This is a genomic window from Bacillus sp. SRB3LM, assembly GCF_015712745.1.
GTDB lineage: Bacteria > Bacillota > Bacilli > Bacillales > Bacillaceae_G > Bacillus_A > Bacillus_A thuringiensis_K.
Genome location: NZ_VWVQ01000008.1, coordinates 344,803 through 460,145, shown reverse-complemented (window position 1 = coordinate 460,145; position 115,343 = coordinate 344,803). Strand labels below are relative to the sequence as shown.

Genomic DNA, 115,343 nt, shown 5'->3' with positions numbered 1-115,343 from the left:
CCTCACAAATCATTCTTATTTATCACTTGCTCTTGTAGTTTTTGAAGATGGGTACGCATTTGTGATACGTACCAGCTTTTTCTCAATCGGATGATTGCAATTCCTACAATTAAAATCCAAAAGGCTTGTAGAAAAATATCTTGTGTTTCCCATAACGTGCACAAATAAAGAAGACTTCCCGAACAAAAATAATACATGGCCAATAATAGGTTTATATTTGCGATTATCATTTGTTTCTTTACAATTGCGGCTATTCCTGCCAAAACAAGCTTACAAACTCCTATACTTAGAAAAATATATGCAATAACCTTAAAAAAAATCATTCCAACACCCCTTCCCCTCTAAAAACTCATTTAAGCCACTTAAAACACCAAATAAAAGACATAATCTTATTCGATACCAAACATATTAAGAGTTTCTTTGAAGGCGATTACAAACGAAGCTGAAACGTCATTTTTTCTGGAATGGAAACTTTTTGTGTTGAAAATCATATATAAGCTGTTTTCCAACGCAGCCAATTGAAAATCCTGTAAAAAATGTTGCACCAACAATTTTTAATCCCCATTTCCACATGTTTTCTTGTAAAAAATGATGCGAAACATAAAGACATACCCCTGTGCAAATAATGATCAAAATTCCATATTCATCATATTTTCTTTGTTCTAACTTCTGTTCATGGAACGGATATACCTGGATAAATAAAAAGGCTATCAGCAAAACTGAAAGCCCAATTCCCAATACGATCATTTTTTATCGCCCCATTTCCACTCGATTACACTTCTTTATAGCGCTCCTGTAACAATTGCTGTACACGTGCCGCATACATTCTAAAATGGGGAATGTTTTGTGCGGCAACCTTTCCAAAATCCATTTGCATTAATGTTTCTTCTAGCAATTTAAACTCAAATTCCAGGAATTTATCATGTTGTTTCTGAATCGAATGCGGGATATTATGCAAGGCATCCGCGATTTCTCGTACATATGTCACACTGGATTCATCTTGATTTGAATAGGAAAATACATTTCGAATCAATACAAACGTTTCTTGCAATATTTCATATCCAATATGATGCAATACATTTTTATTTACCAACTCCCCTCATTCCTTTCTCTATGGCCCTTCAATTCCTGTATTGATTTGGAACTCATAATTTTCTACAAACCATTTTTCACCTTCTAATAGTAAATTTAATTTCATGGTGTGTTTTTCTTGTTGTTCTGTTCCATCAACCGTTACAAGATAATCATATTTAACCGTTACATCGGCTTTATTATCAGCGGTTTTAATGTAATACATATCCGTTATCTTTGCTTTCGTTTGAATGTGCATAGACCCATCATCTTCTATATGGTTATGTGCATCCTCTGGTGCATTTAATAATTTGTTTCGTGCTTCTCCTGTTATCATTTCTTTGATCTTTTCAAACCCTGGCTTTTCTTTTTGCTTGTTATCATTCTGTATTAACAGCTCTACAAACTGTTTCGCTACTTCTTGCCCTTTATCTTGCGTATTTTCTGTTAAAACTGTTACGCGCTTTTCCAATGCTCGATTCTCTGTTTTTAGCTCTTTTACTTGTTCCGTCCATTTCTTTTCTGTCTGCTCAACTTTATACTGTAAGGTACGATTTTGATTCCATAACCATACACTGATACCCACTAGTACAACTATGATTAAACCAACGATTCCCTGTTTCATCCCTAATTCTCCCTTTCTTTCCGCTTATTTCGGCAAATAAGGTGCTGGGTCGATTTGACCAAACCTCAAAGATGTTTTGATCTCAAAGTGAAGATGTGGCCCTGTTACTTGCCCTGTTCTTCCGCAAACACCTACTTGTTGCCCGACTCCAATGTTTTGTCCTTCTTGTACAGTAATGGACGACATATGACCGTATAAACTCCAATATCCATTCCCATGATTGATAACAACTACGTTTCCGTTTGGATAGGGAGCGGTCGCCTTGGCTAATTGCTTAGCTAGGTTTACCGTCACCCCTCCTCCAGAACCGTACTTACAAGTCTCCTTGTATACGGCTCACTATCATTCTTTTAATGAAGAGTTCCCTTGTGTAATCTTTTGTGACAGTCATTTCCTTGACCTGGTCCACAAAGTGCTATTGTCCCTCTGTTTCTTGATATCATTCTTTCTTCCCATTTCTCGAGCTGTTTCTTGCGTTTGATATCTTTTAGTTTTCGGACGTGGTGAATCTCGAGTTTCACACCGGTAGCACCACAATATTCACATTTCTCCGCTTGTAATCTTTCAATCAAACTGGTTCTTCCTGAATATTTCAGCGTATTAGGGATTGTATCTATCTCTTTTGAATCGGATAATTTCGTAACTTTTTTGAACGATTTAATTAAACGTTTTTCTTTCATACCTGATTTCGTTTGGTATTCAACGGTGAATTCGCCGTTTTTGCTGTACTTTGCGATGATTTTCTTCATGGATTTTCTATATTTACTTGCAAATGTTTTGTACATACTGTATTCCACAAAATAAGCCATTTTGTTTAATACACTCACGTTATTTGCTATTTTGTAGTATTCATAGAACCCTCTCAGCTCACTGTCATACACGCTAATAATCTCCAAATCATCTATTGATATAAGCTCTGTTCTACATTGCGATATCCATTGTTTACCATCCATCTTGACCATTTTCTTTTCTACAAGTTTTTGTACCCATTTTTCGTACGGAACGTACAACAGGATATTCCCTTGGAATCTTTGGTAAAACCCCCGACTAGTTTTTCTTTTGTAGGTGCTTTGCGTTGTGATGTCATACCCAAGGAACCTGGCTTTTTTCTTATTGGCGTTAGTAATGTATGTCTTTGATTCTGATAACTCTATCCGAAGATTTATGTCCAGAAACTCTTTGATTTTCCTTTTAATTTCTTCAGCATCGTTTTTACTTCCTATAATTCCGATGATAAAGTCATCTGCGTAGCGAACATATTTCATTCTCTTAAAGGTGTTGTCCATAGGATTTAGAGCTGGAACACTTTCTCGCTCTTTATATATTTCAGCTTTTTCTCGTAGGTGGGCTTCTCTTTCTTCACCAGTCATTTCTATCCATTCATTCTCTGATTTTTTCAACTGACTTAGTCTCTTTTCGAAACTTCTGTATTCTTTTAATCGCTGTCTAGTTTTTCCTTGATTAAACGTGTCTATAAATTGCTCCATGAATACATCAAGTTCGTGTAAATAGATATTAGAAAGAATAGGACTGATAATCCCGCCTTGTGGTGTTCCACTATATGTGCGATGATACTGCCAGTTTTCTAGGTAACCCGCTTTAAGAAATTTCCATATAAGCTGAATAAATTTTTCGTCTTTGATTCGTTTGCGAAGTAATTTTATTAGAATGTGATGGTCAATGTTATCAAAGAATCCTTTGATGTCACCTTCTATGAACCATTTAGCACCAGTGAAATTCTTTTTTAATTGAATTAGCGCCGTGTGACAACTTTTGTTTGGTCTAAAACCATGAGATGTCTCTTTAAAAATAGGCTCATAAATCGCTTCTAATATCCTCCTTACGACCTCTTGTACTAACTTGTCATCGACAGATGGTAAACCTAATGGTCTTTTTTTATGACTATTTTTCTTCTCAATGTAGATTCTTTTAGATGGATTTGGTTTATAGCTTTGATTTTTCAATTGTTCAATTAATCGTTCTATCCGTTGTAAACTCATTCCGTCTATTGTTTTCTGATCTGATCCTTTTGTCATGTTTCCCGGATTTTTACTTAACTTCCCATACGCTTCTAGGAAAAATTGTTGATTATATAGATTCCTATATAGCCTTTGAAATGTGTATTGTTGATTACTTTGAGATTTCTTCATTAAATTGTCTATTACGACCTCTGGAATTTGCATGAAGCATTCCGCTCCTTTCCGATTTATAATAAGACTGAATGACTTGGTCCCTTCGCCATGTACAAGGCTTTCCCTTGCTCAGACTACTATGGACTCTCCGTTGCCTTATCAGATATTCAAACATCTACATGTCATAGCTCTTTTAAGCATTCTGACTTAGGCAATCCCCATTTAGACATATAAGAACATAGGCTTGAATTGATGTCGGATGCGACTTTCACCATTTCATGTTAATTACAAGTGGATAGTCACTAAGGTTAAAGTTGTCTATTAGCTATGGTGATAGACAACATATGACTACTAGACGTTTTATAGTTACCTTCCGTCTACCGCTTCGCTAGGCGTCCTCTGGTTATCGTTCACGCAATCCAGCATTCATCCTCATTCAATTCTTTTCATCTAGCGTTTCAGTTGTGCTTGGGTAACTTAGCAACTTAACGCGTTGCAAACATGCTGTACTCCCCCTTGAGTTTCCTCTTAGGATAAGTTTGCTGATGATAAGGAGTTACACTAACCTCTAGTTCCTTACGGGTTGCCCAGTTCCCGTATTCTTATATGCCCTTATGGGCGCACATAGCCACCGAATCCAGAACCGCCTTCGCCAAACTTCGCTAATTCTACAACCCCACTTTTCGACGAAGCTATTGCGGTGACACCGTCTTGGCAAGAATAATCAATTCCTTTATGAATCGTACCCCAACGTGGCCCAAATGGACTTGTAATCGTTGTTTGTGCAATTGGCCGGATAAACCCTTGCGAGCTTGCTGCACCAGTATCCACGACACCCCCAGGCTTTCCCGCTTCACAATTAAACGACAGTCCTCCCATTTGACCGACAAATTTCGTTACCAATATGGGCCACAACCCATTCGTACCATGTGGATCATTTGCGGCACCTGGTGGTGCATATTTGGCGCCAATTGCTTCAATCGTTGTAATCCCCATGCCAATATAGTTTTTATATAAGTTGCGCGCCATGGCGCTAATCCCTTCTTCAAGTGTGGCAAACTTCTGAAATCCCTTCATTTGAGAACTACTTGGGTCCATCAAACCACCTGGATTGTTATAATTTTTAACAGCGTTTGAAGTACCGTTTCCCGTCTCTAGTTTCGCTATAGCTGCTAGTAAAACAGGATCGATTTGATTTTGTGTTCCTGCGTTTAAAAAAGACTGTGCCTGCCCTGTGAACACACCACCTAAATGCGGTTGTATTTCTTCCGGCGTCACCGTCTTCCCTCCTGGACGACACACTGTCATCCCATTACTTTGGACCGTAGATGGTGGTGTCTCCTCTTTCTTTCCCATGCCTTGCCCAAATAATACAAATACAAGGAAGCTAAAAAATAATACAATACCGAAAATCTTAGCAAGTAAGATAAAGAAAAATATTCGAAGTTTCCCAGGTTTCTTTTTCTTTTTTTGCGTATTCTTTACAAGCTCTTCTTGCACCATCTCATCGATGTGCTCTTTAATTTGTGCCTTCATCACCTACTTCCCCCTTCCCATATTGGAACTAGAGGTGAGGGATACCCTCACCTCTAGAATGTTATTTGTCTTCCATTGAGTCTAGATGATTTAATTGTTTCGGCTCCTGTGTTGGCAAGTTCCAATCTTCACTTCCAGCAGCTATAGCATCCGGAATAGTTACTGTTTCATTTGGTGTCGATACACTAGGTGTTTCCATAACATCTTGTGGTAGCACAGCATCCACGTGTGTATTTGCTGTAATAGTTGAAGTTGCAATTTCTGATGGCAGTACTGGAACTCCGATTTCTTGTTGTGGGCGGATTTCTCCATCTGGGGTTATGGTTGCTGGGATTAAACCTGGAATAGTTACGGTTTCAGCTGGTGTAGATACAATTGGCGTTTCAATAACACCTTGTGACACCATAGAACCTACATTTGTAGTTGCAATTTCTGATGGCGTTACCGGAATCCCGATTTCTTGTTTTGAACTAATTTCTCCATCTGGATTTACTGCAGCTGGAATTAAATCTGGAATAGTTGCTGTTTCCCTTGGTGCTGAAATGATAGATGTTTCAGTTATATTCCCTTGTATAGTTGACTCGACATCTATATCTGTATCTTGCGGATAAATAACTCCTTCAGTGCCTATTTGTTCTGGCATGATTTCTGGAATAACATTTTTATCTAATGCTACTGGATCATTGGGTACTATGTCATCGGATATATGTTCTTGTGGAATATCTAAGTGTGGTAACTCCTCTAAATTCTCTTCTAGTGGTGTTGTATCTGTAAATTCTCCTAAACTCGCATATTCTCTATCTTGGTCCTGATTTTCAGTATCTATTACTCCCGCTTCTTCAGCTGTTTCCAATACTTTTTCTAATTCTTCTGGATCCAATCGTACAAGTTGTTGCTCTGGCATATCCTGTTCATTTTGTTCTGGATCTTCTTGCTCTTCTTGTCTATGATCTTGTAAAGAAATGAGTTGTTTACTTTTACTATTTTCTTCGTCTTCTTCGCTCTCTTCATTCTTCTCATAAGCTGACAAATCGGCTGGAACATCTACTTTCGCGAGTTTTGGTTTCTTATCTTCCTCTTCTTTTGTTTCTCCCTTTTCTATCGGTTCTGGCTCACCAGCTGCGACTAGTTCAGCTGCCGAGTTAAAATGATCTCCAACTCGTTCACTTACTGCTCCACCGACATCCATTGCCATTTCTTTTCCGCGATTTGCAAAATTCTCTGTCATCAGCGAGATATCTGTCACTGTTCTATAAATGTTTTTTGTTTTCTTGAAGGATGCTGTAATGCTGTCACGGAAGATATAACATAAGATAAACACGATAATTTGGAACACCATTGTTGATACATATCCCGCAAGCCCTGCTTCTGGTAACACATACAATAACTCTGATACTGTGAAAATAATAACCAACATAATAGACATTAAGACTTTTAATGCGAGTGGTCTAATCCATTGTGTTACCCAGCTCTCAATGACTTTACGATGCCCTGGTAATAAAGCTACAGCTAAAACAATTGGTGCAATTAAACTCATGACAAGAAACCATAATTGGAAAGCTACAATTAGTAAACAGAATGCAAGAATAGGAATTCCTATAAATGTGTTCACGATGTAATAGATAAGTGTGAAGATGATTCGATCCCCTACAGAATCTAATTTCATCATTTGATTACCTTTTTTCTCTACTTCCTCTTTTACAATATTATTTCTATTTTTACCTGGTGCTGTTTTTAATAATTCATCAACACGTCCTGCACCAATTTTCTCCTTTGAATCTTCCCCATACTGCATAAATAAGTACGGTCTTTCTACTAAAATACTCCAAATTTGTTTCTTAACTGAAGATATTGCCTGTTTTTGTGAGCGACCTGGCTCTCCAGCGACTGTACCTGTTGCCTTCGCTAAAATCGTTGTACTAACTTCCGAACTAATTGTATTTGCAGTTTTCAGTACAGTACCTGCATTTCCAATAAAGACGAGAATAAATGCAATCACTAACACTGTTTTCACCAGTTCATTTAATCCCGCTGTCGGCTGACGCTTTATAAAAAAGACATATGCTGCATAGCATCCTGATAATACGCACATCAAGCTAATGATAGATGGAAATAACCCTCCGCTTAAAAAGTTTACATTCCCCTCTTCATCTTCACCAATACCAGAGATATTTTGCATGGATGCTGCTAATTTATCCGCTACACCTGAAACAATATCTAAATTCAACGCTTGATCTACTAAAAACATGGTGAGTTGCGTTAGCATAATGTTCAGCTTAAAAGCCAAATTCACAAACCATTGACAAGTCGTATAAATCATACGCTGAATGTCTTGCCCTATACTATCTTCTCCAAAGAAATAACTACCTACTTTTTCTATGACCCCTTTCTCATCTTTTTTAGGTGCTTCTGTATCCACCTCGTAATATTTTCCTTTATACACGTCATCTGTGTACCCTTTGAATAAGTTTTCTGATATCCGTTGCCCTGTTTGCTCTTGTTTTTTCTCTTCTTCCGCTAGGGTAACGGATGACCCTAGCGGCATGAATAGAAATACCAACATCATGCAAAGTGAAAGTAATTTCTTCATTCCTTTTGCCCCCATTTATGAACATGGGTTGGTTTCATACTACCAACAATGGACTCTAAACTGTAATTGTCCTCCCATGCCCATTCATAATTTTTCCATTTACCATCCTTCTTATCTTTTACCATTTTCAAGTCCATCACTCGTTTTCTCTCTTGAACAGGGTGATAATATTTTACGTGATAGTAATACTCATCTTTCCCTTCTTTTAAATCGTAACGATATAAATCATATCTTTCTTCTATACCTTTATTTGCCCCTGGATGTGAGTTTCCACCTTCCATGAATTTATATGGTTTATAAAATAACGATTCTAATTTCGTTGAGTCAAGATCAATAAACGCTCTTACATACTCCATTGCGGCTTTATCCGCTTCTTTCATTTCTCTTTCCTTTTTGCTTTCTTGTTGATTTACTGTACTCTTTGTTTCGTTCGTTCCACAACCAGACATTCCACCAAGTACTAACATGCATGCCACGCACATTCCAGATACGAATTTTGTCTTTTTCATTTTTTCCATCCTCCATATACAGATAATTTAGAATTCTTTTATCTGTATTGTACTACGCTTTACGCCATTTGCATGGAACGTTCTTCATCGGTTTTGGTAGAGGAATCAAATGCATGTGCCAATTCTTCGAATACGGGATCAATATCTACAATCGCTGTTCTACCGTAAATGTCCTGGAACAATGCTTCGCCCCTTCTAAGCTCTCTAAGCATTCGCACATTTTCTTCAGTGATAGGTAGGTTATAATATTTCAGCATTTCCTTTGCCTCATCATCATGCTTCAGAGAAAAACAGAACTTCATTCCAACGTTCGCAATCTCTCTATTTTCCGAATTATAATCCGATGCGTTTTGTGTTCCCGAATACAACCCCATGTTATGATAACGCCCTTCTCGAATAATTTTATCGGAGATACGGCCACCCTCACGATTTTTTAACATACTGGATGCTTCATCTAACATGTAAATCTTAAATACCTCACGGTCTGAATGCATCATCGATTTTGCGAATGCACCAAGCGTGACTAAAATGCTACGTGACAACTTATCTGTTACACTTTCATTTGTATGCGGGTCTCCTTTTGGAATCTGTAAGTGCTGAATCTGCACCACCTGCAACGGTCTTTCTAAGCTGATGACACGGTAATTCTGACCAGGTTTCCCAAATAATAAATCCCCAAGCTGGATACTTTCTAATGTTGCCAATCGATTTGTTAATGCATTTAATTGTTCTCGCTCAGTTGGTAATAAATTTTCATGTAATTTCATTTTTTCCAGCTCTACACGAACTAATGTTAAACAAGCATCTTTTTCCTTTGCGACAATTTCAATTGCTTTATATAAGTAATCGTACCTTGTATCATTTAACCCGACTTCTGATAAAGATGTTAAAACTTCGAGCGCCAAGCTCTTCGCATCTTCTGTTGTGGCACTAATTCGGAATGGATCCAAACACCCTGCATCTTCTTTTTCCTTTCCAAGTGTCCAAATTTCTAAAAATCCCATCTCAGGTTTATTAAATCCTGGTAATAACTTGCTCCATTTTCCCCTGTCCCCCTTAGGATCTACGATGAATGCTCTACCTCCGCTAAGGACAATCCAAAAGGCTAACAAGTTCATGAGGAACGACTTTCCTTTCCCGGTTTGCCCCGCAAACATGACGGATAGACTCTCAAACTCTGTAATGATGTATTCAAGTGCTTTGGCTGCCAAGTCTGGCCGAATAAAGACAGGGCGATTTAATTTTTTGGTTTTTGCAAAGTAGAAACCTTGATTGTCCCCGATTTGTGTTGTAGCACCAAACATCCCTTGTGCGAGTATGCCTGGTTCTACAAACAATTTAAAATCTTTGTTGTATCGTTTGGAACCTGGTAGAAATTCATAAAAGTAAGCGAGTTGATCTCCAAATGAATTTACCAGTTCTATTTTCATTTTTCTATATTCCGTTTTAAGTGCTTCGATTCTCGTTTGCAATGTCTTCGCATCATGAGCGTACACACAAAACAAGACGCTTAATTCATATCCTGGAGCACCTGAAGTCTCAAAACGATCTTTGACAATACGAACGCCTTGCCTTTTTCTCTCAATCGTCATATCCTTTGAACCGCGTCCCATCATCGCTTGTTTTTGCTGATCTTCTAATTCCATTTCACTATTTGTTAATTTTTTCGTGACCATTTGATTTTCTAAGTGATGTGCACGAATACTCATTTCAACAGGGAATTTCAAAGTTTGAGATTGCAGTCTATAAATCCACTCTCCCCCTGGGAAAACAGATGCTTCTGGCATACTTTTCATAGCTAGAAAGGCTACATGCGCTGTTTCTATTTCTCCCTGTTCATTCTGTTGTTCCAGCACCAGAGAACGTCCTGGACTTTCATCAATAACACAATCTGTTAACTGAATCATCTTCTGTAAGTCTGGTCGCCTCACCCGTACTGTTTCTCCTTGTTCGTTTTCCATTTCAAGTGTGGAGCCCACTTTCCATTGTTTATCGTGGACCGGTTCTGTCATACCGCGTGTAAAGTTATGTTGGAAGAGAAAACGAATAGAGGTTGGATTGGCACGTTTTGTATTTTGAAAAGCGCTACGTACTTGATGATAAACAAGTTCTTCTGTTTCTAAATACGATTCGATTTCCTCTTCTAAAATATCTGTCGCCCCTAATCCTGAAACGTTGTGCGCTGTTTGTGTGAAGCCCTCCCATGTTTTTTTGAAGAATTTCATAGATTCTACGACAGGATTGATCATTTTCCGTTCCTTTTTTGCTTGGTTCATCTGAACCAGTACGTAAAAGCGGTACTCCATGCTTTCTTTTGCGAGCGATGAGTTCCGAAGGTACTTTTTCACTTGTTCAAAAAAGAAATGTCCTGTTGGTGCTGTCGGTCCTTTTAACGTTGCAATGTGCTGATCGATAATTTCATCACAATCTGTTGTCCGGGGAATGACAAGAAATTGTACATCGTATTCTTGGTGGGTAAATAAAGCGAGTTGATTGCGGTAATACGCTTTTTTTGTACTTTCATCTTTGTGATCATATCCAAATCCGTTTACTTCATATACCGAGGAACAGCGACCATCTATACTAAATGCCAAATTCTTTTCAATGTGTTTCAGCGGATTGCGTTTCATACTTTTCAACATTCTTACATTCCTCCTCTTGATTTAAAAATGTTACTGAATAGGCATGTATATCTGTGTTCTTTTGATCTATTTGTTGCGTACTTTGAACATCTTCCGGTTGATACTGTATGAACGTTGTTCCTCGCACAACATGTTTGGTTAATTTGGGGATAGAAGCTAAACGACTTCTTCGATGATTTCGAAATGTAAATGTCGTACAAGATCGTACATAAGAAAAAAGGGATTTGTCATCTGTTTTGTATTGGTCCACACCCCAGATAAGAAAAATAGGGAGAACAATGTAGTATACGAGATAAAATTGATCAATGATATCACTGAGCCACCATGTAAAAGGGGGGAGGAAGCGGAGCGCTACTAGCACCGCTTCTACCACTACAAAGTATCCCATTGCGCGCCACGTCACAGCGCGAGGAAGTCTTTTCCCCATGAGCTCATATTGTCTTCTCATGAAACTCATATAGCTTCCGAAACAATATGATACAATTCCATTTTGTTTTGGTTCTTGCATGCGGTTCCCTCCTTTTTCTTACAGACCGACAAGTCCACCGAGGAATGTTCCGATGGCTTTCAATGCATCCGGTTTATTAATAAAGAACACCAATGCCCCGCCTCCTACAACTAAAGATGCGAATAATGTCCAAGCACGCTTAAATCCTAAGTAAACACCAATTCCGATAAACACAATGTATAGTGCGTAAGTTCCTTGCGTTTTCGCTTCTTCAAATACTCCCTCTAAACCCATTCCTAGCATGAAATAATTCATAATATCTAACATATACATTCCCCTCTCGTTTCCTTAATTTTGTAAGTCTGTCACAACAAATTGCTTTCCAGTTTGTTTCACAACCAAGGTATAAGCAGCCTTCATTTTTGTTTCCGAATGTGCATCAATTAGCAATACCTCTGCTTGCACCTCATATGTTCCTTTTGTTTTTCCTGGATATACTTTGGAAGAAATGATCTTATCTAACTTCATGCTGCCTTCTAAACCTTTAATTTCTGGATTCTCAAGTACATATGCCAGTTCTTTTTGCGTTGCGGTTGTATACGATTTGAAAAATGTTGGTAAAAACTCACGAATCTCTGTTTTTGCCTTCACATCTTTCACTTCTTCTCGTTCATCTTCTGTTTCTTTTACCGTTGCTTTCTCATTGATTTTCACAACCTGTGGTAACCGATTTACGACAAATGCTTTCCCATCTGTTTGAACTGGGATGGAAACTTGTTGCATCACTTCTTTGACCTCTTCCCCACTGTTATCCGGTTTCATGCGGTGTAATTTATATTTCACTTTAAAGATCACGTTGGCTTCTTTTTGCTTCTTGTCATCCACTTTTAAAAGTGTTGCGGCAAGAAATTCTGAATCCCATTGTAAAGCATTCGTTTCTACACCAGCTTGTGAGTCTACATCTTTGGATAGATATATTTTCAAACGCTCTGCACGCTTTCTAAGATCTTCCTCTCCCCTCTTCCAGGTAAAGTACTCTTTTGTAAATAAACGTGCAAATTCAATCGCTTCTGGGCGTGTCGCAAGGTTTTGCTCAGGCACCACTTGTTTTGTTTCTGTTTGCGGCGTTACTTTTGCGTCTGCCTTCATCGTTTTGAAGACTGTGGTACAGGAAACGAAAAACATCCAGGCTAATAACCCCCAAAAAAGCCATTTCCCTATCAATCTACCTCTATAAGAGGGAACACGTAATGCCTTACGTGGTTCACCTTCTTTTCCATTTTTGGTTTTTTGAAACCAGTTCCTTATCTTCTTCCACATAAACAGTTCCTCCCTTCCTCACAATTCACTTCCAGGACGCTTTCCATCATGCACTCTCCCTTTCTTTTAACAGTTCAAGAAAGCTCTCCACCTCTTTTTTAAACCCCGAACCTTTCTCCATTCGTGCTTGTTGAAAATTGTTGTAACAACTTAATTCATATTCCACTTCTGAAATTGCTTTTTCTTTTGTGAGTTCTTTACAATCACATTTCCATTCCAATTCGTCTAGATGTAGGCCAATCTCTATTTCAAGTATCTTTCCATTTCCCATCACCAAAATTTTCTGTAGATACGTATCTGTCATAGATAAACAAATATCATAACTTTCCCCGCAATCGAGCTGACTGCAAACCTGATCGATAAACCGGCAATCTGCCTCTTCCAAATTCCCTCGTTCGTATATTTCCTTATAGATAAACATGTCGTTCCATCCTTTCTTTTTACGATTTTTTGGAACATGACCAAATCCTATAAACTTTTTCTTAGCTGTTAAAACCCTGGATTGATTGGACCACCTATAATTGGTCCTATATTCGCTAGTTCTTTCCCAAAAAACATTACAATGAGTAGGAATAGCCATACACCAAAACTTAACGTACACATCCCCCATTTTTTCAGCTGAACCAAACGGACAATTGCAACGAGTAGTAAAATACTTATTACAATGCTCTCCACTAGATAATTTCCTTGCATGTAATCAGGATTCAAACCAATAATCGGCACAATCCCTCACCCCTTTATTCGTTAAGATCCACCACCAAATGCGATGGGACCACCAATATACTTTGCAACCTCTACAATTCCTTCACTCAAGACAAAAGCCACACCCTAAGAATTTCATGCAGCCTTCCCACTGTTTTCGCTTGGCACAAATAAGTACCCCTAAAAGCGAATATAAACATATCCCTAGTCCTAAACACTTTACAAGCGTAATTGGATGCATATCCATCTTAATTTTCACCTCTATCGATCCACCATTTTATATACACCAACTGCAACGACTCCCAAAATCAGTACCCCTTCCCATCCTTGGGTATAGTAAGTTTCCATTACTTTACTTTGGATTGCTTCCCAGGCCGCACGTGATCCTGGTACTCTTGCAAAAATCCAATCTGAGAAAACAACTAATGTGATGATGCTTGCAACAAACGAAATAATAAATTTAAACACGATCTTATAACCCCACTTTTTCATCCATTTCTTCAATATCGCGGAAGATCTCGCCAAATGGATTTTGTAGTATGTCTTCGTATAATGTAATAAACACTGGAATTTCTGGACTTTCAACACCTTTTAAATAGCGCATTATCTCATTTTCTCTGTTTTTACTTCCAGCGATAAAAGTAAGGGAACACTGCCCGACAGGGTAAGAAATCCCTGCGTGTTTTTCGTATTCATCCATCTTTTGTTGTCTCATAAATTCGTTATAACGAGTTATTTTCTCTATGAGCACCTCTTTTGTACTAAAAGAGCGCTCCATTTCTAAGAAGAGAATGCCATTTGCCGAAACGTTTCTTTTATTCCCAATGATCGCTACTCCATCAGGTCGAATAATGCCAGCCCCCTCCTTTTTTGATTTTTTTCTACTGTTCGTATATTTAAATGTGCCAAGCACCTCACTAATCCACTCTCTTAATATCCTCGAATCTTGCTTCTTAGACGCATGGGTCATCGCACACTCTACATGAGCCAACATGATACTGTGATAGACAAAATGCGGTGCACGTACAGACCATTTGGCTTTCCACCTCACATCTCCTCGCAAGTCACGTACGGTATCTACTCCTTTTTTGGTTAATGTATACACCTTCTTAGGTCTAACATTTGATCGCTTTTGTCCTCTTATAGTTGGTACTGGCAAGTATTCACTTTTAATGTAACTCGCCAACTCTAACTTACGGAGACGATTATATACAGAGCGTTTGTTATATCCATCGTAATGACGCATCGTGACGTACTCCACATCGACAAAAAGGTGCGTATATATATTTACTAAAACTTGTTCGTCTTCTTCTAATAAAGCCACTACCTTCATAACAATTACCCCTTTTACCAGTCGTCGAACATACTTTTTCTTTTCTTACGTGCTGGACGTTCTTCATTTGAACCCACCACTACAAGTTTCACTTTTGATTCCTTTTCTAGGTTGACAGGTGCCTGTTTCTCTTGTCGATCTGGTGCTTTTGTAGTTTCATTTTTTGGCGTAAGATATTTAGCTTTTGTATATAAAAACTCATCAATTTCTTTATCAATTTCCTCTGCCGATTTGCCACTATGCTGTTCCAATTCTGTAATTTTTGATTTGGTCCAATCATTTGCGGCTTGTGTTTCTTCTTTTTTTAGATAATCAGCTACATTACCGTTAGGTAAATACCGATTTAGTGGAGGGATTCGAACGGTACACCAAACGTTTCGTTCTTCTGTATCTCCTTCCAGCTTCTCTTGTGTTTGAATCGCCGCTACTAAGTTGGGTAGACCTTGCAAATAATCCGCTCTGAACTTATTTTGCATAACACCTTCCAAAATTCTTGCTGATCTCATCCCTTGACCACATACAAAGAAATTACCACCCGCTTCTCGTAATGCTTCGTTTAAATCCGGGTCTAATTGCCCCTCTACTCGTTGCGTTAAGATCCAAAGTCCTAATCCATGCTTACGGTCTTTTGCTACAACTTTGCTAAGAATCGGTATTTTAAAATCGTGTGCTTCGTCGATAAGCATAAGATGTAGTTTAGATCCAATTGGCCGTTTCTGTGCAATACGATGATATTGATTGGCAATATATGCACCTGTCACAGCTAAATCTTTCTTGCCCATTCCTAGAACATCAAAAATAACGATATGACCTTGATCCATCCATTTTCGAATATTTAAAAAACAGTCTGTTTGACCAAACATTCTCTTGAGGTAAGATGTATTCCGAAACATATCTAAACGGTTCAATATCGCCTGTTTACTGTCTTCTAATGCGTTCTCCACCTCAAATTCCCAGTAGTTCATGTAGTACTGTTTCTGTGGCCCTTTTACATGATTCAAAACATGTCTGCGAAATGCTTCATCTGTAATAAACAGTGGGACACTCAAAATCGTGTGTATGCGTGAGGTATCGGATAACAATGTTCCTATTATGTTTTCTAGCAACCTTTCGGTTTGCGGCGCTTGCCCTGGAATCACAGTTTTAATAATTTCCATAATAGATTCAACGACTGCCTGCACCTCATCTCCTGCTTCATCTGGAAATCTATGGAGTAAATTAAGTGCTGGAGGATATTTGGTATCCCGAAAGCGTATAAAATGAACCTTGCTCCAATCTACTATTTTTCCGTCAAGCTCTGCTTTTAACAAACGATTCATCGTAACAAGTGCTAAATCTTGTGCCGGATCAAATAATGAGAACCCACCTTCTTTATCTGGATTTTCAATCCACCGATCAATACGACTCTGCATTAAAGCCATAACTAAGGAACTTTTCCCTTTCCCTACTTTTCCTGTGATATAGCCGTGGTTGCTTAAATACTTCTCTTTAATTCTTACTAATCGATCTTTAATATAGGGATGCATGACGTGACCAATTGCGATTCCTTCCGCCAACATATCGTTTGGCAGCATTGCCTCCCCTTTATCTAAATAAAGAATGCGTTGTTCTGCCTTCTTTTCTTTATCTCCTGTCACATCTGGAAGGTGAAACACGTTCAAAAGTTCTGAACTGGTCCATACCATCTTTCCATATATCGGATTTGGTACGGTGGGCATGCAACGCTTGAGGCGTCTGTACCGTAACTCATTTACATCAGCCATGATACTTGCTACCATATGACCAATATTTTTAATGACTGGTACACCAGGATAATGTTCACTTGCAAAGGAAACAGATACCTGAAATGCCACTTCGTTATTTGAGAAACGTTTATTCAATGCTCTGATTTCCTCTTTTTCGAATGTGTCTAATTCATGTTTCTTTTTGAGTGCTTTTTCCGCTTTACGAATCCCTTTTGTAAGGTGATATCCATTGTCTGGTGAAAAGGCGATGTCTACCCATGTTTTTTCTTCCATTGCGTTTCCCAGCATCGGTAACAGGTCTTTCTTGTAACGAGCGAGTGATAACGTGGCTGCTCGTTTTCGTTTGAGTACCATTCGTCCACCTACTGCTTTTTTAGATGGGAAAGGCACTTCATTACGAGAAACTCCGTAGACTTCAGCATGTTCATACACACTTCTCATCGCTTGCACAACACGCTTTAATTCATCTTTGGGACCACCAATATAGAAGCGCACACGTTCTTTTGTCCCTTCCGGACGAAACATGATCATTCGGTACCATTCTCGCCCTTTCCATAGACGTTCCAATGGTTTTCGCCCTGTATTATGCACATGGCGAATCATTTGACCCAACTTTTCTGCTGTCACGTCATCATCGATATGCGGGATAAACATCACGTATTGATATCGCTTTTTCTCAAAATATACATACAAGTAATGTAGGACGATGCGGATTATTGTATAGATTAAGATTCCTAACAAGATCAGGCGGCATATACTAACTGTTACATCAATTGCTGTTGGTACATATTTCATGATTTCCGCCAATATTTTTTCTTTGGAGTACCAGACAAAGCCCGCACCCCCTAAAACAAGAAGCGGTTTCCAGTTCTTTTCAAGCATGTTTTCAAGTTCTTTATCAAACTTACTACGTGCCACTTTTCCACCTCATTTCTTATATGGACTAAGCAAGCGCTACTACTTTTTGTTGGTGTTTTTGTATACGTTGTTCTATCGCTAATTGGACTAAAATGTGAGGTTGTGCGGATGCGTGTTGGAGTTGATTCATCTGATCTAGCAATGTTTTATATTCAAAGAGTTCTTGTTTCATTTGTTCTACATCCAACTCATCTTCTACCGTGAGTTGTTCTTTCCAAAATAATTCCCAGCATTCATGCCGATTGGTATACATGGTTTCTGTTCCTCTTTTTTTTGATGGAGGATGCTCTTATGAAAGAGCATCCTTCCTAAACTAAACTTGTTATCACTTGTGAAAATGTTTATGGAAATTGGATTTTGGATCAATCAGTTTCATCCCTTTTTGATGACCAGCTAATGTCATTAAAAAACTTGAAAATGCCATCCCTCTTCCTGTAATTCCAGCCAATTCAGATGAATTTTTTGAATGATTCGCTTGATTTGCCATTTGTTGACTCAATCTACCGATATAAAAACCACGTTTGCTTCGCATGTGCTTAATTGATTTCATGAGAAATCCTCCTTTTATTTATTTATCTTTTTATATCGTTAAATAGAAATATTCTATATTTTTATGCCTTTTTACGTTTCCATTCTTTCTCTCTTTACTCTTCTTCTAAAAATAGATCTTCTAAATCTGTAGAAAGGATTGTAACTGCTTGTTGGTGATCTTGAAATAGAACATGTTGTATATTGTTTCGCAACTGAAACCCATCTTCAGGTAATGCTAGCAAATACGATTTTTTGTATTTGATCCCATCAATCTGATAATGTACATCAAACACGCACATTATATCCCGCCCTCCCTTATCAGTTGAGAGTGTTTTTATATTTTTGCTTTTGGTTCTTTACGTTTTCTAATTGCATGAACAGCTGCGATACCGCCTAGAACTACAAGTGTAGCCCCGATCCATTTCCAATATGGATTTTCCGCTTTACCGCCTGTTGTTGGCAAATGACTTTCTACTTTCTTCGGTTGTTCTTTGATTTGTTTTAGTTGTTCTGGTTGTTTTTCAATGATGTGTGGTTTCTCTGGTGTTGTTACAGGCTTTTCAATCACCTGTGGTGTGTTCTCCGGTTGTGGTTGAGGATATTCTGGCTTTTCTGGTTGTGGTTTTTCTGGTGTTGGTGGAATTTCTTTTTTCTTATCTTGTACTGTATGTTTGATAATTTGACCATCTTCTTTGATATTAAAAGAGAATGTCTCTTCGTTAATTAGGTAGCTGTCTAGGGCGAGAGTTTCTTTATACGTATATGCCCCTGCTGGAAGCTTCTCAAATTTCGCAATTCCTTGCTCGTTTGTTTTGCCTTTGACTACTAAAGTGCCTTGTTCATCGTAAATTGTAAACTCTGCACTTGGCAATTTGTTATTCCCATCTGCTACATCTACTTTTGTAATTTCAATCGTTCCTTTTGCTTTTGTATTTTTTGCGATTAATTCGATTTTCTTTCCATTTTCCTTAATGCTGAAAGGAATTGGTTCTTTAACTAAGATGTAGCCCACTGGAGAAGATTTTTCGATAAATTGATACTCCCCATACTTCAAATTATCAACTTTGATTAGGCCATCTTTATCTGTTGTGTACTCATGTATTGCATTCCCTTTTGCATCCGCAAGGATAAATACTGCGCCTTCCAATTTCTTCTTACCATCTTGATCTACTTTCAAAAGCTGTACATTTCCTTTGATTTGTTCATTCTTCATTTCAACAACAGCAACTTCACCTGTTTTTACTTCAAATGTTTTAGGATTTGCATCTAAAACATACCCTGTAGGTGCTTTTACTTCTTTAACCGTGTACGTACCTAGCTCTAAGTTACCAAGTTCGGCTACACCGTTCTCATTAGCTGTAATCGTTCCCATAACTTCTTGACCGCTATTTAAGACTGTAAACACTGCACCTGGAAGTGGCTTTTTGTTCTCATCCACTTTCATTACTTTGAGTGAACCATTTGCTTTCCAGTACACTTGTAAGTCTGTACTTACTTGCTCTGTACTACGTTCTAACAAAACCGTTGCATCCTGGATGGTTTCAGTTCCCTTATATGCAATCGCATTGTAATTCGTTAGATTTGAAACAACTTTTAAGGATAGTTCGTTACTCTTAGAGGATTTCGGTACTTGAATACGGAATTTTTCTCCTATCAGGAACATTTCTTTGGCTTCACCTTGTTCTGTAACAACACGTGTACCTTGTGGCGCATTGTTCATTTGTACCTTGAAAGTACCTTTTTTCGCGTTTGTTTGTACTGTATATGTTGTAGTTTCAAAATATTCGCCGTTTAGCTGTGCTTCTTTCTTATCTGTTGGAACTACATTCATGTATACATCTTGTGTGTCTTGACTCTGATCCGCTGCATGAATGATTGCTTTCGTTGCTTTTTCAACAGCTGCATCTTTAAATTGTAATTCTGCCGTATTGATTTGCCCTAATGAATTCCATAAGGCCAGCTGTGTCGAATAATGCGCCTGTTCCCAAGTGGAAACCCCTAATTCTTCTGGACTCTTTTGTGGGTATCCATTTAACAAGACACGGTACACAATATCGTTTGTTCGTCCGCTCTCAGGAAGGTCTTGACCATTAGGCGATTTCAGGCCGTATACCAGGCAATAAGCTATTTGACCACTTGCATTCTTGAGTAGTTCTGTCCGCACCTCTTTCCCATACTGTGGAGAATATGCCCAATCCATGTTGTACTTTTCATGATTGATTATCTCGGCACTTGCTTTGTTGAGAGGAATGAAGAAACTCATCACCAATAAGAGTACACTCGTGATGAGTAGTAGTGCTTGATACGATCGTTTCAATATCATTTCTTACAGCTCCTTTAGAGTCATTAAGTTTTCAAAGAACAGTTAAACAATTTCTTATGGTTTTTGATTTATACAATTCGCGCTCGATAATAAGTAGGTATAAACAATTCTTCAACTGGTCGATTATAAAAAGCGGCAATACTATGTGCACGTTCAGCAATTGTACTTTTTCTTCCAGATTCAATAGCCTGTAGTACACTTTTATTTAAATTTAAATCTGCTGCAACTTTTTTAAGAAGCATACCTTGTTCATTTCTAATATTTTTAATAATCGAAATTTTTTGTTCGCAATTATTCATTCTCTCACCTCCTTAAATACATAATAAACACCTTAAAGGTGTCTGTCAACACTTAAAATGTAATTTTTACATCAAAACTTCCTACATTAAGTTTTTTTGCATTTATTATAGTAAGTATAGGAGTGATTATTGATATGAAAAAAAATATACTGGGAAAAAATATAAAAAAACTCAGAACCATAAGAGGTTTAGATAGGTATGAGTTAGCGGCAGATCTCAATACGACTTACAGAACTATTTCCAGCTGGGAAACAGGAGAAAAAATACCACGAATCAATAAAATCCATGAAATTGCTAATTATTTTAATGTTAGTGAAGCATATTTATTAAATCATATGATAAGCGATGATGAACTTCTTCAAAGAGTAGAAGGAGAAGAAGACCCTGTCCATCGCTTATCACAATTGCTTTATGATAAATACATGAGTGTCCCAGAAGAATATAAACCATATATAGAAAAAGAATTACTTAGATACGCCAATTTTCTGTTAATAGAGGTTGATGAAAAAGAAAAAGGAAAACAACTGAAAAAGTGACATACAAACTTATTTTTTAGAGATATCTCCACATAAATCTATCCAGTCTCCTAATGTTTCTAAATCAATATTTTCAAGAATTTTTAGTAGTAACTCTTTGTCTAAGATCATTAAACAGCGCCACCTTTTATAATTTTGAATTTCATAAATTCCTGCTTACGTACTAATAAAATCCTTTATAAAATCACAAAAGACATCGTATTTACGACGTCTTTTGTGATTTTACATATTTTCATTTTGTTATTACTCTACATTCCACCCCCGGGATCAGTCCTCATCATAAGGATATTGTTTTTTTGCAATCCTTGCGACTCAAAATGTACATTTTTTATTTTATTATATTCATTTGTTAATCCTAAGTTTACGCTACTAATTAGAACTAAAAACGACATTATCAGAATAAAGATAACTTTTTTCATTTTTAAAATCCCTTTCCAATACTTTGAATACTTTTCTCTTTATATTCATTAAAGATTTGTTGCGCAAATCCTGCATAAAAAAAGTCATTTTTTGCCTTCATTGCATCAATAGCCTTTGAAATTTCATTTAAATCATTATTAGCCATCCCCCTATAGACACGCTGAATAGGACTTAAACACTTGTTTTTTTGTTCAAGATAATCTAGTAATTTATTAGCTTGGGCCTCCTCATTATCCTTGATGAAATACAAGCTTTTTTCTGCTATATCTAAGGTGTTCATATCGATTTTATCAATGTCTTTCCACTTTATTATTCTCAAGAAATTTAAAGTATTTAATGCAATTTTATATTTATGTTTTTCTCCTAGAGATGATAAAACATTACAGGCCTTTTCTAAATAATAAAATGCATCCTTTTCATTCGAGAATAAGTTACTCTCTCCCATTCTACTATCTATCACAGCTTGCATTACTGGAAAAAAACTCAAATCATCAAACTCCATTAAACCTTTATAAATCTTTTGAAAACCAACAATATCATTACCTCTTAATACTCCATAACCCCATATACTTTCTATCCAAAAATTATATAACTTCTTTAATTCTTTATTTTTCAATAATTTTAAATTTTTTTCTATCCTCTGCTTATACGTTTCCATTAAATCAACTTTTCCTGAATCACATAAAATTAACATACTTAAGATGTCACAAAACATACCAACTTGGAAATGTTTTTTATTGTTTAACGGTCTTGAACTTTCAATTTCTAAAAAGATTTCTTCCAATCCCTTAGATTCATTTAAGCGATATTTAAACAAACGAAAAATCTTAAAACATCTCTGCATTTCTAATTCACAATGCTTTTCACATAAATCAATTATGTAATTTAATAATTTGTCAAAACCATTTAAATGTGCAATTAGAAATGCTGTTTTCACATTTATGTTTTGTCTACTGTGTTTCTTTAAATGTTGAATAAGATCATCTTCTTGAATATTCCGATCTAAAGGAGACAATTTTACTGAAATTTTCATTAGTGAGTATATTGAAATATTTTGCCCTTTTGTATACCAATTTGAGAATGTAGTTTCTGGTATGCCTAATTCTTTTGCAACCAATTTATGTTCTAACTTAGAAGACTCTAGATACAAGTTCATTCTTTTATGTATATCAAACATAGAAATTCACCCTTTTAATCCTCTATTTTAATTTAACTATGTTTATTAATTTTATCATAAGGAGATTCAGGAATTTATGAAATAATTTTAACTGAATTTTCTGATTATTTAAAATAAAACTAATTACTTCACACTCATTATACAGAGTTCACATTTTTAGTGTTGATATTAATGCTTGTGACTTGTAAAATAGAAGAAGAATAGATTTTACTTAAAAAACAAATAAAAAAACCCCACTCAGTCTATATTCAATTGGTAACAGGCCGGCAAGCTAGCGCCAATTGAAATATCCCAGAAAGTAGAGGTTCTTTATATTACATATAAAATATTCGCTTTTATATAGAAATTATAACACAAAGCGATAATTATGTGAATAAGAACTGCTATTTTCCCAATATTTTTCTGAGAGTGTGTACTGGGGAAAAATAGGAGGTCTTTTTATGTTATTAACTAATTTTTTACTAAGTACAGCAAAACGAGAACTATCCCCTCGATTATATCGTATTCCTAAATGTAAGACGGGAGCTATCAATCAAGCAGTCAAAAGTGTAATCAAAGATATTGATAGTATTCTATTCGAATGTGAAGGTAAAACTACAAAAGAATACTTCGAGAAAACGCCACGCCGATATGAAGCACTTGAAACCGTGCTTTCCTACCTTGTTCAAGAGGGATTTTCTCAAGTTAGACAAGAGAAAATTAGCCAAAAATCGGGTATTTCTGTACCACTAATCAACTTTATTCTGAATTGGCTAGAAGATCTGGAAGTATGTCATCAAATTAAAACCAGACGTCACAATAAAATTGCGCCATCTATCTACATTTTAAGCCTACATAATAATTACTTGAAAATTATTGAATATTTTAAGCAAAAATGGGCATTAACAATCAATATTTTTTCTACATTTACAGAGTTTCTGTCCAAGAAAATTGGTAAGAAAAAACATAAGGATACAGATAAAAAAGAGGGTACTCCCGTTTCTACATGCCATGGATTCGATTTATTCACTCCTGTCGAACCTGTTGAAGTAGAAGCTGAAGAACAAAAAACGAATTCTGACAAAGATAAAAAATTAGAAGCTAGCTTACGAGATAAACTGGTGGCAAGATTAGAAGAAATGAATGACCACATGAGTGAAGCACAACAGAAACTTTATGTGTACATTCTAACCCAAGACACAAATATAACTGAAAAAGATGCTTATACAATCGCTTTACGTATGCCAGCAGATATAGATCGAGATACAAAAAAGATTTTCAAAGATTGTGTACAATGGTTTGAATATAACCAAGCAGATGTAAGTACCCCTGCACATTTCATAAAAATGTATACGAATAGTGTAAAAGAACTTAGAAAACGCCGTACTCGTGAAGCAAACGAATATTTCGCTACTACGACATTTGGAAAGCCTTATAAGAGTAAGATTTCATTTGATGTATTCCGGAAATGTCTAGATCCAAACTCTTAAAGCCTGTGCCTAACAACAAAATAAGAATACTGTAGCCTTGTTCAAAAAAATGACAGTGACAAGGCTTTTTGTCATGCAATCATGATTGTTATTTTTAGAATCTATTAATCTCATTATTTAGCTTTGAGGTGTTAGCACCGCTTTCAGCAAAAAAACATGTGAGATTTATCATAGAATGCCAGCTAACTTTCATCAGCAATTAAATAAGGAATTGAATAAGAAAAAATCTCTAAGACCTTGGGAGAGTAAGGATAAAAGCTCCAAAATAAATCCTAATGTATTTAATGTTTTTAATTCTTTTAAAACAAGATTTAATAAATAAGAGTATCCTATATTTCTAATTTACCTTTTAGTTTTTAAAATATTTACAACCATCTTAAAAAATCTTATATCTCAAAAAACGAACAATACTCACGCAATATGTGCAAATCATTCATCTAAACTAGAAACATACTAAAATCCGTATTTCAAACGTATTCAAACAAATATGAGATTTATATGCACAAATTAACCTTATGAATTACTGATGAATTAGGTATGAAACTGTGATGCTTGCGTTCATCGTCTGGTTCATCACTTACGATTGTCAAAAATCGTTGATATATAGGGAGGTTTCGGGATTCCCTATATCTTCGCTAAACCAGATGAAATCCTGAAGCTTTCCTTGTTCTGGTATCTTGATTCGAATGAATCAGATAGCAGGGCAAGGGAAAAGTTTTAAAAACTACATAATCGGTGCGGCGGGCATCGTTCACTTCACACAACAAGCTCGGCGTTCTCTCCTCCTTCGTTCGCCTTTAGCTCACTCCTCTCGCTTGCTGCGCGGCGCTCGGTGGCTCGGCTCCGCCGCCCCACACATCCCTAACCCCCAAAAAACCAGCCTTAACCCTCGGTCATCTCCTCTCCCCTGGTGTCAAAATAATCACAGGAACTCCTGTCATTTCTAGCCAGGCTCGATCTTCTTCGTATTGGCCCTGAACGAATCGTTAAGACTTTGCTACAAAATTAAGGAACAGCTGCTGTAACAAAAAAACAGGACCTAGAATCCCCTATTGCTTGTTTTTGTGGTTTTTTGATACAATTGCGGTACACAATTTTTAGGATAAAGGAGTATATAGCCATGACATGGAATTCCGCTGTTGATTTTTTTCTTGCTGATTTATTAAAACGTGGTCGTAAACCGTCCACCTTGAAGCAATACCGCTATGATCTGATCTTATTTGTTTCATGGATTCAAAAACGACTTCAATTGCCCCCAGAAGATGTTTTTCGCTCTTTTGATATAAATACATTGGAGCGCTACTTAAAATGGCTTAGAAAGGAACGTGAGGCTTCAATTTCTAATATGAAGCGTGTACGAGGCATTTTAATTAATTTTTTACAGTTTCATGGTGCCGCAGATCGTTTAAAAAGCGACGTTGCGCCTCCTGAGCTTACTTCTAAACACTTTGCATCCGATGAAGAGATAGAAAAGTTATTAGGCGTCATGCGCAGCTATAACGGATTGACGGAATACCAGGCGTCAGGAAGAAAGTTCATTATGAAACGTAATCTTTTATTGATTCATTTCATGTTACATTATGGGCTATCCATACAAGACATTATCACGCTCTCTATGCATGATGTTCACTTCGGAACAAATACCATCACGCCAGGAGGATTACATGCTTATAAACGCTCTATTACGCTATCCAAAGATGATGTAAAGCTTGCCCTATCCTATTACAAACTGATTCCAAGACTCATACGACCACGCCAGCAAACGGGAGATCCTTTCTTTGTTGCGTTCGATTTCGCTCCGCAAACGTTCCGCTGGGACTATGACAAAGATCAACCCGCTGCATTGACTAGAATCGCTGTCCAACGAATGCTACAAAAAGAAGTGAAACGCGCTGAAATTCGTGTAACCCCTACTATGTTGCGGAATCGATTCATTTTGAATTCTTTACAAAACGGTATGAAATCCATTGAAATTAAAGCGTATTTAGGCTTAAAAAGCGTTGAGGCGCTGCATAGATACATTCAGTTTTGGAATGAATTGCAAAGGAAAGATAACAGATTGAATATATAAAAGCCCTGGTATCTAAAACTGAAGTGACCCCCGAAAAGGGGACACCAATCAAAACACCTAAACCACTTGTTCCCTAAATTCTTTAGGGGATAGGTGGTTTAATTTTTCTTGAATTCGCACACAATTGTAGTAATGAATGTATTCTAGCACAATCTTTTGCACAGTTGTGTTGGATACTTTTGTTATCTCTTGTGAATAGAAGGCTTCACTTTTTAAATGACCAAAGAAGCTTTCCATGACGGCATTATCATGGCAATTTCCTCTCCGGGACATGCTGGTGATCATGCCGTTTTCTTTGGCATACGCTTGAAATTCTTTTGCTGTATAAATACTTCCTTGATCTGAGTGAAGAAGGACATCTTTTACTTTTCGCCCTCTCATTGCTTGTTTTAATGTCTTCATCGCTAATGTCAGTGTTTGTGATTCGCTGATGACACAACTAATAATTTCACGATTAAAGGCATCCATAATCGTTGATAAATACAAGGTACGCTCTCCAAATAAGAGATACGTCACATCCGTAAACCACTTTTCATTTGGTCTGGATGCATCGAATTGGCGCTCCAATCGATGAGGGGATACCATTGGCTCCGTACCATTGATATATTTCTTTTTCTTTCGACGTACTTTTGAAAGAATGTGATTTTGTCTCATGATTCGTAATACTTTTTTATGATTGACACACAGTCCCATTTTTCGAAGAGTAGCGGTCACTCTTCGATATCCATACCGGAATTTATGCCTAAGACAAACGTCCTTTACTTTCTCTTCTATACCATCTTTCAAATCTTCCGTTCGTTGTAACCAACGATAAAATGTGGAACGGGGTAATTCTAATACGTTACACAATTCTTTTACCGTTATTTTTGTTTTTACATTTTCCCATAAAGCAACTACAGTTTCTGGTTTCAGCCCCTTTCGATTTCCAGATACTTTCCCCATACAAGTAATTTTGTTTTTAGATGTTTATTTTCTAAACGTATCTGTTCTAATTCACTGAGCTCTTTTGGTCCTTTTCCATAAGAATATTGTTTTCCTACAGGTTGTTGAAAACGATACGTTTGATCTGTACGATACCATTTCATCCATGTCTTAATTTGGGAAACATTTTTAATTCCGAGTTTCTCCATAATTGTACGATTTGAGTAGCCGTCTTTCTTCATTTCAATCACTTTCCACTTTGTTTCTTCTGGGTAATGAACTCTTGTCTTCAAACGAAAAACACCTCCAATGAATTTGCATACTTAGTATGCGAATTCAGGAGGTGTTTTTTTCATGTACCACTATTCGGGTTCACTTCAAAATTTATTACAGAGTTTTTCACCAATTATTTATTGTTTTATATATCGAATACGAACATTATCGTCCATTTGATAAATTTGTAATGTGTTTCCATAACTAATTCCTAACTCTTCACTTGCACCAACTGCACCCACAAGTACCCCTTAAAATAATTTATTCTTAGTTGGTTTTACTACCGATACTCTTCGCTGCCTCTTCAAACAGTTTCGAACCTTCTTGTGCTTTACTTAGTGATTGATGCATTTTACTTTCGTCTTCTTGATCTAATGCATCAAATAGAAGTTGAAAACAATCCGCATATAGTTCCATCGACTGCTTTATCTTCGCCTGTTCTCCCTGTAACTCAGGAGGCGCTTGTAGATTCTTCAGTTTCGTTGCAGTTGCCTTTGCTCCACCTAAACTCAGTTGTACTTCACTTTTCTTTTGTTTGTATGATTTTACGTCTGAATCTGCTATTCCTTCAATTAATTTCATTGTATCTTCAATTTGAGTAGCACTATTTATGATATCTGCCTTGTACCTTTCAACATCTGAACCAGTTACCTTACCAGTTGAAGAACTAGAAGAAGTTGAATTATTTGAAGAAGAACTTGGTTGACTACTTGATGAGCTACTATTTGTACCTTCACCTTTCGCTACAGATAAGCTATCCTCTTTCTTGCTATCAGTTGACTTACTCTCTTTTTCAGAAGTCTTATTCTCTTTCTCTACCTTTTGCGTTTCTTCTTTCTTTGGTTCAGCTTTCTTACCATCAGTTTCAATTGTAATACAACCACTCAATAACATAACTGGTAGCGCTAAACTTACTAATTTCTTTGCTTTCATGATTACTAATACCCCTTTATTTGTAAAATGTAGTGCAAACAAGTTAATATACTTAACTAATAAATTTCCCTTGAATAATTTATTAAAATCTATTATCCATAGATTTCCTGCATATTCATAATATTTCCATATATAACATTTTACAAAGAATTACATATTTGGTCAAAGGGATTTATGTAGTCCTTAAAAGAAAATTTTAATCACAAAGAAAAGAAGCTAACAATAAATTGTTAACTTCTCAGCTTAAGGAAAAATAGTATCTTTCCTTATCTTCTAATATCTAGGTTGTGATTGAATATTTGTAAGGTGAACATCATACATATCAATGATTTCAAGAAATCTATCAGCTTCACGGAAAACATGGTCTGCTAATAATGGATGAATGATACTCTTTATTTTACATTGCTCAATTAAATCACGTGCTGTTTTCTTAAAATCCCGAAGAGATGCAACCGACACGCGATTTTGATCTAAAAATTGATCTAAAAGAGGAGCTGTTTGGGATTGTGGTTTCATAGATTCTAAGTCAATTGCTTGATACATCAATTCATCAAAATCATTGCTAAAATTTCGTGCTGTATCTACAAGCTTTCTTTCCGATGGATCAAGAAGATGACCAATAAATTTAGCATGGTCTGCCATAATCCGTAAAAAGAAAACATTTTCTTTAATAATAGCATCAGGAAGCGCATCTAATTTACCTTCATTTAATTGTATTAAACGTTTTCTAAAATAATCAGCTTCCCTACTTGTATGGTCAACTAAAAGTGGAAAGTTATTTTGTCCTGGCAATTTACATGTGAGAATTAATCCTAAAATTTTTCGTTTAAATCCCCAAATATTAGTTGCGGCTTGTTGTACTTCTGCATTAAATCTTTTTATTTGCTCAGGATCTGTTTCATTTGTATAGGAATGCGCTATTTGTTCAATATGTTCAAACAATCGATAAAATTGATTCGCCTCTTCGATTAATTGCGTATCCTCGCATCTAAACCCTAAGCGAAGAAAAAGAGAATGCTCTTTCATGATTCTAGACCAAAAACGAATTTCATTTAATGAACGCTCAACAAACATTACAGATGTAACACCTGTATCAGGATGTAATGAAGTTTCATCCCTATGCATTGTTAATCCCCCCCCAGTAAAATCCCCACTAGTTCCATTCTTATGAGTAAAAATATATATAAATACCATTAATAAAAGTTTATGATGACTCTCTTATACATGTAAAATTAAACTAATATAACCTTAGCTTGATGAACATATACTGCTCCCGCAGAAGAAAAAAAGCTACCACCTAGATGTAAAATCCTACTAGGTGGTAGCCTTTCAAAATTTTTATTAAAGCAATACCGAATCTTTATCACTATCCTGATTACGTTTCTCGCGTTCTTCTTCTAAGCGCTTCATATATACTTCGCCTTCTTTTTCAATAAACTCATTATCCATATCTTGCTCTTTTTTCGAAGTATATAAAACCATGTAGCCACTTAGTACAATCCCGACAATTACAAGATACACCCACCATGGTAAAGTTTCCAAATCACTTCATTCCTTTCCTTAGACAAGCCTTATTAGTTTCACTTTATGAGGAAAGAAGTGGATTTATGCTTAAAATTTTTATTGTGGATGCTTCGCGAAAAACGCTTGTACATATTCCATAAACTCGATTGGTTCCTGACGAAACGGTGCGTGGTATCCTTTTTCAATAATATGAAACGTACTATTTGCAAATAGCCCATGATACAGTTCACCATTTTTCCAAGAAACACTCTTATCATGTCGTCCCCATATAATTAGAGTTGGCACCTTAATTTTATCAGCTTCCATCGCAATGCGGCGCTCTCTCATTTTCGTAAGCTGATCATAATGCTCTTTATCATCACGACTATTTTTCACTTCATTTTTATTATACTTCGTAATCTCAGTTACAGTTTGTAAGTCCGTCGATAGCGGCGGCACTTCATAACTGTCTTTTTGCTGGAAAGACTCTATCCCTGTAGCATCCGCCAAGATGAGATGCGTCACTGCATCCGGATATAAATACGCTAAATTAAGGGACATCTCTCCGCCCATTGAATGGCCGAGCACTGCAAACTGATCGTATCCGAGCTTCTTCATTAACTTATAATATAAATTCACTTGCGCAGGAAACGAATACTGAAAATCAACTGGCTTAGAAGAACGCCCAAACCCTAAAATATCAACCGCAATAATCGTATGGTCTCGCGCTAGTTCCGGATAAATATCACTAAACCCATCAGAAGAACCACCAAACCCATGCAGCATAAGTAAAGGAGGTTTCCCCTCACCAATTTGTTTAAAATAAATCGTCTGCCCATCAATTTGCGCCATACTCTCTTTCGTATTCAGCTTCATCATAACAGTATCTTTCACTTCTCCAACCTTCGCAATCGGCTTATCGACGAAATTACAAACAATTAACAAAACGAGCACAATACCGCTAATCATATAAAACTTAAACCTTTTCAAAGTTCCCGTCTCCTTTCTCTTGTTGCTATTTAAAAGTTTTTACATTTTTTGGTTATTTTATGTTCTCTTTTTAATTGTAACTAAAACAGTTACAATTATACTAAAAAAATATAACTCACTTCTATTACTAATGGTTATTCTGTAACTATTATAGTTACATATTTAAAGTAAGTCAATTCTTTTCTCTACATGGCCTGAAAATAGAAAAAGGGACTTCATGTTGAAGTCCCTTTCTTTGTTACTATAGTTGGCTTACTCCGCCGCCGTCGCCTCTATTATCTGCTGGTGCTCCGCCTGTGTCACCTCTAGTATAGTCCGGTTTTACTGGCGCTCCACCCGTGTCTCCTCTATTGAAACTAGCATAGTCTGGTTTTACTGGTGCTCCACCAGTATCTCCTTTATTGAAGCTAACATAGTCTGGCCTTGCTGGTGCTCCGCCTGTCTCTCCTATATTTAATGCTTGATTTGTAAACGCACTGTTAACTCCAATTGATAACGCGCCTACTAGCGCAATCCCTAACATTCCAAAGTGAATCTTTTTCATTATTTTAGCGCCCCTTTTTTTAATAATTTTTTCTGAGCTTTATGACTCATGTAAAAATAATAACTTGCTTTATTGTGATTCTCTTCTTTATAAAACCTTAGAGCTAACATTTCAGCGTATTCCTGTATACACTCCCATAGCTCTTCTTTTTCAAAATAAGTAATACCTTCTAAAACTACTTGCTCTAAGCTTAATGTAGGTGATTTTTCGTTTACGCTTTTCAAAATCATAAAACGATATTGAAACTCTTCCTTATTTAATTCTTTACAAATATCCAAACCTTTTTCAACCAGATCTGCTACCAATTGATATTGCCCTAATTTATAACATTCACGCGCTTCAACAAATAGCGCTTTAAAAAATTTCGGCTGTTTTTTTGTAACTTCGGATGCATGGCGAACTGCAAGTTCCGATAAATCTTGACTAGCATACAAAAAGGCTAAATTATGACGCACCATTAAAATATATTTTTCATAATTTACCTTTTGGAAAATATCCATAGCAGCATTAAAGCTTTCTTCCGCGAGTTCATAATTTTTCAAATCTACACAACACAGACCAAAAGCATTTTCACATAGCGCTATATTTATTTCGCAACCTATATGTTTTTTAAACTCTTCTTTCGCTTTTCTCAAATAATCAATTGCATTAACTTGTTGATATGTCTGATAGTAAAAATTACCCATACGATAATCAAACTCTGCATTTTCTAAAGAGTTCGAAACGTATTTCAGTAGTTCATTTGCTTTTTCATAACTTTCCTTTGCATCGCTATATTTAGACATTGAAGTACAATATATTCCTTTAAAAAAGTGATAATAATATGCTAAAAACCCTTTAGTTGGAATTTCAAAAGATTCTATTCTCTCAAAACTATTTTCTTTTATATTCAACCAATCCGTCAGCATTTTATATCTAAAATCTAATAAGGTAAAATACAAAGATAACTCCTGATCCACATCCAACCCACTAATCTTACTTTCAATCTCCTCTTTCATTTCCATAGCCTTCTCTATATTTTGCTGCAACATTACACGATACCAATCATCTAAAGAATGTTTCATTTGCTCCCGCGTTACTACATCTGCTCCCATACACTCGCATCCCCTTTTCTCCAAAATTACAAAATTAGGATTTTTATACAATTATCAAAATTGTATATTACCACTCCTTTTCTATGTATTGAAAAATAATTATCAGAAAATTTAATATTTTAATTAATTATACCAAAGTTTTCCTTTTTAATAACTTGAGAAATAATTGTCAGAAAACTTACTAAGATAAATAAAAAAGCAAGCAGTTCCAGCACTCCGCTAAAACTACTTGCTCTCCTACTTACTATCTCTATTTTTACTCTTTAATAAATTCCTTCGTACTTCTCACTGTATCAATTGGACGAACTAATTTTTCAATTTCTTCACGTTTTGGCTCTAGGAATGGAGGTAAAGATAATTTTTCGCCAAGTGTTTCGTATGGCTCATCTCCCATAAATCCTGGGCCGTCTGTTGCAAATTCAAATAAAATTTGTGGTGCAACTCTTGCATATAATGATTCAAAGAAATGACGATCTACATAACCAGATGAAGGAAGTCCAACCCTACTGATTCTCTCAATCCATTCTTCTAATACAGCGCGATCTTCTACGCGGAATGCAGCATGGTGAACCGTACCAAAACCTTGTTGTGCTTCAGGAAGAACCGTATTATGTTCTACGATGACAGATGCACCGTTTCCACCTTTATTCACTTCAAATAAATAGAATTCTCCTTCTTGCGCAACCTCTTTAAATAATAAAACTTTTTCTAACACTTCTTTGAAGAAACTAAAGTTTGCGATACGAATGAATACAGGTCCTAAACCAGTAATTGCGTATTCTAATGGTACTGGTCCGTTTTGCCATGGTGTACCTGATTCGATTCCTTTATCAAGTTCATCTGAGATTAATTGATAGTGTTGATCATCAAAGTCAACGAAAGAAAGAGTTTTCTTACCAAATTGCTCTTTAATTCCTGTATGTTCTACTTCAAGACGATCAAAACGTTTCACCCAATACTCTAATGCTGCATCAGTCGGAACACGGAATGAAGTTTTTGAAATTTCATTTGTACCGTGTACACCTTTCGGAACACCTGGGAAATCAAAGAATGTCATATCTGTTCCTGCACTACCTTTATCATCTGCAAAGAATAAATGATACGTTTGAATATCATCTTGGTTTACTGTTTTCTTAACTAAACGCATTCCTAAAACGTGAGTGAAAAACTCATAGTTTTTTTCTGCACTACTTGTAATCGCTGTAACGTGGTGAATTCCTTTTAATTGGTTCATTTTATATTCCTCCAATGTTTTTTAATTTATATTTTCTCTCCTATTACTTCTCTTCAATAGGTGCTAAATTCGCTTCAATTTCTGCTCGCTGATCTTCTAAGAACGGTGGTAAATCAAGTTTTTCTCCTAAATGTTCCACATCTCCATCAACTGTAAATCCTGGTCCATCTGTCGCAATTTCAAAAAGGATTCCGTTTGATTCACGGAAATATAAGCTTTTAAAGTAGAAACGGTCGATGATTCCTGAAGAATGGAAGCCTTTTTTTATTACCTGTTCTTCCCAATAAGCTAGCTCTGCATCGTTCTTTACACGAATTGCTAAATGGTGAATGCTACCGCGGCCCGGCTTTTCAGTAGGACCATCTAAATATTTCACAACGATTTCTCCAAAAGCCTCTCCTTTAATGGACTGAAAAATTGCTTCCTCTTCGCTGCGGCTAACCTCTGTATAACCAAACATCTCTGTAAGTGTACTCGCCATTTTATCAAGTCTACGCACTGTCATTTCTACAGAACCCATTCCTTGAATTTGATGCTTTGCAGGAACTTCTGATTTCTCCCAAGTTTCCCAGTGCTCTACTTTTTCCCCGTTTGAAACGAGTAGTACTAAGCGAAGACCTTCAACATCCTCAAATTGTAAAGCAGGACGATTTGCATATGTTGTCATTTCACTATGTTTCACATCAAATTTCTCAAATCGTTCTTTCCAGTAATGTAAGCTTTCCTCTGAAGGAACGAGTAATCCAATTCGAGTAATCGCATTTGTACCGCGATATGTTCTTCCTACTAATGGAATTTCAAAAAATGATAACTCTGTACCCGGACTTCCTGTTTTATCTCCGTAAAATAAATGGTACATTGACGGATCATCTTGGTTTACTGTCATTTTCACACGACGTAATCCAAGCACATTTTTATAAAAGTGATTATTTTCATTTGCATTTTTCGTAACCATTGAAATATGATGATGCCCTTTAATTTTATACATTTGTAATTCCTCCGCTTCGTTTTACTAGTCAAGTGATGATAAAAAAATAATATGCTTTTTAGCTTTTCAATTTATTCTCATTATGTTTTTGTAAATTCATCTTAGTTTTTACTGTATAAGTTACTTTGTTTTTTAATCGAAAACAACTGAGTGTATGTTTTTCATATGGCTCAATTGCTTTCGTTACTATCACTTTACAACTCAAGTGATTAAAAAGCAAGTATTTTATCTCAAATTCGAGATATTTTTTATAAAGTCTTATGTACTTCCTATAAAAACAGCTGTGCAGAAATAATATAGTTGTTTAAAAATCCTTATTCCACGAACAGAGCAGGTTCGTGGAATCTATGGTAATTAGGTTTGGCTGGGAATTTTGTCGATGATATTAAAAAAGACACCGAAGTGTCTTTTTTTTCAAATTAAGCATACCGATAAATTAAAATTTAATTACTTAACATTATGCTTATCTTGGGAGCGAGGTATTTTATCGGTGAGTGTATACAAACCATGTAATGCTTGCTGTTAATAATGCTGACGAAATCAAAGCTGTAAGAACACTATATGTTTGCCACATAAGTATTGTTGACCAATCGAAAGCGCAGCACAGTATACCCAGAGCAATCGTAGCGATCAGGAAAATAACTGTTACGGTTATTCTCTTTTTTGTCATTGGCTGTCGCTCATTCGTTCTCCTTCTGCGTAATCCTAAGAGAAATAGCAAAACGGCCAATAGGCAAAAAATAATTGTGATAGACGACAAAATGATATCCAAAAGCTGTGTGCCGCTTATTTCATATGACTGAGTTAGATTGCCTTCTAATATATCTTTAACTTTTAGTACCATGTTTATATTGGTATTTGTGCCGTTGCTCAGCAAGGAGACGGCTGTTCGTTCATTTGGCAGTATGACTACTTCGGTTCTGAAATTTGGATTGCCCCCAGTGTGTTCTATAATCGTTTGTTCGGCATTTACGGACCAACCTGCCGCATAATACATACCGTTGACAGCCGAAACAGACATATCACCCCTATGTGATTTTTCGATAACCCTGTGAAATATTTCGGGTATGTCCTGCACGATACCCATCTGTATGCCCAGCCAACGAGCCATATCTTTTGTATTAGAAATGATGTAGCCTGCGGGTTTATTCCCAGCATAATCCGGAGCTTTAAATGGAGTTGTCATAAAAAAGGAAGAACGGTAGCCCTGTGCCAACTGTCCAGTAGCTTGAGCATCTTCTTTATAAACATACGTCTGGTGAAGACCTAGCGGCTGAAATACCTGTTCCTTCATAAAGTCTTCATAGCTTTGTCGCGACACAATCTCAATAACCAAACCCAATACGTCATAATTAACGGTTCCATAGTTATACTGTTCACCGGGAGGGAACGCCAATTCAGCATCAACGAGCATTTCCACAGTCTTTTGCAACATATCCGGTGTATTGCCTTGTGGAATATTTTGAAGATGCCTAATATTTGTTAGACCACTGGTATGGTGAAGAAAGTTATTTAGTGTAAGACTTTGCATATCAACAGGTTTCCCTTGATACTTTAATGTAAACCAAGGTAAATATTTTTGGACAGGGTCAGTCATTGAGAGCAGCCCTTGCTCTTCCAATAGCATAATACCCATACCGGTAAAAGCTTTACTGACCGAGGCTAACTCATAGAGTGTATTTTCACTTGCAGACAACCCCTTTTCACGGTCTGCATACCCTGAAGAAAAGTAGAACACTTCATCATCAGCAAGTATTGAGATTGACATTCCCGGCACACCTGATATACGACAGGCATCATCTAGCAACGCTTGTATTGCCGCAGATTGCGAATCTGACAACGCATAACTTTGTGTTGCGAATCCTGAGAATAATATAAATATCGTTAATACAAAAACAATAATCTTTTTCATAAACTCTCCCTTTTGGAAAATTATAAGAAAATAATATAAATAACCTCCTTTTACAACTACGAAACTAATTTTAATGTATCTTTCTATTCACCTGTATAATATCAAATGATTGCGAATAGTTACACTTGAACGAACAGATGGATGTAATTTGAAACAACTTTAAAGAGCCTTGCTACGTAGAATGTAGTAAGGCTCTTAGCTTTTTAATAATCAAAATTCAATAACTTTATTATCATTATACAACAGCCTCACTAAGCATATTAACACTTAATGAGGCCACTTTATTCACACTATTAATTATGGAACGACGGCTTATAGAACGAACGATTTTAATCTAGTTCCAGATAATAAACGATAAAAAGATTAAAACGTTTAAACAGCAAGCTTTACGTTTCGTTCACATTTTTTCTTTATTGATAAAAACCGTTAGAAAAAGAAAAATTTGTGGGCGAAATGTGGGCAAAAATAATAAATACGACAAAAGAGCACAGCGTGTATATACGGTGCTACCAACACTGTATATACCGTCCACCTGATTAGGCCAGGTAAACACTTGCTATACTCTCATGACATATTGTACATCATGTAGGGTTTCTTAAGCAACGTTTGCCAAATTGGTGACGTTGCTTTTTTGTTCATCAAAGGAGCCGATATAATGAAAAACCGTATTGATGTTATAGCAAGTGAAGAGTCATTTCGTAACTTATCACCATTTATAGAATTAGAAGAACTAAACAAAACTGTACGTGCATACAGAGACACTATCCGTATGTCTATTAAGCGTACAGATGTAAAATCTAAACTCATTACATTACTTGAAATTTTAAAGCGCCACAGCTGCAAATATGTAGGTGTTAGTTTCCTGTGCAAAAACAGAATAGCTGAAAAAATGGAAGTTTCATATAAAACTGTACAACGTTTAATGAAGAAACTTGTGGATCTAGAGATGATTAAACAGGTGGCAATGAAACGTAAAAAAGATATGCTTCAAACTTCTAACGCTATTATTATTCAACCTATTGTGGAAGAAGTGGCCAACAAGACACAAGGTGAACGTCCTACAAAGTGTCCTGCCATTAAAACAAAACCTGTTTCCTTAAAACAAAATATAAACAAACGTAATAGTAATGAGAATAGCAATATTTCAGAAGAAAACATTAAAGACGCTAATTTCGTAGCACATTGGGTGCCAGAACGTTTTATTTCTTTAGTCAACTCTTTTTACAGTGAATCTAAAACAATTCAAGAACTGTGGAAGGTCGTAAGACAGTGTAATAAAGTTACAAACTTCTCTACAGGTGATAAAGCATTTACTAAAGACCAGGAACTTACTATTGGCTTAAAAGCTATTAAAGAGTTTGTTATGAAAATTAAATCTGGAGTAAAAATGAAGAAGGGTAAATTCGCTTATTTCAATGGAATTGTAAATAACTTAATGGATAAGTTTTATTTTGATCATACTTTCATGACAATTTAACATTAAATCTAACTCCGTATAACCAGATATTGTAACCTTCTAATGCGAACAAGCATACATTGCACTATCTACAAAAAAGGAAGTGATTACAATTAAAAAACTTATTGCCATAACACTATCACTGGGGTTATCAATTTTTTCATTTGGCTCTTCTCTACATGTTCAAGCTGCTACTAAGTCATCTGTCAAAGATTCCATCATGCATTCACTTGAGCGAAATACTAATTTTAAACAAAACGAAGTCCTTGTAAAGTTCAAAGATTTTAATAACCTCGAAAACTTAAAACAACTACAAAATCATTTTTCATTTGAGGTGCAAAATACTTTTCCGCTAACTCAAATACAATTAATCAAATTTCATACAGACATTAACATGAAAGAACTTATACAAACACTAAATAAATCACCTAATATTGAATATGCTGAACCTAATTATATCGTATCTCCTGCAGCCAGTTCTAATGATGGTTATTATAACTCTTTGTGGGGATTAAAAAATATTGGTCAAAGTATCCAAGGTAGTGTGGGGTCACCTAATATCGACATTAATGTAGAAGAGGCTTGGACTAAAACAGAAGGATCCTCAAATATAACTATCGGTATTATCGACACAGGGATTGATATTAATCACCCTGATTTAAAAAATAACATTTGGAAAAATCCAGATGAGATACCTGGTGATGGCATTGATAATGACAATAATGGTTATATTGATGATATCTACGGCTGGGATTTTGTAAATAACAATAATAGTGTATATGACGGAACAGGAGATTCCCATGGTACACATGTCGCTGGGACAATCGCAGCTGTAAAAAATAATACCATTGGTGTTGCGGGTGTCGCACCACAAGTCAAAGTAATGTCACTGAAATTTTTAGGTACCAATGGTGGGACTATTTCAAATGCTATTAAAGCCATTGAATATGCTAAAAATAAGGGTGTTAAAATCACCAATAACTCCTGGGGAGGTGGCGGATTTAGTCAAGCCCTCTACGATGCCATTCAACAATCCAACTCACTCTTCATTGCAGCTTCAGGAAATAATGGAACCAACGCAGATCAAACACCTATGTACCCTGCCGCATACAGCCTTTCCAACATTCTCTCTGTCGCTTCCATTACCAACAAAGGCTCTTTATCTTCTTTTTCAAATTACGGAAAAACTTCCGTAGATGTGGCAGCACCAGGCACTGATATCTTAAGCACACTTCCAAATAACTCCTATGGATTTTATTCTGGAACTTCCATGGCAACTCCTCATGTGTCTGGTGTAGCAGCATTGATTCAATCTGCCTACCCTTCCTATAGCCCTACCGAAATTAAAAACAAAATAATGAATAATACCTCGCCTCTTTCAACATTAACGAATAAAGTCTTAACAGGCGGTTTAATTAATGCTGGAAAAGCTCTTCAAACATACCAACCTATCTCTTATGAATCCGAGCCTAATAATGATATTGCCAGTGCAAACTCTCTACCTTTCAATAGGTCTCTTAATGGTTCTTTAAATCAAAATGATGCACAGGACATATTTAAAATAGATGTTCCTTCAAAAATGGATCTTTCAATTTCTGTACAAAACAAAAACAACATTGGATTAAGTTGGATTCTTGTTCATGCTTCTTCTCCCTCCGTATATGTATCCTATCCATCTACTAGTAATAACAATATCCTTGCAAGTACCTACACCGCTGAAAAAGGAACGTATTATCTCATTATTTATAATTATGATTCTCGACCTGGACAATATGAAACTCTAATCAAATAAACTTTTCTAAATTATGACAAAAACATCAAAAAATATAGATGAAACTGACTTCTGGATGTAATCAGAGAAACGCTTACAATTTCCTCCTTAAATTGGTATATTTACTTAATTTACAGGGCGATTGTATAAAGGTTGTTGAATCTATATGTTAGAGACTTCCATTTATTGAACAAAATGATTAATCCTATATTGAAGACATTATCTAAATAAAATACCATGTTGGAAATGTATACCCTACCAGAAGAGGTTTTTATAAAAAATTATTTTTACCTTTAAAAAAATACAAAATGCCCATTTTGCATTTTAATACGCATGGTATAATTGCTTAGAAGATGTTGTTTATCCTATATGTGTACGCAATATGTATTAGATGACAACAAAACTTCCTACCAGCTCTAGCTAAGGAACACACACTCGAAAGGGTGTTGTTCCAAATTGGACCTTTAGCTCAGTTGGTTAGAGTAGGCGGCTCATAACCGTCCGGTCGTAGGTTCAAGTCCTACAAGGTCCATCTAATAAAAAGCACCTATCACATTCAAATCTGTACTAGGTGCTTTTTCTATCCCTACTTGCCAAAAAGCCTCCAGAATTGAGGTACAAAAAAACATCCCAGTTCACCCACCTTAGATTGCTTTCTGGCATATTACACCGTTTCACTACATAGACTCATACTACATGAGGAAACATCAACATTTCTTCATCCCGAAGAGCATCCTCCACTCAATCCGAGATGCTTTTTTCCGTATATTCCTCTATACCTCCATGCTATTCAGACATTCATCTTTTTTAATGCTTATTTTCCTCGCTAATTTTTGTTATTTTTCCTACCGCTTCGCTATTTGAACGGAAATACTATATACTTCTTTTCTGAAAATCGATATACTCCAATGTATAAGCATCTATATCGGAGGGACTAGGTTTTTATATAAATTATGCTTGATCACATTACTATTCATACTAGGAATCACTTTGATTGTCGTTAGCTACTTTATACGCTCTTCCTTACTATTCGGGCTAGGTCTAGGAATTATCTTTAGTGTGCTCATCATGTGGTTGCCTGATATCCTTCTGTGGATGATTAAAGGAGGGTTCCCTCAAGAAGACATTCTTTTAGAAAAAAGCAAGGTGTTTACTATCCTTGCTTTTTCTTTTCCTACTGTCCCACGTACACAAACGCTTCATTTGAATGTTTTTCCTTTATGGTTATTTAAACCGAAATATAAGCATAAATTTACGCTAATTTTTATTTTTAATAAATTATCACACCAAAGATTTGGTCACATATACTAAAAGTGATTCAGCATCGCTTCACATAGATGGTTCTATCACACAACAGTGTACTCCTGTCAAGAATCCGCTGTTTTTTTATTTTTCATGTTCATATTACTTCCACGTGTTACATATAATACCATGGCAAATCAATTTAGATATATATTTCTTTGTAATGTAAAAAAGAGCATTCCTCACACTCGCCAGGGGAATGTTCTTTTTAATTTACTTCACATACACATAAACTTCACTTGTTACTTCTTATTTTGCATATAATCCAACATGATAACAAATAAGAATTATAAGGAATATTGAACTTGTAATGAGTGTTTTTTTTAAGAATTTTTCTCTGTTAAATATTGCGAATATCGCAGTACAACATAATGTTACACCCATAATTCCTAATAAAATATGTGAATTAAATTTGAGGTCAACTCCTGATACATATAATTGAAAAGAACATATTGCTATAAGCAAACAAATTAATGCCATTATACCAAATATTTTATTCATATACTCACCCCTGAAAAATTAATTACTATAAAAATAGCTGAGCTTTAAGAATCACTGATATAGGTTGATTGATATCCCAACATGCATTCAAATATACAGTTTATCACATTCTCGCAAATAAAATATACCATAAAAAGTCTTTTACTAAAGGGCTTTTTATGAGGTTTTCTTCTGAGATTTCTATGATAAAATCTCAATTGTCAGTTACCTATATATAGCAATATAAAAAATAACAATTAAATTAAGAGGGGCATTCTAAATGAATACAACAAACAGAAAAATAGTTAGTTCAGCTATGGCTTTGGGCTTATTAACAACTTCACTTCCAACATTATCATTGGCAGAAGAAAAGAATTCTATATCTTCTAACAAGCCTACCCAACTCATTCAAACTCAGCAACCTAACTTAAAATTAAAAGTTTTAAAGGATGACACGAATGAAAAAATAGTAGAAGCAAGTGATAATCGTATAGTTTCTACTTCTACATATGATAAAAAAAATAAAACATTAAATATCGTAACTAAAAATTTAGCTGATAATACTATATCCACTAAAACTGTTAATTTACAACATGCTAATTCCCTTTTAAATATTAGAAAAAAACGTGAAAGTTGGGACATTGAAGTTTTAGATCACGCTTCTTCTTTAGATGGTAAGTTTGAATATACTTATTACAATAAAAACGTATGGTTACTTCGAGTTCCTGGAGAAAATGCTAAAAATCCTGTTGAAAATAGTGATAATAAAGCTGATTTAAATGGTTTTAGAAATTCAGTAAATAATTTGATGACTCATGAAATTGCTTTTCTTTCTAAAGTTTCAGGAGATGTAGCTATAGCTTGTATAGCTTTATTATCGACTCCAACTCCTTGGACAGTAGTTTCTGGAGCAGCAGCTACTATAGGACTTGCAGCATGGGCAGTTCCAGATTTATATAAAGTATTTCAAGAAGCTGATAATTGTAGATACCACTTTAATAGAATATAAAGCAGCTTATTTGTTTAATTACAAGGAAAAAAAGTAAACATAGTTCGAAAAGAAGGTCCTCCCTATCCATGAGTAGACCTTCTTTCCATTTATTTAGCATATACTTGGGCTTCACATTTGCTGTTACATAATATGTTTTACCTTTCCAATTTCACATATCCACCTGAAACCCACTGATCGGTACCAACGTTATACCATCCATCTTGATATCCCCACGACTGATACTGTTCTCCTTGGTACACATTTTTTACGACACCATAGTTCGTTCCTGGACCAGTACGAACACGCAATACATCCGCTGTAATCGTTACGACACCATTGCCATCATTTGAAGATGTGGACGGTGTTGGTGTACTTCCTCCTGTATAACGAATGTATGATGAATCATGATATACCCACTGCTCGCCACCAAGGTGTAACCAGCCATTTGATTGTCCCCATACTTGGTAGGACTCCCCTTTCCCTAATTGACGGATAACTCCGTATCCAGTACCTGGGCCTTTACGGAGATTAACTCCATTTCCTTCAATATTTGCGACACCTGTTTCATTATTAAAAGGTGAAGTTGGCTTTGAGGTGATTAAACTACTACCTCCATTGTATGCATTTTGGACTCTTTCAATAAAGTTATTCCAACGTCCTTCCGCCAACATACGATGAGGACAGTACTTCCCACTCCACGATTGATGTGTACGGACTTTATTAATTGGAACATTGTACTGTTTCATTAGTTGAGCTACAACGATAGCTGCATTGTCTTCCGCTTTATAATATCTATCTCCACCGCTTAAAGAGTAGCAAATTTCAACTCCGATAGATTTACGATTACCATTCCCGTTACCGTCGCCAGTATGCCAGGCGTTACGCTCTAAAGGAATTCCTTGTACAGCTTCCTTATCATCTACCGCGATATGAAACGACACTTGGTTGTCATTACGAATCATATAAGATACTTCGTTTTCTGCTGTAGCATCGTTGTAAGTATTGTGGACTGTAATGAATTCCGGATTCATTGTGTAAGGACACTTTGTACCATATTTAATTGAGTCAACTAATTTTTTTCTGATTTCCATTATTGAACATCTCCCTTTTTCTCTTCTTGTTTTTGTTTACCGCCTAAAATTTCGACTGCATTTGTTAAAGCTGAAGGCAAAGGTATTCCCATACGCCCTGCATTTTCTAAAAGTGAAAGCAACTCATTCCCAATAAAGAAAAAGATCGTCGCTTCACGAATAGCGCTATTGCTTCCTAGTGCTGAATCTAGTTGAGCTGCCGCTCCTACCAAAAGAAAAAGCACCACCTTTTTGGCGATGCCTTTGAAGCCCACTTTACTTTTTAATTCTCCGTTATATCCTGCTGCAATCATGCCAGTTAAATAATCAATAACTGCCATCGTCACTAAGATTTTCAATGTTGTATCCCATCCTCCCAAGAAATACCCGCAAAAGCCACCGAAAGTGGCAATAAAGGTTTTTAATAATACATCCATACGATCCATCTTTTCCTCTCCTTTTTTAGATAATAAAAAAGACCAGCTATTGCTGCTCCTGCTCTGTTTGTGTGTTATTTTCATTAGTTGGTGTTGGCGGTTCTTGAGATGGGTAATTCCCTGTAAGTGATGTATAACACTCTAAACAAATGTTCTTTTTCGCAAATCCCATATCTAGTGGGTACAAACGCGCTCCGCGTTTACATATTTCACACAGCGTAGCAATTCGAAACTTTACTGTCCCATCCATCTCTCTCCATACTTCAACCCTGCTAACACCGTTTAGAAGACCTGCATTATTTAACATATCAGCAGGTATTTGAACAAAAACCCCTGTATCTGTACGCTCTGCATCCACCAGTCTCCCCATAAAAGGGAAGCTTTCACCTGCTTGTAGTGGCATCATTTGATTTTCATTCATTCTTATTTCTCCTTTCTATCCAAGTGCGTTAAATTTCCAACCGCTTGGCGTACTCGCATAAAAACCCGATCCCATATTACCGTCTGTAAAACGAATATGACCCCATTGTTGGAATCCACCGCCACCTAAGTTAATTCCCTGCATTGCTCGTATATTCCTAAAGATTTTCACTTCTTTTTCAGTACTTATATCAAACGTTTGTCCGTCTGGTGCTGGAGCTATATTGTTATTCACACCACCTACAGCGATTGCGTTAAACGGCTGAATACCATCTGCTCTTTCTGCTGCAGCACGATCCCAATTATACATAGATGCATATTTACCACTGTATAGCGTTACACCACTTACACAAATCGCCGTCCCTTGTCTCATGTCAGCATTTCCAGAACAAACTTTAATAATCAATGCATGTTGTTGCGGAATATAGTTTGTTGGCACTTTGAAAGTAAAAGAATACCTTCTGATTTCTCCGTAGAATGTAGACGGCTCAGGGAAGTCCATCTTTTGTTCACTCAATATGTCGTAACTTACGTTATCTCGGAATTTAACGCAGCATACGTGTATTCTCGGTTTTCCTGTTTTACGCACTCCATTTATCATGGCAGTTCTAAAATGAGCGGATGCTGTATATTCGTTACCAGGATGTATACCGTTATTCACGATTGCTTCTGGGTAGTTATACATATCTACCCTTGCAGCATTTACCATTTGCTCGTAATCAAATATATGTGTATTCTTTTCAATCACGACATCTCCCCAGGACTTCCAAGTAAGACCGTATCCACCTTCAAATCCATAATAATCGTTATGTCCAATGTTTTTCTTTGTAACACTAGAAAAGTCTGGATCTGCTATTAGGTTTCGTCTTGATACCGCAGTTGTTTTTGTTCCCCATTCGTCTTTGAATAGAAAATCTAACATGTTAACTATTACGCCTTCTTCACCATCAATCGTAATTTTATCTCCACTAATTCTAATGAGATTTGTATCAATACCTTTTGTAGTTAACCATTTGACTATGGTATCAGCATTAATATCCAGCTTTGCAGCATTAATTGTAATTTTTCCAGGAGCCATATTGATGGCAGTAACAATACCATCCTTTAAAATCTGCGCTATAATCCCTTCATCTAACACTTCTAACCTAGATTCCGTTTTCGTTACATAACCTTTATAAGTTTCATTTATAAAGGTTTCTTGTTTTCCAGAAACGAGTGAAATACCTCTTTCAGTAGCACTAATACTTCTTTCTAACTCTGTAACTTTCTGATTGTATTTTTCGGTAGCTACTTTATTAGCAATATCATCTATCATTTTATCAATATCCGTTTGATCTTTCGGATGTAGCCAATATTCTGTAGCTACTTTACCACGCTGTAACATAGGTAACGCAATCCATAAGGCCCCATTTCTTCTCACCCATGGTTTATAACGCGCTTTAACAGCTCCAACTGGAACTGTTCCGGCAATAACAGCTCTAATCCAATTAGAATTTGCAGTTACATCGATACCAATTGATGATTGTGAAACTCGGATACCTTGGGCATTTAGATACTCAATTTCTAACACGAAACCTTGTCCTATGTTATTGGACATAAAGTAACCCGAAGCTACAATATCTTCACCAGCAGTTACGTCTATCGTTTGATGAAGGCTATACCATTTATCTTCAGTCAATCCAGTCGCATGTAATTTAGCAGTTGTATATCCTCTGTATGTTACAGAAGAGTCAATAACAGCACTATTACCATTTTGTGTCCAGTATTTGAAGCCCTGAGCGAATGCAGCGTTCCGTAGATCATTTATAGAACCCAATCCATCAACATAATCCTCAACATCTTTCTTTTTCATTGTTAACTTTAACGCTTCAGAATGTTGCCCTATTGTTGTAGTAGCCTCACTAATCGTCTTTCCTTGCGCAGTTTGTGTTTCCTGTAATTTCTTAACACTTGCAGTTGTTCCTTCTGCATTCTTTTCTACAGTGTTAACACGTTCATCAAAAAAGGTTTGTGTTTTTTCTACCGTTTTAATACTTTCTTTAATACCATCCACACTTTTTTCAATCTCTGTTGTTTTCTTAGTGAATTCATCATTCGTTACTTGATTTTCTGGAGCTGGTGTCCAATCCTGTGGCTTATTCCCTTTATATAAAGCCACCCATTCTACAGTTGCCTTTGTAGCATTATTTGGATAATTATATAAGTTTAATCTCCGTTCATTCCCACTTGTAGTTGCAACAGCTTTAAAAGTTACATAAGTTATTCCGTTAGCATAGACACTTGTTGCATATCCAACATTATTTGAACCACCATTCTGCCAAATTCCAAATTGTTGGCCTTGCGGGACACTTCCTTTAATTACAAAAGTATATTCCTCACCTGCAACAAAATTTTCAGTTAGAGAATATGGATTAATTAGATAATCTGTTTTTTCGTATTTAGCATTTGAATCTAATAACAGATTACGCCCTCCAGATCTATCGTTATTAACCTTTGTTTCTACTCTTGTTAACTTTTCGCTAATCTTCCCTGCCGCTTCTTTTATTTCAGTTGTTACCTTGGTTAAAACATTACCATCTGCAATATCTTCAGGAGCAGGTCGCCACGAATAATCTTTGCTACCTATAGTCAATTGTGGTGAACTCTGCTGATACCAACAACCAGCAGGAGGATTTGCATCGGGCTCTACACGAAAATGACTCTCGTTATCCGTTCCCGGTGATGACATCATACTTGCTGTCACTGTAAACGAAACGCTTACTCTTTGCCATTGATTAGTAGATTTATTTGGACGGATTCCGGTAGCACCTGGTGCAAAATAGAAAGTGTGTTGTAAATCTTGACCATCCGGTAAACCTTTTACACGAGTAAAAATTGAATAGGTTACTTTATCTCCTACTTTTACAACTTTTCGATCTACTAAATCTTTGAAGTTATAAGCTAAAGCGGTCCATGATGATTGAGTTTCTACAACTGTATTTCCTTGAAAAACATCCTTCGAAATTTTGACTTTATCTGCTGACTTAAGCCACCAACGATTGTCTGCTTGCGCAATGGTCAAAGCTCCATCAAAGGATTTAGAACCGACTAACAAATTTCTTACATCGTCATTAAAGTTTGCTACACTTTCTTTAACTTCAGAAATAACTCTCTTATTTCCGTCCACATCATTTACTAAGGTGTTGATTTTACTTGTAGTATCAGTACCATTTTTCGTTAATGTTTCAATAGAAGTTTTAAATCCCTCAGAATCCTGTTCAAACTTGGTTACTTTTTTATCAATTTCACCTTGATCTCTTTGTACATCAGAAATAGTTCTCGTAACTTTTTGAAGGCTTTCTGTTACTTGATTAAATTTACCAGTGGTTTCTTCTTGCGCTTCTTCCACTTTCTTATTTAATTCTTCTTTTGTGAGTTTAATATTCTTATTAACCTGCTCCAGTGTATCTTTTTTAATTGATTCCACATCCGGAATAAGAAGCTCCCACCCTTTACCATTCCACACTTTTAAAATACCAGGTTTACCGTTGCTAATGTCTCGCCATAATGTCTTACCTACTATAAGATTATCAGTCGGTGGATTTTTAGCTTCAATAATGTTCACCGTATTATTTTTCAGGTTTTCCTGAACCTTTTCAGCAATTTTCTTAGCGGATTCAGATTCTTTTTGAGCATCATTTGCTTTTTCAGCAGTTTCTTTAACCAACTTATCTAGCTGATCTAAAATTTCTTGTTTACTACCTAATGAAGCCAGGACTTTATTATAGAGCTTGCGTAATTCCTCGTTTGGATCAACAATTTCACGGTAATCACCAAATACATATTTATCTTGCATCGGATCTTTAAATGACTCATCGCCAGCGATTGCTCGTACTTCAAGGTATAACTTGGGTGTAAATCCAGTATCTTTGATGCGGATTGTATCGCCTTCATTAATTAACTCATGTGCCAATCCAAACACACGACCAATTGATTGTGCTTCAACTTCATAAGAAACAGATGTATTTACACGTTTTTTCATCTCTGTTTTCATAAGAGTCATTAAACGGTCTGGAGTTATATCTTCTTCTGTCTCTGGAGTATAGAATCCGAATTTATGCTTTCCTTTTTCATTCCAGCGCTGGAACGCAACATTATCTACAATGTACGGTAAACCATTATTAATACTCTCAACTGTAATTATCTTATCTCCTTCACCTTTAGCGAACCCTATAAGCGCTGTACAGATATTTTGAGAGTTTTCAATACGTTTGATTCCCATTAAATCTTTGCCAAGAGTTACTTCTTTACCTATTTCTCGCCCGCGCTTCTTAACCATATCCACATAACGACCAATAAATTGATTACCAACAACTTCAGCGCGATACACAATTTCCAAATCAAAAAGAGAAGCGATATCCTTTAATAATTTAAGCGGATTGGTAGGTTCTTTAATAGTCATTGTATGAAAACCAGAGTATTCTGTACGACCTCGTTTCCACTTTGTCCCTGTTAAAGCTATGTCAATAAACTCATTGACCGTTTTCCCTTCAATTCGTTGAGGATTGATAACACCTGCTTTTGCTAATAAAATCCATTCACCAGATGCATAAGTAATTACGGATCTATCATTAGAAACTTTTTCAGCTTCCGTAATTACATACGGTACAATAACACCGCTACGCACTTCTTTTAACACTAAGTTTTGTTGCAAGAGTGTAGCTGCCTGTTCTGTACCATCAGCCGTTGTAAAATCAAACTTATCAATATTGTTTTTGATTTCCCAATGCCGTTTATCATCCCAATAATCTTTAGATTGGATAGTGGAAACAATTTGTTCTGTTTGAAAATCAACAACATGAAGTATCCCACTTGGTGTTCTCATCTAAATCGCTCCCTATATTTAACCTTTGCTGTTCCTATATCAGAAGGAATAATTTCAAGTCTATTCGTACCTTTATTAATAACAGGAAAATTACTAAAAATATCTTTTATGTTAATAGCGTTTTTCCCTTCAATGCTGACACGACTGTTTTCAGTATCAATCACGACTTTGTCACCAACATCGACTATATAAGGCGGTGTATTTTGATTATTTAAATTCACTTTCCAAAATTTCAAATCAGAAACTGTCATCGCTTCTACTGGCGGAACATCTTGCCACTGCATGATACTAATCTGTATTTGAGCTGCTTTTTCCATATGTTTATTGTCTTTATCGGTCCATCTTGCAAAGCGTTCTGCATCATCTTTTTCTGTTCCAGGAAGAAATTTTGAAATATAAGCCTCCCAATCATTACCGGTTCTAGCAATCCACAACCTACCATAATACTGATTCCATGTATTCGGATAATCACCACTCTCATAAATTAAACCTGTTTTTCCAGGCTTATTATCATATCCAATTACCATCGTTCCAAAATTTTGTTCAGCTTGCCAATAGAGGTCATTCATGGCAATTTTTGAAAGAACTTTGCTGTTTTCATCGAGTATCGCTATCTCAACTCGTCCCATTTCATTGATCTTTTTACTTTTACATGTAACGTGGGCTTGCATAATAAAATCTTGTACTGGCCCACCAGGGATACTCTTTTTAACAGCTGCGCCATGCCATCCATTACCTGATCCATAGTCCGAACAATAGAATTGGTAACTATCTGTTTTCATTTCACCAACTGGATTACCATCTTCCATAGAACTAACCTTACTCCACCCTACAGTTGTGGACATTTCATCCCATATAAGACGTTGATTTCTTTCTACAGGCAATTGCTCCATTTTTAATGGCATTCCAATACGGAAATAATCCGGTTCCTTTGAATATTTATCTTCAAACCATACATCTAAAAAAGTGTTTGGTTTCGTAATGTCAATCTCAATAATAGGATTAGAATGAACAGTTCCTTTGTTTTGAACATTTGCTGTTAACCCAAGCGCACCTGTTTGAAAATCTACTGTTCGAGTAGGTCCTAATTTATAAGGCATCGGACAAATAAACTTCAAAGTGCCTTTACCTAACGTAACGAAATCATCAGGATCAAACTCTTCATCAATCACAGCTAAATATGTTCTATCAGGAGTTGCATCAAAAACTAGCTCAACTGCTTCTTCTGTAATTAACCACTCTGCTATTTCTTCTTTTAACGTTTCTAAATCTGTTCCATCTGGAACGATAATTCCCACAGGAACAGGAAGTGGACGAGGATCTGTTTCCATTCCTAATAATCTCGCGCCTGGATATCCAGGTGTTTTTAAGAAATTACGTTTTAAAGGCGCCCATGTTGGTGGACTCCATCCTTTTTCTATTTGGATATATTCTTTTCGTTGATTGTTGAATGTAAAAGAGCTCATTTTGACACCTCATTTCTTTATAAAATAAAAGAAACCCAAACTTAAAAGTCTGAGTTTCTTTTTTCTTCTCTTTCTTGATACTCGGTTGTATATCGATAAGTACCACGTGCAACTTCTCGTCCATCTAAATTGATAGGCACTTCAATTGCTAGTCCACCACTTGGGATCGCAAATTCACCATTTCCCCCTTGACCTTGATATAATCCGTTAGCTTGTAATCCTATATTACCAACATTAACTGTCGGTACTGCTGCTTCGCTCATTGCTTGAGATGCACGGTTTATGATTCCAATTGAATTTTCCATACCAATCGCAAGACCAGCTCCGATATGCTTACCAACTTGATCTCTCATTAATCTTGATGGACTGTGAATGTCAAAGAATCCAGTAAAACCATCTAGAATACTATTGCCGATAGATTTTACTTTATCTATAACTTTTCCAGCCATGCTGCCAAGACCATCAATTAAACCATTTATTATATTTTTACCGATTTTAAAGAGGTCAATTTTCCTTAATGTATCTACAATTTTAGGTACAATGTCTGTTACGATTGTAGAGCCTAGTTGTCCAACCATACTTACGATACCTTTTATTAATGCCCAAATTAATTGAACACCCGTTTCAAGGATTTTAGGTAAATTCTTAATTAATTCTCCTGCTAAAGTGACAATAAGCTTTAATGCTGCCCCAATTAACTGTGGTAAGACTTGAACAATCCCTGCAATTAACATAAGCAATATTTTAATACCGGCTTCAAGGATTTTTGGCAAGTTAGCGATTAATGTGGATGCTATTTTAACAATTAAATCTAAGGCTGCATTAATAAGTTGCGGTAAGACTTTTACAATCCCATCAATAATAGCCATTAGAATTTTTATACCGGATTCAATTATTTTAGGTAAGTTGGCTAGTAATGTATCTGCTATTTTCGTTATAAGATTTATTGCTAAATCTATTAATTGCGGTAGCATTTGTATGATTCCATCTATTAAACTAATTAATACTTTCACACCAGCTTCAATAATCTTCGGTAGATTTGATGTAATTGCTTCTATCAAAGTTGTAATGACAGTAATAGTTGCTAAAGCAATCATAGGTAAGGCTTGTGTAATACCTGTGATTAACGAAACTAATAAATTTATTCCTATTTCAATTAGCTGAGGTAAAAATGACATAATCCCATTAATAATGGTCTCAATAATCGTTACAGCTATTGGGATTAATTGTGGAATCATCTGCATAATTCCATTAATTAAAGTCATAATCAACTGAAGCCCTGTCTCTATAAGCGTTGGTAAGACCTGTACAATTCCAGAAATTAAGGTTTGAATAATTTGTATTCCCGTTTGAACAATCATAGGAAGATAAGTTGCAATCATTTGTGAAATTGTATTAATGATTCCAACAATAGCTTCAAGGATAATTGGAGCCGCTACAACCAAACCATTAACAAAACTTGAAATCATTTGAGATCCAACTTCAAGAAATTGCGGTAATGCTGTTGTTACAAAATTAGCTATATTGGTAAAAATATTTGTTATGGTTTCAAGAATAATTCCGGAGTTTGCATTCAAATACTCTGCTATCGCTGGCAAATAACGAGATACCGAGATGAGAACACCAGGAAGTCCACCAATAATCGCACCTGCTATAGAAGGACCAATTGTCTTAAAAATCTCTCCTAATTGGCTAAAATCTCCTGAAAAAACTGCTTTTATAGCATCAAAAAGTTGAAGACACGCTTCGCGTATTTTACTAACCGCTAATCCTATCATTTCAGCTGCATCTTGGAATCCTTTTGGCAAATGTGTAATCCAATCATTTAAGTGATCACCGTCTGCGGCTGTCCAGAATAAGTATTTACCTAATGAAACAAGTATATCTATAAAGCTCTGTATACCGCTTATCACGCCAGAAATACTGTTTTTAAAACCTTCATTTGTTTGCCATAACTTTTTAATTCCGATTACCAATCCAACTATCGCTGCGGTGGCGGCTATAAATCCACCTACTACTAATGCAACTGGACCAGCAACAGCCCCAATACTTACACCTGCAATTCCAGCTATACTGGATAAGGTGACAAATACCGGGGCTAGAGCCATGCAAGCTCCAATTAAAATCCCTAATGCTACAGCAACAGTTGTTAAAGCTGCGGCTAATGCTGGATGTGCTGAAACCCAACTTGCAAAAGCTCCAATAATATTAGCTACAATACCCAAAAGTGGCTCAAGTGCCATTTTTAAGTCACCCATTGCTTTTTGGAACTTTACAGCTGGACTTGCATCCATTTTCTTAATCATTGCATTTAACTCTTCTTGACTCACGTTTAAATCTATAACTTTACCTTGAGCATTTAACAATGTATCTATAATGTTTTGTCCTTGATCTTCAAACATTGTCATTTTGTTATCGTAAAGGTTTTTTATCCTCTACTTCTTGCACTTCCTATTCATGCAAGCTCGGCATACGTTTTCACTAATAAGTGTCGCGGTCTCGTGGAGGGATTATATCTTTTCACCCTCTATGCTCTGCCCCTGACTATACTTCGTATAGCCTTCGGTTCAAGTCAGGAATCTCACCCTTCTTGCTTCATACCGCGATTTTACTTCGGCACAATTTATCATCTACCGAAAAGTTTTACACCAATCTCATTTCGCTTTGTTTCATTTTCAACTTCATTTAAAGCTTTAGCGATACTTGTCATAGCGGTTGAGCCTTCTTTACCACCTTTTGCTACAGATTGCCCCCATTTTTCTAACTGATCAGCAGAAATTTTTGTGCCTTCCAGAGCTTCTTTCATCGACTTATCGACACCCTGCCCAAATTCAGCTGCTTTGATACGCCCTTCTTTCAGTCCATCTAATAAGTTATCGATATTCCAAGTTCCTGTATCAACACCCGCTGCCATAATTGCTTGTACTTCTTCAGCTGTATAACCAGCTCGCGTTAATTGACCGCCATATTCAGCGATAATATCTAATTGCTCAGGTGGGAATCCCATTTTTAAAAGAGAATTTGTTAATGCTAGTGCACTTTCATTAGTTATCCCTAATTCATTCCCAATTTCATTCGATTCTTGAATTAACTCAGTAAAATCAATACCAGCATAAGCTGTAGTAATTGCTGCTGCACCTTTTACGATTGACGTATTAGCTGTATCGCTTACGGTTTTATTTAAAGCCCATTGTCTACGTGTACCTTCCAGCGCTTCTTCCACATCTACACCATACGCTTCAATTCCTCGTACAGCTTGTTCAACTGATTTCTTAGATGATGCTGGTACTTCAAAAGTTACATCAATTTTCGTTTTTAATTTTGACGTATCAAGAGCCTTTTCAATTACACCTGAGATGCCCCCAGCGGCCATCGCTCCACCTAACATATTTTCTAAACCGATATCTAATTCTTTGAAGCTTTTTCCTGCTCTTTCAGCTTCACGCGAAAGGTCCCTTAAATCATTTCGAACTTGTTGTATTGAATTACCATCATCAACAGAACGAAGCGCACGTTGTAACTTTTCAATATCAGCTTCCGCTCCCAATGCTTCACGGCCAATAAGACCAATCGCTTGATCTAACTGCCTACTGGTAGCCGTACCACTTTTAATTGCATTCACAAGACGATTTCCTAACGCTCCTGCAAAATCATCAACACTTTTACCTGTAGCTCTAAATAATGTTTCCAATTGCCTTGTTGAACTTGCTACGCTGTCTTGTTCAGCCTTCATATTTCCAAGCTTATTTTTCAGACCATTAAGTGACCCTTCTGTAAATTCAATTTCACGCCTAAACGCACGATATTGTTCTTCAGAAATCTTTCCGTTTTGAAACTGAGCTTGTACCTGTTGTTCTGCTGCCTTCAATTTATCTAGCTTTTGTGTTGTATTTTCAATTGCTTGTGTAAGTAATTGTTGTTTTTGTGCTAATGCTTCAACATTACCTGGATTAAATTTCAAAAGACGTTCAACATCTTTTAATTCTTTGGTTAAATCATTACTTCGTTTATTTACATCCTTTAAAGCATTTTGTAACGGCTCTGTATTCCCACCAATTTCTATCGTAATTCCTTTAATTTTCCCCGCCATTTTCTCACCTCACTTCTTTAGAAACTATTAAAGTCTGCTTGCGTTGCTTTCCGTGTTTTTTCTTGTGGTGGCTTCTGCATTTCTAAATATTCATCGATATAATCAAGGCACATACCAATTGTCATATCTTCTAAATCCGCTTTTGTAAGTTTGCATTTATAACACAAAACAAGGAACGTCTCAGTGGTGAAAACATCACCCTGATTCGCTCCTTGTTGACTACTATTATTGCTATCTACAACTTTTTTTTTGATTGAATTGTGGAAGCTATCATATCTTGAATATCTTCTAAGATTTCGATGATTGGGAATTCGTCAAATGAATCTAACCATGCCATTGGCTCTGGTATCTTTGGATCAGCTGTTTTCGCCATAGTCCAAACAAGATTATAAAATACTTCGAAATCCACACTATCTAACTTACTTGGATCTAGATTTTCCATATCGATTTTCCCAAGTGGCGCTAACTTAAGAAGTTGTGCAAAATAATCCTTTCCAAATTGCGCTTTAAATCGGACTGGTGTCCCTCCTGTACTTTTCAAACGAATATCTTGACCATCTACTATAATTGTCTTTTCCATTTACTATTACGCTCCTTTTGGTGCTGCTGGTTTTTTAACGTATACTTCTTTGTACCAATTATCATAAATTGCTTGAGTTGTTTTAGATGTTGTTTTTGTTTTAACCATTGGTCTTCCACCGGGAGCTAAAACGATTGGACTAGAAACAAACTTCAGTTCATTTGTATTTGGTTCGGCTGAATTTGTTTTTGTTTTAGATGCAATTGTTGGACGACTCGCTGCACAGTTATACATAACATGTCGAGTCGCGTTTACATCGCCATCGAATTCAAATAGTAGTGCAAATGGTTTCCCTTTCGCATCAGCTATTTCATTTAATACACCATCTGTCTCATCTAATTGTTCGCCTAACGCATCAATAGCAAATTTTTCTGGGATAGTAGCAATACTTAATGTTCCATCGTAACCCTGATTATTACTTGCCGCGTAATAAAGCATGTCATCTGCATAGAATTCAATTAAATCACCGCGTGGCTCAAATGTTAGTTCAACTCCACCAGGTAATGGAATTGGTGTCCCAAATGTAACTAAGAAATCTTTAATATCAAATGGTACGTAATGTACATTTTTCAAACCGAATGTTACCTTGTTTTCATTCATTTACAACAACCTCGTTTCATATGTTTTTTGAAATAATTTCTCTGATTCAATAAAAATCCCATACGAGTCATAAGGTATTTCATGATCGTCTAGGACCTTTTCCAACTTGGCTTCTGCAACCAAGTCCTTTTTTATGGTATAAAGTTCAATATTTAAATCATTTATCTTGTGATAGACCTTGTTATCAGCCATTACATTTGCTGAACCATCCACAAGGAAACATATATACGGTGGCTCCGGAACTGGATTACCAGGTGTTGCTGTGAAATGCGAATAAGCCACAGGATAACCTGTAGCTTCAAGAATTTTTATAAATTCTCCTAATGTTACTGTCATGATTCAATTGCCTTTTCAATACGTTTTGGCAATTCATCAATTACATACTCTTCAACTGGACGAATATGTACTTTCTCTGGTACTCGTCCACCATCAGCTTTCGCATGACCATTTTCTAAAAGATGCGTCAATTGCCCTTTTGTATTATGAATAACAACAGCTTTATCAACTTTTTTCTTACGCCAGCCTTTTCGATAATCACCTGTTTTTTTAGGACTATTTTGTCTTAACTTATCTACAGCGATATCAGCTACATCTTCTTGCGCTGTCAGTAATTCTTCTTCCACAACATTTGCATATCTTTGTAATTCTCTAGCAAGCTCTCCCGCAAAATCGTTCATATTAAACATGCTCCTTTGCGATAATAGTCAATGTTTGATACATTTCATCATCATTCATTGGCGGTTCGATAATATCAAAGATACGGCCTTTCATATTGATTCGCATTTCTTCTGTAATATCAGAAGTATAAGGAATCACAAAACGATAAACCCGTGTAGCTTGTGAAACTGAAGCTTCAATGTACTCGGAACCTTTCATGGTTTTTATCATTGACCAGGCTTTCTTTAATTCTTGCCAAGATGTTTCGATTACTTGATTTAATTCATCTTTTATTACTACAGGTTGCTCAATGCTAATTCGATTTCTAAAATCACCTGTATTCAGCGGGTTTTTATACTGAAAAGGACGCATATTAATCACCGTCCAACTTAATTTCTTCTAAAGCTTTTCCAATGCTTAAACTATTAATCTGGCTTAAAAAATTCTTATCAAAGTACTCTAAGGCATCGTTATAAACATAACGAGAGCGTTCAAAGACTAATTCCTTGAACACCTCGTCAATATTAAGATCATAATTACCACAAACCCTAGTTAAATCTTTATTGGATGCAAATAGGATGCGTCTTAGGTTTGCATCTTCATCATCACCTAATCGCATCCTATCTTTAAATTGCTGTAATATTTCATTTGAAATTACCTTATCCATTCACATCATTCCTTATTTAGTTGCTGGTGGAGTTGGTGGTGTAAAAGAAATTTTCAAATCATAAACAAGAGCTGCTTTATTATCTTTTGGTTTACCATTAGCAAACTGTTTGATTGTATAAAGTGTAGCATCTTCAATCGCTAATGTTTGGTCAAACTTTTTAAGTTTGTATCCACCTGCTATTGCTGCGATATATTGTCCTTTCACAAAGAATAACGCTTTTCCAACTGGAACTTCTTCAGATTCAACAGTTTGAATGTTATAAGGTAATGCCATTACCCATTGGCCATTAGCAGTTTGAATTGTGTTACGTGCTTGTACACCAATTGCATCTACAGGATTGACAACCATCACAATTTTATTTAACACTTTACGAGATTTTCCTTTTCCATCAACAGATAAAGCTTTTACTACTTCATAAAGCTCACCAGCAATTACTTCACCGTTTTCAGAAGGAGCAAATGTTAATGTGCCGGATGATTTTTTATCAGTAACTGCGCCTGTAGTTGCATTTACATCTTTCATTAAACCTACTGGTTGATGCGCTACTGATCCACCACCATTTACAAAGCCAAACTCTAAACCAACAGAATAACTTTCTACTAATAATGTTCGAACGTAACGCTCAACCCATACTGGACCTAACTCAAGCATGTCATTTGGAACAGCACTAAATGCAGTTAATTTAAGTTGTCCAATTTGTTCTTCTCTAAAGGCTGCATTTATTTGCCCTCTAATATCACCGAATAATTCTCCCCATGCATACGCTTTTGTTGCGTCAGAATAAATAAACTTCGTTACTGCTCCTAAATCTTGCATTCCAATTGCTTCAAGTAATGGATGTTCAGTTACTAAATCTTCAAATACACGTTCTTGTGTAGTATATGGAAGAATTGAATCATCCTTAAATCCCCCATCTTGTACAACTGCATTAAAGAATTTACGTTCTTCAGAAGTTAAAACGTTTTGTCCACGCGACGTCAAAATTTGAGCGTCTTGCGCTTCGATACGTGCTTGCGCTGAAATCTTTTCTGATAAATCCGTTACAAGAGTATCAAACATATCATCAAATGCAGCAGATAAATCCTCCATTTTTGTATCTTCCGCTTTCACCAGATTCATATATGCTTGTTTTTTCGCTTCAAAGTTTTCCATTGTACCTTTAATTTTCATAACCATAATTGTTTCCTCCTAATTTTTGAGAATTAAAAAAACCTTTTCCGTTTTTGATTGCCCTCCACTTGTAAATGTGGTGGTTCTGGATTAGGTTTACTTGATAAATTCATATTTTGTTGTAAGTTATTCATTACCCTATTAATAATCTGTTCCAACTGTTCATCAGTAATACCACTATCACTTTCTCGATTATCAAATTCTACTTTGTCAGCAAAACCTTCTTGTACTGCTTGTTCAGCAGTAAACCACGTTTCAGCTTCTAATAAATCTGTAACCTCTTCACGACTTTTACCTGTTTTTTGCTGATAAATTGAAACTATCGACTCATCATACGCTTCGAGTGCATTCAATGTTTTTTGAATATCCTGCTTGTTTCCATAAGCTATTGTTGACGCTTCATGAATCATCATTCGTGAGCCCGTGCGCATAACAATCTCGTCAGCAGCCATTGCAATAATCGATGCAGCAGAAGCTGCTAGTGATGTAACTTCCACAATGACTTTTTTATCTAAGTCCTTTAAGTAATTATAAATCTCAACACCTTGATCAGCATCGCCACCACCACTGTTTAGTTTAATTTTAACTGTAGATGCTCTAACTTCTTTCAAAGCGCTTCTTACACTTTCAGCACTAATAGCATCGTACCACCAACTGCTACTACCGATATAACCTGATAACACCATTTCGTGCTCATCATTTTCTGGATTAACTGCATTAGAAAACTGATAAGGAATATGTTGTATTTTATTTTTCATTCTTATCACCTCCTTCAATTGAATTTGCAGATTGATAATTCTTCGTAATTACAAATTCATCTAGTTCTGGATTATTAGAGCGTTCAGCACCAAACAACTTCCTCACCTCATTTCTAGTGAATGCACCACTGGCTACTAATTTATCAACAGCCTCAGCATGATCTATAATATCTTTCTCTTTCACGCCTGTTACTTCAATTTTTTCTCCTGATAGGAAATTCTTTTTTTCAATTAATTTCGCATTTAATTCATCTTCAATCTTTTTAATCAGAGGACTAATACAAAACTTTATATACGCTTTAATTGATGTTTCGTAATCTCCCATATCGCCACGAACCAATGCCGTAGGAATACCTAAAATATTAGCCACATGATCTATTAAATCTTTTTTTAATTTAGATAGTTCCTCTACAGACCTTCCATTATTTGAACCATCGGCAATTTCCGTATAATTAAAACCCTTTATCTTTGGAACAATTGCAAAAGCATTTTTCCGAAACGCCCCAAACAATTTATCCATAAAGCTTTGTAATTTAGTAAGGTTTTCCCCTTCCAAATTCTGTGCAGATTCCATCTCAGCGGTTGCACGTATTTGATTAGAAAACATATTTGTCTCAATCATACGACTAAAAAGTTGCGTGTAATCTTTAAATATTCCACTCATGAATTTTGTCAATTCCTCATTGTTATAAGTAATGTAGATAACCTCGTCCATTTGAAATGACCTTTGAAACGTGTAATCCTTTACGGTTATATTTTTAAATACATCAGGGTATACTGCATATTCAACACGGTCAAAATGATCAGCAATGAGTAAATCATTTTGATCTGTAAGAATTGCCAACACTTCATTATCAAGAATCAATTTATACACAAAATCTTGCCAAAAATCAGCGGCACTTTGATCTGTATTCGGTCTAATGTTCAATAAGTAATGCCAATCATTATATTGACGTGTATCCTTTTTCATCATCCGAAATTCAGACAGCGAAACGGTTCGAGCAATAAAATTAATACAAGTTTCTAAAGCTACTTTTTTTAAATACGCTCTTTGATTCGTTTCAATACCAAAAAAATCAAAATCATTTAGCATCATATTAATCTCTTTATTTTTACCAAGTACATCCGACAACCAACTCATATTTCCCCTCACCCCTTTCTTAAAAGTTTAATGCATTCAGCAAGTCTAGCGCTGCGCCAACATCTGTTTCTCTTACCTCATCCGCTCGATACATAGCATGTACAAACGCCTGGAATCCATCTGTTTTTCTACGAACTGGTTCTTTCTTTTCATACATTTTATTTCCATCTTTTTTAATAACAACGAGTACATTATTGGTATACCAACGCATTAACGGATTATCACCAAATACAATTTGACGATGTGCGAATGCTACTTCAATTCTAGGAGCAAGCAAACCATGAATAGCTCTCGGATTTCTAATTACTTCAACTTCAAATCCAGCGTCCTCAAAAAGTGTTCTTAATAAATCTGCACGATAATTATCCATTATGATTTTTTTGATATCATAATAGTTTCGCATTTCAACAAACCAAGCAACGATAGTATTTGGATCAATTGTTTCGCCTTCCACAACTGTCAGAAGATCTTGCTCTTCCCATTCTCGAATTGGTGCAAACTTCTTCTTACCAGCTATTTCAGCATCCTGTTTTTTCGAATAACTATAATATTTATCAACGAATTCCTTTCTAGCATACGAATGAGATTTCCATAAATAATCACCCTTACTTCTAAAAAGTAATCCACATGATGCGAAATCACGAATACTTGCATAATCAAGCGCACCAATACATTCATGACCTCGTAAATCTGGCAATTCACGATTAGTTGCTGCAATCTCTTCCCATTTTGCAACTGACCTTTCTAAATCTGTAACAGGTAAATTCATTCGTTTTGTCATGAACTCTTCTCTATTACTTGGGTCATCTTCTAAATCTTCGTATTCTTCTTTTATAGTTTCAAGTAACCCCTCAGCATATTCGCTCAATGGTTTAGATAACATAGGATTAGCAAGTTCCCAATTATCAATATCATCCACTTCAGTTTCATCATTCAATTTACAGATAAAAGGAAAGACAGCATTCGGACGCGCTTCACCGTTCAATACCTTCATTGCCTTCTCTTTTTGCTTATCTATGAAACCGTCACGAACATATCCATCTGTACCAATGTAAAATTCACGTGGGTTTTTCTTTTTCCCTAAACCACTGATATGAACGCGGACATCTTTATTACTTTCGTATTGATGTATTTCATCAAATACAACCGCACCATCACGCAAACCATCTTTTGTATCACCGTTTGAAGTCCTAAACTTCAGTACACTTTCAGTAGCCTTTGAAACCGTTTGAGTTAACGTTGTTTTAAAGGCTCTTTTCAAGACCTCATTCTTCCTCACACATTTATGAACTTCATCAGGGCTTGTTTTCGCCTGTTCTTCACTATTCGCAACAACTGAAATGTTATACTCTGGAATGCCATGTAATTCACTAATTAAAAAATGAATGATAACAGAAATCAGACCATTTTTACCGCCGCCACGCCCTAACATCCATAGGAATTTACGATAAAATACACGTCCATTTTTCTTATAAAACAAAAAGACGAATGATATTAAGAATTTTTGAAATGGTTGCATCGGAAAATACCACTTCTCACCGAAGTTAATACAATCCTCAATCATTTCATCATCAAAATACAAATCGTCTCTATTTAAAACGTATTTTTCTAGATATCCAATTAACAGTTCTCTTTCTTTATTGAACTTCACTTTCCCACTTCGATAAAGTTCAATATATTCTTCTACATATTTTTGCTTAATCATGTAAGATCACTTTTGTTATATCCTGTATCAGGGATAGTATTCTTAACAACAAATTTTATATCTCTCCCTAACGCAATTAAAGAACTGTTAATTTTATTCCTCTCACTTATAAGAGGGTGGGCCTTAACGAAAACTTGGGTTCCATTTTTGATTGTTACGGATTCCCCTTCTTTAGTTATCGTTTTATTAATTTTTCGAAATGCTTTAACTAGATCAATATAGCGTTCCACCTTTTCAACTTCAACTAAATCCTTCGTATCAATACTATTCATTAACTGTCCCTTTAACCTTACAATACTAACAGCCATCTACCCACCCCCCCTTACGCGCGTATTTTCGAAAAAAACCTGACAGTTAACCCCCTCCTCCGGTGCCCCTTAGACGAAATATTGATGAAATATTTTAAGGGGGGGTGTTATTACCGAATCATTTTTACCACTTTTCATCGTTTTCCCATTTGTTGATTTTCTTTTTGAATGTTCTACCGTGTTCTTTATTGTGGCAATCCACACAGATTGTTTCTAAATTATCTATTTCTAATGCGAGTGCTGGATGATGTTCGAGTTCTTTTATATGATGGACAACAAGTTGAATCTTCTTACGCTTTGCGCTCTCACTGTACTCATTGGTATCTGTTTGCACTCGACCATTACGTTTACATTCCTGGCACTCATAGTTGTCACGCTTCTTTACTTGCTCTCGTATACACTTCCACTCACCACTGTCATAGAACTTACGCTTCTGTTGTTTGGTTTTATATTCCCTCATTCCCTCTTTATCACTCTACTTTCGAACTACTCCTCTGAACAACCACCTATCAATCCTCTTTTTAATCTCATAAAAAAGGAAGGATTGAATTGTTTGTTATTCTTTTCATCATTTTTTAGTAATTCTTCTATTGTCGAATCCATAAGATGGGACATTGAATAGAACATAGGCTGTTGGCCATACATTTTATAATATTTAAATTGCAGTTCACCAATTGCTACTACTGTTCGATTTTTAAAGTACCTATGATAAATTGCATCGTCCAAAGGACGCAGACCAAGCGCATCAATCTTCTTTTGTACCTCTTTTTCCATTTGCACCATCTTCTCCACTCCTTATTTTAACCATTAAACCACCATTTGGGCATTTACTAATTTATATTCCCTTTTTTGGTATACACAACCAAAATAAGTGAATAATAAGAGTGGATGAAGGACATGCACTATGACTTGTACATTGAATGACCCCAATTAGCTATTCCACACCTTTGAAATGTATGAATAATGTATATCCTTCATCCGTGTAGTCACTTCATGAAGGATAAGGAACGTACTGTGTAAATCACATTAAAACTAAACCATATTTTCTTTTGTTACAATTATACAGTCGTTCTTTATTCCTTTTCCATTCTTTACATATTCCGCTTTACATCCACAATGCATAAAACCTTTAACCATCTTGACATTTATATATTTTTTGACCTTTAGCAAAGGAATTTTTATACATTCTTTTTTATCTTCCTCATGTTATAATAAAAATCTCTTAACCATATTTGATATCATATACAAGTTATATCAAACCTTTCTGTTTCTCTATTTGAACAGTTACTTATCATCCACAGTTGATGAGGTAACTGTTCCTTTTTTTACTATTCTTTCAGAAATTCATCCATTGTTCTATCAAGTAACAAACCAACGCTTCTCTTCTTTGTTTTAGCGTTGCATTTTCCGTTTTGTTAAAGATCGGAATAACACTTTCTAATTTCTTTTTATCGATATTATTCATTTACAAAACCTGGTCCCAACATCAAAGTGAATGTGCTGATTATAATTGCTTGTTCTTATTTTGTTCACTTCATACATACCTTCTACAAAATAAACAAAAGCATCCGAATGGATACTTTCACTCTAAATCCTTATTTATTTTTTCAATTCTAAATACTGAAGGTATATGAGGTTGCATTCTTATATTAGACTCTTCAATCGCTACTATATACCGCGGATTTAAAGCAACTTGCATTTCGTTTCCTGTTTCCACATCTATATGAGGTAACGCAACAAAAGTATTAAGAAATTCTCCCTCACCATTTACAAGTGTCTTTCCAATGAGGGAACCAAGCTGAATCGATACAATATATTCTTTCCCATTTGATAAAATAATTTTAGACAAACTGTCCATCCGTATCCCACCTCTCACTTTGTCAAAATAACCAATTTATCATATGTTTTCTATATACTTTATATGCCCATTTTTCATATCTATGCCTCTTTCTATAAAAGTACATATGGACGTAAAAAGAGAGCAACCAAGGGAACGGCTGCTCTGGCATCATTTATATAGAAAGGAAGGTCTTTGGAAAAGCACTATCAATAAGTGTTGTCCGATGCTTCATTATATGCTTATTCTTAGAAAAAAGTTCTAGACAACACATTATTTTTGGTTTTAAAAACCATTTTTCTGCATATACTAAAAATGGTTGGAAAACTGACACTGTCTACTGTTTATTTCAGACCCTTAACTTAGTAAGCAGTTACAATCCATCTGTTTTCCTCCAACATTTCTTTCAGAAGGGTGAAGAATGCGAATGGGTATCCCTTATCCCAAAATTAACCTACCACACATCTATATCTTTGCATTCTTCATTCCTTCATACATCTCTTACCGCCTCCATCCATCACCCCATTATAAATCCTATAAAAAAGAGCACCTCAATAATAAAAGTGCTCTCTTCTAGTACAACTTGTACTGCATGTACTTATTATTAAAAAATTACCCTAAAAACTTAATCTAACATTATGTATTATTTAGCCCCTCTTTCAACCGCTAAGCATATATGTTTAACTTTCCCGGTTATACATTCATGTCTAAAACTTAGCGGCTGAAAGAAGAGCAAAAGCTCTTCCGAATTACAATGGATGCCCGTAAATCTACTTATACATATATTGTAAAAGTGGTTTCCGCCATCATTTACCTAATTTAAAATACCATACAATCCTATATTCAACTATCTATTTTTTGTCCTTTATTAAAGAACATTTTTCTCTCCTCGCTACAAGCCCTGCATGTTAAAATACATATACCCTAATTAAATTTCTGCGAGGACGTAAAACTCACTTGTCCTCCTACTCACTTCCAGAGCTACATGACTTGTCTTATACAGACCATGCAGCTCTCTTTTTTATAGCAAGCTATAGACTTATCTTGCTCATTAGCATTGTGTGAGAACATACGAAAAAACTATAATTCTCCAATAACTTCATCCCTATTTTTTCTTTTCCTCTTTACATATAAAAATAACGATTACATTCCTATCACCATTATCTAAATTTCATAATATAATACTATAGATATAAATTACTTTCAAAGGATGAATAACTATGAAATTCAAAAAATTGCTCTTAACTGTCTTATGTTTCTCATTATTCCTAATTATACCCTCGATTAGTGTGAGCGCTCAAAAAGGACAACCTATCATTTCTGATAAAAATACAACGAATCCCTCTGTCTCTACCTCTCCTTTCTTTCCATCCACCCTTCCGGGTTTCCTAAAACTGCACACACCATCACCGGCGAATCTTCCTCAACAACTTATCATCGTCCAAACTTCCGGCAACTATAATCAACAAGAAGCCACCAATATGATACAGCGTATTAGCAACATTGATAGCAAAACTCTATATGCTCTTTACCATAAAAATATTCGTATTAAACTCATTAACTTTCCAATCACTTATTTACCCGAATATTCTTATTTAAGAGGACAAACCCCTAGAGGCTGGGAAGGTACAGGCTATACCTGGGACTCTGTTCCAGGTATTGGCGGGAATCCTGTTGTTGCTCGTATAGGATATAGTAATTACGGTAATATGCATACTTCAATCAATCTTGAATTACACGAAACAGCTCACGCTATTGATCGTTATGTATTCCAAAACATTAGCTATTCACAAGAATTCTTAAGAATTCATAGTCGTGAATATAATTCCTTTTCCAACAGTTCCTATTACTACTATCCAGAGGAATATTTTGCTGAAGCCTATGCCTACTATTACTTGAATAGTTCTACCCATGAAACTTTAAAAACACGCGCTCCTTATACCTACGAGTTCATACAAAAACTACCTCTTCGTTTATAATTGTATCCATGCACATGTATTAGCGATACAACTCTTTTCCAAGTCATTCCTCCCACATCAAAGATTCCCTGTTTACTCTAAATAAAGAAATCAGATGACCGAGTAACATTCTTTTTGTAAAAATAATTACTACACGAATTAGTATTTTTCTATATACAAAATAAAGAGCATCTTTCAAGATGCTCTTTCCATTCAACGGCTACATTCAATCTCACACCATCGAAAACTGGTTTCGGATTTTAGATACCGTCATTATGAACCGTTTAGAATTTTAATACCAACATCGTGAGTTGTGTTTTCCGACACTTCCCACCATACAAATATAACACATTACTTCCAAAATAACCGACACATTTTCTGCCAAAAAGCGGCCACAACTCTGCCATTGTTTTTCATAGTTCAAATTTTTCCACTGTATCTGTTACTTCTACTGGTACACCAAATATACTTTTTTTCATTTCTGTCATTTTCTTTTTAATAATCCAATGTGGATAATTCAATTCTTCTAAAATATTTCTAAAATAAGTTGGGTTCAACTTTAACATATCAGGATTTCTCCCCGTATTCCTTTTATATTTAATGATTACTTCTAATAGTTCTTCATTTAACATGAATCACAATTACCTCCCCTTACAGTTTATATTTATGTATATACACCATTCGATTTCTCGATACCTGCAGTTACCCATATCTTATATTGTGTGTAACTGACTCTTTCACCAAATCCCTTGGTATCATTGATTTCATTCTACTTTTTCTTTTGGGTTACACAGTACAAAATTTCTGAGTAACTGTATAGATTTAAATAGAAAAAAGCAATGATTAGATTTTAAACCTAGTCATCACTTTATCCATTGCATCTTAGTTTACACCTATGTAACGTAGTGTAGACAAGTGATTGAATAGCTACATGAGAATGCCATGTTTTTCGTTTGCATGTCAATGTGATACTTGGACGTCTTTCTTAACGTATAGGATCCTATTTCATCTAATCCCAATTCTGCTGCCTTTCCACTTAGTATCTTATATGCCTTACTACGGCCGATTAGACGATTTCCCCCTACTTACTTTTTAATAGAAACTATCATCTTCTCTGTTTTCATTGAAACATCGAAGCTCTCTCTTTAGCACCGCTGTAATCTGTATACGTTTCTGCATACCGGTCTTCATTTCACACATTGAGATATGATTACCTTTTAAATCTCCAACCTTTAGTTTTAAAATATCACTTATACGTAAACCCGTATTAATTCCCATTACAAACAAAATATAGTTACATGCATTCTTTTTCTTTAAATATTCTTTGATTTGTTGTATTTGCTCTGGATTACGTATAAACTGGACAAAATTCATAAGTCATCCCCCGCGTATTGCTTCTCTGTCTCATAAACTTCTAATCTAAGAGCAAAAGCAAGCTTATAGAAAGCTTTCGCTTTCATACGTCGATACGTACGCTCACTCATGCCAATTTCGTTATACACCATATAATCGCATACATCTTCATCTTCTAAATATCGTTTAACTATAATGTCCCTCTGATTGTTTCCAACTGAACTGTTTCCGAATCGACTTAATGCTTGTTCAACTCGAAATGCCATTTTCTCTAACCATTCTTCACGTTTTCTTTGTTGAATATTAGAAATCGCTACATCCTCTAACTGCTTGCCAACTGTATGTGTAGGACCATGCTCTCTCCTTTCATAAGAAGGAGTGACTTTCATTTCCTTACGCATCATTCCAAACTGCTTATATATACGTACACTTTCCAAAATACCTTCTAATTTCTCTTGTGTTGCTGCTCTATCGATTTTTGGTAAAAAAGATAATTGTATAGTCACGTAAGACCACTCCCTTTTATTTTTAAATTACTTTTGTCTGATTGCTCCACGTCTTCGTTCATAACAAGGTCTATACATCCCCATTAAACTCTCCATTTCACAAGTGCTAAAATTCTCTTTTGTTTAGTTTGTTTTTCCCATTCACGTCATTGACCTCTTAGTTCTTGAATTTTTTCCATCCCACTTATAAAAGAAAGAGGACACCATTTCTTAAAGCAGCTTGATTGCCGTTCTAAAAATCGGTGTCCTCTAGTTTTCGAGCCGGACTATATTCATTTCATGATGCTAGGCTATGTAAAAAGGTTTTCCCAAGCTTTATCTAGTCTAACTTTCTCTTCCTTTTGTATAGCCTTTATACGACAAGCAATTGCTTTTTTTAATTTCTTTTTCTTCTAGCCAAATTTTCCACCCCTTCTCTTTAAATACCCTTAACAGCTATTTTGGATCGTTTTAATTAATTTAATACTATTCATTCAAAAATATAATATGTGAATTGTATCTATTCATTAATGCTTACACAAGGATTATTTTTAAACTCTCTTATATCCAATGAATAAAATTCAATATTTCGTTAATAATAGACATAGGCTCCATTTGTCACGAATCAACCTTACACTTAGCATCATTTTTTAATATAGGAGCCGAGCAGTTAGTTCATTGAGCTAGCTGCTTTATCATTTACAAAGTGCAAAATAGCGTTTTTGTTTAATTTCTCCCTTTTATCACATAAGTTTTAAATGTATCACCGTTACGGTTAAAAGATACAATATTTATACCATGATAATCTCTGTGCCACTGGAAAATTGGGTCTAATCCTCTATAGCCGATTTTACGCATTAATGAAATTTTATTATTAGCTAAATACTTAAAGTTCTTGTGATCCACTGTAAACATTCGGCTATTTCTTGTATGTCTCATCCTCTCCATCCACCCAAAAATAACGTTTTTATAAAAACTTTTCACCTTTTAATCAGACAAGCATATCTTATTGTGTAGGGCACTCCACAGTCCATACGTTCAAACCTTTTAGTCTAAGAGCACACTTATATGTGTGCTCTTTTTTTATTTACTTTCAAATAACAATTTTATCTAAATTCATTCACTAACCTCATACTTTGACATACAATAATAGTGCCTTTCTGTATAATGTGAGTTCGTCACTTTCGTTATAATTAGGTATAAGGAGCGCTCTTTTAGCATTTAAATGTACTAATAAAGACCCTATATAAAACTGCACATACGTTAAAAAACATACATATACTAATCTGAATAGTCGTTACAGTACATTCACCTTCAGAGCGCTTTTCTCAAAAGGCTTTCTGTAATGTTCAAATAAAAATTTTATTAAAACTTTTCACCTTTTAACTGGACAAGCATATATTATTGTATGGAGGCATCCACTCATAGAAACCTACCTTTCTTGTTCAAGAGCACATATATTGTGCTCTTTTTTGTACCTAAATAAGGATTTTGTTAAAAATTAATTTCTTGCAATGTTTGCATTAGCCAAAAAAACAGCTTCTTCAAGTTTTGTTAAAGCTAATGATTTTTCACGACTATTCGGGTATGATCCATCTATCAAATTTGCGAATTGCAAAGCTTCATTTCTAATATCTACAAACTTCTCTGTTTGTCCCTCTTTCGATGGATGATAAGTAAAAATTTTTTTAATTTGTTCTTTCATGATTTTTTAGCTCCTTTTCCAAAATTAAAATTCCTACTTACCTTTATTCTTTGATGACAGGCTCCATAATTCCAAGTAAGGCATACTATATTAAAAATTTACTCGTAAAAATCTGATTACGATCTTTTAGATTTCTACATCTCATAAGACATTCATCTACCGTACTAAGGGTGCATATAACATGCGCCTTTTATTTGTTGTTAAATAAGAATTTTGTTTAATTTCCATGAACCGTTTTATCCCATTTACATATAGTAACATCATCCAAGTGAATACCTAGATTGCTCTGGACCAGCCTCCTGGTGTTCCTGTTACAAAAGAATCCGTTTAGCATTAGCGGGTTCTTTTATTTTTCTGTATAAAATCACTCTTTTATTGTGTTTTTAATTTACAGTACTGCTCTCAAAAAACATTCATATATATGTATTGAATGCAATTTGAGATCCCTCATATATCAAATATTTTTAAGAACTGACTCACCAACACAATTCAGTTTATCTTTACAAATGCATTAAAAATAAAATAGATACACAAAAAGGAGTTTGATTCTTTGTGAATGATCAACATAATAAGAACTCAAAAATTCACAAACCTTGTCCTTGCTCTTGTCCATCTCCCACAGCTAACAGTTTAAACGTTGTTCAGACTACCCCAACAATCGTTTCTGTAAATTCTGCAATTCCACTAGATACCGTGGTACATTCTAATGGCACGGCAATCTCATTCACACCACCAACAACTGTTTTGCTAGAAGGCGGAAGAACCTATTTAGCAATCTATGAAGTGCAAGTAATTATTCAACCCGGAGGCAATTTCGCAGGTATCACCATGTATCTTAATAATAATGCCCTAATTGGCTCAGGCACTTCTTTAGGATACACTGCAGGATATACCTCTGTATCAGCACCCGCCATTTTTACTACACCTTCAGGTATAACAAGTACACTGACTGTTCATGTAGGACCTTATTCTGATTCATTAAATACTTGGGGGTTAACTCTTGCTGTTGTAGCATTAACCTAATAAAACCTTATTCTCTCTATATTAATTTTTCTTTGTATTCTTGTTGGAATCTTTTTAACTCGTCTCTTAGAACTTTGATATAACTACATATAAAAAGAAAATTACTTGAATTGATAGAACTAGTGAATTAGCTAGAACAATTACTGATTCATCTTTTTTTGTATAAAATTCAAATTGGGTTAATAACCACCAACAAGACGATTAAAGTTTTCTTGATTTTTTTCTTTATACGCTCTCACAACGTCATCCCATGTAAAACCTGCAAATTCAATAATTTTATAGAATGAATCCATCATCATTATTAAAGGTCTTTTTGCACCAATAGAGTCCTTGTATTCGGCTTTTCCAATAAGATGATTTACGTTCTTGTCCATATGGAAGAACGCTTTATTAAAACCGTTTATTTTAGTTTCTGTAATATAAATTGTTCGAAGCAGATTTTTGATTTTAAAGTCCATAGCAACCGACAACCAAAAATGTAAAATATCAACCATTTCTTCTAAAAATGTATCGTTAGGTTGCTCAAATTTTGTGGACCACATTTTAAAAGAATTTGTTGCATTCCAAGCTTCATTCACTTCATTTTTTAGCGCATAAACCTTGTTATACAGCATGTCATAGCGAACATAATTTTCTTTATGTTTTGCTATGATATCCTTATCTAAAACCCTTTGCATTTGGAATAGTTCCGTTAAATCAATAAATCGATTTTTCATTTAATTTCTCTCCTACTCTTGAAACTTATTTATCTGAACGCTTTCTTTTGTTAACCTTATCTACCAATCTGAAGACAATCATAACCACCAATACACATAATATTGAAACTACAAATCCCATGATTTAACCAGCCATATCTTCAGCAAAGAATAGAATTTCTAAATTTTCTATCGCAACCTCATATATTTGATGCGAGTTCATGATTTGTACAGTCGCTCTATCGGCTATTACGTGTAAAACACGAGATGCATACACATCATCAGTTACCACATCACCAGAACGAGACTCATTCGGCCTCCGTCCCTTTTGAGCAAATACACGTCTTAAACTTTCTTTGTTGATCTCTTCTACTGTTGCGTATCTACATTTATTTGCATGATTGTAGCCCCAATCACCATGGATCGCTCCTTCACATCCCCATGTTCCCCATAACTCTACTTTGTTGTTAAATGTATCTTTAATCACTCGTTTCACTTGTGCAATAACTTTGTTATCCTTCAATTCGCATACAACCCATTGACCAGCAGTTACTTTCTTTTCATCAATCTGTAAATCCATTTTCTATCTCTCCTTAATTAAAGATTTATGAATCCAAACTAATCAGCTATATAAGTTAACTTCCTGCGCTGCATCATTTCTTCTCTTGATGGAATAACCAACTTTGACCAAAGTGAAGCTTCTTTTGCCTTCTTTCCACATTCTGATCGTGTTAACACTGGAGTTGTTATGGCTTCTTCTACAGTCCACTTCAAACGTTTAACTCTGTCACGTGCCGTACTATAACTAATACCATTTAATTCAGCTTGTTCCGCTTGTCCATCAGTTAACACTTTGTTTTTACATTTTGAATTGGCTTGTTCCGCCAATTTTAATGCTTGATACTTATCTATAGGTGGCTTACTGATTGCATCAATCTCCAACCTTTTTTTATTCTTGCTGTATAAGTTGAATGAGAGATACCATTTTTCAAAGCTATTTCTTTAATGTTTTTCCATCTATTTGCGTTATATCTTGATGGTTTTGTCATTGCAATTTCTTTGTCCCATCCCAAATTTCTAATTCTACGTGTCAGTAATTCATTACTAATTCCATTCTTTGCAGCCGCCTCATATTCTTCTGGAGTTATATAATAATCATATGGATTCTGCATGAGTATCTTCTCCTATTCAATTGTTAGTTAAGTTCTTGAATTTCTTTTAACGATCTATTCGAAACTTCAATACTACGAATCTTAAAACTATAATTCTTACGATATTTTTCACGAATTTTTAACGCCGCTTCTTCTTTCGTTTCAGCTTCACAAAATTCTAATTTAAATCCTGATTCTGTAACAATATCCACCATGTATGTATCTATGAGTGGCTCGTAAATAAAATCATGATCTATTGTGATTTGTTCAGTCATTTGATTCACCTTCTATCGGTGAAAGCGTAATAATCATTTGTTGATCTAACACATTCCCTATCACAGCATTCATCCATAGGGTAGGATTCATTTTTCTCATTAAAAATTCGATGATTGTAATTAACTCTTCGGTAGATAAGAAAACAAATTCGCCTAAAGGTTCTTGATTGAACTTGCCTCCTCGTTTTTCAATCGTTAGAGCTACTTCGTTGTCAATCATGTATCTTTTTGCAGTTACTAAATCGAATTGACGGACTTTCTCGCGGCCGAATCCTGTTATTAATTCCTTTAGTACGTCATGAATGACACGAAAATCTAACACTTTTACTTTCTGTTCAAGCTGCTCTCTACACCGCTTGCATAAAGTCCTTTCCAAACCAGAAATATATATTTTACTCATATCAGACTCAGGAAAAGGATTTTCGCATTTATAACACTCTTCTCCAATTACATCTTCAAATGGATTTAACATGTAAATCGCTCCTATGATTTATATTTGTTTAGCACTTCTTGCAATCTCTCACGCTCTTCATCAATAGATTGCGAGTTTTGCTTTTCAATTTCTTTTTTAGTTGGCTCAACATCTTCACGTAACCAATCTGGAACAATTTCTTTTCTATTTGAACGACCTGGTCCCGAACTATTCAATCGCTTGTTCTTACTCATTTCAAAGCGTCTATCTAATGCAGCAACATCATCTAATGTTTTTACCTTTTGCTTTTCCCAGCTTTTCAAAATGGCCTTAATGTAATTCCATTTTGGCTTATTTTCATCAATAGCTTTGTGAGCAGCATGTTTAATTAATTCGCTACCAAACGAATCATAAAACTCTCCTAATTCCGTAATGGCAATTTCACTTAATGGAATTCCTTCACCTTTTAAAAAGTTATAACTGACTTTAAATTCTTCATCGACTAATACATGTGATTTCAATTCTTTATTATCATCATGATAATAATTAGTATTTTGTATATTATTAGTACTTAGTAAAGAATTAGTATTTAGTAGTCGGCATTTTTCCATAGGGTGGCTTTTCCACTCAGTGGTTTCACCACTAGGTGGTTTATCCACCCTATGTTTTTTGGTATCTATGGTTGGTAACTCATAAACAATGGTTTCCCAATGTGAAATTTTCCCTGTTTCTGAATTTTGGATTGGATATCTCTTCAAATACCCTGCCTTTTTCAATTCTTTTAAGGTACTTGTTGTTGTTTTCTCACTATCCTTAGCATGTTGACTTAATTCAGTAGCATGAAATGTCCAATCATCCGGTAAAGAAAGCATGTAAGCTAATAATCCCTTTGCTCTCCAACTTAAATTTTCATCGCGCAAAGGCGTATTGTGTATAACCGAATAATTCGTATCCTTTTTCACTCGAAAAATACCCATATTTCCTACCTCTCCTATTTCCAAAACATCAATTAATTGTTATAATACGTATTATTATTTTCCCTTTAGGACCCGTTGCAGCGGGTTCTTCTCTTATGCATTCTTGCGGATTCTTTCAACTACTTCTTTTCTGCCACCAACCTTTTCAAGACGATCTGCTACACGAAAAACCTCTGTTCTTTCTGCTTCACAATCACTTTTTTGTTTCTTAAAATACATAGCTGATAACTGTTTTGATATCTCTAAATCTCTTATACTTTGCTTCTGATAAGCGTTATGTAATTCAAGATACAAAGTTTTATTCCTTTCCTTATTTGCCTGGTTCATTTGTTTATATAACAGATGCAGATTTTGTATACACTCTCTACGCTCCTCTTCTAATTCCAAAGCCTTTTCTAGATGTTCCGGAAGAACTCGGCTTTCTATTCCCATCATCTAAAACCTCCCTTTCTAAGCGATCACTTTCATCAAACTTTCGTTCAATGAAAGTACCACCTTTATAAACTCCATACGCAAGTATCACAATCCCTAATCCAAAGATACAGACATTCGTTGTACTTTCTACCGTTGTAATATCCATTAGGCTAAAACAAACACCTTTTTAGACTCAATTTCTTGCGCCAACGCCTCGTTTAAATACTCTTTAATGTTATTCATCGCTTCTAACTTCCAAGCCCCACCATCGGCTTCAAACAAACCACAACGTGCACCTTCACGCATTCTGAACACAAACTTACTTTCTGGTTGTTCCACTTCAACAAATGTTCTATATGGGCTTAATTGCACTGGATTAGGTACTTTTGCATTCCCTCTACTCGCAACTCCTGTTTTCACCGTTACAGCTTGCGATACACCATCATCTCCAATTTCCTTAATATCATTTTCTACAACCGTACCTACTACCTGTAAAACAATGTCTCGATGATTGTTTTGTACAAAACCTGATTGCAATGCAATATTAAATTCTTCTCTGTCATAAAAACTTCCAAAATTAAAACGTGGAATGGACGCTTGTGCTTCGATATAGGTACTTCTAGCCTTATCTCCATTAACCGCGGTAAAACATCTTACCGTTGTTGGGTTTACAATATGAATCATTACAGGTTCAGTTGTGTCAAATTCTGATTTCACGTAACCTACTAAACCAGATAAACTACGAACAGTAATCTCTGCTGGTGTCGGTTCTTGTACAAGATGTAATCGTTGTGTTGAATAAGTTTGTTCCCCGATTTTATGTGTTTCAATCGTTCCAATCTCTAATACCTTTTCAATTGCTTCTCTTGTCATAGTCATTTTTTATTTCCCCTTTTCTTAATTAGATTTACTTTTCATATAATCGATTACTACCGTTTGCTTTTCAGAAACCTGATTTTGTTCCTTCTTTTCTACTTCTTCTACAGGTTGTCCAACATCTGTTTTCACATCACCCTGTAGATCCATATAAAACTGCCCTTGGATTCCAGAAGCTAGCTCTTGACCAACTAAGTTTCCATTTTGATCCATATCTAATAGAATCTTAGATTCTACCGCTTCTGTTGGTGCTAGTTTCGAAGTAGCTTGAACTTGACAATTCCACACATCACGCTTTTTATCACCAGCAAATGAAAGGGTTAAAACGATCTTTCTTGCTTTTTTGGGATCAGTATTTAAATCTGCCATATTTTCCATTACGCGCTCAAACTCTTGATGAAATCTTTCAGCAAGTGCTCCATCAGCAAATGTATTTAAATCAATCATGACTTCCATTATTTCTCTCACCTAAGCCTTCCTTCTTAAAATTCAACATCTACTTGAATATCAATGTTCATAGGTATTTCTTGCGTTACACGAATTGATTTTGGACTTACACCTTTTTGAACCAACTTTTTAACTTCTTCTTTTGCAGCTTCTTTTGTGTGAAACTCACTGATACCTGGAAAACCAGCGAAATTACTAGTAATCACTAAAATCTTTTGTTGCATGATTGCTCCTCCTACTGAACTTCCGCCATATTTATTTGTGAATTTGTAGCTGTAATTTCTTCTTCTAAAATGATTGGAAGTGAATATTCTTCATTAATGATTTGAATCGCTCTATCTAAATGATGACGTTTAATAGCTTTATAACTACTAATCCCAAACTCCCTATGTAATTGACTATAAATATCGCTATACACTTTTTTTCTAAGGCTAACATCCCGATAAGCATTAGATTCTTTACCACCTAATAGAAGAACACCTAACTTTCTTACAACCTTTGATACTTCATCACATTCGATAGCATATAAAGGAGCATTTTCTCGTAAATCCTTTACATCAGACTTAATCTCCTGAATTTCCTGGGTATGTCCTTCTAAAGCTTGAAACGTTAACTTTAAAACTCCCATTGGATCTGTAGGTATTTTTTGTTGATTTTGTATATGTTGCTTCATTCGTTTAAACTCTTCAATAAACTTGATTTTCATTTGAACAGCTTCTTTTGTGTTATAACTCATTACAACCAGCGTGAAAGCTTCTTCTTTTAAGTTATACTTAAGATATTTTCGTCCACGCCCATTTTCATAATTTGACTCGTGAAAATTTACGAGTGAAAATTCAGGTCCCGCATATTCAATTTGTTTTCTAATATCTTTCAACACATTGTCATGTGTCTTTTCAAACATTTCAGCAATCATTAAACTATCTGTTACTACTTTTCCGTTGTTTTCAAATACTAGTGCTTGTTCGTTTGCTACTGTTAATTGATTCATGTTACTTCCCCCCTCTACAAACTCGGAATAATTTTAGTTTTATTCATATTACGATGTACCAAATGCAATTCATGATTTATTTTTTTAAAAATCAACCAATTATCAGGATTTAGATTGTATAATTTAATATGCATTTTTTCTTTTTTGTTGGCTTTTTACCATTTTTCATTAATACTAACCTCCTTATAATTCATCAAAATACTTATTAAGAAATTCTTTCATTTCCTTCGCTTTAAATAACCAACGATTATTTTTTTGTTTAGCAAAGATCTGTACTCTAGGATCACAAACAACATATTCCATTAACCAGTCATAACTTCTACTTGTTTCATATTGAAGTCTTTTCATATCCCACCAAGTACCAATTCCTATATCAGCTAAACGTTCATTAACTTGACGAGAAACTTCTTTTTGCAAGTAGTTATCATCGATAATGACTTGCACTGTTGCCGTCATTACTAGATCTCCTCACTTTCCAATATTCGATTTATTTTTTCTTTCACTTTTTTACCTTCTCTTTTACCGTGTAAAATATCAGAGAGATATGGACCAGAAACGTTAAGCATTTTTGCTAATTCTCCTTGCTTCATCCCATTAACAAATAGCCACATTTTCACTTTCTTACCAAACCTTTTATCCATATCCACACCTCCTTCTATACATTTAGCTAATTTTTTAGCTTTCTATTGACTATTCCTATCCGATTAGATAAAATTAAGGCATAGCTAAATAAACCAAATTAAATTACCTTTTAAACGTTGAGGGACGTGCTATAGAGGTTTAATTTGTAATGGTTTTGCGGCTAAATAATTAGCTTATGAACATAGTTTATTATCTGAATGGATAAAAGTCAATGATTTTATATCCATTCAGATAATAAATGTTCTTAGCTTTATTAAGGGTGGCTCAAATGTCTACATTCAACATAATTAAAAGTCTTGCGGATAAAAAAGGAATATCGTTATCTGATTTAGCAAAACAACTAAACATGGGGGAAAATTCTCTATATAAGTGGAAGACACAAAAACCTGCTGTTGATAAGCTGCAATTGGTAGCAGATTATTTTGAGGTAAGTGTTGATTACCTACTAGGTAGAACTAACAAAGAGTACTGGGAACTTACAGAGAAAGATGAAAAAGATATACAAAAAAAGTTAGAAGAGTTAATAGAAGATATGAGTAAAGCTGATGCTCTTGCTTTTTCTAAAGACTCTGAACCTATGTCAGAGGAAACTAAACAATTATTAATTGTCTCATTAGAAAACTCTCTTAGATTAGGAAAACAAATGGCTAAAAAGAAATTCACACCAAAAAAATACAGAAACGAAGAGTGATTGGAGTGGATCTAGTTGGTTTCAAAACAACAAATCAATTTAAAAATAGACGAACTACTTAGACGATATAACACCAGAGATCCTTTCCTTATCGCTGAAGCAAAAGGTATAGTCATTATCACAGAAGCCTTAGGGGATATTTACGGATACTACCACAAAGTGTCTCGTATCCCTTTTATACATATTAACGAACGACTTTCATATCAAAATCAAATCTTCACTTGTTTTCATGAATTAGGTCATGCTTTATTTCATCCAGATGAAAATACACCTAAATTATCCAAGGTGTCTCTTTGTTCTGAAATTCGTATAGAAGCTGAAGCAAACTATTTTGCAACGAGATTTCTTATCGATGGAAGTCATCATGATTACTACATACAAACAAAGCAAGAATTATTACAGCATTATGGAATCCCTAAACAAATGGATAGATTTATTTAAAATCTATTATATATTTTTATACAAGAACAGAACAAACATTCTCATTATATAGAATGGAGTGATTAAAATAGCTAGTTTTAGAAAACGTAATGATAAGTGGGAATATCGGATCAGGTATAAAGAAATGGGGAAATACAAAGAAACCTCCAAAGGTGGATTTAAAACAAAAAAAGAAGCTCAATTAGCTGCTGCTAAAATAGAAGAAAAATTAGTAAATGGGAGCAATATACAGGACGGTAAAATAACTTTTAATGAATACCTTTACGAATGGTTAAATGTCTTCAAAAAAGGAAATGTAGCTCCAAGAACTTACATGGTCTACGAAAAAAACATTAGACTTCACATCTTACCTGTGTTTGGAGAATTAAAGTTAAAAGATTTAACAAGAATTAAATATCAAAAATTTATAAATAACCTATTAGAAAAGTACAGTAAAAAAACGGTAGAAACAATTAATGTCACAATGCACCATGCGTTAGATACAGCTGTTAACGAACTTGGGATTTTAGAAAAAAACCCAACTACAAAAATTAAATTAAGAACAACTCGTGTTTCCTCAAAAAATGATGATATAAAATGCTACGATATAGATGAACTACACCAATTCTTAACTTACATCCTTAATGAGAAAGGAGGCTTTAAATACTTTTCTTTATTCATGTTTCTATCTCGCACAGGTCTCCGCATTGGTGAATGCTTAGCCCTTCAATGGGAAGATATTGATTTTGAAGAACAAAAATTATTCATCAACAAAACATTAATCACTACCAAGAGAAATGAAAAAATCTTATTCGGCCCACCTAAAAATAGAAGTAGTAAACGAACTATCTCTTTAGATTCTTCTACCATATCTCATTTAAGAAAAATGAAAATGGAGCAAAATAAAAACACTTTGAAGAACGGTAAATATTATAAAGAGTATAATTTTGTATTTACACATGAAGATAATTCTTGTATGCTACACCCAGCAACCCTAAAATTCTTACAGCAAGCTTGTAAGAAAGGAAATTTAAAGTACATTACCTTACACGGATTTAGACATACACATGCCGTTCACTTATTACAAAGTGGGGCAAACCTTAAATATGTTTCAGAACGTTTAGGGCATTCCTCTATAGACATGACTGCAAATGTGTATCTTCATATAACAAAATCTATAGAGGAAACTGCCGTAAACCAATATGACGAGTTTTTAAAATCTCGTGGGCAAATTGTGGGCAAGTAACTTTAACAATACGCTAAATTCACTTGTCACGATAGGTTTCAAACTTAGGTTTATAGAACGAACGATTATCAAGCGCAAAGACACGCTCTGTATATTCGCCTGGTTTTGTGCGTCCTAATGCGCGGTCCATCATGTTCATTTTTGCATCTAAGTTATCGATGTAATGCAGAATTTCTGCTTCTTTTACTAATGGTGGTTTTGGACTACCCCATTCTGCTTTTCCGTGGTGAGAAAGGACGATGTGTTGAAGAATTAATACTTCTTCTGCATCAATTTGCAGCTCGTCTGCTGCTTTACCAATTTCGTTTACCATAATAGAAATGTGGCCTAGTAAGTTTCCTTCTAACGTATACGTTGTAGAAATTGGGCCAGATAATTCAATTACTTTACCAAGGTCATGTAAAATAACACCTGCATATAGTAAGTCTTTATCTAACGATGGGTATAGATTTGAGATAGCTTTCGCTAAATCAAGCATTGATACGACGTGATAAGCTAGTCCAGATACGAACTCGTGATGGTTCTTTGTCGCTGCTGGATAGTCTAAAAATTCGTTTTGATGCTTATTTAATAAATGTCTTGTTAGACGTTGAATGTTCGGGTTTCTCATTTCAAATATGTATTGCGTAATTTTCTCAACCATATCTTCTTTTTTCACTGGTGCTTTTTCTACGAAGTCTGAGATATCTGTTACTTCATTTTCATTCGCAACACGAATTTGTTTCACACGTAATTGAATACGTCCTTTGTAGTTTAAAATATCTCCAGCTACTTTCACGATTGTTTCCGCTACATATTGTTTCTCAACTTCTGGTGATACGTCCCATAGCTTCGCTTCAATATCTCCACTTGGATCTTGTAAGATTACTGTTAAAAATGGCTTTCCATTGCTTGCGATACCTTTTGTCGCTGTTTTAATTAACAAGAAAATATCGACTTGTTCACCAACTTCATATTCTGCAATTTTCTTTTTCATTCGAATTCCTCCACCAAATCAGTTACTTTTAGTATAGCACACTACAACTCATTTTCTTTACGCATATGTGTTAATTTTATAATCTGTTTTTCTGTAAAATACGCGAGTAAATGCGCATGACATGTAAAGAATATGACTTGTCTATCCTTTGCAATTTCCTTTATAAGTTCAATCGTTCGATTCGTCCTTACCGCATCAAAATGCACGAAACTATCATCAATAATAAATGGATAATCATGTTCGAATGTTTTCGCGAGTGCAAATCTCAGCGATAAATATAACTGCTCCGCTGTCGCTTGGCTTAGTTCATGACTGTAAAAACGCATACCATCGTTACGTTCAACGATAAACGGTTCTGCCTCTGACGGTGAAAAGATTTTACTATATCGTCCGCCTGTTAAATAGACGAAATACTCTTCTGATTTTTGTAAAATACGAGGAAGATGTACTTCGTGATAATATTGCTTCGTTTTCGTTAACACCGTTTTTGCGGCCGCATAAGCAGCCCACTTCTTCACTTGTTCACGCACTTGCGCTTTTTTCATTTCCCATTCATGCATTAAATCACCGTATGTACTACCTTCTTCTAAATTCGCAATTTCCATACGATGTTTCGCAATACGCTCTGTCAGTTCTTTCTCTTCCGTAAGACAGTTTTGCACGACTGTCATTTCTCTCTTTAATTTCTCTTCATAACCGTCAGCTTCATAATGTTCAGCTAATGATAAGTTCGTTAAACGCTGTTCCAACAGATCAATTTGCGGTAATAAACGCCCCACTTGTTTCTCAGCATCTTCACGTTTTTCCGCTAGTTTACCTACTTCTAAAAACATCTCTTCATCTGTAGCCTCTGCAATATGCCATAAACCATCTCGTTCTACTAACAGATGTTTCAATCGTTCTTGCATAAACTCATATTCTTCTTGCCATTCCGCCAGTTTTTCTTTTAACTGCTTACAAGTTTGGCGCTTCTCTTTCTCATTTTGCATACGGCTTTGTGCCTCGTGTAGCTTACTATACTCCGCACTACCGATAACAGTTTCTAGTTTATGTTCAAATTGCGAAATCATTTCAAATAATGAAGATTTGCGCTCACTTTTCTTCTCTAAATCACGATATAATTGCTGCATTTTTTCAATACGCTCAAACGCCGGCAATATGTGTGCATACGTATAAAATTCAGGAAACATATAGCGCGTTTTATATGCATCGACTTGTTCTCCCGCCTGGAACGTTTCTCTCTCCCATTCCTCATACGATGAAACGACTTTATCATACGCTCGTTCCATTTGCTGTAACTTATATGACTCACGCTCAAATAGTTTACGTATCTCTTCATCTTTTTCTAACTCATAGCGCACAGACATCGCTTCTTCACTTTGTCTTCCGCCAGCACTTTGCTGAAGTGTAAGGAGCTCTTCTTGTAATCCACTTGATGGATCTTTATATAAAACAAGGGCGAGAACAATCCCTACAAAAACAATGACACTAATAAATAAGAGCGCTCGGTTATCTATAAATAAGCTTGTGAATAAAACGCCTGTGTTAATAAGAAGTAATAGAAGACAAACTCTTTGCCACTGCTTTTTCTTTTGCTTAGCTGTTCCTGCTTTTTCCTCATACTTGCGCTTCATTCTCTCTGCGCCTATACCGATAAACGCCGCATCTTGGAACGATTTCTCTTTCTCAACTAACACATTTCTCTCTTCATCCACTAACATTTGTTTCTTAATTTGTCTTATATTTTCTTCTTGTTCTTCTAATTGCTCTTGCGCTACTTTAAAACGATCATCGAGCTGTGCTTTTTGCGTTTCTAATTCGCGCGCCTTTTGCACTGTTTGCGTAATTAACTCTTTCGTTGCCAAACTCATATCAAATGAAAGAACTGTTTCCTTTTCAAAAGTAGCACCAATTTGTTGTTCCAGTTCTGCGATTTCTTCTTTTATATTCGTAATACTTCCTGTCAGATCACGCATTTCTTGGCGTGCATTTTCGTAAGACATATGCTGCATTCGAAGTTCTTCTACATAACTTTCTTTTTGCAAAAACTCTTCATCTATTTGAATCGATTCCATTTCAGATTGCACATTCTCAATTTTTTTATGAAGTGAGTCCACTTGTAATTGAAGCGGCTCCATCTTCGCCTTAATTGCTTCATAACGCGCCATTCCGTTTACAGGAAACTGCCCGCTCTCGTTCTCTAACACTTTCTCATGCGCACGCTTTTCAATAACGAGTGGCTCAAGCGCTGCTAATATTTCATAATCTTGCTTTCGTTTTTCTGCACTCTCTTTTTCCCCGCGAACAGAAGCAAGCTTCTCTTCACTTTCTTTTAACTGCTCCACTTGCTTTTCATACGTGCCAATTTTCCCTTGCCACTCTTTCATCTTCTCTTCAAGTTTCTTCATCTCTTGCAATGACACGTTAATTTCTGGTTTACGACCACTCGGCTTAAAGCGCTGGTCCATTTCTTTTTCTAGCTTTTTATCTAACTGCAATAGCGCATCACTTCCGACTGCACTTGCCGAAAATAAATAATTGCCAATATCCGCTTCACCAAGCTGATGAATGTTTTGAAGGCCATGCATATCAAATGAAAAGACAGATTCAAATAAACTTTCATTCATCCCGCTTAATATATCGTGTAAAATTTCCTCGCCGCCCGTTTTCCCGTCTTCAAAATAAACGGTCACCTCGCCAGCTGCCATCTTTGGCAATCGTTCAATTTTCAAACGGCCGTACTTCTCTGTTTGCACAGTCATCGCACCGCCATACTTGCCGCCTTCTTTCGGCTCATAACGGCGCTGTCCTCTCGTCGGAAAACCGAATAAAATACTTTTCATAAATGAGCGAATTGTTGATTTCCCCGCTTCATTTTCACCATATAACACTGTCAGCATTGACAGATCCATTTCCACATTTTCTAATTTTCCGTACCCATAAATATGGAGTTTTTCAATTCTCATTTCTTATCCCTCTCTTGCTGGAATAATTGTTCTAAAATAATATTTTCTGCTTCCTTTTGAATCTCTTTCTTCTCTTCCTCTGTAAAAGATTCAATACTATTACGTGCTACAGGAGATGTCCAAATCGTGCGCAACACGCCGTCCATATTGGTGAAAGCTTCTAACTCCTTCAGCACACTACCGACGAAATGATTTTCTTCTTTCAAACGCTCGATTTCTGCAAAAGAGACTGTCTCATTTTTCCACTTCATCGTATATACGAAATCTTTTCGCTCTTCACCAGATGCTAAAATATGAAAAATCTCTTCTACGCGCTTTTCATCACGTAAATAAGGAGAAAGTGGCCCTTGTCCTGTAAATACGACAGTAAGTAGCGTCCCTTCCTCTTCTCTTCGGCATTCATTCATCGCACTCGATACGCTCGTCATCAGTTCATCAACAGTTTCAAGTCCATCAATATTCACTTCTATCTCATCCCACACAACATCCGCCGTATGGAAAAATGAACATTGCGTTCCTTGTTTTGTAAGTTCAATAAGGTACGCACCCTTTTCCCCTGTCTCCTTACGATGACGACCTTGTATATTCCCCGGATAAATAATATACGGCTCTTCTGATAAAATTTCACGTTTATGTATATGGCCAAGAGCCCAATAATCAAACTGCTTTTCTTTCAGCTCACGAATTTGAAACGGCGCATAGCGATTATGCTCTGCATCTCCTTCCACACTTCCGTGAAGCATACCAATATGAAAAGGCGCATCACTCATTTTCGTATACTGCGCTGTCATATTATCCGTTACCGCTTGCTGCAAATAACTAAAACCGTAAATAGAAGCTAACAACTCACCATTTTTATAAAATGATTTCTCTTCTACATAAGGCTCCGTAAACACGTGAACATTTTCCGGAAACTCAATTGCTGCCCAGCTTCCCCCTAAATGATCGTGGTTACCGTGAATAATAAAAACAGGGATATCGTACTGCGAAAGTCTCTTCATTTGCTCGCGCACAAACACTTGCGCTCTCAAACTTCTCGTCTCCGCATCATACAAATCCCCGGCTAGCAATAAGAAATCAACGCGCTCTTGAATCGCTTTATCAACAATACGCTCGAACGATTCAAACGTACTCTGCTTCATTCTCTCCCAAACAGACTGCGGTACATTCATCTCCATCCCTTTAAATGGACTATCCAAATGCAAATCAGCCGCATGTATAAACTTTACTTGTTTCACAAATAACGATCCTTTCTATGTTTCAAAAGTTTCACCTTATTGTAACACGCAATGTCATATATTTCTTTGCATATTCTAGTGATTTATGCCAAAATAGTTATAAGATTCTGATTTTATTATTGGAGGGAATTTTCATGGGAGTATACGTTCTAACAGTCTTTGAAAAAGATGGTTCTAAAGCATTAGACGAATCATTCGAGGCGGCAACTGAAAAAGAAGCGAAAGCAAAAGGTGAATCTATTTTAAAAGAAAAAGGATTGTATGAGAAAACACATCGCTGCACATCTTCTGCAGGTAAGCTCGTTTTATTCCAGCGCTAAAAAAAGAAGCGTCATCCGCTTCTTTTTCACTCTACTATATCTTCGTCACACCACGTAAACACCACATCTAGAATGCGATTACCGATACGTACGCGTTTATTCCATTTACCTGTTTGGATCTGATGTTGCAATTCTGCTTTCATCTTTTCCGTCCAGTCGTGAATCGTTTCACTACCGTCGTACGGATATACGCTCGGAAACTCTTTCTGCAATAGATGCAAGCTCTCTGCATCAAAATGAAAATGGAAGAAGTAGTTTGCTGTAAGCGATGGTTCTTGTAATCGTAAAAAATGATCATCAATTTGCTTTCTATTTCTATAGAAAGTAAAGATATTCACTTTACCACTCGTAATTTGGTCAATTTGAATTTCGTGCTTCTCTATAATCACGTCTTGTCCACCTCGTTGTATACTATCTTTAGTATATATGTCTTTTGCAACAAAGTTAACCATTTTCGTGCGAAATTCATTTCCTTCATTATAATTCCTGTACCTCCATATGCAATCAGGATAAATAAAAACAAAGTTGAAGGGGAGCGATCACATGTATTTCGGAAGCAAAGGTTGGTATGTAAAAGAACTTAAAAAATTAGGTATCCGTACTTATGAAGGTAAAAAACTAGAATCTTATCGTACGCATGTGTTATCTAGTTTACTTGAGAGAATGAAGAAGGCTTCGGCTTAATTGATGTAGGAAGCAACTACGGTTGCTTCCTTTTTATATAGTGGAAAAAAAGAAATAATTCTATCTTAACGTTCTATCTTTACCGTTATACTCTCTTGATAAAAACCACCCATTATTAACTGAATCTCTATTACCAAATCTCTTTCTAGATAATCATTCGTACATACTTTAAATTTCCCATACTTATTAACCCGTCCGCTTCCAACATACATATCACCACTTGTTATGACAATTGTTGAATGAGGTTCTGCACGACCCAACACAAAATTATGACCATATTCCACAGAAGCTATCGTTATTTTTTGATGCATATTATTAATTGAACCTATACATTTCTTTTTACGCAAATTAGCATTACTTTCTTCAGCCCTCGAAAACGCTAGATTCCTGTTAATCTTTTCTGAAGACGAAGCAACATTCCCCAGCCAAATAAACCTATCAAATGTAGTAATAAGTAGAAACATCTACGCTAACTCCCCCATTCTTCCTTTCCCACATTAAAAACGTCTGTGTAATGCAATTAGAGCGTTCTTAAATCTCTCATACTTTCTAAAGCATAACATGAGAAAATAATAAAAAAATCGTACAAAAGGGCAAGCCTATAATGTACGATTGGGCATATATAACGTTTTAAAAATGAATTAACTTCCTTTCAATAGATACAGCTACTGCTTCTGACCTTGAATTAACACCTAATTTATTATATATATTTGTTAAATACGCTTTTACTGTTCGTTCAGCTATTCCCATATCGAATGCAATTTCTTTATTCTTATTTCCACGCGCAATAGCTTTCAACACAAACAATTCTTTTTCTGTTAAATTATTTTCTTCAACCTTATCATCATATACTTCTTTCCTTTTATAATTCACTATCTTTTCCATAATATTAGGTTGTAGTAAAATCTCACCTCGAATAGCCGCTTCCAATGTTCGAAACAAATTCTCACGATCCGTATCTTTTAGCAAATATCCTTTTGCTCCTAGCTCAATTCCCTTTAACATTAATTCATCTTCGTTATAAGTTGTTAATATAATAATCGGCGTATGATTTTGTTTTTTATTTAAAGCCTCAATTGTTTCTAAACCACTCATTTTAGGCATATTTAAATCCATTAAAATAACATCAGGTTTCTTTTTTTCTATGAAAGAAAGGGCTTCTTCTCCGTTTGCAGCCTCACCTATAATTTGAAATGAATCACTCGTTTCTATTATTAATTTCAGACCTTCCCTTACAACGAAATGATCATCCACAATTAATACGTTATACTTCATCGCTATCTCCTTCATTATTAATAGGTACTTGAATACACACTTTCGTACCCTTCATCTTTTCACTCAATATATGTATTTCTCCATTAATCAATCGAACTCGCTCATTTAAGCCAATTAAGCCGTAATGTCCAGGATTCTTACCGATATATCCAGTGTCAAAACCAATTCCATTATCTTCAACTTCAATAGTAAGTTTTTCAAGGTTATCACTATATTCAACTTTCAAATTTACATCTTTTGCCTGTGAATGTTTTGCGATATTCGTTAAACATTCACTAATTACATATAAACAATGTTCCTTTACTAATCTTGAAATATGCGGGGGACTTTGAATAGTAAATCTCACATGTATAGACGTAGCCTCAGAAAAACGTTGAACTTCTTCCTCTACAGCTTTATTAAATGAATTAGTAGTATGACGCAAATCATCAATAACCAGCCTTGCGTCATGTAAAGTTTGTCTCGCTCTTATCATAGTTTGTTTCATAATCTCTTGCGATCGCCCTGTATTCCCTTTTTGCATATGGGCTTCTATTGCTTCCAATTGCATAATTAAGCTCGCTACACCTTGCGCTAACGTATCATGTAAATCCCTTGCCATTCGTTGCCTTTCATTAGCTAATGTCAATTCTTCTACTCTCATATATGCAGACTCTAACTCTTGAATGTAGCTCTGTATACGATTACGTGCATCATATTGCTGCTTATTAATATAAGAAAAAGGAATAATAATTGCTAGTACTAAAAGGAACATAGAGATAAGAATAGCTACTTTATTCACACCATAATTCATACTAATCGCAGTACAAAATATGGCATACATGAGAGTGAAAACCGCCATTACTTTAAATATATTGTTATAAACATATAAACTTTGGGCAATTAAAATAGGGGTTAATCCAACAAAAATAGCTATTGAACCATTTGGTACAATAAATGCAGCAAGAAACACAATGAAGAGTTGTACAAAAAAGAAATACAACAATTGTCTATTCTTTAATGAACTTGCATACCAATGAAAGATAGTATGAATAACAATAATTATTGTGAAGAAGAAACTATCCATTGAGAGAATATTATTACGAAATTCTAAAAGCATTGAAGCTATATATACGAGTGTAATCCATAAAACAATAAACCTTCTTGGAATAAATACCGCTTCCAATACATTTGTATCCACGTCTATATTTGAATTCATTTTTTTCATATTCGACCTCCACCATTATATTATACAAGATGCAGCTTACATTTTGATAAAGTGAAACTTTAATTAGTGGGGCTTTCTCCCATCCCCATTACAGAATACAAATATGAAATATTGCATATCGAAATGCATTGATATAATTGTAAGCGCTCACTATAATAAGCGTATAAAGATTTATTGTATCTTACCATTAAAAAAGGAGGCACTCATATGGAAATCGCAATGGCAGTTTTAAAATTTGTAGGTGGAGTAATTCCATTAGTTCAAGAACTTTTAAAAGCATTCATGTAAGGTTATCATTCAGCAATTATCTATAATAATTATCATACAAATGATCTGTATATCAAAAGCAAATTGATATACAGATCATTTGTGTGAGAAAACTTTATACGAGAACTATGTAACCTAGTAGAACAATAATAATGCATCTATCTCAAGTTAGAAAAAGACGCTCACAAGAGCGTCTTTTTCTTATATTACTACGTATTCAGAAGAAACCGATTTTATCAAATAGATAAACGAAGAATTTCTGTTCCCTTTTATTTTTTGATAACCAAATAATCACTCCAACCAAAAATGCTATAATTAATCCTATCAAACCAAGGGGGAACATTTATCGTGCACGGAAAACACATTCAATTTCACAAGTTTGGCAACCCAAAAGATGTATTACAAGTTGAATATAAAAATCTAGAACCACTAAAAGAGAATGAAGTTTTGGTCCGTATGTTAGTTAGACCGATTAATCCATCTGACTTAATTCCAATAACCGGAGCGTACGCTCATAGAATTCCTTTACCTAACATACCTGGTTATGAAGGTGTTGGTATTGTAGAAGATGTAGGTGCGGGCGTTACGAGAGACCTTATCGGTAAACGTGTTTTACCGTTACGCGGAGAAGGTACTTGGCAGGACTATGTGAAGACGTCAGCTGATTTTGTAGTCCCTATCCCTGATTCCATCGATGATTTTACAGCGGCGCAAATGTATATTAACCCTCTTACGGCGTGGGTTACTTGTACAGAAACGTTAAACTTACAGAGTAATGACGTTTTATTAGTGAATGCTTGTGGATCCGCTATTGGACATCTATTTGCGCAGTTATCACAAATTTTAAACTTCCGATTAATTGCTGTTACAAGAAATAATAAGCATACAGAAGAATTACTGCGCCTTGGTGCTGCATATGTAATTGATACTTCCACTGCCCCGCTTTATGAAACTGTTATGGAATTAACAAACGGGCTCGGTGCGGATGCTGCAATTGATTCTATCGGGGGATCGGCTGGAAATGAATTAGCTTTCTCCTTACGTCCAAACGGGCACTTTTTAACGATCGGTCTTCTATCAGGAATACAAGTAAACTGGGCAGAAATTGTCACGAAAGCCAAAGTACACGCGAACATATTTCATTTACGACATTGGAATAAAGAAGTGTCACCATATAAATGGCAAGAAACGTTTCGTCACTTAATTCGCTTAGTAGAAAATAAGCAATTGTGTTTTATGACGGTACATTCTACGTATGACTTAGCAGATGTGAAAGCAGCAGTTGATGTTGTGCAGTCCGCTGAGAAAACGAAAGGGTAACTAACTGTTACGATTTATTTAACCAATTATAACGAAAGTTAATTAAATATATCAGTAAGCCCTGCTAGTCAAGTGATTGGCTAGTAGTGAGGGTTAACTGCGGGCAATCCCTAAAGCTGATTGAACTACAACGTGGCTAGAAATAGCGAGCGTGAATGTCGCGAAAGCAGAAAAAATCAATCAGATCGTGCAAGGTTAAATCCTAAACACTAGAACAATGGGTCTTCCGCCTCGAATCATCTAAGTCAAAATGGATAAGATGAACGTTCAACGACTATCTCGTATAACTGACGAGAGTACATCACAAGCCTATGGTGGTGGAAAAATCCTCTATCTCTAAGTAGATAAACATATAGTCTGCGCTCATGTGAAAACATGAGAAGTTCATAAGAGAACTGGCTAAGGAATTGCGCCCTTAGTTGAACGAGATACATTTAATTAAATCTATCAAACCTCATTGAATATATCGAACATATGTTCTATGTTAGATTCAATGAGGTAAGAATAATAATGAAATTTTCACGAGTTAGTCAAGTATCGGAATTAACAGGTTTGCATCCGAGTGGTCTCAGGAGAATGCTGGTGGAACACGCTACGATTCAGAAGAACAAATCTTTCATTAAAGGAGTTACATTCTGATGATATTGGCGAAGAAAGTTAGACTGATTCCAACGCCTGAACAAGAAAAAGTGCTTAGAAACCATGCTGGTGCTGCAAGATTTGCTTATAACTATTGTAAAAGAATGAGTGATAGATATTATAAGCTATTTGGAAAATCTGTTTCACAGTTAGCTTTACAGAAACGATTTACAAAGATCAAGAAGCGAAAGAAATATGAGTGGTTAAAAGACATTAATGCACAAGTTCCTAAACAGGCTTCAAGAGATTTTGATGCGGCGAGAAAAAATTCGTTCAAAAAGTACAAAAATGGTTCTCACACTTCTTATAAATCCAAAAAAGATGTAATCCAAGGATTTTATGCTAATTATGAAAGACTGATTATAGGAAAGAAAGTAGTTCACATTCAGTCTATTGGAGAAGTGAAAACAAGCCAACAACTACCAAGAAATAAAAAACCATCCAATCCAAGAGTTACCTTTGATGGTCGTCACTGGTGGATTAGTGTAGGGTTCCAAGAAGACTTTGAATTACAAGAACTAACGAATGAGTCGATTGGTGTAGATGTTGGTTTAAAAGAGCTTTTTGTAGCTTCTAATGGTATGAAAGAACGAAATATAAACAAAGATGCCAAGGTTAAAAAACTTTTGAAAAGGAAAAAGTCAGCACAAAGAGATATGTCTAGGAGATTTAAAAAAGGTGCAAAAATTCAATCTGCCGGATATGAAAAAGCGAAAGCTGAGCACCTGCGGTTATCTAGGAAAATTACGAATATCCGAACTAACCATATCCATCAAGCAACAGCTAAATTGGTGAAAACCAAACCAATCAGGATTGTTGTGGAAGACTTATCTATTTCAAACCTGTTAAAAAACAAAAAACTATCGAAAGCATTTTCATTTCAAAAATTAAACTTCTTCTTTCAATGTTTGTCATACAAGTGCGAGAAGTACGGCATTGCGTATGTAAAAGCTGATAAATGGTTCGCTTCAAGCAAGATTTGTTCATGTTGCGGCGTAAAATACGACCATTCAGTTCAACCAGAAGGACAGTGGAGTTTAAAAATACGTGAGTGGTGTTGTGTTTCATGTAATAGCCATCACGATAGGGATGTAAATGCTACGATAAATTTATCAAGATGGGTAAAATAAATGCTTGATAATAGGAGGTAACGATACTGCCTCGTGTGGAGTGTTATACCCCTCGTCCCTTTGGGGCTGCGAGAACACTTTGAAGCACTAACTTGTGTAAATTTGATTGAATTGTATAGATTTAGTTAAGTTTATCGTATCGGAAAGTGTTTTTGACGAGTTATTAAATGCAAAAGAAGAAGTCTTTTGCATTTACCTTTTAAATAGACTAGATAGTACGTTTAGCAGTCTATAATTGTAATTTTTTGGTACAATTATATTGAAAGGTGAAAGGAGCTTCTAACATGTGGCTAATTTCGGCAATTTGGCCTATTATACTAGTCGGGGGGATTGTAGTATTTGTAATAAAAAGATTGGAACATAAATATAAGCACGGCAATTTGGGTAAGAAAAAATCAAATGAGGCTCAAATTTTATTAGACAGTTTAATACCAATGGCAATGCTTTTAGGGTGTTTGATCGGTATTATTGTCGGCATATTTTCTCCTGATTCTTTACTACTTTCAATTAGTTTAGGATCCGGAATAGGCTATTTATTTGGATTTTTCGCCTATGAATTTTATAGCAAGACAGCAAAAAATTTTTGTTAAGCCACAAGGAATAAGCGGGACAGTACATAGTGATCATATAAAATATGTAACTGTCCTTTATTTTTGCATCAATGTTATCAATTTTTCTTCCACATCCTATACACCTTTTTTATTGATGTTTCTCTCCTCTTTCTTTCGCATATCCGCTTTTTTGTTCTTCTCGGCTCTATAACCAAAGTAAAGTAGCGCACATGTAGTAATAGAACCTACAATGTATCCTAAAAAGCCTCCTAACCAAAACATAAAAATCGCCCCCAATCCATTATAAATTTTATGTAGTAGACATCTGTAAACCGCTCTCGGTACCTCGGTTTTTTATTACAGATTGGAAAATCCCCTTAACCATTCCATCCATGAACATTCTGTCTTCTCTATTTTGATTATTATCTATAAAGTTATTTATACCACTAATTCTTCCATTATCTCAAATAACAACTTTATTATAAAGTTTGCACTCACATTACATATATGTAGCATCACTGTTTCTTTTTTCATCTCGCCCTTACAACTGGAGTTTACTTCTATAACTTAAAAACAAAAAACCCCCTCAAAGCATAAACTTCAAGGGGTGAGCCTGTTTTTTATTTACTTATATACGTACAGCTGTACCACTTACAGCAACCATTAACATTCCATCACGAACAACTTCGTAATCTACGTCAACACCAACGATAGCGTTCGCACCTTTTTGTTTTGCAAGTTCTTTCATTTCATCCATTGCGATATCACGAGCTTCTTTTAGCTTGCTTTCATACGAACCAGCACGACCACCGACAACATCACGAACAGAAGCGAATAAATCGCGGACAATATTTGCACCCATAATAGCTTCACCATTTACAATATCGATATACTCAATAATTTCTTTACCTTGAATTCCAGACGTTGTTGTTACAATCATGACTGACACTCTCCTATAAATTATAATTTTTGATTAGCTTTCTTATATCTTTATTATGACATGGAAAAAGTAACTAATCTATTGAATTACCTTACAGGAGTGTGACAATTTTGTAATAATAAAACGCGCTTTATGTTTCATTTTAATAAAGCGCTTTAATATTGGGATACATAAACGATTCTCTATTTTCTTTCCAATCCTTTTCTACTTCTTTAAAAGTTGGTCGCCCTAATTCTTTATTATTTTCATGTTTACTAAACCATTTTTTCACATACTGATCTCCATTTTTATTTTGAACTGTACAAAGGAAACTATTACTACTATCCTTTAATATTTTTACAATCACGAATAGACACCTCTTCCCTGCTCAATATCATAATAGGACTTGATCTTTTACTATAAGCCCTTCCTCTCTTATAGTCATACGACTCCTCGGTCGCGCCAAAGTTGTAAGATCAAAAATAATATTTACTTTGTTTACATTTTATTTAAAGAAATCAGAGTTATAAGCATTATGCTTATCAAATATTTTATAGATTTCTAACTTATCATCTAATTTTGCATCTACTAAAATTAATATATTGCCATCGTAAATGTATTCTTCATACTTTTTAGCATGTTCTTCTGGAATTCCTAATCCTATAAATGCTCCTATTAAACTTCCAGCTCCTCCGCCAATACCGGCTCCTCCAATAGCTGCTGCGATTGGTCCTGCTGCTACGATTGGACCCATTCCAGAAACGGCAAGTATACCAAGACCTGTTAATAAACCACCGAGTCCGCCTGCTACTCCTCCAGCTACGAGCCCTGTCGCTGAAAAGATATCTGCTTTATGTGCAGTTTCGCTATTCACTTTTTCACCCGATTTTTCTTCCAGATGTTCAATTTCCTTTTGATCCTTTGCAATAGCTGAAATGTTATTTGCTGAGTATCCTTTATCATTTAATTCATTAATAACGAGTGCCGCATCATCAATTGTTCTAAAAACACCTACTATTTTTCTATCTACATTCATAACTATTAACCTCCTAAAATTTTATATAATGTATCTTTATTTTTCTTCATTTCTGTATACACTAATCTTCTTATTAACATAACCATTTACGAAAAAAGCGAATAGTAAAAGCACTACAAGTGAACTACTTAACAAGTAAATTAAATCAAATGTAATATTAATCATCATTTCATTCATGTATACCAGGCTCCTTTTTATTTAAAGTAAAAGTATATTTTGATAGACTAATCTACTAAACATAGACATCTTACAATTCATCTTCAGTTAATCTCTTTGTAGTATATGTATACCCTTCCTAACCTTTTCTAAACGTAAAAAAACTATAATTATATTTTTCTTATTTATATGTTTAACATTTTTTAAAACGGGTATGTTTATATTGTTATGCTTACTATATGGAAAGGAATATTACGATGAATGTCATTCAATCTACTACTATTTCTTATAATGAAACACCTACAATAACGCAGATTCATCATTTTTATGCTTTAATGACAACATTTCAAACGAATGTATTTATAGGTAAACATGGAGCACTTACTTCTATTAAAAACTTAAGCACATTAGTATCCTTTTTCCTTACTGTCAAAAAGAAAGAACTTGTATTATTTATCTTTGAAGGAATAGATGCAAAAAAAGCTTTAAGAACACTTTTTCCTGCTTAAAAGTTTTATGATCCCCCTATTCCCTCGATTGTTACTTTTCATATATAGTTTTATATTTCAACATGATTTCCTCTATGAAAAACGAACCCCCTAATACAATAGGGGGATTTCTAGTTTGGCCTTACGAAAACTGATATAATATATATTACGTTTTCATTCTTTACGATTGAAAACTTTTAATAATCTTGAAGGTAGGAATTTTTGATGAAATCGAAAGCAAAATTTAGTATTCGTTACAAAATTATGGCTGGTTATTTAGTTATCATTTTGTTCTTACTTATTTCTTTCATTATGCTAAACAATGAGATTTCCAGTTTACAAAAATCTCGTAATTTTATTATTGAGCACGATTTTAAAGTTCTTAATTTAACGAATCAAGTGGAGAAAGATTTACTCACAATTGAAAATAAAACGAAAGGATTTATCACTTCTAATGATGTAAATTACGTTCAATCCCTTAATGCTGCGGAAAAGGATTACGAAAAACATTATCAAGATCTTTTCTCATTATTAGAGGATAACCCATCTCAGCAAGAAAAATTAAAACAGATTAACGAAAACATTACTAGTTGGATTAATAAAGAGATTCACCCACTCATTACAAATAATAATAGTAATAATGTACAAACAATCGACACGACTCAAATTCAGTCCTTACAGTCACAGGTAACTAACTTCCGTAGCACTGAGGAGCAATTAACGAAAAAAAGAGCAGCACAATTAGATACTGAAAATAATAAATTAGAGATTTGGTTATACAGTTTATTGTTCTTACTTTCTTGTATTTCTATTATCATTTCACTCTATATTTCGAATTCCATTACAAAAACGATTAAAAATGTAATTCAAGCTATTAAATCCATTTCTTCTAAAGAAAAAATTACGGAAAGAATTCATGTAAACACACGTGATGAAATAAAAGATCTAGCTCACACAACGAACCACTTACTAGACGAAATATCGAAAAGAGAGTGGTTGCAAACCGAGCTTGCAGAATTAATTTTAATGTATCAAGGTGTATCTTCTATTGAGATGTTAGGTAACAAAATTCTTAGTGGGGTTATACAAAAAACGCAAACTTCTTGCGGTGCATTTTATGTTCGTGAAGAAATTGAAGACACTGTCTACTATGTGAAGAAAGCTTCTTTCGCTGGTCAAGGTCCTGATGTTGGAAAACAGTCTATTAAAATGGGTGAAGGTTTCATTGGACAGTCTGCTTTAGAAAAGAAAAGTTTTATTCTCAGGGATATACCTGAAGAATTCCGTTACGTTACTACTGGATTATTAGAAATACGCCCTAAAAACCTACTAGTCATCCCTATCTTATTTGAGGATGAAGTAATTGCAGTAATGGAGTTAGTAAGTGTAACTGAGATTTCAGACTTGCATCAAGATTTAATTCAACAAACTGTTGATAATTTAGGTTTGACAATCCATAGTATTATGGGACGTATGCGAATTCAAACTCTTTTACATGAATCACAAGCAATGACAGAAGAGCTGCAAGTTCAATCAGAAGAATTACAAACGCAAGCTGAAGAACTACAAATGCAAGCCGAAGAATTACGAACAACGAATGAACAACTAGAGTCTAGAACGGAAGAGGCGGAGCAAAAGACAGCTGACTTACAAATTACTAAATCAGAATTAGAAGAAAAAGCAAGTGAGTTATTACGTAGCTCAAAATACAAATCTGAATTTCTAGCAAATATGTCACATGAATTACGCACACCGTTAAATAGTATTTTACTATTATCTGAAATGTTAAAAGAAAATCATGATAATCATTTATCCGACGATGAAATTGAATTAGCAACCGTCATTCATTCATCAGGGAAAGATTTACTTACTTTAATTAATGACATACTAGATTTATCGAAAGTAGAAGCTGGGAAACTAGATGTAATTTTTGAAGCAACAAATATAAATGACATGGCAGCAAGTATGCATCAAAACTTTTTACATATAGCTGCACAAAAAAATGTCGAATTTACGATTGAAGATAGTGATACAATTCCTGATTTATTTTATACAGATGCAAAACGGATTGAACAAATTATTAAAAACTTATTATCCAATGCATTTAAATTCACGGAAACAGGATCCGTTTCTTTACATTTCGATTCAATAAAAACAACTAATTTAAGTCCTGATATGCAATCTATCAGTAATGATTGGATGAAAATTTCGGTAAAAGATACTGGTATTGGTATCGCTAAAGAACAGCATCAACTTATTTTTGAAGCCTTTCAACAGGCAGATGGCGCAACGATTCGGAAATATGGTGGTACAGGCTTAGGATTATCTATTTGTAAAGAATTTGCTAGATTGTTAGGTGGTTGGATTACGTTAGAGAGTCATGTAGGAGAAGGCAGTACTTTCACTGTATATATTCCTAACCTTCCAAATGGATTACATGATATACAGTTATCCAATTTAGAAGTTGCAGCAACGATAGAAGATGTTATTCCTGCTGAAGTTGCGGAAGAGACTATCGTGACTCCAGAAACAAATAACGTCTTCCAAGAGAAAACTATTTTAATTGTCGATGATGATCACCGAAATATATTTGCATTACAAAATGCATTAAAAAAACAACATGCCAACATTATTACTGCACAAAATGGTATAGAGTGTTTAGACATACTAAAAAACAATACAAATATTGACCTTATTTTAATGGATATTATGATGCCGAATATGGACGGTTATGAAACGATGGAACATATCCGAATGAACTTAGGGTTACATGAAATACCTATTATCGCATTAACTGCGAAAGCAATGCCAAATGATAAAGAGAAATGTTTATCTGCTGGTGCTTCAGATTATATAAGTAAACCATTAAATTTACATCAACTTTATTCGGTAATGAGTGTATGGTTAATAAAATAAGTGAGGTTTAGTTTAAGTGGAAAATAAGTATTATAATTTTGATCCATCTGTAGATATGGATAAGCGTACGAACTTAGAAATTGAATTACTATTAGAAGCGGTATTTAAACTATCTGGCTTCGATTTCCGCCAATATGCTCGTACATCTATTTATAGAAGAATTTGTAATCGAATGCAGATCTCTAATATCCCAACCATTTCAAAGTTAATTGAAAAAGTAATTCATGAGGAAGGGTTTTTAGAACAGTTATTAAATGATTTCTCCATTAATGTAACTGAAATGTTCCGTAACCCTAACTTTTTTAAAGCGCTAAGAGAGCATGTCATTCCTGAATTAAAAAAGTATCCTGAAATTAGAATTTGGCACGCTGGATGCGCAACTGGTGAAGAAGTATTATCCATGTCCATCTTACTTCACGAAGAAGGATTAAGTGAAAAAGCTGTTATTTATGCAACAGATATGAATACAAATGTGTTAGAAAAAGCAAAACAAGCTATCCTTCCGTTAAATAAAATGCAAACTTATACGAAAAATTATTTACAAGCTGGCGGTACACAAGCATTTTCTAACTATTATTCAACAGATAATCGCTTTGCTTATTTTAATCCGTCACTTTTACAAAACATTATTTTTGCGCAGCATAATTTAGTAACTGATCAATCTTTTAACGAATTTCATATTATACTTTGCCGTAACGTTTTAATTTACTTTACGAGTAAACTTCAAAACCAAGTACAACAACTATTTTATGAAAGCTTAGGTCACAATGGATTCCTATGTTTAGGAAATAAAGAAACTCTACGTTTTTCCGATATAATGCCGCATTATATCCAATTTAATCCGAACGAACAAATCTATCAAAAAATACAATAAAAGCGTATGAAATCCTCTGTTTGGATTTCATACGCTTTTTATTTCGCATTCGTTTGTATCATAATTAGACACATATCATCTGATTGCGCTTTCTTTTGTTCTTCCTTGTAAAACCCTTCTATCTCTTCTTCTAAATCTCCCCATTTTCTTTCTGTAAAAGTACGTAATTTCTCTTCAGCCTCAAATTCATCATTTGCAATTGCTTCAAGAACACCATCTGTAAACAATAATATTTGAGCGTTCTTCTCAAAAGGTATAACTGTCTTTTTAACTTTTATTTCATCAAAAAATCCTACCGCACAACTCCCGCGATCTAGTTCAACTACATTTGTTTCATCAACTAAAACATATCCAGAAGGATGCCCTGCATTTACATATTCAACTGTTCTATCTTCTGTATTAACAACTAAGTATATAGCCGTAAAATAATAGGGAATATTATCATTTTCATTATGTAAAAGAGTCATATATTTATTTAATTCTTTAATAACGAGTTCTGGATCAATTAAACATTTAATTGTTTCACGTAATACAGACGAAATAAACATACAAACTAATGAAGCAGATACACCATGTCCCATCACATCTAATAATATAATACCGTAGCGATTTTCATCGATTTTATACCAATAATACATATCTCCAGCTAGTTTAAATGAAGGTAAGTAACTTGCTTCAATTTTTATATGATCTTCTCTTAATGGGCTACTTAATAAGTTTCTTTGTACTTGCGTAGCTAAATCTAATTCATTCCGAAGATTTTCTTCTTGTTCTTTATGCCAATTTAATTCCGATTTCAAGCGTAACGCTACACGCATACGTGCTAATAGTTCAACTTTATTTATAGGTTTGGTAATATAATCCATTGCCCCCATATCAAGCGCTTCGGCCAATTTATTTGCATCCTCTAAAGCTGTAACAAAAATAATAGGAATATCTTTAAACTTCTCCTCTTTTTGTAATCGCCTACAAACTTCAAGTCCATCAATTTCAGGCATCATAATATCTAATAGTATTAAATCAATTTCATTATGCCTGGAAGAATCTTTTCCAAACTGTATGTATTCGAAGAGCTCTTGTGCAGAATTGAACGATACAAGATCATGATATCCGGCTTGTTTTAAAATCTTCTCAATTACAAATATGTTAACCGGATTATCATCAACAATTAAAATGGACACAAGTTATTTCCCCTTTTCTTATTTAAAATGTAAATCTATTATCATTTTCTATTTTTCTAGTATTACATACTCAGTTACAAAATGAAAATTTCCTACTCATATATATTTTTTATACAACAAAAGAACAAACCCCTAGAAATAGGAATTTGTTCTTTCACTCTATAAATTTCTACTTTTAATTTAACACCATTGCTTTATCATTTAAAAGACGATCTAATTCTTCCATATGATTTGTTTCATCTGCAATCATATCTTCTAGCTTTACAACTAATTCTGTCATATTTAATTTCGCTGCCTGTTCTTTTCTCGTTTCATAACGCTTAATTGTTTCATATTCTGATTGTCTAGCGGATTCTAACATTTCTCTAACATCTTCTACTTGTTTCACTGGTAAAGGGATCGTAGTAGGTGTACCACCTAACGTCTTAATTTTCTCCGCTAAATATAGGGCATGTCCTTGTTCATCACTAATTTCAGATTCAAAGAAAGGTTTTAACACTTGTCTATATATACCAGAAACTGTAGCTGCATTATGGTTATACATAATAATTGCTGAGTATTCTCCTGCTAAATCTTCATTCAATCCTTCGATTAGTTCTTTCACATCGTGTGACATTTTTATATCTCCTCCTATACTTAATAACTACCCCTTTTCTCATGTTTTAAACATAATGATTTTAAATTTTTATGTATCTAAAAATGCTGCTTGCTTCAATTTACTTATCGCTTGTCTTTTAATACGAGAAACGTGCATTTGTGAAATACCTAACCGTTCCCCTGTATCTTTTTGATTTAAATTTTCTCCAAATATATAATGAATAACACTCTTTTCTGTCTCATTTAATACGTTAAAAATATCCTTTAAAACGAGACGCCTTTCTGTCTCTTCATATCCTTGCTCTACTTCACCTACAGATTCAATCCTCGCTACCGAACTGCCATCAGATGAATTTTCAACTACATCATCTAAGGAAGATACGCGATAATTATTTTTCGCATCCATAATTTCTAGCACTTCCTCTTCGGATAGTCCTAAATGATCTGCAATCTCTATAATCTTGGGTGAACGCTGCAAACGATCTGTTAGCTCCTCTATCGCAAGTTTAATCTTCCCGCCTAAATCTTTAATTCGCCTTGGAACGTGAATACCCCAAGTTTTATCACGTAAATATTTCTTTATTTCGCCTACTATTGTAGGTATTGCAAACGGCTCAAAAGCATTCCCTATCGAATAATCATACCTTCTTATTGCACCTAAGAGCCCTAACATTCCTACTTGTATAATATCTTCATGCATCGGCCCACCTTTTGAATAGCGATATGCAATGGAATATACGAGATTTTTATAGTGATTAACCAATCTTTCCTGTGCTTCATCACATTGGTTTTGTTGGAAGTCTGCAATTAGTTTAATAACGTCTTCTTTAGTAAGATTTGTAGGTTGAGATTGGATTTCCATCATTCTCCACCTGCTCTCTTTGTATATATTTTGTCATTAAAACTGTCATGCCCTCATCATGCATAATTTGTATATCATCCATTAACGTATTGATTAAATATAAACCTAAACCATTTTCTGGCAAATACTCTACTGGTTTATTAATATCATACGGACCAACTTTACTTTTTAAGCTATTAAAATCAAAGCTAACTCCATTATCCGCGGCCATAATTTCTAATCGATCTTCATATAGGCCAAAGACAATTGTAATTTCTCCAACGTCTTCTTTATATGCATGTTGTACAATGTTTGTACATGCTTCACTAATAGCAATTTTCATATCTTCTATATCGTCATAAGCAAAACCCATTCGATTCGCAACACCAGCCATTGTTAAACGAATAATAGCCACATATTCTGCTTTTGCAGGAATTTTCATTTCTATCTTTTCAAATCTCTCCATCATCCCTAGTCACCTTCTTTCTACTTTTTCAAAATCGGAATTCAAATTTAATATTTCTGTTAGCCCTGTAATATCAAATAATCTTTTTAGCCTTTTAGACACACCAGTAAACTCTAGCTTCCCATCATTTCTCTTAACTGCTTTTAATAAAGCTATAAAAACTCCTAAGCCTGTACTATCCATATAATCTACGTTATGAAAATCTACTACAATATGAACCTCTTTTTCACTTGCAATAGGCATGATCTTATTTTTCAAATCTGATGCTGTATATGCATCAATTTCACCATTAAGTTGTACCGTATAACCTACATCATTTTGCAAAATATTTATTTCCAAATTCATCATTTCCGCCCCCTTATCTCAAACTACTACTATTTAATTACCCTTAAAAATTAGTTTTAAACATATTTTTTCATTTTAATTATAAATAAATTTTCTACACCTTTCTCAGCTTAATACTAAAAAAATACTACCAAATGTTTAAACTTTATAAATTTGTGTATGTATAATGTATAAACATTATTTTTAGGGGGATCTATCTATGGAAGAGCACAACTTTAAAAAGGGAGATTTCGTTCAATTTTCTTATCGACACGATCATGCTACAAAATTAGTTGGTTCCATTATTAACATACTAACGAATACAATTGTAGTTGATATAGGTAATAACGAGGACTTATCTCATATAGAGCCACGGCAGGTCGTAAGAATAAGCAGTTGTAAAAAAGTAACGATGGCTTAATACATAATAGAAAGTGTAATTTTAATGAGTGGGGGGTTCTTCATCCTCCACTCATTTCTATGTAGATTACATTAAAAAAGCATCCAAATTAGTTTAATTGGATGCTTTTTTATGTATATTTATCAGTTTATTCACTTTATAGTTATATATAATAAACTCAAGATTACTATTCATTACCATACTTACGCTTTCCGTAGCATTCTAGAAAAGAATGTAACGATTAAAATAAAGACGATTGCACCTAATAACGCCGGAAGAATAAAGATGCCTCCCCATTCAGGACCCCAATGACCAAATAACGCACTACCTACCCAAGATCCGATTAATCCGGCAATCACGTTACCAACTATACCTAACGGAAAGTCTTTTCCTGTAATCATTCCAGCTAACGCACCAATAAGTCCACCTACAATACACGTAATAATAAGTCCCACAATTAAACCTCCTATATTCGTTTTATATTGGATTCATCAAGCTTTAGTATGTAACCAAAGCTTGATGAACATATATTATTCTTTATTATCCAATTCATCGCTTATCTTTTGTTTCACTTTTCCGACTTTTTCTTTTATCGTTCCCTTCGTTTTTTCCCACTTCCCTTCATTTTTCAACTCTCTATCTTCTGTAACTTCACCAATTCCTTCTTTTACTTGTCCTTTTTTCTTTTCAACTTTACCTGTAATTTGTTCTTTTAGTCCGTTCTCACTCATATTTACAATCTCCTTTTCGTAATAGATTTATAGATTTACAGGATACAAATTTAAATAGAATACATGCATCTTCTTTCTTGTAACCATTCACCGACTCTTTCTAAATCTTTAACGAATAACAAGATTTTTCCTTCATCCAGCTTTTCTTCATAAAAGTTAGCTTCTTCCTCATTAAGTCCTAACTCTTGCATCTTATTTCTTAACTGATCTCCCGTTTTATGAAAGACATTAATAATACTTGTCCCAAGTCCCTCCTCTTTTATTCCAATCGTGTTCACGTCTGCATTATCTGCGATTCTATCTGTCCTCTCTTTCTCATGTGTTAACACGTAAATATCTTTTTGGTCTATTCCTTTCTTCACTAGATCATTCGCCGCATTCATGACCTCTTTCTCCGTAATAAATTCATATACAAAAGGTTTACTATACTTCGTTTCCATCTTTAACTTCCTCCTTTAAAATGAATTATTTGTTATATTATATGTAGTACACCTATTTTCGAAATGTTAAACATAAAATATGAAAAAAGTTATGTGAATTTTAATTTTAATAGAAAATGAACAACATCATTTACCACTTTAAAACATCTTCTTCTTACAATAACCACCTAAAATAAAAGAAAATTGTTATAATTAAACTTAAGGAGGGATACTATGAAAAAAACCATATCTATATGCGCTCTAACCGCTCTATCTTTCACTTTAATAGGTTGTACAAGCACCTCGGCTACAGATAAAGCTTCACAAGTTAAGCAAGAACGCACTCAACATACCTTTCAATTAAACTCCGCAAATATTTCAGATATTGAAATACTAAAAACAACAAATCATACTACTTCCAAATCTCAAACAGATAACGAAGAAATGATAAAATCTATCGTTTCAGCAGTTCAAAATGGAACACCTAAAACAATCACTTTAGATCAAAAAAAGAGAGAATCTGCACATTCTACTATTACCGTTACATATAAAGATGACTCAAAAGAAGAATTTCTTGTGTGGGTTGATAATAAGGAACAAATTACAATCACTAAAGATGAGAAAAAAGATAAGGTAGAAGGTGTGATAATGAATATTAAAGATGCTAAAATGATGAAGGATTTCTTTTAATAATGTAAAAAGGATCTCCTTTAAGGGGATTCTTTCTCTCTTCATACAGCCTATCGAGTTCTGCTCCTGATCATCCAAAGCAGAAATATTAATGATATATTATGAAGACGTTTATTTACGCTTTAGTTATATACCTATTGTTCCTATTGCAGAAAAGTACAACAAGCTGGACAACCTAGATTTCAAACTGTAAGATTAGATGTTGGTGAAATCGGGCAGCAAAGCATATATAGAAAATAGGTGTTAATTTTGAAAATCAATAAAAAATTCGAACCATTAATTTTTAATATCTTTATGATTTTAGGTATATCTAGTATTATCTCTTTCGTCATGGTTTCAATGAATGTTGGATATACAGCTTTATTTCTCAAATCATGGATGAAAACATGGGGAATTGCTTTCGTACTTGCATTTTTAGCTTCTAAATTACTACCCTTTGTAGTGAAAAGGATAATGAAAATATTCACTTTTGTTGAGAATGATGCTTAAAAATAAAGTGATGTACTGCGTAGGTTCATTCCAATTAAAAGCGTTTATTATCACAAAAACTTAACTTAGTAAAATGTTTCAAATCGAAGGAAGACACCTTAAAGGTTGTCTTTTCTTTATAAGTAAAAAAAGCCCGCCTATTTCCGTAGGCAGACTTTATCTTTATTACACAATACGAAAGTATACTCTCTTTTTCACTGAATTTTCATGTAATTATACATATTCATGAAAATAGAAGAAGTAAAATATACATTGTGGGCATGTTCCATACCCATCAGGCTCAGATTTTAACATGTGCAAAAATAAAAATCCCCTAAATAGCTATATAGAGATGAAGTTGTTATTACAACATATTTTCCACTTTCAACTTAGTTATCATTAGAATGCTTTTCTACAAAATCAAGGATCCTAGCATTAACTGCGTTAGAGAACTCACCATTGATTGCGTGAGATGCATTTTCTCTTAGACCTTCTAAATTAGGTACCCACATTGGAGTAGATGCACCACGTCCAGGGAGTAAGAGTATTGGTTCCTTATGTTTGTTTTCCTCTTTAGTAAAATAATAAGCACAAATTGTGCCATATTTCTTTTCTATATCTTTCGTATCGTTAGGTTTTGGAAGAAGTGCCATTGATTCATCGTAGGCACTTTGAAAATCTTCCTTTCCTTTTTCAAATGTAAAGTGACCAATCTTATTATCATCCCTCTTCATTTACTTACTCTATTGCTTCAATTTGGGATCCTAATTGATGTATATCTTAAATCATTCGAATCTTACCTTTATATATAAAATAAGCTTCCCATTAAGCCTCCATGTGCTATGTTGTTTACAGTATTTTTATCTTTTGAAATACCTCGTATTAATGTTCCAGAATACTCATTATTAAAAATATAAGTTGCATAATTGATTTCAGTATCTAAATATGACACCTTATCATCTTCAACATACGGCATTAAAATTTTTGGGGATTCTACCCTTTCTTGAACAAGGTATTTTCTATTTGATTGAAAAATATTTGCTAGCTGTAATTCCCATGCATTTTGATTCATTCCTTTTCCTATAACAACACCATCTCCCCCATATCCTCTTAGGGGTTTAAGGACAAAGGTATCTTTTTTATTTATAAGCAAATTATGCAGTAAATAATCTTCACCTTCATAATTAACTAATTTATCTTTTTCAAGAAATCTAGACCAAGGAATACATCTATTTATAACTTGTTTTTCTTCCTCATTAAACATATATTGATATTCTAAATCGGATAAATAAGCAAAATTACCCTTATTGCTATATAAATCCGTATGAATACCATTGGTGATTATTAGATTATCTAAACGACATAATTCTAAAATTCTCTTAATCTCCCCTTTATCGCCTTTGATATCATCTAATAAAAAAAGTCGAAATAAAATATCAATTTTCTCGCCTTGAGTAAATAAGTTTCCTTCTCTAATTTCTATATTTTCTTGGTGACATATCACGGCTTTTAACCCTTCAGCTATAAATAATTGCTTCATTTCCTCATGAGCATATATATATTGCATCATGTCAGGGTACCAATCCATTATCCCAATTGTCACTTGTTTTTTATTTAATTTATTTTTATTTATTATATCTTTAAATACTTTTACTATTTCTTTGTTTGGATCTTTAAATTTCCAATTATCAGAATCAAAAAAACCCTCTTTTAATATCATGTTGTTCAAATTGCCAATTTCAGTACCACCAACACTACTTTCAACATTAAACTCTATAATTTTATAGCCACTGTTTTCTAAAATCATATCACTTCTTGCTAACATACCATCATTATTATGAAGTGTTGTTTCTATCAACTCTCTTTCTTCTGTTAGTAACGGTGGTAAAATCCTTTATAACAACGGTTCCAAATTCCCCAAAAATAACGGACAATGGTTTCAAAACGACAATGATGGAGTGGAGAAGCTATGGTCAAGATTGGGGAATTTTTTATGATCAGAGAATTGGGTTCTGGTGCAAAGAAAGGATATGTTCCCAAGAAAGAATGAGGATTCCTACTGGGATCATTCTTTACGCTGTTAATCCAAATAATTGATGAATAAATTCTTTTTGATTTTGAACAGACTGATTCCGTAAATCAACCTGTTCTTTTTTTATCATATGCATGGCTTCTACTCCTGCAAGAATACATGTCGCTGTGGCAAAAGATTTAAATCCTAACATAGAGCGTACACGTTTTTTAATGAACCGGTGGTCTTGCTCCACTACGTTATTTAGATATTTTATCTGTCGAATTTGAGTGCCTAACGGCACTTTTTTCTCTTTTTTTAATTTGGTGATGGCAACTGGATAAGCAGGATTTTTATCAATTGTGATGGTACGAGGTTTTGAGACATGAAAAGACTGCAAAGCTTTCTTAAAGAATCGCTTTGCAGCCTTATGATTTCTAGTTTTGCTGAGATAGAAGTCAATCGTATTTCCCTTAGAATCAACCGCACGGTATAAATACATCCATTGCCCTTTTATTTTTATATATGTTTCATCCACTCGCCATGAATCATTTGTTTGTTTCAGATGACGTCGAATACGTTTATCCAGTTCCGGTCCGTATTGATAAACCCAACGCATAATCGTTGTATGAGACAAAGATAACCCTCGTTCCTTCATCATTTCTACCAAATCACGAAAACTTAAGTTGTACCGCAGGTACCAACGTACTGTTAATAAAATAATATCTGGTTGATAATGTTTCCACTTAAATAAATTTTCTGGGCCCATACTGATCACACACCTTTTTGAAGTAGTAGTAGTACCAGTATAGCCAAATTTAAAAAACACATTTCAAACATTTTGTTTTTTTGCACCAGAACCATTTCTCTTATCATATGGTGTATAGAACCAAAATATATTTTGGTGTAAGTAAGAATGAAAACGTTAAAGAAAAGGAGGAGAATTTATGTCACAACCCAATATGCCGAATATTACCCCCAATATATCATTAACAAGAGATGATGTAGTCAATTTATTATTGGCTTCTATTGCCATGGAAGAAATGGGTTTATCCCATATTATTAACGCAGAAGGAGAAAAAATTCAATTTGCTTTAGGAACGTTACCAGGCCAAACAGGTCCGGCAGGTACCTTACAAGATATTTTAGCCGTAAATGAAAGTACGCAAAGCATGATGGAGACCCTTTTCAAAAAAGAAATGATGCTAGAATCTAAAATGAAAGCAGCTGCGAATATTCCAACATTACAAGGACCCACTGGTCCTACTGGTGCAGCCGGTGACGTTTTAAGTATAAATGGTGTTACAGCAGGACCGACCGGAAATGTTGTGTTAACAGCCAGTTAAGTAGGTGCTTTTCCTTATACAGCAGTTCCTTCCAATACAGATTTGAATACGTTGACAACACCAGGTGTCTATAGTTCCAATGGGGCAGCTGGTCCACCAATTAATGCCCATAATACCAATTCAATCTGGACTGTATATGTATCTGCGATTACGCCAGGAGTGGGAAGTCCTTCTATTCTACAATTATTTATTTCAAATCCATCTATTTATGTACGAAGTCAGACAAATGGCACATGGAATCCATGGCAACAAATTGGGGCTATGGGACCTACGGGAGACACAGGGCCTATTGGAGACACAGGCCCAACCGGAGATACGGGTCCTACGGGAGATACGGGTCCAACGGGAACTTTTATGAATTCCGCTGCATTTTTTGCCCTAAATTCAAATCAGACAGTAGCAGGTGGAAATGCCGCTATTAAGTTTGATGATCAATCTGTAAATATTGGATCAGATATCACATATAACCCAGCAACAGGTCTCATAACTGTAACTGCTGGAACTTATTTTATTGAGTACAATGCAAATATAAGAGGGAACGCTGGGACAACACAAATACCTCAGATAGGCCTGCGTGACGGTAACAATGTATTTGGACGTAATAGAATATCAGTCCATTCGCTTTCTACAACAGACGTTTTCTCAATATCTGGAGGAACTATAATTACAACTCCTGCAGCTGCACTTTCATTAGTAAATTCGGGTCCTCAGGTGGGTGGAACTTATGATTTAGTTGTAGTGCAGGGTGCCACTCCAGCGGCTACGTTACGTATAATGAAAATTAGATAGAGGTATGGCAACCAAAAGCAGAATACGTGACCACATGAAGCGATGATTTTTTGTATAAAACGTTGTATACACAGTCGTTATTAGAGCAATATGTCTGGTTGGTGGCAGATTAAGCATATCATATATGGATTCTACATCAGCAATTGGCTCTTTGTTATCAAGCCTTGGGTGAACAAGAACAAGAAATTGTATCAAAATGTAATGAGAAATCGGGCTTAACCGCTCCCAAATGATAGTTTGTATGAAAATTTAAATTGGTAGTGGGGAAACTTAGACAATTCGGCTCTGCCGTCTTTGATGGCAGGGTTGAATTTATTGGAAAGTATGATGTTCCACATTTTTTTGAATCCACAGTTAATGTTTTGAGAAATGATGTATTGGAATGATTCCGTAACTTATCATTTCTTTAGTCCCTATTATAAATTTCATCATCAAAATACAGCTTATCCATAAAATTATTCACGATACCATTGAAATAGGGAAATTTTTCTTTTTTATGCGGACCTCAGCTTTTATTTTCATCGCAAATTCGTTCGTAGCCTTTACACCAATATGTAATTCTTGTTCTTTATCAAAAGCGGTTTGCCCTGTTATATGATTCACTACACGTTTACAATGCTTCACTACTTTCCAAAATTCTTGAATGTTTTTCGCTTTTGAATAAAAAGCAGAGGCTAAAGAAACAAAACGCTCTGGTACCTAGTGAGCAACGAAATCAGCTTGTTCAATATTCTCTTGTGGAGTATTGCTATGCTTATTACTATTACGTTTGTTTATATCTTTTATATTTTGTTTTAATGGTAGGAAACTTTGTAGGAATTTTTGTATCTACCTTGTCGGACACTTCTTCCACAATTGGTTGAATGATAATAGCATTAGAAGTTTGAAGCATATCTTTTTTACGTTTCATTGCTACTTGAGGTGGTACAGTAAAACTGGAACACAGTATAGAGATAAATTATTCTATATAAGAGGTGTTTCAGATGAAAAAACAGTATGATGAAACGTTTAAAAAACAATGTGTTGAATTGGTAATCAAAGAAGGGCGTACAATTTCCAGTATTCAAAGAGAATTTGATCTAGGACATGGGACTCTTAATTCATGGATAAAAAAATATTCTTCTCCACTTTTAGATAGTAAGGGAACTGATATGGCAGAACTACGTTCTTTACGAAGAGAAATCCAGGCATTAAAAAAGGAAAATGAATTTTTAAAAAAGGCGGCAACCTTCTTTGCCAAAAACCAAAACTAACACGTTTTCAGTTTATCAAACAATATCACCACATATTTGGAGTGCGCTGGCTTTGCTATCGATTACAAGTGTCTGCGAGTGGTTTTTACGACTATTTTCATCGTAAAGCCACTGAAGGTCAGAAAAAACGTAAAAAGACAGCGGCTTATATTGTCATGCAATTTAAACGTTTAAAAGGTAGAATGGGATATCGAAAACTGTACCGTTATCTTATAAATAGAGATGTTATGGTGAGCTTATCTCAAGTAAGACAAGCTTTATGTCGAGCTGGATTAAAGTCAAAAGTTGTCACGTATTATAAAAAAAGAAAGCAAGACCATTATACATTCCCAAATGTACTAGAGCGCTCCTTTAAACCTGGTAAGAAAGACGTTCCAACAGTTGTATGTGATATTACAGAATTTCGTTTAGTAAATGGATTGAAAGTGTATTTTTGTGCTGCATTAGACATTAGCACCCGGCGGGTGCTTGGTTACTCTTTGGATACTCACCAAGATGCGCAATTAGTAAAGGACACAATTCAGCAAGTTAAAAATGTTTATGGAAGTCACAAAAAGATTTTATTTCATAGTGATCAAGGATCCCAGTTTGCCAGTTATACAGTTACTGATTTTTGTAAGCAACAAAAGATTCAACAAAGTATGTCCCGCAAGGGGAACTGTTGGGATAACGCTGTGATCGAATCATTTTTTAGCATCTTTAAACGTGAATGTTTGCATGGAGAAAAACTGATTTCTCTCGCTCAAGTAACTCAGTTAGTAGCTGAATTTATTTATATGTATTACCATTCCATTCGTCCGCACTCATCATTAAATGGAATAACTCCGTATCAGTATTCAAAATCAATTGCATAATCTATTTCATGTTCCAGTTTTTCTTGACCAGGTCAAAGAAACCGTAGAAGGTTTGGCATATAGATCATGCTCTGCCAGACTTACTGTCATGACGAAAGAGTTTGATTCAAAGAAGTGGATCGTATTGCGATTCAGTCTTCTGTTTACAACCTTTAGGAGGGATTTAAGATTAAAAGATTTCACCATCTTATCAGATAAAACAATCTATAAAAATCTGAAGTTTTTTCAATCATTAGGAGAGAAGTTGACAAAAACACAGCGTATTTTCCCTAGAGAAAAGAATGGATCTTTTCGCTGGAATAAACAGCGAGTAAAGGTAGCTAAAATGTATAAATACAAGGCGAGTGCTAGAAAAGATTAATTGGACAAAATCTTAACTAAAATTATCCAAAACCACGGTGTTATCGATATAGAGGATTTGCAAATATCAAATATATTACAAAAATATAAATTAGCAAAAGCGAGTTGTACGATATCATGGTCAAAGTTTCGAACTATGTTGGCGTATAAAGAAAAAATGGTAAGGAAAACATTTATTTCAAACCAATTATGTTCTTGTCAAAACACAGACGTACAAAATATAAACCTACATAAATGAGACTACCCTTCTTGTCTTCCAAATCATAATAGAACCCTTTTACTTAGGAATCTCTCTGTTCTAACCGGAGTGAAACCGAAGGTAGTTCAGATATTGAATTATATTTTTAAAATTTCCAATTTATAAAGGTAAATTGACTACTAATCAAAAAATATAATGTTTTTTGTGCGTCTGTCCAAGCAGGATTATGATATGCTCATATAAATAAAATGAATATACAAATTCTAATAGTATGTTCGGAAACGCCTCTTTGTTAATAGCAAGTTGTTTGAAGGTTAGAAAAATTTAATGAATAAGGAGAGATTATCATGCCCTATTATGGATATGGTGACGGTTTTTGTAAAGTATATGGTTTATTTCAAGGAGATAAAATCCAAGTATTTTCAGGTGGAAGAATTATGGGGACAGGTTCATTTATTCGTGTAGAAGGCCCTATATTAGTTTGGGTTGATAGAAATGCAAATATGAATTTCACTGATTTACGAGTAAGCAGTGTACGTAAAATAACAGGCGGATGTTGTCCGGATAATGATGTAGATGTAGTTGTTAATGATTTTTAGAAAGTCGTCTTATACGTGGATGTATCATATTTATTTTTGTTAATTATAACGATTGTAAATCGATTGCCACTTATAAAATTTCGCATTAGTTAAAATGCCCATACCTCCACAAGGGTTTCTTTTTGGACCCTTGTTTTTCTTTCTCTAAATCGTGGATAACTCTATCATACTCATTTTAATTTTTCCAGGCATCTTTGTTTCAACTTAATGGCTCGAAAGCTACCTGTTCCCTTTAAAATTAAATATTTATAATTATCCTCTCCTAAATTTAAGCAACAATTTATAGCCTCTAGGGCCTCCTGATATTTTTTTAGATAAAATAGAATATTAGCTTTTATAAAATATAAATCCACATAATCTGGATAAATTTGGATCGCCAAATCTATACCACGCCAGCCCTTTTCAATATTACCTGATTCCATAATAATTGTATACTTTAATCGATATGCTATTGCAGGTGGTAAAGTTTCTTGCGCAAGAAATTTCAAAATTGCTTGGTTTATAAAATAAAATGCTTTTTCATAATCTTTTACACCATAATGTTCGGATGCCATATGATATTCAATCCATGGGGTATGATTTTGAATTTCTAACTCATTTTTAAGTATTTCTAAATTACGTTTTTTTTTTTTTACTTGTCACTCTTGAATTGAGGTATCCATAGTGTTTAATAGGGGTATTGAGAATTCCATATTGAGAAAAGTTCGGAGGAATACATAACGTCTCATGAATCTTATTTTGAAATCTGAGCTCAGCACCATTGCAAAACAATCTTGGCTGAAAAATCTGATAAATATTATTTTCTGCAACCGTATTTCCAACATAGTTTAGTATAGGTAAATAAAACAACTGTTCTTTTTTTTCATCTAAACTATCTTTTAAATTACTAATTCCATTTCCATCAAATTCCTCGTCTGCATCTAAACATAGTATCCATTTACTTTTTGCTAGTTGAATACTAAAGTTTCTTGCTTCAGAAAAATTATAGTTCCAAAGAAACTGATAAATATTTTTGGAGTATTGTTTGCAAATATCAATGGTACGATCACTGCTACCTGTATCAACAATAATAATCTCGTCTACTAGCTCCTTAATACTATTTAAACACCTTTCAATACTTTCTTCTTCATTTTTTACAATCATGCATAAAGAAATGGTGTTTTTTTTCAACGTTATTTCCCCTTTCATAATATGAATATTTTTTATTCGTGTTATATAAATATCGGAGATTCGTCCGCAATCTTACATCTATATTCAATTCTATTAGTAAATTAATTATTTTATTGCTGAATCCGTCTCCAAGCATTAAATGCAGTTGAGTTTACCCAAGGTGGACTAGCATGAATATTGTTAATTTTTTTTTGTATTTGATTCACGTTAAATAAAGTTTGATTTAATAAAGTTTGCAGTAACAGTTTACATCTTTTGTAGTATCGTGGTTCTAAAAGCTCATAAGTTTGTACGTATTTATAAATATATCTCAAAAAAGCTTGTATATTTTTTGAAAAATGTATAAATTGAGGATTAATCAAAATATTATACTTAACATCTTGCTGTATTTCGTTAATTTTTATGTTAAGATGATTAAATAAACTATGAAAAAGCCATAAAGATTCATATAATCTCTTATTTATCACTATATGCATATTCCTGCAACAGGATACGTGTTGCAATTGACTTAATATTTTTTTGAGTAATGCACAATGTTGTTCAATATAAAAAAGATAATGTTCTAAAATGGAATTTATGAATGTTTTTGTGTTAAATAAGCTCTCATTAACCATTTTCACCTCTCCCCATATATAAATTTGTTTCTTATTAGAATAAATTTAACAAATTAATGTTTACATGTGTTGAAATTTACCTATTCTCCACCAACATTAGTCAAGAACACTATTTTTAAATTTGTATATTAGCCAATACTACATAAAAATCGGCGAGAAATGCACTATATCTTTTGTAAAAAAATACATCTCAAAAATTCTATATAGACATTACAATAAAAACTAAAAATATTAGCTTGGAATATTTACCCATAATTATTCCTTATAGTTTATTATTTTCACAATTACATTTTTTGGAAATTTTATTACAATTTTGTTTACAACAGTTTTTCTTACAACGACAACCTTGCAAAGTACTTTTCTCACATACACAGGTACATCTATGCTCACATTCAGCTATAGAATTAACTTCTTCTAATTTCAATTGTAATAACATTTGAGACTTAACAATAGTCCTTAACGTATCATTGACACTTTTATTCATTGCTATATATTTAGAGACATCTAAATGTTTTATTTTTAAAAAATGTTGTAATTTTTCACCCTCAGCATTTAATATGTGCGATAAACCAATTTCCTCCATCGCAATGGAAGACAATAATAAATTAATTGCTTCATGACGCGTTAAAGAAATACATGGCGTAATATTAGGGATATTGGGAAGTGACATATAATCCTCCTTCTTAACAAAATGCTATCAGTAATTCTTATTTATCTTATGTTTTATTTTTAGGTAAGTTCTTTCA

General features: G+C 34.9%; 122 protein-coding genes, 1 tRNA gene and 10 pseudogenes. 30 read left to right on the top strand and 103 right to left on the bottom strand.

Annotation, left to right across the window (positions count from 1 at the left end):
* Positions 1-2 precede the first annotated feature (2 nt).
* The 23 genes and pseudogenes from F3I02_RS09360 to F3I02_RS09250 all read right to left on the bottom strand — a co-directional run bounded on the left by F3I02_RS09360 (position 3) and on the right by F3I02_RS09250 (position 20,724).
* A complete protein-coding gene (locus F3I02_RS09360) occupies positions 3-323 on the bottom strand; it encodes a hypothetical protein (RefSeq protein ID WP_196477486.1) in 321 nt (106 codons plus the stop codon).
* Positions 324-450: 127 nt separating this feature from the next.
* On the bottom strand, positions 451-747 hold the full coding sequence (locus tag F3I02_RS09355; RefSeq protein WP_196477485.1) for a hypothetical protein: 297 nt from the start codon (positions 745-747) through the stop codon (positions 451-453).
* A gap of 25 nt (positions 748-772) precedes the next feature.
* Positions 773-1,093 (bottom strand): hypothetical protein, encoded by a 321-nt coding sequence (locus F3I02_RS09350; protein ID WP_196477484.1) that lies wholly within the window; start codon positions 1,091-1,093, stop codon positions 773-775.
* A gap of 18 nt (positions 1,094-1,111) precedes the next feature.
* Positions 1,112-1,696 (bottom strand): hypothetical protein, encoded by a 585-nt coding sequence (locus tag F3I02_RS09345; RefSeq protein ID WP_000808980.1) that lies wholly within the window; start codon positions 1,694-1,696, stop codon positions 1,112-1,114.
* A 24-nt stretch (positions 1,697-1,720) separates the two neighbouring features.
* A pseudogene (locus F3I02_RS09340) lies at positions 1,721-1,936 on the bottom strand (M23 family metallopeptidase); the annotation flags it as partial.
* 110 nt (positions 1,937-2,046) lie between these two features.
* A complete protein-coding gene (locus F3I02_RS09335; protein ID WP_196477483.1) occupies positions 2,047-3,879 on the bottom strand; it encodes a reverse transcriptase/maturase family protein in 1,833 nt (610 codons plus the stop codon).
* A 573-nt stretch (positions 3,880-4,452) separates the two neighbouring features.
* Positions 4,453-5,364 (bottom strand): annotated as a pseudogene (locus F3I02_RS09330) (glucosaminidase domain-containing protein); the annotation flags it as partial.
* A 61-nt stretch (positions 5,365-5,425) separates the two neighbouring features.
* Entirely contained in the window at positions 5,426-7,954 is a 2,529-nt protein-coding gene (locus F3I02_RS09325) for a CD3337/EF1877 family mobilome membrane protein (protein ID WP_196477482.1), read from the bottom strand.
* Positions 7,951-8,463: a hypothetical protein gene (locus F3I02_RS09320; protein ID WP_196477481.1), complete on the bottom strand. Its 513-nt coding sequence runs from the start codon at positions 8,461-8,463 to the stop codon at positions 7,951-7,953. The genes F3I02_RS09325 and F3I02_RS09320 overlap by 4 nt, the downstream gene beginning before the upstream one ends.
* A gap of 59 nt (positions 8,464-8,522) precedes the next feature.
* Positions 8,523-11,105: an ATP-binding protein gene (locus F3I02_RS09315; protein WP_196477480.1), complete on the bottom strand. Its 2,583-nt coding sequence runs from the start codon at positions 11,103-11,105 to the stop codon at positions 8,523-8,525.
* Positions 11,065-11,613 carry a TcpE family conjugal transfer membrane protein gene (locus F3I02_RS09310; protein ID WP_196477479.1) on the bottom strand — a complete coding sequence of 183 codons (549 nt, stop codon included), beginning with the start codon at positions 11,611-11,613 and terminating at the stop codon, positions 11,065-11,067. The genes F3I02_RS09315 and F3I02_RS09310 overlap by 41 nt, the downstream gene beginning before the upstream one ends.
* An 18-nt stretch (positions 11,614-11,631) precedes the next feature.
* The gene (locus tag F3I02_RS09305) at positions 11,632-11,886 is read right to left on the bottom strand and encodes a TcpD family membrane protein (protein ID WP_371410145.1); all 255 of its coding nucleotides are present in this window, start codon (positions 11,884-11,886) and stop codon (positions 11,632-11,634) included.
* Between the two features lie 15 nt (positions 11,887-11,901).
* Positions 11,902-12,873, bottom strand: a complete 972-nt coding sequence (locus F3I02_RS09300; RefSeq protein ID WP_196477478.1) for a conjugal transfer protein — start codon at positions 12,871-12,873, stop codon at positions 11,902-11,904.
* 46 nt (positions 12,874-12,919) lie between these two features.
* Positions 12,920-13,294 (bottom strand): hypothetical protein, encoded by a 375-nt coding sequence (locus tag F3I02_RS09295; protein WP_196477477.1) that lies wholly within the window; start codon positions 13,292-13,294, stop codon positions 12,920-12,922.
* A 68-nt stretch (positions 13,295-13,362) separates the two neighbouring features.
* Positions 13,363-13,596, bottom strand: coding sequence for a hypothetical protein (locus F3I02_RS09290; protein WP_196477476.1), 234 nt, complete (start codon positions 13,594-13,596; stop codon positions 13,363-13,365).
* Positions 13,597-13,836: 240 nt separating this feature from the next.
* The gene (locus tag F3I02_RS09285) at positions 13,837-14,043 is read right to left on the bottom strand and encodes a hypothetical protein (protein ID WP_078185381.1); all 207 of its coding nucleotides are present in this window, start codon (positions 14,041-14,043) and stop codon (positions 13,837-13,839) included.
* A 4-nt stretch (positions 14,044-14,047) separates the two neighbouring features.
* On the bottom strand, positions 14,048-14,908 hold the full coding sequence (locus F3I02_RS09280) for a replication-relaxation family protein (RefSeq protein WP_196477475.1): 861 nt from the start codon (positions 14,906-14,908) through the stop codon (positions 14,048-14,050).
* A 14-nt stretch (positions 14,909-14,922) separates the two neighbouring features.
* Entirely contained in the window at positions 14,923-17,571 is a 2,649-nt protein-coding gene (locus F3I02_RS09275; RefSeq protein WP_196477474.1) for an ATP-binding protein, read from the bottom strand.
* A 25-nt stretch (positions 17,572-17,596) separates the two neighbouring features.
* On the bottom strand, positions 17,597-17,824 hold the full coding sequence (locus F3I02_RS09270) for a hypothetical protein (protein WP_078185329.1): 228 nt from the start codon (positions 17,822-17,824) through the stop codon (positions 17,597-17,599).
* Between the two features lie 72 nt (positions 17,825-17,896).
* The gene (locus F3I02_RS09265; RefSeq protein ID WP_196477473.1) at positions 17,897-18,121 is read right to left on the bottom strand and encodes a hypothetical protein; all 225 of its coding nucleotides are present in this window, start codon (positions 18,119-18,121) and stop codon (positions 17,897-17,899) included.
* Between the two features lie 94 nt (positions 18,122-18,215).
* A complete protein-coding gene (locus F3I02_RS09260; protein WP_078185327.1) occupies positions 18,216-18,401 on the bottom strand; it encodes a hypothetical protein in 186 nt (61 codons plus the stop codon).
* A gap of 35 nt (positions 18,402-18,436) precedes the next feature.
* Entirely contained in the window at positions 18,437-20,425 is a 1,989-nt protein-coding gene (locus tag F3I02_RS09255) for an MSCRAMM family protein (RefSeq protein WP_196477472.1), read from the bottom strand.
* A gap of 68 nt (positions 20,426-20,493) precedes the next feature.
* Positions 20,494-20,724, bottom strand: a complete 231-nt coding sequence (locus tag F3I02_RS09250) for a helix-turn-helix domain-containing protein (protein WP_196477471.1) — start codon at positions 20,722-20,724, stop codon at positions 20,494-20,496.
* A 128-nt stretch (positions 20,725-20,852) separates the two neighbouring features.
* Here F3I02_RS09250 and F3I02_RS09245 point away from each other — a divergent pair, with 128 nt between their 5' ends.
* Positions 20,853-21,260: a helix-turn-helix domain-containing protein gene (locus F3I02_RS09245; RefSeq protein WP_179871737.1), complete on the top strand. Its 408-nt coding sequence runs from the start codon at positions 20,853-20,855 to the stop codon at positions 21,258-21,260.
* 421 nt (positions 21,261-21,681) lie between these two features.
* Here F3I02_RS09245 and F3I02_RS09240 read toward each other — a convergent pair whose 3' ends face one another.
* The gene (locus F3I02_RS09240) at positions 21,682-22,857 is read right to left on the bottom strand and encodes an AimR family lysis-lysogeny pheromone receptor (RefSeq protein WP_196477470.1); all 1,176 of its coding nucleotides are present in this window, start codon (positions 22,855-22,857) and stop codon (positions 21,682-21,684) included.
* 440 nt (positions 22,858-23,297) lie between these two features.
* Between F3I02_RS09240 and F3I02_RS09235 the strand changes: the two genes are divergently transcribed.
* Entirely contained in the window at positions 23,298-24,326 is a 1,029-nt protein-coding gene (locus F3I02_RS09235) for a Replicase RepFR55 (RefSeq protein WP_196477469.1), read from the top strand.
* Between the two features lie 1,120 nt (positions 24,327-25,446).
* Positions 25,447-26,397: a tyrosine-type recombinase/integrase gene (locus F3I02_RS09230; protein ID WP_196477468.1), complete on the top strand. Its 951-nt coding sequence runs from the start codon at positions 25,447-25,449 to the stop codon at positions 26,395-26,397.
* Positions 26,398-26,454: 57 nt separating this feature from the next.
* On the opposite strand, the gene F3I02_RS09225 is transcribed toward F3I02_RS09230, so the two are convergent.
* From F3I02_RS09225 to F3I02_RS09180, 10 genes are all read right to left on the bottom strand, one after another.
* A protein-coding gene (locus F3I02_RS09225) for an IS3 family transposase (protein WP_196477871.1) occupies positions 26,455-27,611 on the bottom strand; the annotation gives its coding sequence in 2 pieces (ribosomal slippage) (positions 26,455-27,359 and positions 27,359-27,611; 1,158 coding nt in all).
* Between the two features lie 247 nt (positions 27,612-27,858).
* Entirely contained in the window at positions 27,859-28,524 is a 666-nt protein-coding gene (locus F3I02_RS09220) for a DUF7018 domain-containing (lipo)protein (protein WP_000644835.1), read from the bottom strand.
* Between the two features lie 273 nt (positions 28,525-28,797).
* The gene (locus F3I02_RS09215; RefSeq protein ID WP_000554486.1) at positions 28,798-29,649 is read right to left on the bottom strand and encodes a DUF2935 domain-containing protein; all 852 of its coding nucleotides are present in this window, start codon (positions 29,647-29,649) and stop codon (positions 28,798-28,800) included.
* 216 nt (positions 29,650-29,865) lie between these two features.
* Positions 29,866-30,066: a sporulation YhaL family protein gene (locus F3I02_RS09210; protein ID WP_000449223.1), complete on the bottom strand. Its 201-nt coding sequence runs from the start codon at positions 30,064-30,066 to the stop codon at positions 29,866-29,868.
* Between the two features lie 78 nt (positions 30,067-30,144).
* Positions 30,145-31,017, bottom strand: a complete 873-nt coding sequence (locus F3I02_RS09205) for an alpha/beta fold hydrolase (protein WP_000819478.1) — start codon at positions 31,015-31,017, stop codon at positions 30,145-30,147.
* A 241-nt stretch (positions 31,018-31,258) separates the two neighbouring features.
* Positions 31,259-31,561, bottom strand: coding sequence for a Phr family secreted Rap phosphatase inhibitor (locus F3I02_RS09200; protein WP_196477870.1), 303 nt, complete (start codon positions 31,559-31,561; stop codon positions 31,259-31,261).
* The gene (locus F3I02_RS09195) at positions 31,561-32,655 is read right to left on the bottom strand and encodes a response regulator aspartate phosphatase (RefSeq protein ID WP_196477869.1); all 1,095 of its coding nucleotides are present in this window, start codon (positions 32,653-32,655) and stop codon (positions 31,561-31,563) included. Before F3I02_RS09195 ends, F3I02_RS09200 begins: the two co-directional genes overlap by 1 nt.
* Positions 32,656-32,911: 256 nt before the next feature.
* Positions 32,912-33,889 (bottom strand): ring-cleaving dioxygenase, encoded by a 978-nt coding sequence (locus F3I02_RS09190; protein ID WP_196477868.1) that lies wholly within the window; start codon positions 33,887-33,889, stop codon positions 32,912-32,914.
* Positions 33,890-33,932: 43 nt separating this feature from the next.
* Positions 33,933-34,877 (bottom strand): ring-cleaving dioxygenase, encoded by a 945-nt coding sequence (locus tag F3I02_RS09185; RefSeq protein ID WP_000276680.1) that lies wholly within the window; start codon positions 34,875-34,877, stop codon positions 33,933-33,935.
* A 484-nt stretch (positions 34,878-35,361) separates the two neighbouring features.
* Entirely contained in the window at positions 35,362-36,789 is a 1,428-nt protein-coding gene (locus F3I02_RS09180; protein ID WP_196477867.1) for a serine hydrolase domain-containing protein, read from the bottom strand.
* Between the two features lie 655 nt (positions 36,790-37,444).
* Between F3I02_RS09180 and F3I02_RS09175 the strand changes: the two genes are divergently transcribed.
* The 4 genes from F3I02_RS09175 (at position 37,445) to F3I02_RS09160 (ending at position 42,807) form a co-directional block, all read left to right on the top strand.
* Complete coding sequence (locus F3I02_RS09175) at positions 37,445-38,266, top strand: helix-turn-helix domain-containing protein (RefSeq protein ID WP_230876787.1); 822 nt, start codon at positions 37,445-37,447, stop codon at positions 38,264-38,266.
* Positions 38,267-38,348: 82 nt separating this feature from the next.
* Complete coding sequence (locus tag F3I02_RS09170) at positions 38,349-40,037, top strand: S8 family peptidase (protein WP_196477866.1); 1,689 nt, start codon at positions 38,349-38,351, stop codon at positions 40,035-40,037.
* A gap of 437 nt (positions 40,038-40,474) precedes the next feature.
* Positions 40,475-40,548: transfer RNA gene (locus F3I02_RS09165), tRNA-Ile, on the top strand.
* A 1,530-nt stretch (positions 40,549-42,078) separates the two neighbouring features.
* Positions 42,079-42,807 (top strand): geobacillin-26 family protein, encoded by a 729-nt coding sequence (locus tag F3I02_RS09160; RefSeq protein WP_196477865.1) that lies wholly within the window; start codon positions 42,079-42,081, stop codon positions 42,805-42,807.
* A 137-nt stretch (positions 42,808-42,944) separates the two neighbouring features.
* On the opposite strand, the gene F3I02_RS09155 is transcribed toward F3I02_RS09160, so the two are convergent.
* The 22 genes from F3I02_RS09155 to F3I02_RS09050 all read right to left on the bottom strand — a co-directional run bounded on the left by F3I02_RS09155 (position 42,945) and on the right by F3I02_RS09050 (position 64,583).
* Entirely contained in the window at positions 42,945-43,880 is a 936-nt protein-coding gene (locus F3I02_RS09155; protein ID WP_196477864.1) for an N-acetylmuramoyl-L-alanine amidase, read from the bottom strand.
* Positions 43,880-44,305, bottom strand: coding sequence for a phage holin family protein (locus tag F3I02_RS09150; RefSeq protein ID WP_196477863.1), 426 nt, complete (start codon positions 44,303-44,305; stop codon positions 43,880-43,882). The genes F3I02_RS09155 and F3I02_RS09150 overlap by 1 nt, the downstream gene beginning before the upstream one ends.
* A 37-nt stretch (positions 44,306-44,342) precedes the next feature.
* Positions 44,343-44,717: a hypothetical protein gene (locus tag F3I02_RS09145; RefSeq protein WP_196477862.1), complete on the bottom strand. Its 375-nt coding sequence runs from the start codon at positions 44,715-44,717 to the stop codon at positions 44,343-44,345.
* Between the two features lie 15 nt (positions 44,718-44,732).
* Positions 44,733-49,580 (bottom strand): phage tail spike protein, encoded by a 4,848-nt coding sequence (locus F3I02_RS09140; RefSeq protein WP_196477861.1) that lies wholly within the window; start codon positions 49,578-49,580, stop codon positions 44,733-44,735.
* Complete coding sequence (locus tag F3I02_RS09135) at positions 49,577-51,046, bottom strand: distal tail protein Dit (RefSeq protein WP_196477860.1); 1,470 nt, start codon at positions 51,044-51,046, stop codon at positions 49,577-49,579. The genes F3I02_RS09140 and F3I02_RS09135 overlap by 4 nt, the downstream gene beginning before the upstream one ends.
* Before the next feature lie 41 nt (positions 51,047-51,087).
* Complete coding sequence (locus F3I02_RS09130) at positions 51,088-53,454, bottom strand: phage tail protein (RefSeq protein ID WP_196477859.1); 2,367 nt, start codon at positions 53,452-53,454, stop codon at positions 51,088-51,090.
* 218 nt (positions 53,455-53,672) lie between these two features.
* The gene (locus F3I02_RS09125; protein WP_196477858.1) at positions 53,673-55,136 is read right to left on the bottom strand and encodes a hypothetical protein; all 1,464 of its coding nucleotides are present in this window, start codon (positions 55,134-55,136) and stop codon (positions 53,673-53,675) included.
* Positions 55,137-55,153: 17 nt separating this feature from the next.
* Positions 55,154-55,303, bottom strand: coding sequence for a hypothetical protein (locus F3I02_RS09120; RefSeq protein ID WP_000338227.1), 150 nt, complete (start codon positions 55,301-55,303; stop codon positions 55,154-55,156).
* A gap of 68 nt (positions 55,304-55,371) precedes the next feature.
* Entirely contained in the window at positions 55,372-55,716 is a 345-nt protein-coding gene (locus F3I02_RS09115; protein ID WP_086777012.1) for a hypothetical protein, read from the bottom strand.
* Between the two features lie 6 nt (positions 55,717-55,722).
* On the bottom strand, positions 55,723-56,316 hold the full coding sequence (locus F3I02_RS09110; RefSeq protein ID WP_196477857.1) for a major tail protein: 594 nt from the start codon (positions 56,314-56,316) through the stop codon (positions 55,723-55,725).
* A complete protein-coding gene (locus F3I02_RS09105; protein ID WP_086387619.1) occupies positions 56,317-56,652 on the bottom strand; it encodes a hypothetical protein in 336 nt (111 codons plus the stop codon).
* On the bottom strand, positions 56,649-56,993 hold the full coding sequence (locus tag F3I02_RS09100) for an HK97 gp10 family phage protein (RefSeq protein ID WP_086387620.1): 345 nt from the start codon (positions 56,991-56,993) through the stop codon (positions 56,649-56,651). Before F3I02_RS09100 ends, F3I02_RS09105 begins: the two co-directional genes overlap by 4 nt.
* 1 nt (position 56,994) lies before the next feature.
* Entirely contained in the window at positions 56,995-57,345 is a 351-nt protein-coding gene (locus F3I02_RS09095) for a phage head closure protein (RefSeq protein WP_196477856.1), read from the bottom strand.
* Position 57,346: 1 nt separating this feature from the next.
* Positions 57,347-57,640, bottom strand: coding sequence for a hypothetical protein (locus F3I02_RS09090; RefSeq protein ID WP_016109427.1), 294 nt, complete (start codon positions 57,638-57,640; stop codon positions 57,347-57,349).
* 12 nt (positions 57,641-57,652) lie between these two features.
* Complete coding sequence (locus tag F3I02_RS09085; protein ID WP_374058638.1) at positions 57,653-58,813, bottom strand: phage major capsid protein; 1,161 nt, start codon at positions 58,811-58,813, stop codon at positions 57,653-57,655.
* A 32-nt stretch (positions 58,814-58,845) separates the two neighbouring features.
* Positions 58,846-59,571, bottom strand: coding sequence for a head maturation protease, ClpP-related (locus F3I02_RS09080; RefSeq protein ID WP_196477928.1), 726 nt, complete (start codon positions 59,569-59,571; stop codon positions 58,846-58,848).
* Positions 59,561-60,712, bottom strand: coding sequence for a phage portal protein (locus F3I02_RS09075; protein WP_196477854.1), 1,152 nt, complete (start codon positions 60,710-60,712; stop codon positions 59,561-59,563). Before F3I02_RS09075 ends, F3I02_RS09080 begins: the two co-directional genes overlap by 11 nt.
* Positions 60,713-60,731: 19 nt before the next feature.
* Positions 60,732-62,417, bottom strand: a complete 1,686-nt coding sequence (locus F3I02_RS09070) for a terminase large subunit domain-containing protein (protein ID WP_196477853.1) — start codon at positions 62,415-62,417, stop codon at positions 60,732-60,734.
* Positions 62,414-62,725: a P27 family phage terminase small subunit gene (locus F3I02_RS09065; RefSeq protein WP_196477852.1), complete on the bottom strand. Its 312-nt coding sequence runs from the start codon at positions 62,723-62,725 to the stop codon at positions 62,414-62,416. Before F3I02_RS09065 ends, F3I02_RS09070 begins: the two co-directional genes overlap by 4 nt.
* A gap of 124 nt (positions 62,726-62,849) precedes the next feature.
* Positions 62,850-63,185, bottom strand: coding sequence for an HNH endonuclease (locus F3I02_RS09060; protein WP_098424726.1), 336 nt, complete (start codon positions 63,183-63,185; stop codon positions 62,850-62,852).
* Positions 63,186-63,211: 26 nt separating this feature from the next.
* On the bottom strand, positions 63,212-63,508 hold the full coding sequence (locus tag F3I02_RS09055; RefSeq protein ID WP_196477851.1) for a hydrolase: 297 nt from the start codon (positions 63,506-63,508) through the stop codon (positions 63,212-63,214).
* Between the two features lie 799 nt (positions 63,509-64,307).
* Complete coding sequence (locus F3I02_RS09050) at positions 64,308-64,583, bottom strand: hypothetical protein (RefSeq protein ID WP_000377847.1); 276 nt, start codon at positions 64,581-64,583, stop codon at positions 64,308-64,310.
* 1,199 nt (positions 64,584-65,782) lie between these two features.
* On the opposite strand from F3I02_RS09050, the gene F3I02_RS09045 reads away from it, so the two are divergent.
* Positions 65,783-66,541, top strand: coding sequence for an anthrax toxin lethal factor-related metalloendopeptidase (locus F3I02_RS09045; RefSeq protein ID WP_230876786.1), 759 nt, complete (start codon positions 65,783-65,785; stop codon positions 66,539-66,541).
* Positions 66,542-66,933: 392 nt separating this feature from the next.
* On the opposite strand, the gene F3I02_RS09040 is transcribed toward F3I02_RS09045, so the two are convergent.
* The 6 genes and pseudogenes from F3I02_RS09040 to F3I02_RS09015 form a co-directional block, all read right to left on the bottom strand.
* A complete protein-coding gene (locus F3I02_RS09040) occupies positions 66,934-67,152 on the bottom strand; it encodes a hypothetical protein (RefSeq protein WP_065485648.1) in 219 nt (72 codons plus the stop codon).
* A gap of 250 nt (positions 67,153-67,402) precedes the next feature.
* Positions 67,403-67,894: pseudogene (locus F3I02_RS09035) on the bottom strand (tyrosine-type recombinase/integrase).
* Positions 67,891-68,379, bottom strand: a complete 489-nt coding sequence (locus F3I02_RS09030; RefSeq protein ID WP_065485652.1) for an ArpU family phage packaging/lysis transcriptional regulator — start codon at positions 68,377-68,379, stop codon at positions 67,891-67,893. Before F3I02_RS09030 ends, F3I02_RS09035 begins: the two are co-directional and overlap by 4 nt.
* Positions 68,380-68,669: 290 nt before the next feature.
* Positions 68,670-68,771, bottom strand: a pseudogene (locus tag F3I02_RS09025) (DUF3983 domain-containing protein); the annotation flags it as partial.
* 313 nt (positions 68,772-69,084) lie between these two features.
* On the bottom strand, positions 69,085-69,297 hold the full coding sequence (locus F3I02_RS09020) for a hypothetical protein (RefSeq protein ID WP_065485654.1): 213 nt from the start codon (positions 69,295-69,297) through the stop codon (positions 69,085-69,087).
* A gap of 562 nt (positions 69,298-69,859) precedes the next feature.
* Positions 69,860-70,063 (bottom strand): Acb2/Tad1 domain-containing protein, encoded by a 204-nt coding sequence (locus F3I02_RS09015; protein WP_196477850.1) that lies wholly within the window; start codon positions 70,061-70,063, stop codon positions 69,860-69,862.
* Positions 70,064-70,615: 552 nt separating this feature from the next.
* On the opposite strand from F3I02_RS09015, the gene F3I02_RS09010 reads away from it, so the two are divergent.
* On the top strand, positions 70,616-71,086 hold the full coding sequence (locus F3I02_RS09010) for a hypothetical protein (protein WP_098424729.1): 471 nt from the start codon (positions 70,616-70,618) through the stop codon (positions 71,084-71,086).
* A gap of 179 nt (positions 71,087-71,265) precedes the next feature.
* Here F3I02_RS09010 and F3I02_RS09005 read toward each other — a convergent pair whose 3' ends face one another.
* From F3I02_RS09005 to F3I02_RS08945, 14 genes and pseudogenes are all read right to left on the bottom strand, one after another.
* The gene (locus F3I02_RS09005; RefSeq protein ID WP_065485656.1) at positions 71,266-71,802 is read right to left on the bottom strand and encodes a dUTP diphosphatase; all 537 of its coding nucleotides are present in this window, start codon (positions 71,800-71,802) and stop codon (positions 71,266-71,268) included.
* A gap of 124 nt (positions 71,803-71,926) precedes the next feature.
* Positions 71,927-72,361 (bottom strand): hypothetical protein, encoded by a 435-nt coding sequence (locus F3I02_RS09000; protein ID WP_196477849.1) that lies wholly within the window; start codon positions 72,359-72,361, stop codon positions 71,927-71,929.
* Between the two features lie 38 nt (positions 72,362-72,399).
* A pseudogene (locus F3I02_RS08995) lies at positions 72,400-72,953 on the bottom strand (hypothetical protein).
* A gap of 23 nt (positions 72,954-72,976) precedes the next feature.
* Entirely contained in the window at positions 72,977-73,207 is a 231-nt protein-coding gene (locus F3I02_RS08990; RefSeq protein ID WP_000139235.1) for a hypothetical protein, read from the bottom strand.
* On the bottom strand, positions 73,200-73,679 hold the full coding sequence (locus F3I02_RS08985; protein WP_196477848.1) for a hypothetical protein: 480 nt from the start codon (positions 73,677-73,679) through the stop codon (positions 73,200-73,202). The genes F3I02_RS08990 and F3I02_RS08985 overlap by 8 nt, the downstream gene beginning before the upstream one ends.
* Positions 73,680-73,690: 11 nt before the next feature.
* Entirely contained in the window at positions 73,691-74,596 is a 906-nt protein-coding gene (locus F3I02_RS08980) for a DnaD domain protein (RefSeq protein ID WP_196477847.1), read from the bottom strand.
* Positions 74,597-74,689: 93 nt separating this feature from the next.
* Positions 74,690-75,031 carry a hypothetical protein gene (locus F3I02_RS08975; RefSeq protein WP_098425506.1) on the bottom strand — a complete coding sequence of 114 codons (342 nt, stop codon included), beginning with the start codon at positions 75,029-75,031 and terminating at the stop codon, positions 74,690-74,692.
* A gap of 144 nt (positions 75,032-75,175) precedes the next feature.
* Complete coding sequence (locus F3I02_RS08970) at positions 75,176-75,889, bottom strand: hypothetical protein (RefSeq protein ID WP_196477846.1); 714 nt, start codon at positions 75,887-75,889, stop codon at positions 75,176-75,178.
* Between the two features lie 18 nt (positions 75,890-75,907).
* Entirely contained in the window at positions 75,908-76,342 is a 435-nt protein-coding gene (locus tag F3I02_RS08965) for a hypothetical protein (protein WP_000453496.1), read from the bottom strand.
* Between the two features lie 26 nt (positions 76,343-76,368).
* Entirely contained in the window at positions 76,369-76,557 is a 189-nt protein-coding gene (locus F3I02_RS08960) for a hypothetical protein (RefSeq protein WP_196477845.1), read from the bottom strand.
* A gap of 11 nt (positions 76,558-76,568) precedes the next feature.
* Positions 76,569-77,324: a Rha family transcriptional regulator gene (locus tag F3I02_RS08955; protein ID WP_196477844.1), complete on the bottom strand. Its 756-nt coding sequence runs from the start codon at positions 77,322-77,324 to the stop codon at positions 76,569-76,571.
* A gap of 14 nt (positions 77,325-77,338) precedes the next feature.
* Positions 77,339-77,493, bottom strand: a pseudogene (locus F3I02_RS34825) (DUF6906 family protein).
* A gap of 14 nt (positions 77,494-77,507) precedes the next feature.
* The gene (locus tag F3I02_RS08950) at positions 77,508-77,780 is read right to left on the bottom strand and encodes a DUF771 domain-containing protein (RefSeq protein ID WP_196477843.1); all 273 of its coding nucleotides are present in this window, start codon (positions 77,778-77,780) and stop codon (positions 77,508-77,510) included.
* Between the two features lie 2 nt (positions 77,781-77,782).
* The gene (locus F3I02_RS08945) at positions 77,783-77,965 is read right to left on the bottom strand and encodes a helix-turn-helix domain-containing protein (protein WP_000361154.1); all 183 of its coding nucleotides are present in this window, start codon (positions 77,963-77,965) and stop codon (positions 77,783-77,785) included.
* A 269-nt stretch (positions 77,966-78,234) separates the two neighbouring features.
* Between F3I02_RS08945 and F3I02_RS08940 the strand changes: the two genes are divergently transcribed.
* The 3 genes from F3I02_RS08940 (at position 78,235) to F3I02_RS08930 (ending at position 80,323) form a co-directional block, all read left to right on the top strand.
* Positions 78,235-78,657, top strand: coding sequence for a helix-turn-helix domain-containing protein (locus F3I02_RS08940; RefSeq protein ID WP_000102963.1), 423 nt, complete (start codon positions 78,235-78,237; stop codon positions 78,655-78,657).
* Between the two features lie 15 nt (positions 78,658-78,672).
* The gene (locus F3I02_RS08935; protein WP_069355118.1) at positions 78,673-79,098 is read left to right on the top strand and encodes an ImmA/IrrE family metallo-endopeptidase; all 426 of its coding nucleotides are present in this window, start codon (positions 78,673-78,675) and stop codon (positions 79,096-79,098) included.
* A gap of 67 nt (positions 79,099-79,165) precedes the next feature.
* Complete coding sequence (locus tag F3I02_RS08930) at positions 79,166-80,323, top strand: site-specific integrase (protein ID WP_000135923.1); 1,158 nt, start codon at positions 79,166-79,168, stop codon at positions 80,321-80,323.
* Between the two features lie 19 nt (positions 80,324-80,342).
* On the opposite strand, the gene yhaM is transcribed toward F3I02_RS08930, so the two are convergent.
* Genes yhaM through F3I02_RS08915 form a run of 3 tightly spaced genes read right to left on the bottom strand, consistent with a single transcriptional unit; the run spans position 80,343 to position 85,503 of the window.
* Positions 80,343-81,299, bottom strand: coding sequence for a 3'-5' exoribonuclease YhaM (gene yhaM / locus F3I02_RS08925; RefSeq protein WP_000726636.1), 957 nt, complete (start codon positions 81,297-81,299; stop codon positions 80,343-80,345).
* Positions 81,300-81,340: 41 nt separating this feature from the next.
* Positions 81,341-84,265, bottom strand: coding sequence for an ATP-binding protein (locus F3I02_RS08920; RefSeq protein WP_196477842.1), 2,925 nt, complete (start codon positions 84,263-84,265; stop codon positions 81,341-81,343).
* Positions 84,262-85,503: a metallophosphoesterase family protein gene (locus F3I02_RS08915; protein ID WP_000815719.1), complete on the bottom strand. Its 1,242-nt coding sequence runs from the start codon at positions 85,501-85,503 to the stop codon at positions 84,262-84,264. Before F3I02_RS08915 ends, F3I02_RS08920 begins: the two co-directional genes overlap by 4 nt.
* Before the next feature lie 134 nt (positions 85,504-85,637).
* On the opposite strand from F3I02_RS08915, the gene F3I02_RS08910 reads away from it, so the two are divergent.
* Complete coding sequence (locus tag F3I02_RS08910; RefSeq protein ID WP_000539547.1) at positions 85,638-85,823, top strand: YhzD family protein; 186 nt, start codon at positions 85,638-85,640, stop codon at positions 85,821-85,823.
* A 26-nt stretch (positions 85,824-85,849) separates the two neighbouring features.
* Here F3I02_RS08910 and F3I02_RS08905 read toward each other — a convergent pair whose 3' ends face one another.
* Complete coding sequence (locus F3I02_RS08905) at positions 85,850-86,212, bottom strand: hypothetical protein (protein ID WP_000582785.1); 363 nt, start codon at positions 86,210-86,212, stop codon at positions 85,850-85,852.
* Between the two features lie 154 nt (positions 86,213-86,366).
* On the opposite strand from F3I02_RS08905, the gene F3I02_RS08900 reads away from it, so the two are divergent.
* Positions 86,367-86,507 (top strand): YflJ family protein, encoded by a 141-nt coding sequence (locus tag F3I02_RS08900; RefSeq protein ID WP_000273536.1) that lies wholly within the window; start codon positions 86,367-86,369, stop codon positions 86,505-86,507.
* 65 nt (positions 86,508-86,572) lie between these two features.
* Here F3I02_RS08900 and F3I02_RS08895 read toward each other — a convergent pair whose 3' ends face one another.
* The 3 genes from F3I02_RS08895 to F3I02_RS08885 form a co-directional block, all read right to left on the bottom strand.
* Positions 86,573-86,971, bottom strand: coding sequence for a hypothetical protein (locus tag F3I02_RS08895; protein WP_000479289.1), 399 nt, complete (start codon positions 86,969-86,971; stop codon positions 86,573-86,575).
* A gap of 166 nt (positions 86,972-87,137) precedes the next feature.
* Complete coding sequence (locus tag F3I02_RS08890; RefSeq protein ID WP_074594325.1) at positions 87,138-87,782, bottom strand: response regulator; 645 nt, start codon at positions 87,780-87,782, stop codon at positions 87,138-87,140.
* Entirely contained in the window at positions 87,772-88,989 is a 1,218-nt protein-coding gene (locus F3I02_RS08885) for a sensor histidine kinase (protein ID WP_000738695.1), read from the bottom strand. The genes F3I02_RS08890 and F3I02_RS08885 overlap by 11 nt, the downstream gene beginning before the upstream one ends.
* A gap of 103 nt (positions 88,990-89,092) precedes the next feature.
* Here F3I02_RS08885 and F3I02_RS34635 point away from each other — a divergent pair.
* The 4 genes and pseudogenes from F3I02_RS34635 to F3I02_RS08870 all read left to right on the top strand — a co-directional run bounded on the left by F3I02_RS34635 (position 89,093) and on the right by F3I02_RS08870 (position 92,935).
* A pseudogene (locus F3I02_RS34635) lies at positions 89,093-89,277 on the top strand (hypothetical protein).
* Positions 89,278-89,604: 327 nt separating this feature from the next.
* Positions 89,605-90,576, top strand: coding sequence for a zinc-dependent alcohol dehydrogenase family protein (locus F3I02_RS08880; protein ID WP_196477841.1), 972 nt, complete (start codon positions 89,605-89,607; stop codon positions 90,574-90,576).
* A gap of 638 nt (positions 90,577-91,214) precedes the next feature.
* Positions 91,215-92,345, top strand: coding sequence for an RNA-guided endonuclease InsQ/TnpB family protein (locus tag F3I02_RS08875; protein ID WP_000599318.1), 1,131 nt, complete (start codon positions 91,215-91,217; stop codon positions 92,343-92,345).
* Positions 92,346-92,629: 284 nt separating this feature from the next.
* Entirely contained in the window at positions 92,630-92,935 is a 306-nt protein-coding gene (locus F3I02_RS08870) for a hypothetical protein (RefSeq protein WP_000266257.1), read from the top strand.
* Between the two features lie 96 nt (positions 92,936-93,031).
* On the opposite strand, the gene F3I02_RS08865 is transcribed toward F3I02_RS08870, so the two are convergent.
* The 5 genes from F3I02_RS08865 to F3I02_RS08845 all read right to left on the bottom strand — a co-directional run bounded on the left by F3I02_RS08865 (position 93,032) and on the right by F3I02_RS08845 (position 95,028).
* The gene (locus tag F3I02_RS08865) at positions 93,032-93,178 is read right to left on the bottom strand and encodes a hypothetical protein (RefSeq protein ID WP_000498642.1); all 147 of its coding nucleotides are present in this window, start codon (positions 93,176-93,178) and stop codon (positions 93,032-93,034) included.
* Between the two features lie 346 nt (positions 93,179-93,524).
* Positions 93,525-93,836: a YbjQ family protein gene (locus F3I02_RS08860; protein WP_000637511.1), complete on the bottom strand. Its 312-nt coding sequence runs from the start codon at positions 93,834-93,836 to the stop codon at positions 93,525-93,527.
* Between the two features lie 142 nt (positions 93,837-93,978).
* The gene (locus F3I02_RS08855; protein ID WP_000635853.1) at positions 93,979-94,182 is read right to left on the bottom strand and encodes a DUF4028 family protein; all 204 of its coding nucleotides are present in this window, start codon (positions 94,180-94,182) and stop codon (positions 93,979-93,981) included.
* Between the two features lie 138 nt (positions 94,183-94,320).
* Positions 94,321-94,851 (bottom strand): general stress protein, encoded by a 531-nt coding sequence (locus tag F3I02_RS08850; protein WP_001100093.1) that lies wholly within the window; start codon positions 94,849-94,851, stop codon positions 94,321-94,323.
* 36 nt (positions 94,852-94,887) lie between these two features.
* On the bottom strand, positions 94,888-95,028 hold the full coding sequence (locus F3I02_RS08845) for a hypothetical protein (RefSeq protein ID WP_001004571.1): 141 nt from the start codon (positions 95,026-95,028) through the stop codon (positions 94,888-94,890).
* 236 nt (positions 95,029-95,264) lie between these two features.
* Here F3I02_RS08845 and F3I02_RS08840 point away from each other — a divergent pair, with 236 nt between their 5' ends.
* The 3 genes from F3I02_RS08840 (at position 95,265) to F3I02_RS08830 (ending at position 99,285) form a co-directional block, all read left to right on the top strand.
* Complete coding sequence (locus tag F3I02_RS08840; RefSeq protein ID WP_001100943.1) at positions 95,265-95,516, top strand: hypothetical protein; 252 nt, start codon at positions 95,265-95,267, stop codon at positions 95,514-95,516.
* A 204-nt stretch (positions 95,517-95,720) separates the two neighbouring features.
* Positions 95,721-98,411: an ATP-binding protein gene (locus F3I02_RS08835; RefSeq protein ID WP_196477840.1), complete on the top strand. Its 2,691-nt coding sequence runs from the start codon at positions 95,721-95,723 to the stop codon at positions 98,409-98,411.
* A 16-nt stretch (positions 98,412-98,427) separates the two neighbouring features.
* Positions 98,428-99,285 carry a CheR family methyltransferase gene (locus F3I02_RS08830; protein WP_000429029.1) on the top strand — a complete coding sequence of 286 codons (858 nt, stop codon included), beginning with the start codon at positions 98,428-98,430 and terminating at the stop codon, positions 99,283-99,285.
* A 38-nt stretch (positions 99,286-99,323) separates the two neighbouring features.
* On the opposite strand, the gene F3I02_RS08825 is transcribed toward F3I02_RS08830, so the two are convergent.
* The 5 genes from F3I02_RS08825 to rsbV form a co-directional block, all read right to left on the bottom strand.
* The gene (locus tag F3I02_RS08825) at positions 99,324-100,466 is read right to left on the bottom strand and encodes a fused response regulator/phosphatase (protein WP_196477839.1); all 1,143 of its coding nucleotides are present in this window, start codon (positions 100,464-100,466) and stop codon (positions 99,324-99,326) included.
* A 175-nt stretch (positions 100,467-100,641) separates the two neighbouring features.
* Positions 100,642-101,082 (bottom strand): ferritin-like domain-containing protein, encoded by a 441-nt coding sequence (locus F3I02_RS08820; protein WP_000017755.1) that lies wholly within the window; start codon positions 101,080-101,082, stop codon positions 100,642-100,644.
* Between the two features lie 69 nt (positions 101,083-101,151).
* Positions 101,152-101,928 carry an RNA polymerase sigma factor SigB gene (gene sigB, locus F3I02_RS08815; RefSeq protein ID WP_016117354.1) on the bottom strand — a complete coding sequence of 259 codons (777 nt, stop codon included), beginning with the start codon at positions 101,926-101,928 and terminating at the stop codon, positions 101,152-101,154.
* Complete coding sequence (gene rsbW / locus F3I02_RS08810) at positions 101,891-102,373, bottom strand: anti-sigma B factor RsbW (protein WP_002163876.1); 483 nt, start codon at positions 102,371-102,373, stop codon at positions 101,891-101,893. Before rsbW ends, sigB begins: the two co-directional genes overlap by 38 nt.
* Positions 102,374-102,379: 6 nt before the next feature.
* Complete coding sequence (rsbV, locus tag F3I02_RS08805) at positions 102,380-102,718, bottom strand: anti sigma b factor antagonist RsbV (protein ID WP_003300267.1); 339 nt, start codon at positions 102,716-102,718, stop codon at positions 102,380-102,382.
* Positions 102,719-102,914: 196 nt separating this feature from the next.
* Here rsbV and F3I02_RS08800 point away from each other — a divergent pair, with 196 nt between their 5' ends.
* Positions 102,915-103,115 carry a hypothetical protein gene (locus F3I02_RS08800; protein WP_000390998.1) on the top strand — a complete coding sequence of 67 codons (201 nt, stop codon included), beginning with the start codon at positions 102,915-102,917 and terminating at the stop codon, positions 103,113-103,115.
* Positions 103,116-103,297: 182 nt separating this feature from the next.
* Here the strand turns inward: F3I02_RS08800 and F3I02_RS08795 are convergent, their stop codons facing one another.
* The 3 genes from F3I02_RS08795 to F3I02_RS08785 form a co-directional block, all read right to left on the bottom strand.
* A complete protein-coding gene (locus F3I02_RS08795) occupies positions 103,298-103,549 on the bottom strand; it encodes a GlsB/YeaQ/YmgE family stress response membrane protein (protein ID WP_000522902.1) in 252 nt (83 codons plus the stop codon).
* A 75-nt stretch (positions 103,550-103,624) separates the two neighbouring features.
* Complete coding sequence (locus F3I02_RS08790) at positions 103,625-103,825, bottom strand: CsbD family protein (RefSeq protein WP_001293464.1); 201 nt, start codon at positions 103,823-103,825, stop codon at positions 103,625-103,627.
* A gap of 50 nt (positions 103,826-103,875) precedes the next feature.
* Positions 103,876-104,265 carry a YflT domain-containing protein gene (locus tag F3I02_RS08785; RefSeq protein ID WP_000448805.1) on the bottom strand — a complete coding sequence of 130 codons (390 nt, stop codon included), beginning with the start codon at positions 104,263-104,265 and terminating at the stop codon, positions 103,876-103,878.
* 213 nt (positions 104,266-104,478) lie between these two features.
* Here F3I02_RS08785 and F3I02_RS08780 point away from each other — a divergent pair, with 213 nt between their 5' ends.
* Both F3I02_RS08780 and F3I02_RS08775 read left to right on the top strand, forming a co-directional pair.
* Positions 104,479-104,934 carry a hypothetical protein gene (locus F3I02_RS08780; protein ID WP_000751338.1) on the top strand — a complete coding sequence of 152 codons (456 nt, stop codon included), beginning with the start codon at positions 104,479-104,481 and terminating at the stop codon, positions 104,932-104,934.
* 249 nt (positions 104,935-105,183) lie between these two features.
* The gene (locus F3I02_RS08775; protein WP_000700225.1) at positions 105,184-105,423 is read left to right on the top strand and encodes a DUF2798 domain-containing protein; all 240 of its coding nucleotides are present in this window, start codon (positions 105,184-105,186) and stop codon (positions 105,421-105,423) included.
* Positions 105,424-105,881: 458 nt separating this feature from the next.
* Here F3I02_RS08775 and F3I02_RS08770 read toward each other — a convergent pair.
* From F3I02_RS08770 to F3I02_RS08760, 3 genes and pseudogenes are all read right to left on the bottom strand, one after another.
* Positions 105,882-106,136: pseudogene (locus tag F3I02_RS08770) on the bottom strand (carboxylesterase); the annotation flags it as partial.
* 68 nt (positions 106,137-106,204) lie between these two features.
* Positions 106,205-107,260 (bottom strand): glutathionylspermidine synthase family protein, encoded by a 1,056-nt coding sequence (locus F3I02_RS08765; protein ID WP_230876784.1) that lies wholly within the window; start codon positions 107,258-107,260, stop codon positions 106,205-106,207.
* Between the two features lie 214 nt (positions 107,261-107,474).
* The gene (locus F3I02_RS08760; protein WP_196477570.1) at positions 107,475-108,182 is read right to left on the bottom strand and encodes an IS6 family transposase; all 708 of its coding nucleotides are present in this window, start codon (positions 108,180-108,182) and stop codon (positions 107,475-107,477) included.
* A 178-nt stretch (positions 108,183-108,360) separates the two neighbouring features.
* Here F3I02_RS08760 and F3I02_RS08755 point away from each other — a divergent pair, with 178 nt between their 5' ends.
* Positions 108,361-108,759 (top strand): alpha-helical endospore appendage domain-containing protein, encoded by a 399-nt coding sequence (locus F3I02_RS08755; RefSeq protein ID WP_196477838.1) that lies wholly within the window; start codon positions 108,361-108,363, stop codon positions 108,757-108,759.
* Between the two features lie 51 nt (positions 108,760-108,810).
* Positions 108,811-109,548, top strand: coding sequence for a hypothetical protein (locus F3I02_RS08750; RefSeq protein WP_196477837.1), 738 nt, complete (start codon positions 108,811-108,813; stop codon positions 109,546-109,548).
* Between the two features lie 406 nt (positions 109,549-109,954).
* On the opposite strand, the pseudogene F3I02_RS08745 reads toward F3I02_RS08750, so the two are convergent.
* A pseudogene (locus F3I02_RS08745) lies at positions 109,955-110,467 on the bottom strand (helix-turn-helix domain-containing protein); the annotation flags it as partial.
* Between the two features lie 64 nt (positions 110,468-110,531).
* Here F3I02_RS08745 and F3I02_RS08740 point away from each other — a divergent pair.
* The 4 genes and pseudogenes from F3I02_RS08740 to F3I02_RS08725 all read left to right on the top strand — a co-directional run bounded on the left by F3I02_RS08740 (position 110,532) and on the right by F3I02_RS08725 (position 112,813).
* Complete coding sequence (locus F3I02_RS08740; protein ID WP_230876755.1) at positions 110,532-110,801, top strand: transposase; 270 nt, start codon at positions 110,532-110,534, stop codon at positions 110,799-110,801.
* A complete protein-coding gene (locus F3I02_RS08735; protein WP_196477925.1) occupies positions 110,756-111,655 on the top strand; it encodes an IS3 family transposase in 900 nt (299 codons plus the stop codon). The genes F3I02_RS08740 and F3I02_RS08735 overlap by 46 nt, the downstream gene beginning before the upstream one ends.
* Positions 111,656-111,815: 160 nt before the next feature.
* Positions 111,816-112,250, top strand: a pseudogene (locus F3I02_RS33805) (transposase); the annotation flags it as partial.
* Positions 112,251-112,561: 311 nt separating this feature from the next.
* Entirely contained in the window at positions 112,562-112,813 is a 252-nt protein-coding gene (locus F3I02_RS08725) for a hypothetical protein (RefSeq protein WP_196477513.1), read from the top strand.
* A gap of 170 nt (positions 112,814-112,983) precedes the next feature.
* Here the strand turns inward: F3I02_RS08725 and F3I02_RS08720 are convergent, their stop codons facing one another.
* The 3 genes from F3I02_RS08720 to F3I02_RS08710 all read right to left on the bottom strand — a co-directional run bounded on the left by F3I02_RS08720 (position 112,984) and on the right by F3I02_RS08710 (position 115,267).
* Positions 112,984-113,367 (bottom strand): hypothetical protein, encoded by a 384-nt coding sequence (locus tag F3I02_RS08720; RefSeq protein WP_196477514.1) that lies wholly within the window; start codon positions 113,365-113,367, stop codon positions 112,984-112,986.
* 61 nt (positions 113,368-113,428) lie between these two features.
* Complete coding sequence (locus F3I02_RS08715; protein ID WP_196477515.1) at positions 113,429-113,983, bottom strand: glycosyltransferase family 2 protein; 555 nt, start codon at positions 113,981-113,983, stop codon at positions 113,429-113,431.
* 876 nt (positions 113,984-114,859) lie between these two features.
* Positions 114,860-115,267 (bottom strand): alpha-helical endospore appendage domain-containing protein, encoded by a 408-nt coding sequence (locus F3I02_RS08710; RefSeq protein WP_196477516.1) that lies wholly within the window; start codon positions 115,265-115,267, stop codon positions 114,860-114,862.
* Between the last annotated feature and the right edge of the window lie 76 nt (positions 115,268-115,343).

Bases quoted from the DNA above. Each gene is read 5' to 3' on its own strand.
- F3I02_RS09160 (WP_196477865.1), top strand. From the start codon at position 42,079: ATGAATACAACAAACAGAAAAATAGTTAGTTCAGCTATGGCTTTGGGC.
- F3I02_RS09115 (WP_086777012.1), bottom strand. From the start codon at position 55,716: ATGGAAAAGACAATTATAGTAGATGGTCAAGATATTCGTTTGAAAAGT.
- F3I02_RS09185 (WP_000276680.1), bottom strand. From the start codon at position 34,877: ATGTATAAAATTAAAGGGCATCATCATATTTCAATGGTTACGAAAAAT.
- F3I02_RS09335 (WP_196477483.1), bottom strand. From the start codon at position 3,879: ATGCAAATTCCAGAGGTCGTAATAGACAATTTAATGAAGAAATCTCAA.
- F3I02_RS09265 (WP_196477473.1), bottom strand. From the start codon at position 18,121: ATGAAATCAATTAAGCACATGCGAAGCAAACGTGGTTTTTATATCGGT.
- F3I02_RS09040 (WP_065485648.1), bottom strand. From the start codon at position 67,152: ATGTTAAATGAAGAACTATTAGAAGTAATCATTAAATATAAAAGGAAT.
- F3I02_RS09325 (WP_196477482.1), bottom strand. From the start codon at position 7,954: ATGAAGAAATTACTTTCACTTTGCATGATGTTGGTATTTCTATTCATG.
- F3I02_RS08850 (WP_001100093.1), bottom strand. From the start codon at position 94,851: ATGAATGTAGATAGAAAAATAGTAGGTGTTTTTAGAACAATTGATGAT.
- F3I02_RS09315 (WP_196477480.1), bottom strand. From the start codon at position 11,105: ATGTTGAAAAGTATGAAACGCAATCCGCTGAAACACATTGAAAAGAAT.
- F3I02_RS09360 (WP_196477486.1), bottom strand. From the start codon at position 323: ATGATTTTTTTTAAGGTTATTGCATATATTTTTCTAAGTATAGGAGTT.
- F3I02_RS09045 (WP_230876786.1), top strand. From the start codon at position 65,783: ATGAAATTCAAAAAATTGCTCTTAACTGTCTTATGTTTCTCATTATTC.
- F3I02_RS08860 (WP_000637511.1), bottom strand. From the start codon at position 93,836: ATGATTGTAACAACAACGTCTGGAATTCAAGGTAAAGAAATTATTGAG.
- F3I02_RS09310 (WP_196477479.1), bottom strand. From the start codon at position 11,613: ATGCAAGAACCAAAACAAAATGGAATTGTATCATATTGTTTCGGAAGC.
- F3I02_RS08710 (WP_196477516.1), bottom strand. From the start codon at position 115,267: ATGTCACTTCCCAATATCCCTAATATTACGCCATGTATTTCTTTAACG.
- F3I02_RS08980 (WP_196477847.1), bottom strand. From the start codon at position 74,596: ATGGGTATTTTTCGAGTGAAAAAGGATACGAATTATTCGGTTATACAC.
- F3I02_RS09075 (WP_196477854.1), bottom strand. From the start codon at position 60,712: ATGAGTTGGTTGTCGGATGTACTTGGTAAAAATAAAGAGATTAATATG.
- F3I02_RS08790 (WP_001293464.1), bottom strand. From the start codon at position 103,825: ATGAGTGAGAACGGACTAAAAGAACAAATTACAGGTAAAGTTGAAAAG.
- F3I02_RS09280 (WP_196477475.1), bottom strand. From the start codon at position 14,908: ATGAAGGTAGTGGCTTTATTAGAAGAAGACGAACAAGTTTTAGTAAAT.
- F3I02_RS08885 (WP_000738695.1), bottom strand. From the start codon at position 88,989: ATGAAAAAAATGAATTCAAATATAGACGTGGATACAAATGTATTGGAA.
- F3I02_RS09295 (WP_196477477.1), bottom strand. From the start codon at position 13,294: ATGTTTATCTATAAGGAAATATACGAACGAGGGAATTTGGAAGAGGCA.
- F3I02_RS09355 (WP_196477485.1), bottom strand. From the start codon at position 747: ATGATCGTATTGGGAATTGGGCTTTCAGTTTTGCTGATAGCCTTTTTA.
- F3I02_RS08940 (WP_000102963.1), top strand. From the start codon at position 78,235: ATGTCTACATTCAACATAATTAAAAGTCTTGCGGATAAAAAAGGAATA.
- F3I02_RS09060 (WP_098424726.1), bottom strand. From the start codon at position 63,185: ATGAGGGAATATAAAACCAAACAACAGAAGCGTAAGTTCTATGACAGT.
- F3I02_RS09065 (WP_196477852.1), bottom strand. From the start codon at position 62,725: ATGGCTGTTAGTATTGTAAGGTTAAAGGGACAGTTAATGAATAGTATT.
- F3I02_RS08965 (WP_000453496.1), bottom strand. From the start codon at position 76,342: ATGGAAGTCATGATTGATTTAAATACATTTGCTGATGGAGCACTTGCT.
- F3I02_RS09150 (WP_196477863.1), bottom strand. From the start codon at position 44,305: ATGGATCGTATGGATGTATTATTAAAAACCTTTATTGCCACTTTCGGT.
- F3I02_RS09145 (WP_196477862.1), bottom strand. From the start codon at position 44,717: ATGAATGAAAATCAAATGATGCCACTACAAGCAGGTGAAAGCTTCCCT.
- F3I02_RS09000 (WP_196477849.1), bottom strand. From the start codon at position 72,361: ATGGATTTACAGATTGATGAAAAGAAAGTAACTGCTGGTCAATGGGTT.
- F3I02_RS09235 (WP_196477469.1), top strand. From the start codon at position 23,298: ATGTTATTAACTAATTTTTTACTAAGTACAGCAAAACGAGAACTATCC.
- F3I02_RS08845 (WP_001004571.1), bottom strand. From the start codon at position 95,028: ATGAATGAAATGATGATTAATATTACATTTGATTTAATTTACTTGTTA.
- F3I02_RS09240 (WP_196477470.1), bottom strand. From the start codon at position 22,857: ATGTTTGATATACATAAAAGAATGAACTTGTATCTAGAGTCTTCTAAG.
- F3I02_RS09140 (WP_196477861.1), bottom strand. From the start codon at position 49,580: ATGAGAACACCAAGTGGGATACTTCATGTTGTTGATTTTCAAACAGAA.
- F3I02_RS09135 (WP_196477860.1), bottom strand. From the start codon at position 51,046: ATGAGCTCTTTTACATTCAACAATCAACGAAAAGAATATATCCAAATA.
- F3I02_RS09015 (WP_196477850.1), bottom strand. From the start codon at position 70,063: ATGAAAGAACAAATTAAAAAAATTTTTACTTATCATCCATCGAAAGAG.
- F3I02_RS08990 (WP_000139235.1), bottom strand. From the start codon at position 73,207: ATGACTGAACAAATCACAATAGATCATGATTTTATTTACGAGCCACTC.
- F3I02_RS08740 (WP_230876755.1), top strand. From the start codon at position 110,532: ATGAAAAAACAGTATGATGAAACGTTTAAAAAACAATGTGTTGAATTG.
- F3I02_RS09105 (WP_086387619.1), bottom strand. From the start codon at position 56,652: ATGACAGTAACATTAGGAGAATTTATAAAAATTCTTGAAGCTACAGGT.
- F3I02_RS09095 (WP_196477856.1), bottom strand. From the start codon at position 57,345: ATGCGTCCTTTTCAGTATAAAAACCCGCTGAATACAGGTGATTTTAGA.
- F3I02_RS09175 (WP_230876787.1), top strand. From the start codon at position 37,445: ATGAAAAACCGTATTGATGTTATAGCAAGTGAAGAGTCATTTCGTAAC.
- F3I02_RS09345 (WP_000808980.1), bottom strand. From the start codon at position 1,696: ATGAAACAGGGAATCGTTGGTTTAATCATAGTTGTACTAGTGGGTATC.
- F3I02_RS09260 (WP_078185327.1), bottom strand. From the start codon at position 18,401: ATGTGCGTGTTTGATGTACATTATCAGATTGATGGGATCAAATACAAA.
- F3I02_RS08950 (WP_196477843.1), bottom strand. From the start codon at position 77,780: ATGACGGCAACAGTGCAAGTCATTATCGATGATAACTACTTGCAAAAA.
- F3I02_RS09155 (WP_196477864.1), bottom strand. From the start codon at position 43,880: ATGGAAATCAGAAAAAAATTAGTTGACTCAATTAAATATGGTACAAAG.
- F3I02_RS08960 (WP_196477845.1), bottom strand. From the start codon at position 76,557: ATGCAACAAAAGATTTTAGTGATTACTAGTAATTTCGCTGGTTTTCCA.
- F3I02_RS08900 (WP_000273536.1), top strand. From the start codon at position 86,367: ATGTATTTCGGAAGCAAAGGTTGGTATGTAAAAGAACTTAAAAAATTA.
- F3I02_RS09110 (WP_196477857.1), bottom strand. From the start codon at position 56,316: ATGAATGAAAACAAGGTAACATTCGGTTTGAAAAATGTACATTACGTA.
- F3I02_RS09230 (WP_196477468.1), top strand. From the start codon at position 25,447: ATGACATGGAATTCCGCTGTTGATTTTTTTCTTGCTGATTTATTAAAA.
- F3I02_RS08970 (WP_196477846.1), bottom strand. From the start codon at position 75,889: ATGACTATGACAAGAGAAGCAATTGAAAAGGTATTAGAGATTGGAACG.
- F3I02_RS08835 (WP_196477840.1), top strand. From the start codon at position 95,721: ATGAAATCGAAAGCAAAATTTAGTATTCGTTACAAAATTATGGCTGGT.
- F3I02_RS09090 (WP_016109427.1), bottom strand. From the start codon at position 57,640: ATGGATAAGGTAATTTCAAATGAAATATTACAGCAATTTAAAGATAGG.
- F3I02_RS09070 (WP_196477853.1), bottom strand. From the start codon at position 62,417: ATGATTAAGCAAAAATATGTAGAAGAATATATTGAACTTTATCGAAGT.
- F3I02_RS08760 (WP_196477570.1), bottom strand. From the start codon at position 108,182: ATGGGCCCAGAAAATTTATTTAAGTGGAAACATTATCAACCAGATATT.
- F3I02_RS08785 (WP_000448805.1), bottom strand. From the start codon at position 104,265: ATGGAAACGAAGTATAGTAAACCTTTTGTATATGAATTTATTACGGAG.
- F3I02_RS09005 (WP_065485656.1), bottom strand. From the start codon at position 71,802: ATGAAAAATCGATTTATTGATTTAACGGAACTATTCCAAATGCAAAGG.
- F3I02_RS09215 (WP_000554486.1), bottom strand. From the start codon at position 29,649: ATGCATAGGGATGAAACTTCATTACATCCTGATACAGGTGTTACATCT.
- F3I02_RS09220 (WP_000644835.1), bottom strand. From the start codon at position 28,524: ATGAAAGCAAAGAAATTAGTAAGTTTAGCGCTACCAGTTATGTTATTG.
- F3I02_RS09250 (WP_196477471.1), bottom strand. From the start codon at position 20,724: ATGAATAATTGCGAACAAAAAATTTCGATTATTAAAAATATTAGAAAT.
- F3I02_RS08945 (WP_000361154.1), bottom strand. From the start codon at position 77,965: ATGGATAAAAGGTTTGGTAAGAAAGTGAAAATGTGGCTATTTGTTAAT.
- F3I02_RS09020 (WP_065485654.1), bottom strand. From the start codon at position 69,297: ATGAGACATACAAGAAATAGCCGAATGTTTACAGTGGATCACAAGAAC.
- F3I02_RS08755 (WP_196477838.1), top strand. From the start codon at position 108,361: ATGTCACAACCCAATATGCCGAATATTACCCCCAATATATCATTAACA.
- F3I02_RS08910 (WP_000539547.1), top strand. From the start codon at position 85,638: ATGGGAGTATACGTTCTAACAGTCTTTGAAAAAGATGGTTCTAAAGCA.
- F3I02_RS09050 (WP_000377847.1), bottom strand. From the start codon at position 64,583: ATGGACAGTTTGTCTAAAATTATTTTATCAAATGGGAAAGAATATATT.
- F3I02_RS08840 (WP_001100943.1), top strand. From the start codon at position 95,265: ATGAATGTCATTCAATCTACTACTATTTCTTATAATGAAACACCTACA.
- F3I02_RS09200 (WP_196477870.1), bottom strand. From the start codon at position 31,561: ATGAAAAAGATTCACTTTGGAATGTTAGGGATTGCGCTAGTAGGCGCG.
- F3I02_RS08985 (WP_196477848.1), bottom strand. From the start codon at position 73,679: ATGTTAAATCCATTTGAAGATGTAATTGGAGAAGAGTGTTATAAATGC.
- sigB (WP_016117354.1), bottom strand. From the start codon at position 101,928: ATGATGGAAATCCAATCTCAACCTACAAATCTTACTAAAGAAGACGTT.
- F3I02_RS08800 (WP_000390998.1), top strand. From the start codon at position 102,915: ATGGAAGAGCACAACTTTAAAAAGGGAGATTTCGTTCAATTTTCTTAT.
- F3I02_RS09320 (WP_196477481.1), bottom strand. From the start codon at position 8,463: ATGAAAAAGACAAAATTCGTATCTGGAATGTGCGTGGCATGCATGTTA.
- F3I02_RS09085 (WP_374058638.1), bottom strand. From the start codon at position 58,813: ATGAAAATTAAAGGTACAATGGAAAACTTTGAAGCGAAAAAACAAGCA.
- F3I02_RS08875 (WP_000599318.1), top strand. From the start codon at position 91,215: ATGATATTGGCGAAGAAAGTTAGACTGATTCCAACGCCTGAACAAGAA.
- F3I02_RS09180 (WP_196477867.1), bottom strand. From the start codon at position 36,789: ATGAAAAAGATTATTGTTTTTGTATTAACGATATTTATATTATTCTCA.
- F3I02_RS08820 (WP_000017755.1), bottom strand. From the start codon at position 101,082: ATGTCACACGATGTGAAAGAACTAATCGAAGGATTGAATGAAGATTTA.
- F3I02_RS09270 (WP_078185329.1), bottom strand. From the start codon at position 17,824: ATGTATACCAATCGGCATGAATGCTGGGAATTATTTTGGAAAGAACAA.
- F3I02_RS08920 (WP_196477842.1), bottom strand. From the start codon at position 84,265: ATGAGAATTGAAAAACTCCATATTTATGGGTACGGAAAATTAGAAAAT.
- F3I02_RS09100 (WP_086387620.1), bottom strand. From the start codon at position 56,993: ATGAACGATTTTGCGGGAGAGCTTGCTAGAGAATTACAAAGATATGCA.
- F3I02_RS08780 (WP_000751338.1), top strand. From the start codon at position 104,479: ATGAAAAAAACCATATCTATATGCGCTCTAACCGCTCTATCTTTCACT.
- rsbW (WP_002163876.1), bottom strand. From the start codon at position 102,373: ATGATGGAGAGATTTGAAAAGATAGAAATGAAAATTCCTGCAAAAGCA.
- F3I02_RS09195 (WP_196477869.1), bottom strand. From the start codon at position 32,655: ATGGGAGCAGATGTAGTAACGCGGGAGCAAATGAAACATTCTTTAGAT.
- yhaM (WP_000726636.1), bottom strand. From the start codon at position 81,299: ATGAAAAAGAAAATTGCAGAATATGAAGTTGGTGAACAAGTCGATATT.
- F3I02_RS08955 (WP_196477844.1), bottom strand. From the start codon at position 77,324: ATGAATCAATTAACAGTAGCAAACGAACAAGCACTAGTATTTGAAAAC.
- F3I02_RS08975 (WP_098425506.1), bottom strand. From the start codon at position 75,031: ATGATGGGAATAGAAAGCCGAGTTCTTCCGGAACATCTAGAAAAGGCT.
- F3I02_RS09190 (WP_196477868.1), bottom strand. From the start codon at position 33,889: ATGAACCAATTAAAAGGAATTCACCACGTTACAGCGATTACAAGTAGT.
- F3I02_RS09080 (WP_196477928.1), bottom strand. From the start codon at position 59,571: ATGAAAAATAAAATACAACATATTCCTTATCAGTTTTCTAATGCAGTT.
- rsbV (WP_003300267.1), bottom strand. From the start codon at position 102,718: ATGATGAATTTGGAAATAAATATTTTGCAAAATGATGTAGGTTATACG.
- F3I02_RS09255 (WP_196477472.1), bottom strand. From the start codon at position 20,425: ATGATATTGAAACGATCGTATCAAGCACTACTACTCATCACGAGTGTA.
- F3I02_RS09305 (WP_371410145.1), bottom strand. From the start codon at position 11,886: ATGTATATGTTAGATATTATGAATTATTTCATGCTAGGAATGGGTTTA.
- F3I02_RS08895 (WP_000479289.1), bottom strand. From the start codon at position 86,971: ATGTTTCTACTTATTACTACATTTGATAGGTTTATTTGGCTGGGGAAT.
- F3I02_RS09300 (WP_196477478.1), bottom strand. From the start codon at position 12,873: ATGTGGAAGAAGATAAGGAACTGGTTTCAAAAAACCAAAAATGGAAAA.
- F3I02_RS09055 (WP_196477851.1), bottom strand. From the start codon at position 63,508: ATGGTGCAAATGGAAAAAGAGGTACAAAAGAAGATTGATGCGCTTGGT.
- F3I02_RS09130 (WP_196477859.1), bottom strand. From the start codon at position 53,454: ATGACAATGTTTGAAGATCAAGGACAAAACATTATAGATACATTGTTA.
- F3I02_RS08725 (WP_196477513.1), top strand. From the start codon at position 112,562: ATGCCCTATTATGGATATGGTGACGGTTTTTGTAAAGTATATGGTTTA.
- F3I02_RS08890 (WP_074594325.1), bottom strand. From the start codon at position 87,782: ATGAAGTATAACGTATTAATTGTGGATGATCATTTCGTTGTAAGGGAA.
- F3I02_RS08865 (WP_000498642.1), bottom strand. From the start codon at position 93,178: ATGTTTTGGTTAGGAGGCTTTTTAGGATACATTGTAGGTTCTATTACT.
- F3I02_RS08870 (WP_000266257.1), top strand. From the start codon at position 92,630: ATGTGGCTAATTTCGGCAATTTGGCCTATTATACTAGTCGGGGGGATT.
- F3I02_RS09125 (WP_196477858.1), bottom strand. From the start codon at position 55,136: ATGGCGGGGAAAATTAAAGGAATTACGATAGAAATTGGTGGGAATACA.
- F3I02_RS08720 (WP_196477514.1), bottom strand. From the start codon at position 113,367: ATGGCATCCGAACATTATGGTGTAAAAGATTATGAAAAAGCATTTTAT.